This window comes from Allosaccharopolyspora coralli, from assembly GCF_009664835.1.
GTDB lineage: Bacteria > Actinomycetota > Actinomycetes > Mycobacteriales > Pseudonocardiaceae > Allosaccharopolyspora > Allosaccharopolyspora coralli.
The window spans coordinates 1-115,343 of sequence record NZ_CP045929.1; the positions used below are offsets into that span (position 1 = coordinate 1).

Here is a 115,343-nt window from a genome sequence, read left to right on the forward strand (position 1 = left end):
CGCAGAGCTTGCCCGGCCACCTGCGTCGGCACCACTCGCGCACGGCGTGGGCTGATGTTGCAGGGTGGGTGATGTTCCCGGAGGGGAGGGGAGAACAGCGGTGTCCGACCACCAAACCGAGCTCGGTCGGGTGTGGTCCGAGGTGGTGCACGAGCTGTCCTCGGGCACGCTCTCCCCACAGCAGCGCGCCTGGATGCGCGTCACGCGCCCCATCGGCCTGCTGGACGGAACTGCTCTGCTCGCCGCGCCGAGCGACTTCGCGAAGGAAGCGATCGAGCGCGCGCTTCGGGAGCCGATCACCGATGCCCTGTCCCGTCGTCTCGGGCGGGACGTCTCCCTCGCGGTGAAGGTCGACACCGCGGTGCCCGCGCCGACCCGGGCGTCGACGCCTCCGCCCGCACCGAGCGCGACCGCGCACATGGACGCCGCGGCCCCCCGGAACAGCACGAACACAGACCGGACCACGGCGACCGGCTCGTCCACCCGGCACGAGTCGGCCGGGCACGGTTCCGTCCGGTCCGAAACCTCACGGCACCAGTCCACTTCGCACCGGTCAGCCCCGCACCAGCCAGGGCTGCCGTACGACGCCTCCCCGTACGTGACGGCCACACCCGATTCCGGTCGGTACGGCACCGTGACTCCGGCGGAGGTGCACCGACCCACCGAGTCGGCCCCCGGTACGTCCGCTTCGGACACGCACCGTCCGCACGAACACACCGAGACCCCGCGGTCCTACGGTTCCACGCAGACACCCTCCTACGGCTCCCAGGCACCGTCGTACGGCTCGACCAGCGAGCCTCACCGGAGCCAGGAGTTCGGCGCCACGACGCGCGGCGGCGATTCGCGTTCCTCCGGCCGTTACGTGCCCGGAAACCAGTCGTCGGGCACCTTCTCGTCGGACGGGCACTCGTCGGGCCGGCAAGCGAGCGGTGACCACTCGACGTACTCGACCGACGGTCACCGCGCTCCGGACAGATCCGAGTCCCGCACTGCCGGGAGTCTCCCGGCCGGCACCTCGGCGGGGGTCGCCGAATACACGTCGGCGGCCGACCATTCCGTCACACCCGGCGAGGACACCAAGCGCGCCGACGACACCCCGGACTGGCCGACCAGCGACAACGCCGCGAACGACACGGCCGACGAGGACGAGCAGCAGGACTCTGCCGAGGACGAGGTCGACGAGGAGCGCGAGGCCCTCGACGCGGCGAACGAGATCTGGCCGACCTTCGGGCGCGGGCAGTACCCGGAGACGCAGCAGGGGCAGCCCTACACCGCGCCCAAACACGCGCCGCCGACCTCGCAGACCCGGCTCAACGCCAAGTACACCTTCGACACCTTCGTCATCGGGGCGTCGAACCGGTTCGCCCATGCCGCCGCCGTCGCGGCGGCCGAAGCACCGGCGCGCGCGTACAACCCACTGTTCATCTGGGGCGAGTCCGGACTCGGCAAGACGCACTTGCTGCACGCGGTCGGCCACTACGCGCAGCGGCTGTTCCCCGGGATGCGGGTGCGCTACGTCTCGACCGAGGAGTTCACCAACGACTTCATCAACTCGCTGCGCGACGACCGGCAGGTGGCCTTCCAGCGCCGCTACCGGGACGTCGACGTGCTGTTGGTGGACGACATCCAGTTCCTGGAGGGCAAGGAAGGGACTCAGGAGGAGTTCTTCCACACCTTCAACACCCTGCACAACTCGAACAAGCAGATCGTGGTGTCCTCCGACCGTCCGCCGAAGGGCCTGCGGACACTGGAGGACCGGCTGCGGACGCGCTTCGAGTGGGGCCTGATCACCGACATCCAGCCGCCCGAGTTGGAGACGCGGATCGCGATCCTGCGCAAGAAGGCGGCACAGGACCGGCTGGCGGCGCCTGCCGAGGTACTGGAGTTCATCGCCGCCCGGATCGAGCGCAACATCCGCGAACTCGAGGGCGCTTTGATCCGGGTCACCGCGTTCGCATCGTTGAACCGGCAGGCGGTGGACGTCTCGCTCGCGGAGATCGTGCTTCGCGATCTCATCCCGGACTCGCAGACGCCGGAGATCACCGCGCCGACGATCATGGCCGTCACGGCCGAGTACTTCGCCGTGACTGTGGACGACCTGTGCGGGACCGGGAAGACGAAGGCGCTCGCGCAAGCCCGTCAGATCGCGATGTATCTGTGCCGTGAGCTCACGGACTCCTCGCTGCCGAAGATCGGCCAGAGTTTCGGCAACCGCGACCACACGACCGTCATGCACGCGGACAAGAAGATCCGCAAGGAGATGGCCGAGCGTCGTCGTGTCTACGACCAGGTGCAGGAACTGACCTCCCGCATCAAGCAGCAAGCCGCGCGCTGACCGGCCCCTGCTTCCTTCCCTGCCGCGTTTCGTAGCGCCTCCGCTGACGCGCGCCGGTTGGCAGTGCAAGTGCGCGCGTCGTCACGATGCCGCCCCTCCAGCGGAACCCTCGTCCCTCGCACCGGCACGCTGACGCGCCGTCGTCCGCCCACGGTGTGAGCACGGAACTTTTCTGTTGCGGTACTCGGACGCGATCCACCCGGGCCGGCAGGCAGCTTCATGGTGATGACGCCGGGGTTGGCGGGCTCGGCGAGCTCGTTCTTCGTCTCCGCCGCACCCGTCACCGGAGGCGGACGTGCTCGCACTTTCCGTCGCACCGCGCCGATCTCGTCACACCGCCCGAACAGAAAAGTCCGCACCAGCGCGAGATGTCCACAACCGATCCGTCCCCAAGGCTGACCAGCGCTTGTCTCCGATCCACCCACAAGCTGTGCACAACCTGTTCCCGATCTGCCCACAGGCTCGGCGTGGTTGATCACAACTAGCCCACAGCTTCACCCACAACCCGATCCGAGTGAATCCGCCGGAGACGAGCGACCCACAGAGCTTGGGTACAACTCGGCGCCAAGCTGGGGACGCAACTGTGGACAGCTACCCGGGCGGTGTGGACGGATCCGGCCGACCCGCGAACCGTCCACGTCCGGCCCGATCCATCCACCGCCACCGTCCCGGACTGGTCCACACCGGCACACGCACCCTGACCTGCACGAAGACCGGTTGTCCCCACTACCCACAGGCCCTACTACTACGACTGTCTTGTTCTCCCTCTTGAAAAGAAACAAAGAGAAGTAAGGGGGCGGTGGACACGTGGACAACCGGCGGCGAACACCTCGACCGGCTTCGGAGAAGTGCCTCGACCCGGATGCGGAGATCGGTCGCCACGCTCTACGGTGGAAGCTCCGCGAACCCCACGGCTCAGTTCCGAGTACGGAGTTCGCGGTGTTCGTCCTGGACCACTCGGCGCCGTCACGAGTCGGGGCCGCCCCGGATCTCGGTAGGTACGTGCCACCGAGGGGTTCGGAACGAGCACCGCACGCGCGGACGCACCTCAGGCGCGGGGTGCACAGACCCGAACTCGTCCCATCCGCCGTTCTCCGCCCGGCCCCGCCGGAACCGAAAGGACATCCATGAAGATCCGCGTGGAACGTGACGGTCTCGCCGACGCCGTCGCCTGGGTCGCGCGCAGTCTGCCGTCGCGGCCGCCGGTCCCGGTGCTCGGTGGGGTACTGCTCGATGCGAGTTCCGGTGACGGGCTGACGATTTCCGGGTTCGACTACGAGGTCTCCGCGCAGGTCACGGTCGAGGCCTCCATCGACGCGACGGGCAAGACGCTCGTGTCCGGCCGGCTGCTCGCCGACATCACCAAGGCGTTGCCGAACCGGCCCGTCGAACTCACCGTGGACGGCTCGCGGGTCTCGATCACCTGCGGCAGTGCGAAGTTCAGCCTGCCGACGATGCCTGTCGAGGACTATCCGGCGTTGCCTGACCTGCCCGCGCACGCCGGGTCCGTGCCCGGCGACTCGTTCGCCGAGGCTGTGGGACAGGTCGCGGTCGCCGCGGGCAAGGACGACACGTTGCCGATGCTCACCGGCGTTCGCATCGAGATCAACAGCGACCGGCTCACGATGGTCGCCACGGACCGGTTCCGGCTCGCGATGCGCGAGATCACCTGGGACCCGGGCCAGGAAGTCGCCGACACCGCGGTCCTCGTCCCCGCGAAGACGCTCGCCGATTCCGCGAAGACGCTCGGTGGGGCGGGCAGCAAGGTCGAACTGTCGCTGGCCTCCGGCGACGGTCTGCTCGGCATGTCCGGCAGCACCAAGCGCACGACCTCGCGACTGCTGGACGCGGAGTTCCCCAAGTACCGCCAGCTGTTGCCGGACAGTGAGGCGGTCAGCGCGATCGTCGACGTGGCCGCGTTGGTCGAGGCGATCAAGCGCGTGTCGCTGGTCGCCGAGCGCGGCACCCAGGTCCGCTTGGAGTTCTCCGAGGCGGGGTTGCGGCTGACCGCGGGAGGCGACGACGAGGGCAGCGCGGAGGAGGAGTTGCCGGTCGAACTCACCGGGGAGGGGCTGACCATCGCCTTCAACCCGGCTTACCTGCTCGACGGGCTCGGCGCGCTCAAGACCGACCGCGCCAAACTCCAGTTCACCACGTCGAACCGGCCTGCCTTGATCAAACCGGTCGACGACGAGGGACAGGTCGTCGAGGGCTACTTGTACCTGCTCATGCCGGTTCGGTTGCCCGGCTGACCGGCCGGACCCCACCGCATCCACCCCGCGTTCGTCAGAGGAGTTTCGCGTTGCAGCTCGGACTGGTCGGCCTCGGCCGAATGGGTTTCAACATGCGTGAGCGGTTGCGCGCCGCCGGCCACGAGGTCGTCGGCTACGACCGCAACGCCGACGTCAGCGACGTCGCCTCGATCGCCGACCTGGCCGCCGCGCTGCAGGGCGAACGGGTCGTGTGGATCATGGTGCCGCACGGCGACCCGACCCGCGAGACCGTGGAGGAACTGGCAGCGGCACTCTCGGCCGGTGACCTGGTGATCGAAGGCGGCAACTCGAAGTTCACCGACGATCAGGAGCACGCCGCGCGGCTCGCCGAGAACGGCATCCGCTACGTCGACGTCGGCGTCTCCGGCGGGGTCTGGGGCGCGACGAACGGGTACGGGCTCATGGCAGGCGGGGACACCGCCGACGTCGAGCGGGCGATGCCGATCTTCGACGCGTTGCGCCCGGAGGGTCCGCGCGAGGAGGGTTTCGCGCACGCGGGCCCGGTCGGGGCCGGGCATTACGCGAAGATGGTGCACAACGGCATCGAGTACGGGTTGATGCAGGCGTACGCCGAGGGTTTCGAGCTGCTCGCGGCCTCGGACGTGGTCACCGACGTCCCGGCCACGATCAAGGCATGGAGCCGGGGCACCGTGGTGCGTTCCTGGCTGCTCGATCTGCTGGTGCGCGCACTCGACGAGGACCCCGAACTCCAGGAGCTCCGGGGGTGGGTCAGCGACTCGGGTGAGGGGCGCTGGACCGTGGAGGAGTCGATCAACAACGCGGTGCCGACCCCGGTGATCACCTCGGCGTTGTTCGCCCGCTTCGCGTCCCGGCAGGAGGACTCCCCGGCGATGAAGGCGGTGGCGGCGTTGCGCAACCAGTTCGGCGGCCACTCGGTACAGAAATCGGACAGCTGATCCCGGCGAACCTGCCCCGCGTCCGTGCGTGGCGTGCTCACCCGGCTGTGGACAACATGAGAACCTGTGGACAACTCGGTGGATGCTGAACCACCACCGAGAGATCTTCGCAGGTCACGAACGTCCCGCCGGGTCGTTTTGTCGACATGTCGTCTCGACTTGTCCACAGGGTGCCGTTCTCGTCCCGCCGCGCAGGACCCCGACTAGGTTGGATCGCCGTGTACGTCCGCCATCTGCAAGTGAGCGACTTCCGCTCGTGGCCGCACGCGGACCTCGCCCTGGAACCGGGGCCGTGCGTGTTGGTCGGGGCCAACGGCCAGGGCAAGACGAACCTGGTCGAGGCACTGGGCTACGTGGCCACCCTGGGCTCACACCGTGTCGCGAGCGACGCGCCGCTGGTCCGGCACGGAACCTCGCGCGCCGTCGTGCGTGCCGCGGTCGTGCACAACGGACGGGAACTGCTCGTCGAGCTGGAGATCACGCCGGGCAAAGCCAACCGCGCGCGACTCAACAGGGGCGCTGCCACGCGTCCGCGAGAGGTGCTCGGCGTGCTACGCACGGTGCTGTTCGCACCGGAAGACCTCGCGCTGGTACGCGGCGACCCCGGTGAACGGCGGTCGTTCCTCGACGAGCTGCTGACCTCCCGCTCGCCCCGGTACGCCGGTGTCCGGTCGGACTACGAGCGAGTCCTCAAACAACGCAGTGCGCTGCTGAAATCGGCAGGGGCGGCGAAGCGCGCAGGCGCTCGAGCGGATCTGTCGACGCTGGAAGTCTGGGACGGGCACCTCGCGCACTACGGCGCGGTGTTGCTGGCGGGGCGACTCGACCTCGTGGCGGACCTCGCGCTCCACGTCACGGACGCCTACGCGAGCGTGGCGGCGACCGGAACGGACCCCACACCGCAGGATCGGCGCGCGAACATCCACTACCGCAGCAACCACTCCGAGGCGTTCCCCGAGAGCTACGGCGTCGAGGGCGGTCCGCGTGCGGACCCGGCCAAGCTCGAAGGCGCCCTGCTCGCGGAGCTGGAGCGGATGCGGTCGCAGGAGCTCGAGCGCGGGGTGTGCCTCGTCGGGCCGCACCGCGACGACCTGGAACTCGTGCTCGGCGAGTTGCCTGCGAAGGGTTACGCGAGTCATGGGGAGTCGTGGTCGTTCGCCCTGGCGTTGCGGCTGGCCGCGTACCGGATGCTCACGGAGGATGGCGCGGAGCCGGTGTTGATCCTCGACGACGTCTTCGCCGAGCTGGACCGGCGGCGCCGCGCGCGGCTCGCCGAGCTCGTCGCCGGCGCGGAGCAGGTCCTCGTCACGGCCGCCGTGCTCGAGGACGTGCCTGAGGAACTGGCGGGACCTCGGTTCGACGTGCGGGAAGGGGAGGTGCACCGTGCCGAGCAGTCGTGATTTGTTCACCGACAACGACGACAGGGACGACAATGACCCACTCTCTGTGACTGCCGACACATCGAAAGGCCCTCCAACTGGGGATAACCCTGTGGACGCTGTGGACAACTCGACTGCGTTCGGTGATTCGGCGTCCGGTCACGACGGCGCTGCGGCGGGTTCCGACCTCGCCCGCGCCGCCCTCGAAGCCGCCCGTTCCCAGTCGCAGGCGAAGGCTCGGGCGAACGCGGGGGCCCGGGGGAAAGTGCGCACCCGGCGTCCCGGCAGTGACGGGGTCCGTCGCAGGCGCGGCTGGTCGGGCGCAGGCGCGGACGATCGTGACCCGCAGCCGCTCGGTCGCATCGCGTCCCGCATCGCCGGGGAGCGCGGGTGGAGCGACAAGCTCGCCGGCGGCCGCGTGTTCGACCGGTGGGCGTCGCTGGTCGGCGAGGACATCGCCGAGCACACGACGCCGGTGACTCTCACCGACGGCGAACTCACCGTCCAGGCAGAGTCCACCGCGTGGGCGACCCAGCTGCGCCTGCTGCGCAGGCAGCTGCTGCAACGCATCGCCGACGGCGTCGGCAACGGCGTCGTCAAGCGCATCAAGGTCCAGGCACCCGCCGCGCCGAGCTGGCGGAAGGGTCCTCGCCACATCTCCGGTCGCGGCCCCCGGGACACCTACGGATGACCTCGGCGTGTCGCGCTCGACGATCGGCGCCGAGAGGGTTCGCTGGACCGGCGGAGGCCCCTCGAAGGTGGCTGAGGTCGATCTGTGGGCTCAGAGAGCAAATCAGACGTGTCCTTGCCGCACTCCTGAAATGCTCGACCAGTAGAATCGAACGGGGTGTGCGCCGGAACGGTCGGCGGAGACCGGCAGAACGGTCACCGAGCCCGTCCCAGCGGACACCCGGCGGCCCCGAGTGGCGTCCCAGTCCGCTGGGTGCTCGGGGCCACCACCGTGCTGCGCCGCGCGCAGCGCACACCCAGCGGCGACACGCGGCTTCCGGGCCGACACGAGGAGACATCGAGGCCAGTGGCATCGAAAAAGAACGACTACAGTGCGTCCTCCATCACCGTCCTCGAAGGTTTGGAGGCCGTGCGCAAACGGCCCGGCATGTACATCGGGTCCACCGGTGAACGTGGTCTGCACCACCTGGTTCAGGAGGTCGTGGACAACTCCGTCGACGAGGCGATGGCCGGGCACGCCTCCCAGGTCGAGGTCACTCTGCTCGCCGACGGCGGCGTCCGCGTCGTCGACGACGGCCGCGGGATCCCCGTCGATACCCACCCGGTCGAGAAGAAGCCGACCCTGGAGGTCGTGCTGACCGTTCTGCACGCGGGCGGCAAGTTCGACGGCAGTTCCTACGCGGTCTCCGGCGGACTGCACGGTGTCGGCGTCTCCGTGGTCAACGCGTTGTCGAGCGCGCTCGAGGCCGAGATCCACGTGGGCGGCCACGTGTGGCGGCAGCGCTACGAGGACTCCAAGCCCGTCCAGGACGTGCAGAAGGGCGAGTCCACTCGTCGGACCGGCACGTCCATCACTTTCTGGGCGGATCCGAAGGTGTTCGAGACGACCGTGTTCAACACCGAGACGATCGCGCGTCGACTGCAGGAGATGGCGTTCCTGAACAAGGGCCTGACCATCGTGCTCCGTGACGAGCGCACGAGCGAGGACGACGCCTCCGGTGAGGACGCCTCCGGCGAGCAGGCGCAGGTGCGGGAGCAGAAGTTCGAGTACCCCGGCGGACTGGAGGACTTCGTCCGGCACATCAACGCGACGAAGGACCCGATCCACAAGAAGCCGGTCTCGTTCTCGGCCGCCGGCGAGGGCCACGAGGTCGAGGTCGCGATGCAGTGGAACAACGGCTACAACCAGTCGGTCTACACCTTCGCCAACACCATCAACACCCACGAGGGCGGCACTCACGAGGAGGGCTTCCGCTCGGCGCTGACCCGGGTGGTCAACGCCTACGCCAAGGACAAGAAGCTCATCAAGGACAAGGACGGCGCCCTCACCGGTGACGACGTTCGCGAGGGGCTGGCGGCGATCGTGTCGGTGAAGGTGGCCGAGCCGCAGTTCGAGGGCCAGACCAAGACGAAGCTGGGCAACACCGAGGTCAAGTCCTTCGTGCAGACCCAGTGCTTCGAATGGCTCTCCGACTGGTTCGAGCGCAACCCGTCGGACGCGAAGACGATCATCAACAAGGCGGTCTCGTCCGCGCAGGCACGCCAGGCTGCGCGCCGGGCGAAGGAGCTGGTGCGCCGCAAGTCCGCGATGGACATCGGCGGTCTGCCCGGCAAGCTCAAGGACTGCCAGTCCAACCAGCCGGACGAGTGCGAGCTCTACATCGTCGAGGGTGACTCGGCAGGCGGTTCGGCGAAGGAAGGCCGCGAGTCGCAGTTCCAGGCGATCCTGCCGATCCGAGGCAAGATCATCAACGTCGAGAAGGCACGCATCGACAAGGTCCTCAAGAACAACGAGGTCCAGTCGATCATCACCGCGCTCGGCACCGGGATCCACGACGAGTTCGACATCTCGAAACTGCGGTACCACAAGATCGTGCTCATGGCCGACGCCGACGTGGACGGCAAGCACATCCAGACGTTGCTGCTCACGCTGCTGTTCCGGTTCATGCGGCCGCTCATCGAGAACGGGCACGTGTTCCTCGCCCGGCCGCCGCTGTACAAGATCAAGTGGCCGCGGGCCGAGCCCGAGTACGCCTACTCGGACCGCGAGCGCGACGCGCTGCTCGAGGCCGGAGCCGCCGACGGCAAGAAGGTCCCGAAGGACGACGGCATCCAGCGCTACAAGGGTCTCGGCGAGATGAACGCCTCCGAGCTGTGGGAGACCACGATGGACCCGGCGACACGGCTGCTCATGCAGGTCACGCTCGACGACGCGGCCACGGCCGACGAGCTGTTCAGCGTGCTCATGGGCGAGGACGTCGAATCGCGCCGCTCGTTCATCACCCGCAACGCCCGGGACGTCCGGTTCCTGGACGTGTAGTCCCGGACCCCGGCGCCAGCACCCACCAGACCAACCCCGTCGGAACGTTCTCCGACACCGACGACAAGGACGGGCATGACCGAGACCCTGCCCCCGGAAGGCGACCGGACCGAACCGGTCGACATCCAGCAGGAGATGCAGCGCTCCTACATCGACTACGCCATGAGCGTGATCGTGGCCCGGGCGCTGCCCGACGTGCGCGACGGCCTCAAGCCGGTGCACCGCCGCGTGCTGTACGCCATGTTCGACTCCGGCTTCCGGCCGGACCGCGGGTACGTGAAGTGCTCCCGCGTGGTCGGCGAGGTGATGGGTAACTACCACCCGCACGGCGACTCGGCGATCTACGACACTCTCGTGCGCCTGGCCCAGCCCTGGGCGATGCGTCACCCGCTCATCGACGGCCAGGGCAACTTCGGCTCGCCCGGCAACGATCCCGCCGCCGCGATGCGCTACTGCGTCACCGGCGACACCCGGGTCAAGATGGCCGACGGTTCGTCGCCGCGGATCGCCGACATCGTGCCGACCGCGCAGCCCGACAACGACTACGACGTCGATCTGAAGGTCATCGGCCGTCACGGTGACCCGGTCCGCGCGGAGAAGCTGTTTCACTCCGGGCAGCACCCGACGCTGCGGCTCCGCACCACCGGCGGATTCGAACTCACCGGCACTCAGAACCATCCGGTGTTGTGCCTGGTGAACGTCCTGGGCGTGCCGACCTTGCTGTGGAAGCTCCTCGACGAGATCCAGTCCGGCGACCGGGTAGTCATGCAGCGCACCGATGCGCCGGAGGACGTGGCGCTGCAGGATGAGCGGGACTGGGACCGCGCGATGCTGGCGGGTGCCTTCGTCAGCGAAGGATTCGTCTCCGAGCACCGCGCCGGGTTCACCAATGTGGACGCCGGGTTCTTCCGCTCCATCGTCAACTGCTTCGACGCCGTTGTCGGCGGTCGGCGGTACGTGTCGAGTCGCACCATCGCTTCCGGAGCGACGCTTCACGAACTCGACATCCAGGACATGACCGCGTTCCGGCGTAGTCCTCTCGCCTCGATGATCGGGCAGCGCTCGGCGGACAAACGAGTCCCTGAGTTCGTGTGGACCGGCGAGAAGAGCATGAAGCGGGCGTTCCTCGTCGGTCTGTTCACCGGCGACGGGTCGTGCTCGGCCCTTCCGCGTAACCCGGTCCAGATCTCCTACTCGACCTACAGCGCGCGGCTCGCCCGTGAGGTCCAGCAGCTCCTCCTGGAGTTCGGCGTCGTCTCGGCGATCACCGAGTACGCGCGTGGCGAGTTCAAGGTCGTCATCACGAATCGCCGGGACGCGAGACTGTTCGCGACCAGGGTCGGATTCGACGACGTCAAGCAGGACAAGCTGACCGGCATTCTCGACGCGATTCCCGAGTCCAGCCGTGCGATGAGCAACGACCACGTGCCGTTCGTCGCTGACTACATCCGTGAGCACGGGGCGAACCGCTGGACGGAGCGCGACTGGCTGCGCGGGCACAACGTCGACCGGATCGAGCGATCCGAACAGCGTCGCGACGAGATCTCCGAACGGATCACGAACCGCGAGACACTCGACGTCGTCGAGCCCTTGGTCGACGGACGGTACTACTACGCCGAAGTGGAGTCGGTCGTCGATGCCGGTGTGCAGCCGGTATACAGCCTGCGCGTGGACAGCGACGATCACTCGTTCGTGACGGACGGGTTCGTCAGCCACAACACCGAGTCCCGGCTGGCGCCGTTGGCGATGTCGATGCTGGCCGACATCGAAGAAGACACCGTCGACTTCTCCGACAACTACGACGGCCGGACCCAGGAGCCGGACGTCCTGCCGTCGCGCATTCCGAACCTGCTGGTCAACGGCGGTGGCGGGATCGCGGTCGGGATGGCCACGAACATTCCTCCGCACAACATGCGCGAGGTCGCCGACGGTGTCGTCTGGGCGTTGGACAACCCGGAGTGCACCGACGACGAGCTGCTCGAGGCGCTGCTCGAACGGATCAAGGGCCCGGACTTCCCGACTCGAGGGTTGATCCTGGGAACCAACGCGATCTCCGAGGCGTACCGGACCGGACGCGGCTCGATCAAGATGCGGGCCGTCGTCGACGTCGAGGACGACAGCAAGGGACGCACCATTCTGGTGGTCTCCGAGCTGCCGTACCAGGTCAACCCGGACAACCTCATCGAGACCATCGCGACGCTGCACCGCGACGGCAAGATCTCCGGCATCTCGGACATCGCCGACGAGTCGAACGCCCGGCGCGGTATGCGGATCGTGATCACGCTCAAGCGGGACGCGATCCCGAAGGTCGTGCTCAACAACCTCTACAAGCACACCCAGCTGCAGACCACGTTCGGCGTGAACATGCTGGCGCTGGTCGAGGGCGTGCCGCGGACCTTGCGGCTCGACCAGATGGTGCGGCTCTACGTCCGGCACCAGGTCGACGTCATCGTCCGGCGTACCCGATACCGGCTCCGCAAGGCCGAGGAACGCGCGCACATCCTGCGCGGTCTGGTCAAGGCGCTGGACGCGTTGGACGAGGTCATCGCGCTGATCCGGCGTTCACCGACGGTCGACGACGCCCGCACCGGCTTGATCGAGCTGCTCGACGTGGACGAGGCCCAGGCGAACGCGATCCTGGAGATGCAGCTGCGGCGGCTGGCGGCGCTGGAACGCCAGAAGATCATCGACAACCTCGCCGAGATCGAGCGGGAGATCGAGGATCTCAAGGACATCCTGGACAAGCCGGAGCGGCAGCGCACCATCGTCCGCGACGAGCTCATGGAGATCGTCAACAAGCATGGTGACGACCGTCGGACCAAGATCGTCCCGTACGAGGGCGAGGTCTCGATGGAGGACCTCATCGCCGACGAGGACGTGGTCGTCACGATCACCCGGACCGGCTACGCCAAGCGGACCCGCACCGACCTGTACCGGGCGCAGAAGCGGGGCGGCAAGGGTGTGCAGGGAGCGCAGCTCAAGCAGGACGACATTGTCTCGCACTTCTTCGTGTGCTCCACGCACGACTGGATCCTGTTCTTCACGAACAAGGGCCGGGTCTACCGGGCGAAGGCCTACGAACTCCCGGAGGCCAACCGCACCGCGCGCGGTCAGCACGTGGCGAACCTGCTCGCGTTCCAGCCGGACGAGCAGATCGCCCAGGTGATGCAGATCAAGGACTACACCGTCGCGCCGTACCTCGTCCTGGCCACGAAGAAGGGCCTGGTCAAGAAGTCCAAGTTGACCGATTTCGATTCCAACCGATCGGGTGGACTTATCGGCGTCAATCTGAAAGACGAGGACGAGCTCGTCGGGGCGGTGCTGTGCTCCGCGGACGACGACCTGCTGCTGGTGTCGGCCGAGGGGCTCTCGATCCGCTTCCACGCCACCGACGAGGTGCTGCGGCCGATGGGGCGGGCTACCTCGGGTGTGCTGGGAATGCGTTTCAACAGCGGCGACGAGTTGCTCGCGATGGGAGTGGTCCGGCCGAACCGGTTCGTCCTCATCGCGACCGACGGAGGATACGCGAAACGTACGCCGATCGAGGACTATCCGGTGCAGGGTCGCGGCGGTAAGGGCGTGCTGACGATTCAGCACGACCGTCGACGTGGCACGCTGGTGGGCGCACTCATCGTCGAGCTCGAGGACGAGTTGTACGCGATCACCTCCCAGGGCGGGGTCATCCGGACCACCGCAAAGGAGGTGCGGAAGGCCGGTCGGCAGACGAAGGGGGTTCGCCTCATGGACCTCGGCGGCGGAACCTCGGTGGTCGCCGTGGCACGCAACGCCGACGAGGCCGGCGATCCGGATGCCGCAGGACCGGAACAACGACAGTAAGGTGACGCGGTGCACGCTGTGCGGTACAGCGTGCACCGCACGTAGGGGACTCCGATGCCGACAGCAACGAGGGATCGCTCGTGACATCTTCCGACAAGCCGGAGAACGAGACTTCGCAGTCTCAGCAGGACGCGGAGTCGTCCTCGGTCATCACCGAGTCCAAGGCCGACGGCACGGGTTCCGGCACGGACGCACCGGCCACCGGCGCCACGGCTTCCCAGGAGCAGGAGGAGCTCGGTGGCACGGACACGCCGCCCCCGTGGCAGCGTGGCACCGCGTCGAACTCCACCGAGGAGGTCGCCGCCGACCAGTTGCCGTCGGCAGGGGGCATGTTCGCGGCGGACTCCGCGTCTCACCCGGACTCCGAGTCGACCCAGCAGATTCCCCGGCCGGGGTACCGGCCCGGTGAGTCGGCGTCCGAAACGGCTTCCGAGTCGACGACGGCGAACCGCACGACCGTCTCGTTCACGGGGGCGTCGTCCGCCCGCTCGGAAGGACCAGGCGTCTCGTCCCGACGGCCGAGTCGTGGCCCGCGGCGGGCGAGCCTGCAGATCAAGCGCCTCGACCCGTGGTCGGTGCTGAAGTTGGCGCTGGTGCTCAGCGTCGCCCTGTTCTTCGTGTGGATGATCGCCGTGGCGGTGCTCTACGGGGTCCTCGACGGTATGGGCGTGTGGGACCAGCTCAACGGCACGTTCACCGAGCTGACCCAACCCGACGACCCGGCGAGCGAGCCGCTGATCAGCGCAGGCAGGGTCTTCGGGGTCGCTTCCATCATCGGCGCGGTCAACATCCTGCTCATCACGGCCTTGGCGACGGTGGCGGCGTTCATCTACAACGTGGCCGCCGACTTCGCAGGCGGCGTCGAGGTCACGCTGTCCGAGCGCGAGTGAGTCATCGGGGGTGGTGACGTCGGAACCGGCCCACCACCCCCGGCTGCGCGCATGCCCCCACGTGAAAGGGGCGGGCGCCGTCCTGTAATGTTCACAGCACACCACGGGCCTATAGCTCAGGCGGTTAGAGCGCTTCGCTGATAACGAAGAGGTCGAAGGTTCAAGTCCTTCTAGGCCCACCACCCGTGCGTCCCTCGACCGGTGTGTCGTGCCGTGGATGTTCCGGGATCGGAGAACACGAGGAGGGACCGGAAATGAAGAAGCTGCTCGTTCTCGCCGCAGTCGCCGGTGCTGTTCTGTTCGTCGTCCAGCGCAACCGCGCCGCCAAGGCCGCCGAGGCGGACCTGTGGCGCGAGGCTACCGCTGCCGAGGTCTGATCCTGTCGACCGCACGCGCGCCCGAGCGGCGCCGGGCGAAATCCGGGCGCCACGTTGATCCACTCAGCGGCGCCTACTCGGGGACGTAGCTCAATTGGTAGAGCACCGCTTTTGCAAGGCGGGGGTCAGGGGTTCGATTCCCCTCGTCTCCACACAGTGTGACCAGCGAACGCGCGGTTCGGCTGATCGTCTCATGCGGTCTCTGACAGTCGATCTGTCGGCTATGGGACTGGCGATGGGACTGAATCGCCGCGTGTACCCAAGGCACGCGCCTCGAACACGGGTCGGCGCAACCTGACCATCGGTATCGCATCACGCTTGCTACTGAGCTCGTGATCGTTCGATAGCGTCGCAGGATGCGTTGGCGTGGGGTGCCCGGGACCCCGGCCGACGCAGGCTCGGTGGGTTCAGGCCCACGAGCCCGGCTCGCCGAAGTCGCCCGTTCCGGGCGCTGCTGTCGTCCGGCAGGTCCTTGATTCGGCGCAGCTCGGTTTCGTGCAAGCCTGCCGAACGCCGTCAGCTCGTCGGTCTCGGGGCGCTGGGCGACCTCGTCGTCGGTCTTGTCCGGTTCGGAGAAGTACCGTTCCCGGATATCGCTGATCTTCATGAACTTCTTCGCCGTACCCGGCGGGAGGACGGGCAGCGTGTCGAACAGCAGATCGTGCACGTCGTGGTCGGGATGCGAGCCACCACCGGGAAGGTCGCCGGTCTGGCGAGCAGTCCCTGTGCGAGCTCGGCGGGAAGATCCGTGGATGGTTTCGTGCGGTGAGAACCCGCCGGTGGCCGACCTTGCGTAGGCAGCCGCAGAACAGTCGGCGCACAGTCGCCGGTCTTACCTGCGGCTACATTTCCTCGTGGACGTCGGGGTCTCCGCCGAACAGGCGACCGTCGTCTCTGGCCAGCCCACTGATCGCCGTGACTTCCGCGTCGGTGAGTTCGAAGCCGAAGAGGTCGAGGTTCTCCAGCTGGCGCTGCGGGTCCGCCGACTTCGGTATCGGCAGCGCCCCCAGCTGCAGCTGCCACCGTAGGACCACTTGGGCGGGTGTGACGCTGTGCGCTGCCGCGGCGTCGGTCACCGGTCGCTCGGTGAACGGGGCGCTGCGTTTGCCCAGCGGGCTCCATGATTGCGTTTGAATTCCCAGCTCGGCATCGACCTCGCGCATCGCAGCCTGCGGGAAGTACGGGTGCAGCTCGATCTGGTTGACTGCGGGTGTGACTTCGCTGTCGTCGATGACGGCGTGCAGGTGTTGCTCGGTGAAGTTGCTGACGCCGATGGAGCGCACCAAGCCCCGCTCGCGGACGTCGACGAGGGCGCGCCACGCTTCGAGGTACTTGCCGACGCCGGGGTTCGGCCAGTGGATCAGGCACAGATCGAGGTGGTCGAACCCGCTCCTGCGCAGGGACCCTTCGACCGACTCCACGGCCAGCGAGTACTCGTGGTGCCTGCCGGGGATCTTCGTCGTGATGTGCACGTCCTCCCGAGCCACGCTCGATGCGCGCACTGCCCGGCCGACTTCCTCCTCGTTGCCGTAGTTGACGGCGGTGTCGAGCAGCCGATAGCCGCTCTCAAGGGCGGCGCGGATCGCCGCTGTTCCCCCGTCGCCACTCAGCGAGACCGTGCCGAAGCCCACCGCAGGCAGGGAGTTGCCGTCGTTCAGCTCGTAAGAAGGGATCGCAGTCACTCGCGCAGCCTAGCTCGCTGACTGCGGCGACAGCAGAAGTCGGCGGCCAGCGGGAGGTGGCTGCGAACGCAGTTGAGCATGACGCGTTCCGTATGAAATTTCATTGTTGTGTGAAACACGTGTCGTTTATGATGGTTCCATGACTGAGGAAGCAGGCGAGGAACGCAACACGCGGGTGCTGCGGTACGTCGAGCGCTTTGCTCAGGTGCTCGAGGAGTCCGGGGTTCCGCGGATGCCGGCACGGGTGTTCGCCTACGTCCTGGCTGAGGACAGCGACCGCTACACGGCCGGCGATCTCGCCGCCGGCTTGCAGGTCAGTCCTGCTGCGATCTCCGGCGCGGTTCGCTACCTCGTGCAGGTCGGGCTGGTGACCAAGGAACGCGAGCCCGGCATGCGCAGCGACCTGTACCGGATCGACGATCGGGACGTCTGGTCGCGGATCTTCCTGCAGCGTTCAGACCTGCTCGGTCACTACGAGAAGGCCGCCGCCGAGGGCGTCGAGACGCTCGGACCGGACACTCCCGGCGGCAGACGGATGCGGGAGAGCCAGGAGTTCTTCGCCTTCCTGCGCGCGGAGCTCGAAGCGACGATGACTCGGTGGCGCGAGTACCGGTCCCAGCTCGATCTGGACCGGTGAGCACTCGTTCTCGTCCGGTCCCGGCAGTTCACCCACCACGAGCACTTGGGAGGTCCGACATGACCAGCTCGACAACGCCGATGACCGAGGGGATCCCGGCCATCGGCAGCCCCGAGTTCGCTGCCGACCCGCAGGGGCACTACGCATGGCTGCGCGAGCACGCACCCATCGCGCAGACCAAGATCGATTACGGGCCGGTCTCCCAGCCGATCTGGGTGCTCGCGCGGTACGAGGACTGCCGGGCCATGCTCACTGATCCCCGTCTGCCCCGCTCGCCCGGGGGTGGTTCGGCGCTCGCAGCGGGTTTGCCCGAGCATGTCCGCATGGTGAGCGAAGAGTCGCTCATCATGAAGGACGGCACCCAGCACAAGCGTCTGCGCGCGCTGGTCGCCAAGCCCTTCACCCCGAAGGTGATCGAACGACTCGGTGAGCGGGTCCGCGCGCTGGCCACCCATCGTCTCGACGCACTGGCCGGACAGGATGTCCTCGATCTGCGGCAGGAGTACGCCCTGCCGATCCCCTTCACCGTCATCGCCGACATGGTCGGAGTGGGCGAGGCCGATCGCGCACGATTCCAGCTCGGGGTGACCGCCATGCTCAGCAACTTCGAGGGCACCCGGCAGGACTGGGACGCGAAGATCCGCGATCTGACCGAGTTGGTTCGCGAGCTGGTGGCCCGCAAGCGTGCCGAGCCGGCCGACGACATCCTCACCGGTCTGATCCAGGCCGAAGAGGACGGCGATCGCCTCTCCGAGGACGAGCTCGTGGCCATGGTGTTCACGCTGATCGTCGCCGGCTACGAGACCACGTTCAACCTGATCACCAACGCGGTGGTCACCCTGCTCGACCACCCTGACGATCTCGCCCGCTTGCGCGAGGCACCCGAGGACACGGCGCTGTGGCGCTCGGCCGTCGATGAGGTCGTGCGCTTCGCAGGCCCGGTCGGCGGGACGAAGCCGGCCACTTCCGTCGAGGACATCACCTGGTACGGGCAGACCGTCCCCGCCGGGGCCACGGTGATTCCCTTGCTGGGCTCGGCCAACCGGGATCCGGCGGCTTTCGACGAGCCGGACCGGTTCGACATCACTCGCACCCCCAATCATCACCTCGGGTTCGGCCACGGCCCGCACTTCTGTCTCGGGTCCAACCTCGCCCGGATGGAAGCCCGCGTGGCTGTGCAGGTGCTGCTCGCCCGGCACCCGGCGATCTCGCTGGCTGTCCCGCGCGACGAGCTCGCCTTCGAGCCGATGCCGTTGTGGACCCGATACCGACAGCTGCCCGTCCGCCTGGGCTGATGGGAAGGAGAATCGATGCGTATCGACGTCAACTGGGACCGGTGCGCCGGTAACGGCCTCTGCGAGTTCGAGACCGACAAGTATTTCGAGGTCCACGACGACGGCACGCTCGACGTGCAGCAGTGGGAGGTCGACGGAGGGGACGAGCAGCAGGTCCGTCGTGCAGTGGCGGCCTGCCCTACCGAGGCGCTTTCGCTCATCGAGTAAGGAGTCCTCTTCACGGCCGAGCTAGCGGAACAGGCGACCGTCACACGGCGCGTCCTCAGGCCATGCAGCCGTGGCGTGCCCACTGCAGGCGGCGGGGGTGCGACGGGTTACGGGTTCTCGGTGTGGCCGGGGCGATCACGCTTGCGGCGCAGGCGTTTCGTTGTGCGCCACACGCCGAGCATCGCGTTGACCAGTGTGGACTGGCCCCCGAGTTCCACGACCGTGCGTTTGATGCGGTCGACCGGCGCCTGTTGCCGGTGCTCACGAAGACGCCGCTCCGCTTCCTGTGCCCTGATCAGCAGCGAGTCTCGATCCTGCATTCCGCTCGTGTGCACAAGCAGACCGGCGATCGAGTCCGTGGCGGCGTCGAGCAATCCCGCCTGGTCGAGGCCCTCGGGTTGGTCGAACGCGTCGTTGCCGGGCAGTAGCTCGCTGAGGTCGCCCACGACGGGGAAGTCCTGGGTTTTGAGGTGGGCGACGAGTTGATCGGTGTAGTCGCGCACCCAGGGCGCCCAGTCGGCGGGCAGCGTGATCCGTGTCTTGTTCGTACGGCGGGCGAGAACGTGGTGCGCGAGAACCTCGCGGGTCAGCAGCACCCGGTGCCAGACGGGAAAGTCAGGCAGGGTCTCGTTGACGCGCCGCAACACCTCTGCGCCTTCGACGCCGAGCGACGAATTCGCCCGCACATCCGTGTCGAACCCGTTCGGGTCGATACCCAGCACGGAAGTGAACCGCTCCCACAAAAGGTCCGGCGGTGACCCCGGCGGGGGGAGGGTCAAGACGTGCACCCGCTCTGCCTGCACCACGGAACTCCAGCGCCGGAGCACGTCGGCGACGTCGTGAACCTGCCAGAACCACTCCGTGCGTTCGTCTTTGTCGGCCGTGATGTCGCCCAGCCACGTAGCGAACGGCCGCGTGTCGCAGTCTTTGACGTGTTCCTGCCACTCAGCGGGAAACAGCTCGGTCAGACCGCGTGTGGTGTAGACGACGTGGACTTCTGCGGGAGCCAGCGAGGCGACCGCACGGTCCACCTCCGTGACCGTGCAGGCGGCGAGCCGCTCGTCCGAGACGACCACGAGGTCGCTGTCGCTCTCGCGGATTTCGGCAGCCATCGCGTCCCACGCACCCGCCCAGCGCTCGCGCGGATCGTCCTCGTCCTGGTCCAGCCCGCAGAGGTCGAACCCCGCCCGGAAGTGATCCTCCGGCTCCGCGCCCGGCAGGCACACGCCCCGCTGCTGCAGCGTGTCGAGGTTCTTCCAGAGCACGCCCTGCAGAAAGGTGGTTCCCGTTTTGGGCGCGCCGACGTGGAGGTATACGCGCGGACCCTTCGGTTCGGACGCCGCAGACATGGCAGCGCAGTGTAATGCCTGGCGTTGCTGAAGAAGCCGACGACCGCGCCGTGTCCGCGGCAGTTCAGGGGCGGGCTCGGCTCTCGTCCGGCTGGTGGGTGGCCTTGAACTGATCACGGGCCCCTCGTTCAGGAACGGTCAGGGCCAGCACCATTCCGGCGAGGGCGATGGCGGCCAGGATGTAGAAGATGCCGTTGAGGCTCAGCCCGGCGGCGACCAGCAGCCCGCCGACCGTCGGGCCTGCCACTCCGCCGAGCCGTCCGAACCCGGCGCACCAGGCGACCCCCGCGCCACGCACCTCGGTGCGGTAGTAGTTCGCGACGAAGCCGTAGATCAGGGTCTGCGTCCCGCTGGTCCCGAGGCCCACGATCGCGACGAACGGCAGCAGCAGCGCGAGGTTGTCACTGGTCGTGAGCAGGGCCAGGCTCACAGCTCCGATGAAGAAGCACGCGGCGACGACGCGCTTGGCCCCGAAACGATCGGCGACGCGCGATCCGAACAGCGCCCCGACGATCGCGCCGCCGTTGAGGATCAACAGGAAGGTCAGCGATCCCTCGGCGCTGAATCCGGCCGTCTCCATCAACCTGGGCAGCCACGTGTTCAGCGAGTAGACGAGCAAGAGCCCGGTCGCGCTCGTGAAGCCGAGGACGATCGTGGGCAGCAGGTAGGTCCGTGTGACCAGCCCGGCGAATCCCGCTCGCGACTGCGAGCCGTCCTCCTGAGAACCGGAGGTCCGGGTGGCCTCGGCCGCAGGCTCGTTCGGCACCGGCACGCCGGTGCGCGCGGAGACGGCACGAGCCTCCTCGAGCCGGCCGCGCGCCGCCAGCCAGGCGACGGACTCCGGAATCTTGAGCAGCATCAGCGGGACGAGCGTCACCAGCGGCAACGCGCCGATCAGGAACATGCCTCGCCAGCCGACCACAGGCAGCAGCAGGATGGCCAGCAGGGCCGCGAGTAGGCTGCCGAGCGGCACACCGCCGTAGACGATCGCGTTGGCGAGGTTCTTCTTGCCTGGCGGGGCGAACTCGGCCACGGTGGCGGCGGTGATCGCCAGGAGGGCGCCCACGCCGAGCCCCGTGCCGAACCGCAGGAGACCGAACGCGGTGGTCGAGGACGTGAACGCGGTGATCGCCATGCCCACTCCGAACCAGGCGACCGAGCCGATCATGAGCTTCCGGCGTCCGACGACGTCGCCGATGCTGCCCGCGAGGAGCGCACCGACCAGGACACCGAGCAGGGCATAGCTGCCGAGCGCACCGCCGAGCGCGGGGTCCACCGGGCCGATCAGGGACGGATCCTCGAGGAACTGGGGCAGCACCGTTCCGTAGACGACGATGTCGTAGCCGTCGAACATCAGTCCTGCCGTGGCGAGGGACACGACCCAGATCAGGGTTCTGCGCTGCGCGGCCTCAGCTCCGGCTCGTTCGACGGCGGTCACGAGGGCTCCCTTCGACGTCAGGTGTCTCGAAGATGAGCGCACTACTGCTGAGAAGAAAGAAGATTCCTTCGTGCAGAATCCAGACCGCCCAAGTCACGGGCAGGTCAGGTCGGTTCCACGGCTGTGGCCTGCTCAACTGTTCTGGGAAGTAGGCAGAACTCGTTGCCTTCGGGGTCCGCGAGGACGACCCACGGCACGTCGGGGCGCTGACCGACATCGACCCGGCGGGCACCGAGGCCGAGCAGCCGCGTCAGCTCGTCCTCGGTGGACACTCCGTCGGCACGGATGTCGAGGTGCAGCCGGTTCTTCACGGCCTTGTGCTCGGGGACTTGTGGCACGTCGATGGTGGGCCAAGAGCCGTCGGCGGGGCCGATCTCGATGACCTCGTCGGCATCCTCGACGTCGATGATGCTCCAGCCGAGTACCTCGCACCAGAACCGGGCGATGACCGACGGATCCACCGCGTCGATCGAGAGAACTGCCATTCGACTCGTCATGCGGTTAGTGTGCCCCAGGCGCTCCATGCACGGTGTACGTTCACGTGCTGACGCCGCGTGGCGAAATGTGGCGCGGCGGTGACGAGACAGCGACGAGTGTGAGCCACTCTTCCGGTTATCGGAAGGGTGGCTTTTGTGCGCATGACAGGCCCAGGAACATTCCGCTCCGCGACCGTCCGGACCTCGACGCGGGTGGCGGTCGAATCGGACAACCACCCGCACGCGGAACGTCCGCGTGCGCAACTTGCGGAGGTTCCATGTCGACGCAGGCGACGAGTCGCGCGCGTTGGGCGATGGCGTTGTGTTGGATCGCCGTGCTGCTGGACGGCTTCGATCTCGTCGTACTCGGTTCGGTCCTGCCGGTGATGCTCGACGAGGGCGTATGGGGGCTGACCCCGGCGAGCGCGTCGGTGGCCTCCACCGTCGGCCTGGTCGGGATGACGATCGGTGCGCTGGCGATCGGAACCGTCACGGACATGATCGGGCGACGGAAGGCGCTGATCTTCGCCGTCGCGAGCTTCTCGGTGTTCACGGCGCTGTGCGCGGTGGCACCGTCGGTGTTCGTGTTCGGGCTGCTGCGGTTCCTGGCCGGTCTCGGACTCGGCGGTTGCCTGCCGACCGCCATCGCCCTGGTCACCGAGTACTCGAAGGAAGGCCGCAACGGTGCGGCCACCACCACGATCATGACGGGCTACCACGTGGGTGCGGTGCTCACCGCGCTGTTGGGCCTCATGGTGCTCGCTCCGTTGGGTTGGCAGGCGATGTTCCTCATCGGTGCCGCCCCCGCCGTGGTGCTCATCCCGCTGATGGTGAAGTTCCTGCCGGAGTCCGAGTCGTTCCTGCGGGTCAAGGAGTCCGCCCGGACGCGGGGCGGTCTGGACGCGGTGGCGTCGTTGTTCCGCGGCGGTCTGGCACGCGCGACGGTGGCGTTCTGGGTCGCCTCGTTCATGGGTCTGCTGCTGGTCTACGGCTTGAACACGTGGCTGCCGGAGATCATGCGAGCGGCCGGCTATCCGCTGGGCGCGGCGCTGGGTCTGCTGCTGACACTGAACATCGGCGCGTGCGTGGGCCTGGTCATCGCAGGCCGGGTCGCCGACAGCGTGGGTGTGCGCCCCGCCGTGATCTTCTGGTTCGTCGCGGCCGCGGTCTCGCTGGCGTTGTTGAGCGTGAAGCTGCCGGTCGTCGGCCTCTACGCGGCCGTGTTCGTCGCCGGCGTGTTCGTCTTCAGCGCCCAGGTCCTCACCTACGCCTACGTGGGGCGGGTCTACCCGGCGGACAATCGGGCGACCGGACTCGGCTACTCGGCCGGCGTCGGACGGCTCGGTGCGATCTGTGGCCCGCTGCTCGGTGGTGCGCTGCTCACCGGCGGGATCGCCTACCCGTGGGGCTTCTACGCCTTCGCGGCGGTCGGTGCGGTCGGTGCGGTGGCGGTCGCCTTCGTGCGCAGCGCGGCGGCGCGGGAGAGCAAGACGCTCGAGGCGGACACCGCCGAGGTCGGCTGACGGTGGTTGCCCAGCGCGCGGGACAGCCCGCGCGCTGCGGCACGCACCGCCGGGACCAGCGTGTACGGGTCGGTGTCCGACGCGGGGACGACGACCGAGAGCGCGGCGATGACCGAGGAGTCCGGTCCGCGCACCGGGGCGGCGATCGACTGCGTGGACGACTCGATCTGGCGGTCGCTGATCACGTAGCCCTCGCGGCGCACGTCGGCGAGGCGGGTGCGGAGTTCCTTCGGCGACGAGATGGTCCGGTCGGTGAAGGTCTTCAGCGGCTGCGCGAGGATGCGTTCCTGCACGTCCGGGTCGGCGTGGGCGAGCAGCGCCAGTCCGACGCCGGTCGCGTGTACGGGCAACCGCCCGCCGGGCCGCGACGAGACGTTCACGGCTCGGTGACCGGAGATCCGTTCGAGGTAGACCACCTCGGTGCCGTCGAGGACGGCGAGTTGCACGTTCTCGTGCGTGGCCTCGTAGAGGTCCTCGAGGAACGGCAGCGCGGTGTCGCGCAGACCCGGCCCGCGCGGCGCGAGCGAGGCGATCTCGTAGAGGCGGAGACCGACCCGGTACCGCCCGTCGAGATCGAGCTCGAGTGCACCCCATTGGGTGAGTTCACCGACGAGCCGGTGGGTCGTGGTGAGGGGCAGCCCGGTACGGCGGCTCAGCTCGGACAGTGTCAGAGCCGGGGCACGTTCGGTGAACGCGTCGAGGATGCTGAACGCCCGTCCGGTCACGGTGTGCGGTGCTGACGTCATCAGTTCGATGGTGTGGCAGCCAACCGCGCAGGTGACGGCGCCGATTTCCGCTGAACGGGAGATGTGAAGTGTTCGACCCTCGGCGCGGCGAGCTAGTTCGCGGACCGTGCCGAGGGCCGTGGCGGTGCCGCACCGCGTGCACCACCGCCACGGCCGTGAGTGTCCGCGCGCATTGCGCTGCACCGAGACACACTGCGTCGTCCGGTCCCCGCCGGCTACGCAGGCCGGCCACCGGCGGGTTCTCACCTCGTGGCCGGCGAGGACAGCGTCGACGTGCTGGAGAGTCCCTGCCTGACGTCGACGATCCCGCAGCCGGCCGCGAGGGGTGGTTCCGCGACGGAACCACCAACGCAGGCCCGTCCGCGCAGACTCGTGGTGCTCACGCTTCCCGGTCGGAGCCCAGGCGGGAGGTGCCCGCATCCGTGTGCGTCGGCCCCACCCCGTTCGTCGAGCTCGCGTGACGCCCACCGTCGGCGTCGTGGCTCGGGAACCGGTCCTCTTCGGCGTCCGCGGGCAGTGGGTACTCCTCAGGGCGGCGGGACAGCGCCACCGCCGCGACCGCGGCCAGCGCCGCGAGAACCAGCAGCACCCACGGCCACTTCCGGCGCTTCGCCGGTGTGGGGTCGATCCGGGACGCGAGTTCCTTGCGGACAGTGTCGGCGTTGTCCGCGAGCTGCTGACGCGACTTCGCCCGCTTCTTGCGGCCCTTCGCGGCCTTCTTCTCCCACTCCTTGCGGGACTTGGCCGCCTTCTTCTCCCACTCCTTGCGTGCCTTCGCGGTCTTCTTCGCCAGCTGCTTGCGGGACATGCCGGTCGTCCGCTGCGCCAGTCGTTCCTGCAGGTCGTCGGTGTCGACCCCGTGGTGGGCGAGCTCCTGTTCGGCCCTGGCCACAGCCTGCTTGGAGACCTCGCGGCCCACCTTCCCTGCCTGGGTCGCGCCCTTGCGGGCCTCGCGTACCCCGGTGCCCACGGCCTTGCCGACCGACTCGCCGGCTCGCGACATGGCCTTCACCTCGTCCATCGTCTGCCTCCTCGGCCGGTCGTCCGGCCCTTGTTCTCCTTCGACGGCGTCCCCTCCGACAGTTACCAGAATCGAAGTACGGACGCGTCCTACGTGACGATCACCCCCAATACTGCACCCTGGACGCACCATCGCGCTCATTGATGGCAGGATGGTCGAGTGGCTGAAGAGAACGGATCGCTCGTCGGAACGAACGTGACCGCGACTCTGCACACCTCGCAGGGCGACATCCGAATCACGTTGTTCCCGAACCAAGCGCCCAAGACCGTCGACAACTTCGTCGGCCTCGCCGAAGGCACCAAGGACTACAGTTCGCCGAACGCCCGAGGTGAGCGTTCGGGGCCGTTCTACGACGGCGTCATTTTTCACCGGGTCATCGAGGGATTCATGATCCAGACGGGTGACCCGACGGGCACCGGCCGGGGCGGCCCGGGCTACCAGTTCGGCGACGAGTTCCACCCCGAGCTGCAGTTCAATCGCCCGTACCTGCTGGCGATGGCCAACGCGGGGCCCGGTACCAACGGCTCGCAGTTCTTCGTCACCGTGGGTGCGACGAGCTGGTTGAACTACAAGCACACGATTTTCGGCGAGGTCTCCGACCAGGAGTCCCGCGACGTGGTCGACACCATCGCCGCGACCGCGACGGGTCAGGGTGACCGTCCGGTCAACGACATCGTGATCGAGAAGGTCACCGTGGAGCGCGACGGGGCCTGAGGTGTCCGATCAGACCGGCCCGACCAGCGGTGCAGAGGGCGCCCCGCCGCCGCAGATGCCGGCGTGCGTGCGGCACCCGGACCGGCCGACGGGGCTGCGCTGCACTCGCTGTCACCGTCCGGCCTGCCCGGAATGCCTGCGTGACGCCTCGGTCGGTCAACACTGCGTCGACTGCGTCGCCGAGGCGAAACGCACCACCCGCGAGCCCGTGACGGTCGCCGGCGCGAGGGTGTCGACGACACCGGTCGTGGTCCCGGCCCTGATCGGCCTCAACGTGCTCGTCTACGTCGTCACGGCGGCGTTGGCGGGCAACCTGATGCAGAACACGGGTTCGGGGTTCTTCCAGTCGTGGACCCTGGTGCCGATGTACACCGCCGACGGCGACTGGTGGCGGATCCTGACCTCGGGTTTCCTGCACATCGGTGCGGTGCACCTGCTGATGAACATGCTGGCGCTGTGGGTGCTCGGCCGCGACCTCGAGGTCGTCTTCGGGTGGCTGCGGTTCATCGCCGTGTACCTGTTGTCACTGCTCGGCGGCAGCGCTGCGGTGTTCTTGATGGGCGACATGGCGCAACCCGTGGCCGGTGCCTCCGGCGCGGTGTACGGCTTGATGGGTGCGATCGCGGTGGCCGCGGTCCGGCTGAAGCTGAACCTGCGGCCGATCCTGGTCGTCATCGCGGTGAACGTGATCATCAGCGTCACCATCCCGGGCATCTCGCTGCTCGGACACCTCGGCGGCATCGTCGTCGGTGCGCTCACCAGCGCGGCGTTGCTCTACGCGCCAGCGAAACGGCGCACCACATGGCAGCTCACGGCCCTGCTCGGGGTATTCGTGTTGATCGCCGCCCTGTTCGTCACCCGTGATCTGCAGCTTGCCGACCTGGTCTGTCGAATGACGGCCAACGGCCGTGCGTGCGGCGTGCTCGGGTGAGGGTCACACCGCCGCCGCTCGGATGCGTTTGAGTTCGACCACGACGTCTCGCGGCTCCTCTCCGAGGTCGAACCGGCCGAGAATGATCAAGCCGCCGGGCTGGTCCTCTTCGGGAACGTCGATCTCCAGCAGTTCGACACTTCGGCCGAGGCGTTCGGTGCGTCGGACCCGTACGTCGACGTCGGACCACGGCCACTGCTGCTCACCGGTGAGGCCGCGCACGGCGACGCCGTCGGAGTCGGCGGCGAGACGCGGTCGAGCGTGGACGAGGTACGCAGACACGGCGGCGAGGCACACGGTGAGCAGACCGACGAACACCGCGTCGGTCGCGGTCGTGGTGATCCACCACCACACGGCGGCGGCGGCCGTGAGCACGAAGCCCGTCACGATCAGGCCCAGTGGGGTGGACCAGCGGCGCGGAGTATCGATCTCGGCTGTCACGGCCCCAGTGTGACGGACGTGTGCTCAAGCGCTACTCAAGTTGTCCACAGGAGTTGTCCCCATTGGGGATGACTTACACCCGTGTTGTTCGAAAACCGAACGTCAAGATCCGGTCAGGGCAATCCGGTACGGCTCAGCGCCACCGCATGGTCATGAGCAGGCCGATGATCATGAAAGCGAAGCCGACCGCGAAGTTCCAGGCGCCCAGGTCCGACATGAAGGGGATCCGCTCTCCGGCCAGGTAGTTCACGACCAACCACAACAGGCCTACCAGCATCATGCCGAGCATCACGGTCACGTACGCCGGATGCGACGGGCCGAGGTGCTTCGCCTGCACCGGGGTGCGGCGGTCGAGCGGCGCGGCGGAGTTGTCCTTCTTGCGGACCTTGGACTTCGGCATGGCGTCCTCGCGTGGTGGTGCGGCCGTCCCGGGCCTCGAACCCGGAGCCGACCGCGTGATCGAGCTGTTCGTCTCAACGAGATCCGGCCGGGGCGGACCATGCAGGCCCAGCGCCGTCGCAGCCGGTTCTCCTCACCCCACGTTAACGCAATCGGGGCGCCCACCGAACACCCGTGGGTCGCGAGGCGGAAGGTGTTGCCGTCTCGTCACCGACCCCGTGGCCACCGGCCCGGCATCGCTGCGCACAGCCTCCCGTAGGGTGTGGGACGTGCGAGTACTCGTCGTCGACAACTACGACAGCTTCGTCTACAACCTCGTGCAGTACCTGGCCCAGCTCGGCGCCGACTGCGAGGTGCGCCGCAACGACGTCGTCACCGACGACGACGTCGCGGCCGCCGACGGGGTCCTGCTCAGTCCCGGGCCGGGCACGCCGGACCGATCCGGCCGGACGATGGACGTCGTCCGGCTGTGCGCACGGACCTCGAAACCGCTGCTCGGGGTGTGCCTCGGGCACCAGGCAGTCGGCGCGGTTTGGGACGGCGTCGTCGACCGGGCGCCGGAGCTGCTGCACGGCAAGACCAGCGAGATTCTCCACGACGACAGCGGAGTGTTCGCCGGGCTGCCGCAGCCGTTCGTCGCGACCCGGTACCACTCGCTGATCGTCCGTGCGGACACCGTCCCTGACGAGTTCCTGGTCACCGCACGCAGCGCCGACGGGATCGTCATGGGCATGCGCCACCGTGAGCTGCCGATCGAGGGCGTGCAGTTCCACCCGGAGTCGGTGCTCACCGACGGGGGCCACCGGCTACTCGCGAACTGGATGGCCGCAGGCGGACACCCCGTGCCGGACACGGTCGTCGACGATCTCGAACGTGGCATGCGTCAAGTCGCCGCAGCCGCCCACCGCTGACCTTTCTGAGAGCTCCTAGCAGTAGGTTTGCTCGGTGGGTCGGGTGGCGGAACCTCAGCGCCCTGCTCGCTGCGGGATCGATTTCTTGAGTAGCAACCTACGCTGCGACATCGCTGTCCTCGCGAGCAGGGCGCTGAGAACCCGCGGGTGGTCCGGCTGCGTACGTGGTTCGACAGCGTTCTTGCCGTCTACGCAGACCGGGCCACGGGACCACCCACGACGCGAAACGACCCCGCACGTCCTCTAGTTGGGGAACGGGAACAGGCCGCCGTCGTCGTCGTCCTCCGGCGACGTCGTGCTGCTCCCGGCGTCGAGCGAGCCGATGAACAACGTGATCGACTGGTTCTTCGAGATCGGCGAGCCCTCGGTGGGCTGGCTCTCGACCACCTTGTTGATCATGGTGAAGTCGTCGACCGGACGCTTCGTGGTCGAGATCTGACCGTTCCAGCCCGCCTGCCGCAGCGCCTGCTGGGCCTGCCGCTCGTTCATACCCCGCACCGACGGCATCGTGATCTGTTCGCCGTTGGAGACGGTCAGCTTGATCGGCGAGCCGGGTCGCACGGTCGTGCCGCTCGTGGGGTTCTGCTCCAGCACCGTGTTCGCGGGCTCCGTGGAGTCGGTCTCCTCACGGTTCACGGTGAACCCGGCGCCCTCCAGCGTCGCCTTCGCAGCGTCGAAGGGCTGGTCGGTGACGTCGGGGACCGAAACCTCCCGCACCGGGATCCCGAGAGTGACCACGATCGTCGTGCCCTCCTCGGCGGTGCCTTCGGCGCTCTGCGCGACGATCTTGCCGATCTCGTTCTGGTTCTCGGTCTCCTGGTCCTTGGTGACCGGGCTGAGCTCCAGGCCGACGTCGCGCAGCAGCGAGTCCGCCTCCTCCACGGTCTTGCCGCTCAGGTCGGGAACCTGAATCTGGCGCGGACCGCTGCCGACACAGAGGTTGATCGGCTGGGTCTTCGGGATGAGCGTGCCGCCCTGCGGGTCCTGCTGCACGACCCGGCCCGACTGTTCCTTGGTGGAGGGGCACTGGTTCCACTGCGGGACGTTCCAGCCTTCGTTGTTGACCTTGAGCGTGGCCGCCTGCTCGGTCATGTTCATGAAGTTCGGCACCGGCAGCCGCTCGGCTTCGTCGGCGCCGCTGAACATGAGACTCGCCGCCCACGCCACCAACGCGAACGCACCCACGCACAGCAACGTGACCAGGGCGATCATGCCGTTCTTGCGGCGCTTGCGTTTGCGCTCCTGCTCGTAGGCGTAGTCCTCCTCCGAGTCGGCGAGCGCGTCCGGACGGTGCCTGCCCGGCACGACCTCGGTCGCGGCGGCGGGCGCGGCCATCATCGAGGTCCGCTCCTCCTCCGACATGACCAGCGGCGCCTTCGGACGTTGCCCGGACAGCACCCGTACCAGGTCGGAGCGCATCTCGGCCGTCGACTGGTAGCGGTTCGCCGGATTCTTGCTCAACGCCTTGAGCACCACCGCGTCCAGCGACGCCGGAACCTGCGCGTTGAGGTCGGACGGCTTGCGCGGGTCCTCTCGGACGTGCTGGTAGGCGACCGCCACCGGCGAGTCCCCCGTGAACGGCGGCTCCCCGGTGAGCAGTTCGAACAGCACACAGCCCGCCGCGTACACGTCGCTGCGACCATCCACCGACTCACCGCGTGCCTGCTCCGGCGAGAGGTACTGGGCGGTGCCGATGACCGCCGCCGTCTGGGTCACCGCGGCCTGGCCGTCGGCCAACGCGCGGGCGATGCCGAAGTCCATCACCTTCACCGCACCGGAGCGGGTGATCATGATGTTCGCCGGCTTGACGTCGCGGTGCACGATGCCGTGCCGGTGACTGAAGTCCAGCGCAGCGGAGGCGTCGGCCATGACCTCCATCGCGCGGCGCGGCGGCAGCGGACCCTCGGACTTGACGATGTCGCGCAGGGTCCGGCCGTCCACGTACTCCATGACGATGTACGGGAGCGTGGCACCGTCGACGTCGGTCTCACCGGTGTCGTAGACGGCCACGATGGCCGGGTGGTTGAGTGCGGCGGCGTTCTGCGCTTCCCGGCGGAACCGGAGCTGGAACGTCGGGTCGCTGGCGAGGTCGGCGCGCAGCACCTTCACGGCCACGTCTCGGCCCAGGCGCACGTCGCGGCCGCGGTGGACCTCCGACATCCCGCCGTAACCGAGCGTGTCGCCGATCTCGTAGCGGTTGGAGAGTAGTCGCGGAGAGCTCATCGATGCGTCGTCCCGATCCTCGTCAACGGTCGTCCCATCATGCTGACGCGCCCTCCCGTGACATCAGCCGTTGCTCGGCAGCTGCTGGAAGTGCGGTCCCCCCGACTTCGGTGTCCCGTGTGGTGGTGCTGGTGGTCGTTGGGTCCATATCCAAGCGGATGAGAGCCCCCTCGGACGCGGCGGGTCCCTCCGCGACCACCAGGGTGGTGGTCCGCTCGGACGTGGTCGTTCCGGGGGCCGGAGCGCTGCTGACGAACACTTGCCACAACACCCAGGCTCCCACTGCCGCCACGACGACCAGCGCCGCGACGACCAGCCCGATCCACAACCCGATCCGGCTGCGTGGGCGCGGCGCCGGATACGGGGGGATCACCCCGGGAGGCAACGTGCCCGCGACCTGGTGCATTCCGGTCGTGGGGCCGGGTGTGACAGCGCTCGCGTGCGCGAGCTGCTGCGGAATCGGGTGTGAACCCGTGTGGTGCCGTTCCGGCCGAGGCTGTTGCGGCACCAACGCCGCTGGCGCGGGCAGCGGCAGGCCCGAGCGCACGGTGGTGACCGCCTGCGCGAACTCGCCCCCGGTCGCGTAGCGGCGACGCGGATCCTTCACGAGTGTGGCCTCGACCACGGCGCGTGCCGCGGGCGGCACGTCCGCGTGCAGCGGTGGCGGTGCGTCGCGGATGTGCATCATCGCCACGGTCACCGCGTTGTCCGACAGAAACGGCCGGTGTCCCTGCAGGCACTCCCAGCCGACCACGGCCAGCGAGTACACGTCGCTGGACGGGGTCGCGTCCCCGCCGAGAGCCTGCTCGGGGGCGATGTAGTGCGCGGTGCCCATCACCATGCCGGAGCGGGTCACCGGTGCTGCGTCGGCGGCCTTGGCGATCCCGAAATCGGTGAGTTTCACCTTGCCGGTCGCGGTGACCAGGATGTTTCCCGGCTTGACGTCCCGGTGGACCAGGCCGCGTTCGTGCGCTGCCTGCAACGCGTGGCCGGCCTGTTCGAGCATGTCCAGCACGCGGTCGGCGTGCATCCGGCGTTCCCTGGCCAGGATCCCGGCGAGCGGCTCGCCCTCGACGAGCTCCATCACCAGGTAGGCGGTGTCCTTCGGCCCGTCCGGCACGGCAGCCGTCTCGCCGTAGTCGTGCACGGCGGCGATACCGGGGTGGTTCAGTGAGGCCGTGGTGCGCGCCTCGGTGCGGAACCGGTGCAGGAACTCGGCGTCGCCGCACAGCTCGGGCTTGAGCACCTTGACCGCGACCGTGCGATCGAGCCGCACGTCGGTGGCCTCCCACACCTCGCCCATGCCACCGACGGCGATACGCCGCCCGAGGTGGTACCGCTCGGCGAGGAGTTGGCCCGTGGTCAGCACTCAGCGACCCCCCTGCAGGCCCGCTCGGATGACCTCGCGGCCGATCGGGGCGGCGATGGACCCACCGGTGGCCTCGGCGCCTTCGTCGCCGCCGTTCTCCACGATCACCGCGAGCGCGATCTGCGGGTCACTGGCGGGCGCGAAGGCCACGTACCAGCCGTGCGGCTGGTCGGCGGCGTCGCCGTGCTGGGCGGTACCGGTCTTCGATGCGATCTCGACGTTCGCGATCTTGCCGGAGCCCTTCGTGCGCTCCTCGGACTGGACCATCATGTCCCGCAGCTGTCCGGCGACCTCGGGCGAGACCGCCTGCTCGAGCTTCTGCGGGTCCATCTCGTCGATGGTCTCCTTGTCCGGGGCCACGGTGCGCTTGACCAGCTCCGGTTTCATGAGCGACCCGCCGTTGGCGATCGCCGAGACCATCATCGCGTTCTGCATCGGCGTGACACGCACGTCGCGCTGCCCGATGCCGCTCTGGTACAGCGCGGCGGCGTCCTCCATCGGGCCCATGTCGGATTTCGCGACCCGCATCGGGATGTTGAGGTCCTGGCCGAACCCGAACGAGGCGGCGGTTTCGCGCATCTTCTCGGCGCCGACGTCGCCTGCGATCTCGGCGAACGCGGTGTTGCACGAGCGGGCGAGGGCCTCGGTCAGCGGTGCCGTGGAGCCGCTGCCGCAGTTGTTCCCGTTGTAGTTCGGCAGCCGCGTGTTCGTGTTCGGCAGCGTGATCGACGAAGCAGCCTGCACCGGGCTGTTCGGCGTGTACCCGCTCTCCAGTGCGGCCGCCGCGGTGATCATCTTGAACGACGACCCGGGCGGGTAGATCTCGGAGACCGCCCGGTTCGTCATGGGATCGCCCTCCTGCGAGTTGAGCGCGTTCCACTCCTGTTCCAACTGCTCGGCGCTGTGGCCGGCGAGCCGGTTCGGGTCGTAGGACGGGGCGTTGGCCATCGCCAGGATGCCGCCGGTCTTCGGGTCCAGCGCGACCACCGAGCCCTCGAAGCCCTTGCTGGTCAGCTGCTCGTATGCGGTGCGCTGCATCGCCGGATTGACCGTCAGCTCGACGTCGGCGCCGGCCGGTTCGCGCCCGGTGACGAGGTCGGAGAGCCGGGTGAACGCGAGGCTGTCGTCGGTGCCGTTGAGGATGTCGTTCTGGGCGCGTTCGATGCCGTTCGAGCCGTAGACGAACGAGTGGTAGCCGGTGACCGGGGCGAACGCCGGTCCGCCAGGGTAGTTCCGGAGGAACCGCAGGTTGTCGTTCGTCTCGGTCGAGTTCGCCAGCGACTCGCCGCCCGCGATGATCTGCCCGCGCGGACGGGAGTACTCGTCGTAGAGGGTGCGGCTGTTGCGCTGGTCGTTGCGCAGCTCGTCGGCCTTGATCACTTGGACGTAGGTGGCGTTGGCCATCAGCAGCACGACCATCGCCATCATCGCGATCGCGACTCGCCGGAGTGGTTTGTTCATCGGGGACGCTCCACCAACTCGGTATGCGCTTCGGCGATCGGCGCCTGCTTCGGCTTCGGCGTGCTGGGCGTCTGTGGCCTGCGCGCCGCGTCGGAGATACGCAGCAGCAGGGCGACCAGCATGTAGTTGGCGAGCAGCGACGAACCGCCGTAGGCCATGAACGGCGCGGTCAGACCGGTGAGCGGGATGAGGCCGGTGACCCCGCCGACGACGACGAACAGTTGCAGCGCGATGGCGAACGACAGGCCGCCGCCGAGCAGCTTGCCGAAGGAATCGCGCACCGCCAGCGCGGACCGCAGGCCGCGCATCATCAGCAGCAGGTACATCATCAGCAGTGCGGCCAGCCCGACGAACCCGAGTTCCTCGGCGAACGACGCGATCACGAAGTCGCTCTGCGCGAACGGGACGATGGCAGGTCGCCCACCGCCGAGGCCGGTTCCACCGATGCCTCCGGTCGCCATCCCGAACAGGGCCTGCTGGAGTTGATAGGCGCTTTCGCTCTCCAGCGGGTTGAGCCAGCCGTCGACGCGCTGCTGCACGTGCCCGAACATCGGGTAGGCGATGGCGCAGCCCACGCCGAACAACGTCAGGCCGATGAACACCCACACCGCTCGTTCGGTGGCGATGTAGAGCATCACCAGCAGGATGCCGAAGAACAGCAGCGACGTTCCGAGGTCGCGTTCGAGCACCACGATGCCGATGGACAGCGCCCACGCCACGAGCAGCGGGGCGAGGTCGCGGGGGCGGGGGAAGTCCACGCCGAGGAACCGGCGGCCCGCGGTGGTGAACAGGTCGCGCTTGGCGACCAGGTACGCCGCGAAGAACACCATCAGCAGGATCTTGGCGAACTCACCCGGCTGGATGGACAGCGGTCCGAGGCGCAGCCAGATCTTCGCCCCGTTGATCTCGGGGGCGAGCATGCTGGGCAGCACGGCAGGCAACGCGAGTGCCACGAGACCCGTGAGTCCGCAGGTGTAGGCGTACTTGGCGAGCGTGCGGTGATCCTTGACCAGCCCGAGCACCAGGCAGAACAGGATGATGGACACGAGGGTCCAGAGGACCTGTTTCGGGTTGTCGGCGGTGAACGTCGCACCGGACCCGGCGGCTTCCTCCGCGTTGCCGAGGTCGACCCGGTGGATGACGACCAGCCCGAGCCCGTTGATCAACGCCACCAGCGGCAGGATCAGCGGGTCGGCGTGCGGCGCCCAGCGACGCACCGCGACGTGTGCGAGTCCGAACAGCCCAAGGAACGCCGCCCCGTAGTACAGGATCTGCCGGGTCAGGGTCGCTTCCTGGTTGATCTCCACCAGCACCAGCGCCGCGGTGACGATCACGGCGGCGCCGATGAGCAGGAACAACTCGGTGCCCCGCCGAGCGGTGGCTCGCGGAGCCGGTGCGGAGCCGGCGGAGGTGGCTCCGGCTGCGGCGACCGGCTGAGACATCAGCTCACCGTCCGGCAGGTGACACCCGGTTCCTGCGCCGGTGTGTTCAGCGGGGTGGCTTCCGGGTTGGGTTGCTGGTCTGGACGGTCGCCCGGCTGCTGAGCGTCCGGCGGAGGATCGTCAGGCCCGGGCGGCGGGGCGGGCTCGCCGGGCCGGTCACCGGGCTGGTCCGGGTTCGGCTGCTCGCCCGGCTGGTCCGGGTTCGGCTGAGGGGTGGGCTGCGGGTCGGGCTTCTCGCACTCCGGCAGCAGCGCGGTGGCCCGCAGTTGCTGGATCGACGCCCGGGCTTCGTCGAGGCCGTTGACCTCGGTGATGCCGTTGCGCACGTCCGGACGCTGCGCCTGCTGCAAGTCCTTGATGTTGATGGTCTGGCAGCCTGCGGGCGCGCCCGGTGCGCAGGAGCCCTCGACCTCGCGATGCAGCGCCACGCCGAGCGCGGAACCCTGCATACCCTGGTAAATCACGACGTTGTCGTCGGTGTTGAGTCCGATGAAGTACTGCCTGTCCAGCCACCAGCGGCCGACCAGGGCGATCCCCGCGAGGACGACGAGCACGCCGACCACCGCGAGGACGGGAATCCACCAGCGCCGCTTCTTCGCCTCGGGCGGCGGGGTGGTCGGATCGACCCGCTGGGGTTGCGGGCGCGGCATCGTGGCGGCGGAGGCACGCGCAGCGGCCGAGTCCGGCTGCGGTGCCTCCTCACCATTTCCCGCGGCCCCCCCGACGATGGGGGCGTTCTCGCCGAACTCGACGTCGACGACGTCGGCGACGACGACGGTGACGTTGTCGGGGCCGCCGCCCTTGAGGGCGAGCTCGATGAGCCGGTCGGCGCACTGCTGCGGGTCGTTGATCCGCAGCGCTTCGGCGATCGTCTCTTCGCTGACCACACCGGAGAGTCCGTCGGAGCACAGCATGTAGCGATCGCGGGCCCTCGCTTCACGCACGGTGAGGCTGGGCTCGGTCTCGTGGCCGGTCAACGCCCGCAGTAGCAGCGACCGCTGCGGATGGTTGGCGGCTTCTTCCTCGGTGATCCGGCCTTCGTCGATCAGCGACTGGACGAAGGTGTCGTCGTGGGTGATCTGGGCGAATTCGCCGTCGCGCACGAGGTAGGCGCGGGAGTCGCCGATGTGCACCAGGCCGAGCTTGCTGCCCGCGAACAGGACGGCGGTCAGCGTGGTGCCCATCCCGTCCAGGTCCGGGTCGCTGGCGACGAGTTCGGAGATCGCGCCGTTGCCGGAGAACACCGCGTCGCGGAGCTGGCCGAGCAGGTCGTCACCGGGTTCGTCGTCGTCGAGCGGCGCGAGGGCCGCGATGACGACCTTGCTGGCGACCTCACCGGCGGCATGGCCACCCATGCCGTCCGCGAGGGCGAGAAGTCGTGGGCCGGCATAGACCGAGTCCTGGTTGTTGGAACGAACCAGGCCGCGGTCGCTGCGGGCTGCGTAGTGGAGGACTAGGGTCATGAGCGCAGCTCGATCACCGTCTTGCCGATTCTGATCGGAACGCCGAGCGGGACCTTCGTGGGACCCGTGACCTTCGCCCGATCCAGGTATGTGCCGTTGGTGGAGCCTAGATCCTCCACGTACCAGTCCGTTCCTCGGAGGGACAAACGCGCGTGTTTGGTCGACGCGTAGTCGTCGTCCATGACCAATGTGGAGTCGTCGGCGCGACCGATCGTGATCGGCCTACCCTCCAGTGAGATGCGGGTCCCGGCCAGCGCACCGTGGGTGACGACGAGCTGCCGCGGGGCCTTGGTGCGGCCTCGCGACGCCTTGCCGCCCGACGCCGAAGCGCCCGGAACGGGCACTCGCATCCCGGACGCGGAGTGGAGGTCGGAACGCACCACGCGCAGCGCGGCCAGCACGAACAACCAGAGCAGGGCGAGGAACCCTGCTCTGGTCAGCTGAATGACCAGCTCTGGCACTTGTTGTGAACGCTCCTACTCCGTGTCCTGGTCGGTGTTCCCGCACTGCGCCGGCGGGACCGGCGCAGTGCGCAGCGGGTTTCTCAGCCCTGGCTGCGGAACACCAGCGACGAGTGGCCGACGCGAATGACGTCCCCGTCGGCCAGTTGCCAAGTCTGCACCGGGGTGCCGTTCACCGTGGTGCCGTTCGTGGACCCGAGGTCGGCGAGCATGGCGCTGTGGCCGTCCCAGGTGATTTCGATGTGCTTGCGCGACACACCCGTGTCGGGGAGCCGGAACTGGCCCTCCTGGCCACGCCCGATCACGTTCGAGCCGTGCTGCAGCGTGTACGAACGGTTCGATCCGTCGTCGAGCTGCAGGACCGCGCTGAGCTGCTGGCCCGGAGCGGGGTAGCCGCCCGGAGCGCTCGGCGGGTAGGCGCCGCCGGGCTGCGCGTACTGGTCGGGGAAGCCACCGGACGGCGGGTAGGCGCCGCCGGGCTGCGGGGAGTAGCCCTGCTCGAATCCGGGCTGCTGGCCGTAGCCGGGGTCGTAACCCGGCTGGCCGTAGCCCTGGTCGTACCCGGGCTGCTGGCCGTAACCCGGCTGCTGGCCGTAGCCGGGGTCGTATCCGGGCTGGGAGTAGCCCTGGTCGTAGCCCGGGTGCGGCGGCGGAGCCGCGTAGGCCTGTGCCGGGTAGTCGGGGGCCGGCTGCCCGTAGCCCTGTCCGTAACCCTGCGGGTAGCCCTGGTCGTACCCGGGCTGGAACTGCTGGCCATAGCCCTGGTCGTAGGCGGGCTGACCGTAGCCGTAGTGGGGGTCCTGGCCGTAGTGGGGGCCCTGGCCGTACTGGCCCTGGCCATAGCCCTGGTCGTAGCCGTACTGCGCCTGCTGGCCGTACGGATCACCCTGGGGGTAGTGGCCTGGTGGCTGGCTCATGGGTCGGTCTCCTGCGGTACGAGGTGTTGCCGGCCGTCGGCTTACGTCGGGGTCGACGGACGATCTGATTCGGAACTGTCCCGTGTGCAGCGTTTCAGAGCGCTCCAGGGAGACTACGACGTCACCATAGGTGTCCCACCCCTGTTCGGTGAGATGCTCCTGGACGCAATCGGCGAGAAGGTTCGTGACCTGCTGTTCCTCCTCGCCTGCGAGCCGATCGTGGTCGGCAGGGCTCAACTGCACCACGAAGTGGTTGCAGGCGAGTAACCGCCCCCCTGCGAGCTCCCTGACCTGCAGGTCGGCTTCCCGCTGCAGTGCCTGGGCGACCTCTTGTGGGACGACCTTGCCACCGAACACGCGCGCGAAGCTGTTCCCGACCATGCCTTCGAGGCGGCGCTCGAAGCGCTGCACGAGGCCCACGGCGATCCCCTTTCACGCACTCGACTTCTTGAGCCATCCTATCTGTGCCATCGGACGGTGACACCGACTAGTTACGAACAGGGGCGTGACCCTCGCGGAAGTCCCTCGTCAGCGCGTGCTAGTGTTGCTCAGCCAACACGGCAACGGGCCCGGCGAGGAGTGATCGGCCCGCTGTCGGAGGCCGAACGCGGAAGTAGTACGCTGGCTCCGCAGTACCGGCCAGTCACGCGCGAGTGGCGGAATGGCAGACGCGCACGGTTCAGGTCCGTGTGTCCGTAAGGACGTGAGGGTTCAACTCCCTCCTCGCGCACCACGGGGCGACGACGAAATCGCCCTCTTCGAACCGACGATAGTAAGGGCCCGCCGTTGGCGGGCCCTTACTTGTTGCGTTGTTCGATCACGGTGGTCGTGCATGTGCTGACGCGGCACAGTTCACGAGTGATCGCGGCGCGAAGGGGTTCTCGCCGTGTTGGGCAGCCCCGATCCGATCCTTGCGCCAGTTCGTCACATCGCCGCTACACCGTGCCCCGGCGAGCGTGAGCCTTTTTGGTGCCCATAGCCACCAAAAAGGCTCACGCGGGCGAGTCTCGGGGCGCGACCGACCTTGCCCGTGGTCGCGCTGCCTGCGGCAAGCCGACGCGCCGCCGCGAAGTGGTCGCGACCTTTGGGCAACTGGCTCGCCGCTACTCCGGGGGTTTCGGTACGAAGTCGCTGCTTCGGCGTAGGCGCGGAGTGATGTGGGCACGTAGCGGCACGATGGAAGGGTCGCCGAACGTTGACAGGCAAGTGGAGACTTGCCTATAAAGGGCTCGTGGACGCGAACCCCGAGCTTTTCAAGGCCATTGGCGACGGGACGCGACGGACGATCCTGGACGAGCTGGCCGACAAGGACGGACAGACGTTGTTCGAGATCTGCGGGCGCCTGACCGTGAAGCACGGCCTGGGCTCCTCGCGCCAAGCCGTCTCGCAGCACCTCGAGGTGCTCGAAAAGGCCGGCTTGGTGCATACCCGGCGGCAGGGCCGGTACAAGTTCCACCACCTCGACACGAGTCCGCTGCGTTCGATCGTCGAGCGGTGGCCCATCGATCGAGAGGAACCGAACCCGTGATCCGTATCAACATCACCAGTGTGTTCGTCGATGACCAGGCCAAGGCGCTCGCCTTCTACACCGACAAGCTCGGGTTCATCAAGAAGACCGACGAGCCTGCAGGCGAGGCGCGCTGGCTCACCGTCGTGTCGCCGGTCGATCCGGACGGCGTCGAGCTGCTGCTGGAGCCGGACGGCCACCCGGCGGCGGGTCCGTTCAAGAAGGCTCTGGCCGCGGACGGCATCCCGTTCACCCAGTTCGCCGTCGACGACGTGCACGCCGAGGTCGAGCGGCTCAAAAGCCTGGGTGTCGAGTTCACTCAGGACGCGACCGATCTCGGCCCGGTCGTCACCGCCGTCTTCGACGACACCTGTGGCAACCTGATCCAACTCGCCGCCCTGAACCAGGCGTGAGCCTTTTTGGTTGCTATAGCCACCACAAAGGCTCACGCCTGAGTCTCGATCAGGTCGGCTCCGCGAGCTGCGCCGCCGCTGTCGGCGATGGCGCGGCGCATCCGTTCCAGATTCGCCGCCGTGTCCGGGTTCGCTGCGACCTCGTCGACCGTGGCCCGAAGGGTCTCGGCGGTGAGCGTGTCGGTGTCGAGGCGTTTTCCGAGCCCGAGGTGCTGGATGCGTTCTGCGTTGACGGCTTGTTCCGGCATCTGCGGCAGTGTGACCAGTGGGACTCCGCAGGACAGTGCCTCCATTGTGGAGTTCATCCCGGCGTGTGTGACGAACGCGGCCGCATGAGCCAACACCGCCGGCTGCGGGAACCAGGGGCGCACGTCCACCGTCGCCGGCACCGGGCCCAACGCGGCCGGGTCGGTCTGGCCGATCGTCATCGCGACCTGCCAGGGACCGTCGCCGAACGCGTCGACGCAGGTCCGGTAGAACTCCGGGTGGTCGGTGAAGATCGACCCCAACGACACGTACAGCACCGGACGCCGTGAATCCGGCGGTGACCACGGCTCTGTCTCGGCGCGGGACCCGACCATGGGGCCGAGGAACTGAAACCGGTAGTCGAAGGTGTCCCCGGCAGGTTGGAACGCTCGCGGCACGAAGACCAGATTCAACGCCTCGGTGACGTCGAAGGTGGCAGGGACGTCGAGTTCGACGTCATGGTCAGCGGCGAACGTCGCTACGTCCTTGGCGAAGGCGACCATCTCGGGATGGTCGGGGCCAAGCCCGGCGGCCAGTTCTTCGCTGACTTGGCCGTAGTGCTCGTTCTCGGCCAGGTTCGGGACCGTGCGCACCGCCGGGATTTCCAGCTTCGCCGCCACCAACCGGCCCGGCCAGTGGGTGGCGTCGTAGCAGACCAGGTCCGGACGCCGGTTCTGGCAGTGTTCGAGCAGCACTGGGTAGACAGCTGCCAGCGCTGCGAAGAAATGCCGAAACCACAGTGCGATCACCTCGGGGCCCACGTCGGCCGGTGGTCGAAACGGGTCGAGATCCGGCAGTTCGACCCACTCGGCTCCAGCCTCCGTCACCTTCTCCGCGAACTCGCTGCTGGTCGCGTAGTCGACCCGGTGGCCGCGCCGCACGAGTTCCTCGACCAACGGAATCGTCGGAGTGACATGGCCATGCCCGGCCAGGGCGACGAACAAGAGGCGCTTCGACACCGCATCACCGTACAAGCTGGATGATGATCTTGTCTTTCGCGATTTGGTGCCGCGCCTGGTGAACGTCGGTCAGCGGGTGTCGTTCGGCGATGCGGGGTTGCCAAAGAGTTCGGCGTGCCGCGAAGAGCTCGGGAAGCCGCAGGCGCCCGGCTCAACTCGTGGCGCTTCGCCTCGGTGTTCAGGCCGGGCCGGCGGTGGCGCTCCTGGCCGCGATGAAGCCTTCGAGGCCGTCGAGGACCGCGCGCAGCGCCACCTCCATCGCTTCGGTGGCTTCGATGCTGAACGAGTCGTCGTCGAGTGCGGCGAGTTGGGGGTAGTCCCCGGTGCCCATGACGCGTTCCAAGATGGGTACCTGTGCGGCCCAGAACTCCTCGTCGCTGATGCCGGTGTCGGCGATGACCTGGTTTTGCAGCACGTAGGTGCGGGCAGTGCCTGTGACGACGTGCTCGACGGCCATGAGGATCGAGATCTTGTCGCGGCCGCTGAGTCCGAGGCCGTCGAGCCCTTCGAGTGCGAACTCCATTCCGGCGAGCGCGTTGGGCCCCAGCAGCGGCCGTGACTGGTTGACCTGCAGCAGCCACGGGTGTTCGAAGAACAACTCCCAGTTTCCGCGCGCGACGAACTCCATGGTGGTGCGCCAGTCCTTGCCGCGTTGCCGCTCGGCGTCCTCGCCGAGGCGGGCCACCCGATCGAGCATGAGGTCGAGCAGTTCGCCCTTGCCGGGGACGTAGCGGTACAGCGTCATGGTGCCGACGTCCAGTTCGGTGGCGACCTTGCGCATGGACAGGGCGCTGAGACCGTCGCGGTCGGCGAGGGCGACGGCGGCGTCGACGATCTCGTTCAGCGTGGTGCCGGGTTTCGGGCCGCGAGTCGCCGGTTCTTTGCCGTCCCAGAGCAGCTCGAGGCTCCGGTTGAGGTCGCCGCTGCCGCTGTGTTCGGACGTCATGGGCTGGATTCCGTCGTCATGGTGGGGCTGATTCTACGAGTCGGGTCTGCTCGGGACGTCGCACGCAATACCGAGTACGTTGTACTCGATACGATGTACGCGGTACAGTGTACCCAGTGGCCCCCCCGGGGTCACGACGACACGGGGAAGGAGCTGGGGAATGGGGACGGAGTACTCCGTGGTCGCCGAAGGGTTGCGCAAACGCTACGGCGCCAAACAAGCCCTCGACGGACTGGATCTGACGGTCCGCCGCGGCAGCGTGCAAGGCCTGCTCGGGCCGAACGGCGCGGGCAAGACCACCGCGGTCCGCATCCTGTCGACGCTGATCCGGATGGACGGCGGACGGGCGACGGTCGGCGGTGCCGACGTGAACGAGGACCCCCGCACGGTGCGCACCCGCATCGGCCTCACCGGTCAGAGCGCGGCGGTAGACGAGATCCTCACCGCGCGCCAGAACCTGCGCATGTTCGCTCGGCTGTTCCACTTCGACCGGGCCGCGGCCCGGCGCCGAGCAGACGAGCTGCTCGAACAGTTCAGCCTCACCGAGGCCGCCGACCAGCAGGCGAGCAAGTTCAGCGGTGGTATGCGCCGGCGGCTCGACCTCGCGTCGAGCATGATCCTCGCTCCCGAGGTGCTGTTCCTGGACGAGCCGACCACCGGCCTCGACCCGCGTGGACGCAGCGAGGTCTGGGACGCCGTGCGGCAGCTCGCGGACGCCGGGACCACGGTGCTGCTCACCACGCACTACCTCGACGAGGCGGACAAACTCTCCGACCGCATCGCGGTCATCGACCACGGCCGCACGATCACCGAAGACACCCCCGACGGGCTCAAGCGCGCCATCGGGGGCGATCGCATCGAGGTCGTCCTGTGCGAACCGGGTGACCTCGATGCGGCGACACAGGTCGTCTCGCGGGTGGCGGCGAGCGAACCGCAGGTCGACACCGAGGAACTCCGCGTCCACGCACCGGTCTCCGAGCGCGTCGCGGCACTGACCGACGTGGCTCGGACCCTGCAGGACGCCCGGATCCGCGTCGAGGACATCGGGCTGCGTCGCCCCACCCTGGACGAGGTCTTCCTGCGCTTGACCGGGCGACCCGCCGAGTCCGAAGAGGACAGCCCTGGCCCGTCTGTCGCCGAGAACGTTCCGGAAGGACTCCGAGCATGACCACCACGACCCCGCGCGTCGAGCACGAGGGACCGGCGCGCCGTGCCTACTGGGCGGTGGCGGACTGCTGGACGATCGTGCAGCGCGACCTGACCCACCTCGTCAAACAACCGTCGCTGATCGCCTGGCAGCTCGGTTTCCCCATCGTGTCGGTGCTGCTGTTCGTCTACGTCTTCGGTAGTGCGATGGACGTCGGCAACGGCACCGACTACGTCTCCTACGCGATGCCCGGCATGTTCGCGATGACGATGGCGTTCGGGTTCATGAACACCGCGATGTCGGTGGTCATCGACAAGGAGCGGGGCGTCACCGACCGCTTCCGCTCGATGCCGATGGCCCCCTCCGCGGTGGTCACCGGGCGAGGTGTCTCCGACGTGCTGCACGCGGCGCTGGACTTGATCGTGCTCGCCGTGATCGCGGTGGCGATCGGATGGCGCTCCGACGGAGGGTTGCTCGCCACGCTGGCGGCGTTCGGTCTGTTGCTGTGGTTGCGGTTCGCGCTGATCTGGATCGGTGTCTACTTAGGACTAATTACCCCCAACCAGGAGGCCGCGGGCAACCTGTTCGCCGTGGCGTTCCCGTTCGGCATGGTCTCGAGCGTGTTCACTCCGCCGTCCTTGATGCCGGACTGGCTCGGCTGGATCGCGATGTGGAACCCGGTCTCGTCGACGGCGAACGCGATCCGCGAGCTGTTCGGCAACCCGGCTCCGCTGGGCGACAGCTGGATCGAACAGAACGCGATCCTCATGGCATTGGTGTGGCCGGTGATCATCTCGGCGATCTTCCTGCCGCTGGCCATCCGCAAGTTCCACCAGCTCGGCAACTGACGGAGGAGATCATGACCATTCTCGTGACAGGAGCGACCGGAACGGTCGGTCGGCAGGTCGTCGCTCAACTGCACGCTGCGGGGCACCCGGTCCGCGCCCTCACACGTGACCCGTCGCGCGCCGATCTTCCGGCGGGGGTCGAGGTGGTGCGTGGCGACCTCACCGATCCGGCTTCGCTGACAGGCGTGTTCGACGGGGTGAGCGCGGCGCACTTCATCACCTTCGGTGGCGACGAGCAGGCTCCGTTGCGGACCGGCGAGCGCCTCGTCGCGATGGCCGAGCGAGCCGGCGTCGGTTCGGTGACGGTGCTCGACGGCCCCGACTCGGGACCGTTCGACGCGCTCGTGGAAGCGAGTTCGCTGCGGTGGACGAGGATCGCGCCGGTGGGCTTCATGTCCAACGCCCTGTGGTGGGCCGACTCGATCCGCGACGAAGGCCTCGTGCGGGAGCCGTTCGCGGGTAATCCGGGGACCGTCGTGCACGAAGCCGACATCGCGGCTGTGGTGGTGCAAGCACTCACCACGGACAAGCACGGTGGGCAGCTGTACACCGTCACCGGCCCGGAAGCGATCACGGTGTTCGAGCAGGTGGCTGTCCTGTCGGCGGCGATCGGACGCGAGCTGCAGGTCGTCGATCTCGACGCGGAGCAGGCCGAGGCGATGTATCGAGCGTGGGGCTTCGACGACGAGACCGTGGAGGTGTTCCTCGGCTTCGGCACGAACCCTCCTGAGGCGTCCGTCGTTCCCCAGCCGACGGTCGAACAGGTCACCGGACGACCCGCCCGCACGTTCCGCGAATGGGCGACGGAGAACGCTTCGGCGTTCGGGTGACCGCGCGGAGCACGTGCGATCGAGGACCAGGGCCTTCTTGGCAACACCCGGGGTCGCGCCTTCGGGTCGAGTGACAACAACGACCGGAACCGTCGAACGGCAACTCGTCACCGCCGAACCACCCGCGGCGCCGACCCGGTCGGGTGGGGACAACTCCGCCCCCTGTGGATGGCGGGGTGGCAAATTCGCGCGAATTTGCCACCCCGCGGTGCGGGACGGGCCGGGGCTGGGGGAGGCAGGGCGGATCGAGCCTCGTCGGCCGTGTCCGAGATCACTCCTTCGGAGTAATCTCGGGCGTTGTCGCAATCGGGCGAAGCTGCGGTGCCGAATCCGCCACGTCAAGCCGCACCAGGTCTTCGTGTCCCCGCCCACCGCGCAGGCCCGGTGTGCCAGCCACATCCCCTGGAGGGTCTGCATGTTCGGCAAGCAGTACATCGCGGGAATGATCAACCGCAGCGCGGAGAACGAGACCGACCGGCGTCGCTTTCTGCGGTCCGCCGGGATCGGCGGTCTCGGTGTCGTCGGTGCGAGCGCGTTGTCCTCGAGCGTTCTCGCGGGCGCCGCCTCGGCGCAGGAACAGCCCAGCGACGCGGCGGTGCTCAACTTCGCGCTGAACCTCGAGTACCTCGAAGGCCAGTTCTACTCGTTCGCCGTCAACGGTGCGCCGCTGCCGGATTCGCTGACCGGCGGCCACGGCGAGCGCGGCCCGGTCACCGGCGGCAGGCAGGTGAAGTTCCGCAGCAAGAAGGTCAAGCAGTACGCCGAGGAGATCGCCGCCGACGAGCGTGCGCACGTCGAGTTCCTGCGTAGTGCGTTGGGTTCGGCCGCTGTGGGTCAGCCCCCGATCGACCTGCAGAACAGCTTCACCGCGGCGGCGCAGGCGGCCGGTCTGGTCGAGGAGGGGGAACCCTTCGACGCGTTCGCCAACGAGGAAAACTTCCTGCTCGCGGCGTTCCTGTTCGAAGACGTCGGTGTCACCGCCTACAAGGGCGCGGCGCCGTTGATCACCAACGCGACGTATCTGGAAGCCGCGGCGGGCATTCTCGCCGCCGAGGCCTACCACGCGGCCAACATTCGCACGGTCATGACCGAGATGGACACCGGCCTGCTCGGCACGGGCCTGCTCAGTCCGAACTACGCCGACGCGACCGCGAAGCTCTCCGACGCGCGGGACAGCCTCGACGGTGCGGACGATCTGGACCAGGGCATCGAGACCGACGGACGGGCGAACATCGTGCCCACCGACGAGTTCGGCGTGACCTACAGCCGTAGCGCCGGCCAGGTGCTCAACGTCGTGTACCTGACCAACGAGGCCGCGGACTCCGGCGGGTTCTTCCCGCGCGGAGTCAACGGCGACATCACCATGAGCGAGGACAACACCTGATCGTTCGTCGGCCGGGGTGGCACGGGCGCATCGTGCCACCCCGATCGACCCGGCGCGGCGGTCTTCGGGTGAGCGGAAACGTGGGTGTCGTGGGGTGATCACCGAAGCGCACGGTGGAGCGGGGTTTGCCCGTCGTCCGCTGCTGCCCGAAAGTGAGCCCATGCCCTCTGAGCTGTTCGATCCGCTGTTCACCTCCGAGTCCGTCGCCGCCGAGCTGGACGACCGGGCGTGGGTGCAGGCGATGCTCGACGTCGAGGCCGCGCTCGCGGAAGCACTCGCCGAGGCGGGGCTCGTCCGGGCCGAGCACGCGCACGTCGTCGTCGAGCACTGTCGAGCGGACCTGTTCGACATCGCCTCGATCGGCAGGCGGGCGGCGAGTTCCGGAAGCCCCGCGATTCCGCTCGTCCGCGACCTCACGGCTCTGGTTCCCGAGGACGCGGCCCGCTCCGTCCATTTCGGAGCCACCAGCCAGGACGTCGTGGACACCGCCGGGGTGCTGGTTCGTCGTCGCGCGCTGGGGCCGATCCTCGACGACGCACGGTCTGTCGCCGATGCGTGCGCGCGGCTGGCCGGCGACTACCGTGAGGCCGTCCTGCCGGGCAGGTCGTTCGGTCAGCACGGCCCGCCGACCACGTTCGGCTGCGTGGCAGCCGGCTGGATGCACGGCGTCGACACCGCACTGCAGCAACTGACCACAATGGATCATCCGCTCCAGTTCGGTGGTGCGGTCGGCACGCTCGCCCCGCTCGGCGACGCGGGGATCGAGGTTCGCACGGCGCTCGCCCGTCGCCTCGAACTTGCCGATCCCGCCGTGCCGTGGCACACGCTGCGAGGTGACAGCGTCGCGTTCGGCGGTGCGCTCGCCCGGGTCCTCGGCGCGCTCGGCAAGATCGCCCGCGACGTGGTCACTCTCGGCCGTACCGAGATCGCCGAGGTGGCCGAACCATCCGCGCCCGGTCGCGGCACGTCGTCGACGATGCCGCACAAGCGGAATCCGGTCGGCTCGGTGCTCACCTCGGCCGCCGCGCATCGTGCCCCGGGGCTCGTCTCGAGCCTGTACGCGGGAATGCTCGCCGAGGATGCGCGGCCGGCGGGACCGTGGCACGCGGAGTGGGAGACGCTGCGGGAACTGCTGCGGCTCACCGGCGGCGCCGCCGCGGCGATGCGCGAGGTCTGCGGCGGACTGAATGTCCACCCCGACCGAATGCGTTCCGATGTGGACAGTACGCACGGGCTGGTGATGGCCGAGAGCGTCGTCGCAGCGCTCACCCCGCACTTCGGCAGGCTCCCCGCTCACGACCGCGTGGAACACGCTTGCGCCGAGGCCGTCGAGCAAGGCCGCCACCTGCGCGAGGTCCTCCTCGACGACACCGACGTGACGGGTGCGCTCGGCACCGACGGTGTCGACGCGGCGTTGGACCCCGCGTCGTTCCTCGGCTCCGCGGGAGCGTTCGTGGATCGCGCGCTCGCCGAACACCGGTCTTGCACATCGTGAGATCCGCGTCCGGCTCTTGGAACTCGGATCGGACTGTGCTGGGCTGGGGGAGGGCGCGCGAGCGCTCGCGGCGAAAGGGGTGACATGGCGGGCAACAGCCGGGATCCCGGCCGGTCGGTGACGGCGCGCGCCCTGGGAGTGCTCACCGCGTTCGACATCGGTCACACCAGGCTGACGCTCACCGAGATCGCCCGCAGATCCGAGATCCCGCTGGCCACCGCGCACCGGCTGGTCGGCGAGCTCGTCCAGTGGGGCGCGCTGAATCGCGAGGGCGACGGGCGCTACGCCGTCGGGCTGCGGCTGTGGGAGATCGGCCTGCTCGCCCCGGTGCACGCGGAACTGCGCCGCACGGCGCTGCCGTACATGCAGGAGCTCTACGAGACGACCGGCGAGAACGTGCACCTGGCGGTGCGCGACGGCCTCGAAGCGGTCTACGTCGAAAAGCTCACCGGCCGCCGCTCGGCGCCGATCATCTCGCGCAGTGGGGGGAGGCTTCCGCTGCATTCGACCGGTGTCGGCAAGGTGCTGCTGGCGCACGCGCCTGCGCCGCTGGTGCACGAGTACTGCGAGCAGGCGCTGCTCCGCCACACGCCGTACACGATCGTCGAGCCCGGGCGGCTCGGGCGGGAACTCCAGGCCATCCGGCAGCGCGGGTTCGCGCAGACTTCGGAGGAGATGACGCTCGGGAACTGCTCGGTCGCCGTCCCCATCCGGGACGCTGACGGCGGTGTGGTCGCTTCACTCGGACTGGTGGTGCACAGTGTGCGTGCCGAACTGCCGAAGCTGGCCCGTCCGCTACTTCCCGCCGCCGAGGCGATCCAGCAGCGGATGCGCGAGCACGAACACGCCGACTCGAGCGACTGAGAGTGCAGTGGGGAACTGGCGTTACCGGGCCACCCGCCCACGTTCCACGATGCCCTCTGACTGGTCGCGCGGAGTGCGCTGCTGCACGCTGTCGACGATCCCGCAGTCGCTGACCAGCATTGATCATGGTTGAGCCTGCTCTCACCCGAACGGCAGCACAGCGGCGCTGAACTTCCCGAACCGCTCGTCGACCGGTCACCGACCGCTCGACGCCGCCGGTCGTACTGCCCGCCGCCGAACGGCGAGGAATCCCCGCAAAGCTGTTTTAGTCAGGGGACCGGCAGCACCGCTGGGGACAGCGAGCGCCGACGACGAGCGCCGACGCGGCGAGATCCAGACGAGGGAGGCGGACGACCGTGACCGGAATGCCCGGACGTGCCACGATCGACAACGAGATCCGGGTGTGTTCCACACGCCTGTCCTCGACCTTCCCGCTGCCCACGTCCGTGGGTGACCTCGCCGAGCTCTCCGCGCGGGCGCTCGACTGGCCGGGCACGGTCCTGCCCCCGCTCAAGCTGCTCGGGCGCCGCATCGTCGGCGTCGCCGAACTCCAGCCGGAGGCGCACGCCGAACGGTTGTGCCTCGGCAGCACGCCGGTGCTCGACCGGGCCGAGATCTCCACCTGGGTGTGGCCCGAGATGGAGGGCCGGGTGCCGCCGCCCGCCGCGCAGCTCACCGGCGTCCTCGCGCCGTCGCGGCACTGGCGCACCGCACTGACGGCCGCGGTGCCCTTCGCGCGGTTCACCAACGCCGCGATCGTCGTCCCCAAGGCCGTCACCGACGGCGAGGACTTCGTGTCCAGCTGCCTGATCCGCGCCCGCCAGTTCGGAGTCGCGGTGCTCAGCGCGGACAACGACGACGTGCGGGTGGAACTGGCGGGGCGGTCCTTCGAGGACGCACCAGCCGCCGAGCACACCGCCGTGTCCCGCTGGGTCAACGAGGTCGTCTACGACCAGTTGCTGACCGCCGAGGCGCCCGCCCCGAGTCGCAGCTGATCCGAGCGCGCGGGCGGCCGCGTGCCTAGGGTGGGGGCATGCGCGTTGTGCTGGCAGGAGGACACGGACAGATCGCCCGCCACCTGGGCAGGCTCCTCGCCGAGCGATCGGAGACCGTGCTCGGGTTGATCCGCCACTCCGAGCACGCCGACGACTTGCGTGCCGACGGTGTCCAGCCGGTGGTCGCCGATCTGGAGAGCCTCGACGCGGACGGGCTCGCCGAGCACCTCGACGGCGCGGACGTGGCCGTGTTCGCGGCGGGCGCAGGACCCGGCAGCGGGGTGGAGCGCAAAGACAGTGTGGACCGCGCCGGATCGGTGTTGCTGGCCGACGCCGCCGAGCGCGCGGATGTGCCACGCTTCCTGCAGATCAGCTCGATGGGCGCAGGCAAACCACAGAACCCGCCGGATGTCGGTGAGGTGTTCGGCGCCTACCTCGACGCCAAGCGTGCCGCTGAGCAGGACCTGCGGCGTCGTGGGTTGGGCTGGACGATCGTGCGGCCCGGCAGGCTCACCGACGACGCGCCGACGGGCAAGGTCACCCTCGGGGTGAACGTCGAGCGCGACGATGTCACCCGCGCCGACGTGGCCGCCGTCTGCGTGGCCTTGTTGGACACTCCGGCCTCGGCCCGCCGCGCTGTCGAACTCGTCAACGGCCCCACGCCCATCGCCGAAGCCGTCCGGCAGAGCCTCGCGTAAGCGGCCGCGCGGATTGAGCCTGTGATCAGGCACGGCGCGCCGTGCGCCACGGAACCACCAGCGCAGATCACCCCCCGGGCACAGTTTCAGTGTTCTTCCGGGAGCCCGAGGACGCGGTCGAGGTAGCGGTTGCGGAGGAGTCCGTCGGGGTCCACTTCGGCGCGGACGCGGCGGAAGTCGTCGAAGCGCGGGTAGCGCTCGCGGAGCGTCTCGGCGTCGAGGTGGTGCATCTTTCCCCAATGTGGGCGACCGCCCACGGCGCCCGCGAGGGACTGCAGGACGTCGAACCATTCCTTGAACGGCATCCCCCGGTACTGGTGCACCGCGACGTAGGCGGTCTGCCTGCGGTGCGCGGTGGACAGCCACATGTCGTCCGGCGCGGCGACCCGGACCTCGACGGGGAACATCACCGGGTTCTCCAGCCGCCGCGCCGCCTGCCGCAGTTCCGTGATCAGGTCGACGAGCGTCTCGCGGGGCACGGCGTACTCGGTCTCGACGAACCGGACGCTGCGGCGCGTGACGAACACCTTGTGCGAGGTGTCGCTGTAGGACCGGGCGGACCATGTCGCGCCGCCGACCCGGTTCAGTCCACGCACGAGGGATGGTGCCGCTCGCCCGAGACGGCACGCGGCGCCGAAGGCGGAGTTCTCCAGGAGCCGGTACTCGACGAAGCTGCGCACCGGGTGCAGCGGCTGCGGTGCCGTCTCGGCGGGCAGCCGGTTGTTGCGCTTGACGAGCGTGTGGTCCCCGTGCGGAAACCAGTAGAACTCGAAGTGGTCGTTGTCCTCGGCGAGTTCGTCGAACCGGTCGAGCACGTCGTGCAGCGGTTCCGGGTGTTCGTCGGCCGCGAGCGAGAACGCCGGGACGCAGCGCAGGGTGACGGTGGTGACGATGCCCAGCGCACCGAGCCCGACGCGTGCGGCGGCGAACAGCTCGGACGATTCTGTTGCCGAACAGGTGCGCAGGGTGCCGTCCGGCAGCAGCAGTTCGAGCGCCGCGACCTGGGTGGCGAGTCCGCCGAGGCGCGCTCCGGTGCCGTGGGTGCCGGTGGCGAGGGCACCGGCGAGGGTCTGCTGGTCGATGTCGCCGAGGTTGGCCATGGCGAGGCCGAGCTGGTCGAGCTCGGCGTTGAGCCGGTGCAGCGGGGTGCCCGCACGCACAGTGACGAGGCCGGTGGTCCGGTCGGCGTGCACGATGCCGCTCCAGCGTGCGAGGTCGAGTGCGACGCCGCCGTTAGGCGCGGCGACGCCGGTGAACGAGTGGCCGCTGCCCAGTGGTCGGACAGTCCGACCGTCGCGGGCGGCGGCACGCAGTGTCGCCGAGGCTTCCTCGACGTCGCGAGGCCGTACGACGGCGGCGGCATCGGTGGTCACGCTGCCCGCCCAGTTGGTCCAACGGCGCTGTGTTCTCGGAATTCCCGTCATCGGCCTTCCCTGGTGGCGGTGGGCGGACTCGTGCCCGGCGGTTGAGGTGCTCGTAGCCGGTCGATCCGGTGTCGACCGCAGCGTCGATCCTTCGCCCGGAACAGACGACGCCCGGTCAGGTGAGTTCTCGAAAAAGTAAGTGAATTGGATTCACATAACAAGGCTCGTGGTCCTACCGTGGGTACGTGGCTCCCAACCCGCACGGTGGCGTCGCGGGCGCTGCTGCCCCAGCGCCCCGCGTGTCCGAGCAGCCCCGACGATCACCCGACGCCGGCCTCGACACGGCGACCCGGCACCTCGACGCGCCGTTCGCCGCGGTGGACCTCGCCGCCTACCGCGCCAACACCGCCGACCTCGCCCGGCGCGCCCGAGGCACCCCGATCCGGCTGGTCACGAAGTCCGTCCGGTGCCGATCCCTGATCACCAAGGCGCTCGAATCGCCGGGCTACTCCGGGCTGCTGTGTTACAGCCTCGAAGAGGCGCTCTGGCTCTACCGGGTAGGCGTGAGCGACGACCTCGTCGTCGCGTATCCGAGCGTCGACCGCGTAGCCCTCCGCGACCTCGCCACCGACCGCGGAGCCGCCGCGGCCATCACCGTCATGGTCGACTCGACCGAACACCTCGACGTCATCGACGCCGCGGCCGGGCCCGAGCGTGCCGAAGTGCGTGTCTGCCTGGAGGTCGACGCGTCGTGGCGGCCGCTGCGCGGACGCGACGTCCTGCACGTCGGCACCCGCCGATCGCCGGTACACACCGTCGCGCAGGCGCGCGACACGGCCACCCGCATCGTCGCCCGGCGCGGATTCCGGCTCGTCGGTGTCATGGCCTACGAAGGCCAGATCGCCGGACTCGCCGACGCCCCGGCCAAACAGCCGCTGAAAGCCGCCGCGTTGCGCTGGGTGCAGAGCCGCTCCCGCACCGAGATCGCCGAACGCCGCGCGGCCATCGTCCGCGCGGTCCGGGAGATCACCACGGTGGAGTTCGTCAACGGCGGCGGCACCGGCAGTATCGAGAGCACGGTCGCTGAACAGGCCGTCACCGAGGTTGCCGCCGGGTCGGGACTCGTCGGGCCGACCCTGTTCGACGACTACAGCAGGTTCGACCCGCGACCGGCCGTGCAGTTCGCCCTGCCCGTCGTGCACCGCCCGAGGCCGGGAACCGCCACGCTCTACGGGGGCGGCTACATCGCCTCCGGCGCCATCGGTGCCGACCGGCAACCCCGCCCCGTCGACCCGGGCCTGCGGCTCACCAGGATCGAGGGTGCCGGGGAAGTGCAGACGCCGGTCGTCGGCCCGGGCGCCGACGAGCTCCGGCTCGGGGACCGCGTCTGGTTCCGGCACGCCAAGGGCGGCGAGCTCGCCGAGCGCTTCCTCGACTACCACCTCGTCGACGACGGCAGACTCCTCGACTCGGTGCCGACTTATCGGGGCGAGGGCAGGTCGTTCGGCTGAGGCTCGTCGCCCAATCTGCTGGACAGGTAGCCGCGCACCAGCTCGCGCGCCTCGGCGACCAGTGCAGGATCACCGTTCGAGTCGTTGCGGAACGCCATGTGCAGCACCGCGTCCGCCGCCTCGACCGCCACCGACAGCGGGGTGGCGAGCCGATCGAGGTCCATCCCGAACTCGCCGCCGATGAACGTGGTGAGCTTGTCCGCGATCACCGCGTTGTTGTCCTTGGTCTCGTCGAGCAGGCGCAGGTCCACGACGTCGCCGAAGTGCAGGCGGCTGAACGCGGGCGCCTCCCGGTGCATCGTCATGTACACCTCGAAGACCGTGTCGACGGCGTCCCACCAGTGCGCCCAGTGCGCGCCCTCGAACCGGTCGGCGAGCATCGACATGAACCGGTCGAGGTTGCGCAGCGTGAGCTCCTGGACGACCGCGCGCTTGTCGGGGAAGAACTGATACAGCGAGCCGACGGCGACTCCGGCCCGCTCGGCGATCAGCGTCGTGGTCAGGCCGTCGTAGCCCACTTCGTCGACGAGTTCGGCGCAGGCGGTCAACATCTTCTCCACCCGCTGAGCGCTGCGCTGCTGGACGGGCTTGCGCCGCAGGGGGGCTACTTCGGTGGGCACGTGGCCTCCTTGATCCTGTCCGCCGTTGCTGGTGCTGACCACGACCGCGACTCCCCTCGGGGTGGGCCGGAACGATCAGTCCGTCCAGTTTCGCGTGATCGCGTTTCTTCCGCTGTGCGGACATGCCGATCGCGTGTCAGCCGGACGGTCAGTGTTCCGACGAGATGACCACGGAGCCTGTCACGGTCGTCGCGAGCAGCGATTTCGGGGTCGCGTTCCCCGGTGCCCACGCTGGTTGGCTCGTGTGACCGCATCAAACCTATGCGCTCTGTCACGTTGCAGGCGCACAAGGTCACTATCTAGCGTGACGTCGGTGTAGTCGGAGCGGGGTCGAGGGATCATGGTGAGTAACGGACTGAGAGGGCATCTGGGAACTTGGGTGTGTGGTCCAGGACCGTCGCCCCAGTTCGTGCCTCGCGGCGTTGGGGTCCTCACCTCGCCGGGGCTGATCACTCGTGACCATGCCGGTTGTCCGGCCGAACCCTGTACCGACTCGGCCCCTCCCGCACGGTCCGTCGGCAGTCGCACCGTGTTCCGGTGAAGACGCATCCGGGCGCCGCGTTCGCGCGGGAGGTCGCGACCGACTGCAGCCCTCCGCAACCTCGGCTCCCCAGGCTCGTGCTCGACGCCCCGCTGGATCCTCACGACGCCGAACGGCTGCTGAGCGACGGCGGGTACGGCCTGCGACTGACCCGGACCGCCGCCGGACTCCGCTTGGACGGAGCAGGCCGTGGCGTGCCGCTCGGCGAGGAACCGACCTGGCTGGACCTGCATCGGGTTCTCGCCCGGCTGCGCCGGCGCCGGGCGCGTCACGATCCACACTGGCTCGCACGGCTCTCGGCGGCCGTGCGTCTCGGACGAACGCCCCGGTTCGACGCCGTCCGCACCGGCGACCTGCACACCCGGTGGCAGGTACTGCAATCCGCCGTGCACGCCGACCCGGCCCTCCGGATGCACTGCGCACTGCGCTGGTCCGAGACAGCGCTGGAGCCTGCGCCGGTTCATCCCATGCACCCCGGCGGCACCGTCATCGTCGACCTGGCCGCTCTCGTCACGGGCGGCCCCGAGCGCGGCAAAGGCCTGCTCGGTGAGGTGGTCGAACACCGCGACGAACACCGCGAGCATCCACTCGGCCACTTCCTGGAGTACGTCGTCCGCCCGCTCGTCCGCATCTTCCGGACCGCACTCGACGATCACGGCATCGCGCTCGGCGAGCTCCGCGGCATCGGCTACGAACTCACCACCGAACTGCAGAGCACCGGGAGGGTCGTGCTCACTCCGCGCGCGCTCGCCGACGCGAGCCCGGCCGCGGCGGCGACCTCGCTCGCTGCCACCGTGGCGACGCTGACGGAGTCGTTCGGGCAGACCTACGGTCAGGACGTGCGCGCCGCCGCCGACGAGGTGTTCGCCCAGGAATTCCGCTACCTGCGGTCGGGCACGGCGAAGCTGCTCCGAGGGGACCACCCGCTGCGCGAGCACGCGCATTGCGTGACCGATGAGCAGGACGACCTGCTCAAAGCGGTCCTGCGCACCGTGCAGGACCGCACCCGGGTGCGACGGTGGCATCCAGAGCGGCCCCGGCCGACCGTCGTGGTCGACGTCGACCAGTGCTCGCTCGTGCCGGTGGAGCCGACGCGGGAAGCCACGACCGCGATCTCCGGCCCGAGAAGCGGTGCGCCGCGCGGTATCCCCGAACTGGCCGCTCCGGACACGCTGCCGACGTGGCCCACGACCGTCTCGTCCACATGGGACAGCTTCCTCGACGGCACGGAACTACGAGGTCGGTATCCGGACGTCGACTGGGAAGCGCTCCGGGTCGAGTTCGGCCACGCCTTCGACCGGGCCCGGGATCGTCCGGAACCCGAGTCGGTCGTGCCGGGAGTGGCCCGATTCGTCTGGGACGTTCTCGACGCCGGTGGCCGGGTGCTTTTCTGCGCCCCGGAACGACTCGGCGAGCACGTCGAAACCGTCCTCGCGGAGTCCGGGGTTCCCGACGCGAGCGTGCTGTCCGTGCCCGACGACGACCGGCCCGCCGCGGAACGGAAGGTCGAACTGCTGCGTGGGCAGGGACCCCTCGACGTCGTGGCGGTCTTCGACGACCTCGCCGCGAACCGCCGTGCGCTCGCCGAGGCGTACCCGGGCGCCCGCTGCGTCGCCGTCGAGATCGACGGCTTCGCCACGGAACGTCCGCCGGGGGAACCGACCCCGGACGGAGCGGGTGTGATCAGCAGCTTCGAGACCTCACCGCGCAGGCTCGGGCGTCGCAACACGACCGGTCCCGCGCTCTCGCACGCGCATTCCCTGGAAGAACTCCAGGTCGGGCAGTTACGCACCGGCAAGATCGCGCGACGGTTCACCGTGCACCTCGACCACGACGAGTCTCTGTCCTTCGTGGAGCAGATTCTGGCGGACACCGACCGGGCCGCCGAACGCACTGCCGGCAACGCCCGTCGCCTCCACCAGCCGGACGGACCCGACGGCGACGACACCGACAGCACCCTGCGCGCGGTGCACCACGTGCTCACCCGCAAGCAGTTCCTCAAGGGATCGCGCTCGCACTACCGGCCGGACGACCTCCGTCGCGACGCCCACGTGCCCGTGCGCGCGGGCGAACCCATCAACGTCGTCGTGCTCGGATTTCCCGTCAAACAGTGCCTCAACCGGCTCAAAGCCCTGGGCCCGTTGCCCGATCTCGCCGAGCTCGGCGCGTTCGTCCGGCTCCGCGAACTCGACCGCGCCGTCAGCGCCGTGCACCCGCCGGGAATCCACCTGCACATCCTCACCGACGGCAGGCACTTCCGGCCCCGGCCCGCCGCACTCACCGACGCCTACACCGACCAGCTCCGCCGCTACCTGCGACTTGCCGGGATCGACGACCGCACCACCCTCCGTCCGATCGACGACGTCGCGCGCGACTCGCTCGGCGTCGACGCCGTCGCCCGGCGGCCCGCGCGCATCGCGCACCTCGTGGCGCGCCTGTACGAGACCGTCGACGATCTCGACATCACCGATCGTCCACTGCGGACACTGGAAGCCGTTGTCACCAGAACACCGCCGCCCGGCCCCGATTCCGAGGCCCTCGGCCGGTCGCTGGCGATGTTCCGGGACATGCTGATGTCGGTCGTGTACTCCGTACCCGTTCCCCAGCCGCGGGGGACCGACCCGATCAGCTGGTCCGTGCGCGTGTTCAGCGACCTCTACGACCTCACCAGCGGACGCGTGCCCGCCGAAGTGCGCAGTGCCCGGGCCGCGGTGTTGCGCCGCGCCTGGCACACCGTCGTCCGCTACCTCGCCACTCTGCGCGTCGACGAGGAACTCGGCTACGAGCAGATGTTCGACCACCGTGTCCGGCTCACCGTCAGCGCGGCACTTCCCGGCAGGTGCGGGTTCACCTACCTCGGCGGGTCGGGACTTCTGCCGTGGCAAGGCACCGGCGTCGTCGACCCGCGCGGGCACGTCGCCGTCGACTTCGCGGTCTCCTTGCTCGACCAGGGATTCGTCCCGGTCTACTCCGACCTGCTCGGTCCGCGGCAACCCTGGGCGATGGTCCCCGCCGATCACACCCACCCGAAGCCCGGAGGCGGACTCGCCCTCGACTCCGCCGTGGTCCCCCGCCTCCGCCGCAAGTAACTCGGAGACGAGGCGAACGGCACTTTCGCCTCGTCTCGTGGGGCGAACGTGCCGTTCGCCTCAAGAAACGACCCCGCGCCGTTCGGGGGGACGGGCGGGGTCGTGCCGCGCGACGGACGCACCGGATGCGCGGAGAGTGGGATCCGCGAACCGACACCGTTCGGGGGAGGGGAGGGCGGTGCCGGCCCGCGGATGTCCAAGGTCCGGCGCGAAGCACCGGAGGAGACTGTGAAGTTGTGGTGGGGGCCGACGGCCGGGCTCGTCGTGGTCGGGGGATCACACGAGACCGGCCGGCGGCCACCCGAGGCGGTGACTCGGTCTGGTTCCGGATCGGGGATGTTCCGGGACCGAGACCGCCGGCTTACGGCACCGGCGCCGCCGCGCGCACCGGGTGCGCGGGTCGCTGGTGCCGTCCGGGACGAGGTGCGAGACCCCCGGCCACCAGGTGCTCGTAAGCCGAGCGCCACACCGAACACGGTGCTTTCTGAGGGCGCCAGCGGGTCGAGCACTCCGGGCAGTGGTCTCGGCTGTCCGGTTCGTGAGCGGCCAGCAGCGTCCGCCAGCCCTCGGTCAGCCGAGGGATCTCGGAACGCGCTACGGAGAGCAGGGACGGAGCGTCCGCGCGGTGCGCCAGCTCGCTGAGCAGATCGAGCCGTTCCCACACCGCCTTACGCAGCACCTGTCCCAGTATCTCGTCCACCGAAACGTCACCGTCACTTTCTCGCCTGCTCTGCGGCGGCGCGGAGTGCCGAACTCAGTCGTCCGACGGCGTCGGACGACAGCACTGCGGCGTCGCCGGGCGGTCCTGCGAGAACCACCCTGTCCCGGTCGGCCAGTACGGAGAGGTCGCGGCGTGCGTGCGACAGGTCCCGGAATTCCCACGTCCACCGGCGATCGGGCTCCGCGGTGAGTGGGGTTCGCACGGGGGCCGCCTTCGGGGTGTCGGGCGATTCCTCGTGCGTCCCACCGCGGCCCTGCCGGAGGAAGCGGTGCATCGTCGGGTTCCTCTCCGTACCTGATTGCTTACCGATGACTACATTGGAGCCCGGCGGACCGATCTCGGTAGTCGCAACCCGGTGACCGGGCCGACCGCCACGACGAACGGTCGGGGGACTTCACCCTCACCGATCACCTCGACAGATGCGCACTTCACCGGCGTGCGGGAGTGCGCTTACTCTTCGACCGACGCCCGTCAGAGCGTGAGGGGGTCCAATGAACACCATCGTGACCGGCGGCTCGCCTGTTACGCCGGACGTGTGGAACGGCCGGGAGATGCGGGAGGCGCTGTCCGAGCGGAACATCAGCGAGATCTACCGCCAACTGCGGAAGGTCGGCGTTTCGCAACGTCAGATCGCGGCCTCCACCGGCCAGTCCCAGTCCGAGGTGTCCGAGATCCTCAAGGGTCGGCAAGTCATGGCGTATGACGTGCTGGCCCGCATCGCCGACGGGCTCGGCATTCCGAGGGGCTACATGGGCCTCGCCTACGACGGGGCGACGGCCGTGCGGGTCGCGAACGCGACCAGCGGTCCCCAGGCTGAGGAGGACGAGTCGGTGAAGCGTCGGAAGTTCTTGTCCCATGCCGCGGCGGTCACGATGGGCGCCGCCGTGTTCGGGAAGGAGGAAGGCACCACCTGGATCCCGCAGGACGATGTCCGCACGCCCGCCCCCGCGAACATCGGGATGAGCGATGTGCAGCAGATTCAGGCGACCACCAAGGCGTTGCGCGATCTCGACTACCGCTACGGCGGCGGGACCTGCAGGGACGCGGTGGTGGCCCAGTTGTCCTGGGCGCAGCAGCTGCTCGACGCCACGGCCAGCGAAGCCGTGAAGCGGAAACTCTTCGTGTCCTTGGCCGACATGCAGAGCCTCGCGGGCTGGACGTCGTTCGACACGGGCCTGCTCGACCCGGCGCGAGGCCATTTCGGTAAGGCGCTGGAGTTCGCGAAGCAGGCAGGGGACGAGAGTCTCGTCGCGAGCGTGTTGTACCGGATGGGGCGCGTTTACCTGCACCACGAGGAGCCGAACGAGGCGCTGAAGCTGTTCCAGCTGGGACAGATCGCCGCCCAGGAGTCCGGTTCGGCGTTGACCACGGCCGTGCTGTGCGCCAACGAGGCGTGGGCGTACGGAATGCTCGACCGCCCCGACCAGGTGCAGAAGATGGTGGGACGGACCAAGGACGAGTTCGCGCGGGCCGATCCGGCCGAGGCGCCGGACTGGGTGCGGTTCTTCAACGTCAACGACCTGCACGGCATGATCGGCTCGGCCAACGACGCGCTGGCGGTGTTCAACCCGGAGAAGTACGCGCCGATCGCCGTGGCGGAGACCATCAAGTGCAACGAGGCCTACGGCGCGGACATGCAACGCACGCACGTGTTCGGTTTGAGTCTGCAGGCCACGAACCACATCCGTGCCGGTGACCTGCAGCAGGGGATCAAGGTGGGCCGCAACGCGCTCACCATCGGCGAGAACGTCCGGTCCGCCCGGGTTGCCGACCGGCTCAAGCCGTTGCAGATCGAGGCGGGCAAGCACCGCATGAACTCGGACGCCCGGGATCTCGCCGAGGAGATCCGCCGGTTCCGCGAGGCCTGACAGGGCGTTCGGGAACTGGCGGTGAGGGCACGCCTCTCACGTGCTCAGCCTGAGCAGCGTGAGGGCTCCGGTCATGGACCACTTGCCCAAGTTCGACAATGCGCTCTGAGGCGAACCGGGGACCAGCCTCGGCGCTGCGTCCGTTCCGGCGGGCGAGCGCGGACCGGGGAGTGTGTGATGACGACCGGAACGATGATGCCCGGACACGCGATGGACGGCCGGTACACGCGGCCGAAGCTGGCGCTGGCGCTGGCCGAGATCTGCCGGACGGCGGGTCTCGACCCGCGCGGCGCCCGCCTGCTGCGGTTCGTCAACAACGGTGTGTTCCTGCTGCGTGAGCACCCGGTGGTGGTGCGGATCGTGCTGGCGCCGTCGTTCTCCTACCGCGCGGAGCACGTGGTGCGCGCGGGGCGGTTGCTGGCCGAGTACGAGATTCCGGCGACGCGGTTGTTGCCCGGCCTGTGTCAGCCGGTGCGCGCCGCGGGCCATTTGGCGACGTTGTGGGAGGCGGTCCCGGATGCGGGTCCGCAGCCGACGGGAGCGGATCTCGGCGCGCTGTTGCGCCGGGTGCATGCGATGCCCGTGCCCGGGGACCTGCCGAGCTGGAATCCGATGGCGGACGTGCGCAGGAGGCTGCGGGATGCCGAGCAGCTCGACGTCGCGGACCGTGATTTCCTGCAGCAACGCTGCGACGAGGTCGAGCGGCGGCTGGCGGCGCTGGATTTCCCGTTGCCCCGGTCGGTCGTGCACGGCGACGCGCACCTCGGCAACCTCATCGCCGGTCCGGGCGGTCCGGTGTTCTGCGACCTGGACTCGTTGTGTGTCGGTCCACCGGAGTGGGATCTGACCCCGATGGCGGTGGGCAGGCTGCGCCTGGGGCATTCGCCGGAGCGCTACGAGCAGCTCGTCGACTCCTACGGTGTCGACGTCACGTCGTGGCCGGGGTTCGCGGTGTTGCGGGACCTGCGGGAACTGAAGATCACGATGAGTGTGTTGCCCATCTTGCGGAGTAATCCCCGGATCCGGGGTGAGTTGCGGCGCCGGTTGAGTTCGTTGCGCCGCCGCGACGATGACGAGCGATGGACCGCTTACCACTAGATTCGAGGGCGTTCGGGGCGATCCGCGCACCCCTGAGCTACGGAAAACCGATGGCGCAGCGTGATCAAGAGGGCGGTCGGTCGCGACCGTGCCCCGAATGGACGCGTCCGTCCGGGCGAAATTGTGGGCTGATGTCGCGATCGGAGCGTCATCGCTGGTGACGGCGGCCTCGTTCGAGGGGTAGACCGTGTGCATCGATCGTGAACCCAGTGGCGAGGACCAGGAATCGTGCGGCGGTGGAAGCGAACCCTGAGCTGGCGGCGTCGGCGCGCGCTGCGCTCGGCGCGGATGCTGGACGAGATGGTCGACGCCCAGGTGGCGACGGTTCCGCTGCTGCCCGAGGACGTGCGTCCCCGGGCGGTCGAACAGTTGGCGCAGCTGGTGCTGTTGGCTCAGGTGTACCGGCGTTTCGCGGCGGGATGGATCGCTCAGCTTGACGACCGGTCCGGTGTTCGGCGAGCGACTCACCGCGCGTAGGTAACCGCTCGGCGATCACCCGAGGATTCCGTATCGTGGAATAGTCGGGGCTTCTCGGGCGAGGAATTCGGTCGGACCGAAATCGCGGCGGGGTTCGCCGAGTGAGGCGAACCCCGCCGCGATTTCACGACGTCGGCTTACCGAGCCGCAGCGCGAGTCCGAGTCCGAGCAGGACGAGCACCCCGGCACCTGCGACCCACGGCCACACCGGTGCACCGGAGTCGGCCGCGGCGTCGTCCGGGTTCGTCGGCTGCTCGGCTCCCGCCGGAGCCGGAACCGGCGAGCCGTTGCCCGGCTGGGTGAGCTCGAAAGTCACCTTTCCGGGGACCGGGTGGCCGTCGGCGGACAGGATCCGATAGCCGACGGTGTAGGTGCCCGCAGGTCCGAGCTCTCCCACGGGCGCGGTCACGGACGATCCTTCGACCTGCGGTTCCGCGTCGATCCAGTGCGCCCCGTCCGGGCCGACCATGGTCACGGTGTTGAAGCCCACGCGGACCGGCTGGTCGAACGTGAGCCGCACCTGCCCGGGAGCGGTGTCGAGGCGCGCCCCCTCGCCGGGGTCACTACCGACGAGCGTGTTGTGCGCGAGGGCGGTCGCCGCGCCCGGGCCGAGCACTGCGGCCAGGACCAGCGCGAGCAGCGGGACGACGCGCCTCACTGTGCGCCCGTCCCGTTCCGACCGGCCTTCCTGCTGCGCAGGACGGCACCGCCGCCGAGCCCGAGTCCGAGCGCGCCGACGACCAGTCCGGCACCGCCGAGCCACCGGGCGGTGCTGTCGGAACCGGCGGAGGCGGCTTCGGCGTCACCGTGCTGCCCGGCCCCGGAGCCGGAGCCGTGGTGACCGCTGCCGTCGCCGGGCGTGAGCGTGAGTGTCGGCGCCGGTTTGGCGGGCTCCTGCCCACCGGCCGGTGTGGGCTGGTCCCAGCGCACGACCTCGCCGCTGTCGTAGGTCTGCTCGGCGGCCATCACGAAGGTGTCCGCGTCGGTGGGGAGGTCGCCGATCCGGAGGTCGAACTCCTGGAACTGGTCGGGTCCGATCCGGTTGCCGGGTGTGGCGGTCCAGGTGACGCTGCGCACCGTCTCGGTGAGCCGTTGTCCCTGGTAGTCGACCGGCTCGGGCAGCTTCTCGGAGTTCACCGAGATGTCCCAGCCGGGCACGGGAGAGGTGGAGACCGTGCTGATCGGCTGGTCGGCGGGCAGCCGCAGGGTGACCTTCGTGGTGCCCGCCTGGGGGCGTTCGTTGGGGACGCGGAGCGCGAAGGTCGCGCTGGAGCCCTGGGTGGCGGTGTCGGGATTCGCCGTGACATGGGCCGAGGCGGTCCCGGCGCCGAGCAGCGCGGTGAGTCCGGCGGCGGCCGCCACGGCGGCGGTCCGCGCGAGGGAGCGAGGCATCGATTCTTCTCCTGGAGTGGTCCGTGCGGTGTCCGGACAGGGATCGCTGTCCAACATCGAACGGATGACGAAAGGGAAACGAGTGACCGGAGTGGTTCCGTCGCTCGCGAAATGATCAGTCGGAGAAGACCGGCGGCCCGCGGAGTCCGTGAATCCGTCGCACCGTCAATTGTGCGCGCGTACGTAACGTGACCGGAGTCGGACAAATCACGCGCAGTGGGGCGAGGAATGGGAAACGGTCCGGTTTGCGAGGAAGGATCCGATTCCAGAGGGCTGTCAGCAGAAATACGGCCGCTTCCGCGCGTCCCAGCAGCAGCCCCGTCCCGGCCACCGCGAGAACGTGTGCCGCGATCATCGTCGCCGGGTCGAACGAGGGGCCGATCGCGTGGGCTTGTCCCTGGTGAGACCCCGCGAGTTGGAGAAACAGGTGAAGTGCGAACTGGCTCAGCGACAGGGCCCCTACAATGGCCCAGGGCCCTCGCCGACGGTCGGCGAGTCCCACACCGGCACCGGCGAGTAATGCCGTGACCGCGACTGTGGTGCCCGGATCGGGTAACGCCCCGCCAGCTGCGGCGTGACCCGCTACGGACAGTGACGCCGCGGTGGTGGCCAGACCGACTCCCCGCACGACGCGCAGAGCGCCGCGGGTGGGAGTGGTCCGGGTGGTCACAGCCACCGAGTCTAGGTGTCGGTTCGGGCACGTCGGACCGAGGTGTACTTGCCTTGATTCGCGTGAAGGGTCACGGTTTACGAGTCGCACACGGTCGAGGCGTCACGCGGGGTGCGTGACAGCGGAGGAAAAGCTTCCGGCCGTGGTGACTGAAGACGGAGAGGAGGGGGCGTCGATTTTTTCGGCGCCGGAACCTGTGTCGACCGATACATCGCAGCAGAACAGCGGTGGCCCGGATCCGGGTCATCAACTCACAGAGCCGGAAGGCAAGGCTTTCGCGGGCAAGTCTTCCACGGACTGGATCGTTTTCGGCGTCACCGCGGCGATCATGTTCGTCATCGTCGCCTGGGGTGCGCTCGGGACGCAGTCGCTAACCGACGGCTCGTCGGCCGCACTGACCTGGCTCGTCACGAACGCGGGGTGGGGTTTCGTCCTCGCCGCGACCGGATTCGTGGTCTTCGCGCTCTACCTGGCGTTCAGCCGTTACGGCAAGATCCCGCTCGGCGAGGACGGCGAGAAGCCGGAGTTCCGGACGGTGTCCTGGATCGCCATGATGTTCAGCGCCGGTATGGGTATCGGGCTGATGTTCTTCGGCGTGAGCGAGCCGCTGTCGCACTTCGTGGACCCGCCGCCCGGCACGGTGCCGGGTGAGTCCGAGAAGGCCGTGGAGACGGCGATGGCGACGTCGCTGTTCCACTGGACGCTGCACCCGTGGGCCATCTACGCCGTGGTGGGTCTCGCGATCGCCTACGGCAGCTTCCGCATGGGGCGCAAGCAGCTGATCAGCGCGGTGTTCCTGCCGCTGATCGGCAAGCGCAACGCCGAGGGTCCGCTCGGCAAGATGATCGACATCCTGGCGCTGTTCGCCACCCTGTTCGGGTCGGCCGCGTCGCTGGGTATCGGCACCCTGCAGATCAAGACCGGCATGGAGGAAGCAGGCTGGATCGGCGGCGCCGGCATCGCCCTGCTCGTCGGGATCATCGTCGTGCTGACGATCTGCTTCATCCTGTCCGCGGTCTCGGGCGTCGCGCGGGGCATCCAGTACCTGTCGAACATCAACATGGTGCTGGCGGCCGTGCTGGCGATCTTCATCTTCGTCGTCGGCCCGACGGTGTTCATCCTGAACCTGGTGCCGACCGCCATCGGCGACTACCTGCGTGACTTCGGCGAGATGGCCTCGCGTTCCGGTGCGACCGGTGGCGACGAGATGGACACCTGGCTGCAGAGCTGGACCATCTTCTACTGGGCCTGGTGGATCTCCTGGACGCCGTTCGTCGGCATGTTCATCGCCCGGATCAGCCGGGGCCGCACCATCCGCCAGTTCGTCGGTGGTGTGCTGCTGGTGCCCAGCGTCGTGAGCCTCGTGTGGTTCGCGATCTTCGGCGGCGCGGCCATCAACAGCCAGCAGGCGGGGCAGAACCCGTACGGCACGGGCGAGGCGGAGGCGCAGACCTTCACCCTCCTGGAGAATCTGCCGCTGACCACGATCACCTCCGTGATCGTCATGATCCTCGTGGCGATCTTCTTCGTGTCCGGTGCGGACGCGGCGTCGGTGGTCATGGGCACGCTCTCGCAGCGCGGTTCGATCGAGCCCGCTCGGTGGATCGTCATCTTCTGGGGTGCCGCCACCGGTGCCGTGGCCGCCGTCATGCTCGTGATCGGCGGGGGCGGTGAGGACGCCTTGTCCGGTGTCTAGAACCTGACGTTCCTCGGGGCACTACCGTTCGCGATCGTCATGGTGATCATGTGCTTCGCGCTCATGAAGGACCTGCGCAACGACCCGATCACCCTCCGGGAGGAGAAGGGGTACGAGGTCCTGGAGCAGGCCGTCATCACCGGTGTCGAGGAGCACGAGGGCGACTTCCAGCTGGAGGTCACCCCCGCCGAGTCGACCGACGACGAGGACGCCTCGCCGAACGGGCAGGTCGAAGCCCAGGTCACCGAGAACGGGCAGGTCGTCGAGGAAGCCCAGGTCACCGGCAACGGTCAGGCCGGTGCGACCGCCGCGTCCCGGTCCACGGACGGGAACCAGTAATCGGTGACCTTCGCGGATTATGTTGCCGATCGCTGGCAACAACTGCTGGTCGACTCGTACCAGCACGTCAGCATGGTGGTGCAGTGCGTCGTGCTGGCAACCGTCGTCGGCGTCCTGGTCGGGGTTGCGGTGTACCGCAGCCCCGCCGGGTCGTCGGTGGCGACCGCTCTGTCCAGCGCGGTTCTGACGGTGCCCTCGTACGCCCTGTTCGGGTTGCTCATCCCGCTGCTCGGGCTCGGCGTGGCGCCGTCGGTGGTCACGCTGGTGTTGTACGCGTTGCTGCCCATCGTGCGGAACACCATCGTCGGGTTGTCCACGGTCGACCAGCCGGTGGTGGACGCGGCGCGTGGGATCGGCATGAGCCGGTGGAGCGTGCTGAGGCGGGTGGAGCTGCGGCTCGCGTGGCCCGCGATTCTCACCGGCATGCGGGTGAGCACCCAGATGCTGATGGGGATCGCCGCGATCGCCGCGTACGCCAAGGGTCCCGGACTGGGTAACCTGATCTTCAGCGGGCTCTCCGGGCTCGGCGGGGCCAACGCGGTGAACATGGCGCTGGCGGGAACGCTCGGCGTCATCATTCTGGCTTTGGTGCTCGACGCGCTGTTCGTGCTGGTCGGGCGCTGGAGCACGTCGAGAGGGATCCGTGGCTGACATCGAGATGGCGTCCGGGCCGAGCAGCGGTCACGGGGTGGAGATCCACCTCGACGAAGTGTCGAAGCGCTATCCCGGGCAGCGGGAGTCCGCGGTCGAGTCGGTGACGATGACGATCCCCGCCGGGGAGACGGTGGTGCTCGTCGGCCCCTCCGGTTCGGGCAAGACCACCACCATGCGGATGATCAACCGGCTCATCGAGCCGACGTCCGGGACGATCACCATCGCCGGTCAGGACGTGCTCGGGCTGGATCCGGACAAGCTGCGTCGCGAGATCGGCTACTCCATCCAGCAGGCCGGATTGTTCCCGCACATGACGGTCGGCGAGAACGTCGGCATGGTGCCGTCGCTGGTCGGCTGGACGAAGACGCGGGTCGCCGAGCGCGTCGACGAGATGCTGGACTTGGTCGGCCTGGAGCCCGGGCAGTACCGGAGCCGGTATCCGCGCCAGCTCTCCGGTGGCCAGCAGCAGCGGGTGGGAGTGGCGCGGGCGTTGGCGGCGAACCCGCCGGTGCTGCTCATGGACGAGCCGTTCGGTGCCGTCGACCCGATCACGCGCGGTGTACTGCAGGACGAACTGATGCGGCTGCAGGCCGATCTCGGCAAGACGATCGTGTTCGTCACCCACGACTTCGACGAGGCCGTCAAACTCGGGGACCGTATCGCGGTGCTCGGCGACCGGTCCCGGATCCTGCAGTACGACACGCCGGACGCCATCCTCGCGAACCCCGCCGACGACACGGTCGCGGGTTTCGTCGGTGCGGGCGCGGCGCTCAAGCAGCTCACGTTGCGCCGGGTCCGGGAGATCGAGCTCGGTGCGGTCCCGACGGCGAGCGCGGACGACTCGCCTGCGGCCTTCCGCGACCGCATCGGTTCGCGCCGGGGCGCGATCGGGCTCGTGCTGGATCACAGGCAGCGACCGCTGCGGTGGACGACGGCCCGCGAAGCGGGTGCGGTGTCGTCCTTGGCGCGGGCGGGCAGGCCGGTGGAGGACAGTGTCTCCCAGGCCTCGACGCTGCAGGACGCGCTGGAGGCGATCCTCACCGACGACGACGGCGTCGCCGTGGTCACCGGCTCACGCGGGGAGTACGTCGGTGTGGTCGACATCGACACCGTCATGAACACCATCAAGTCGTTGCGTGAGGAGCACGCCGACGAGGCCGGCGGACGTGTGACTCCCGCCGGGAACTCGGCATGAGCGGCTACGCCTCCGAATCCGGTCTCAGCGGCGCCGAACGGCTCCGGCTCCTCGGCCAACCGTTCGTCGTCGTGCTGCTGGTCGCGGGGGTCGTGCTGTGGGCGCTGCTCGGTGACGTCGACGAGGTCACCGCGCGCAGCCTGAACCTCCCGACGATCCTGTCGTTGACCTGGCAGCATTTTCTGATCAGCGCGACGGTCACCGCGATCGTCGTGCTCGTGTCGGTTCCACTCGGCGTGCTGTTGAGCAGGCCGTGGGCGAAACCGGTCGCGCCGCTCGTGCTGGGGCTGGCCAACGTCGGGCAGGCCGCGCCGGCGGTGGGACTGCTCGTGTTGTTCTTCCTGCTCGTGGGCGGAACGACCGGGTTCTGGATCGCGGTGTTGCCGATCGCGGTGTACACCCTGTTGCCGGTTCTGCGGAACACGATCGTCGGCCTGCAGCAGGTCGATCCGTCCCTTGTGGACGCCGGTCGTGGAATCGGGATGTCCGCGACGAAAGTGCTGCTGCGCATCGAGCTTCCGCTGTCCGTCCCGTACATCCTCGCGGGCCTGCGCACCGCCCTGGTGCTGGCCGTCGGGACCGCGACGCTCGCGCTGTTCGTGGGCGCAGGCGGTCTCGGCGAGTTGATCGACGCCGGGTACAAGCTGTCCAACACGATGGTGCTCAGCGTCGGGGCGATCCTCGCGATGGCGCTGGCCCTGCTGGTCGACTGGGCCGGGGCGATCGCCGAGCAGTACCTGTCGCCGAAGGGGCTGCGATGACTCCGCGTCTGTCCCGTCGTGCGTTCCTCGCCGGTGCGGTGGCCGCGACCGCCACCGGACTCACCGGGTGCGGGCTCAGTTCCGGTTCGGCCGTGCCGTTGCCGGTGGCACCCGGCTCGATCCGGCCGGTGCCGGAGCTGCGGGGTGTCACGCTCACGGTCGGCTCGAAGGAGTTCACCGAGCAGAAGCTACTCGGCTACATCGCCGAGTTCGCGTTGGTGGCCGCCGGGGCGAACGTCCGCGACCTGACGAACATCACCGGCTCGACCAGTGTCCGGATGGCGATGGTCGGCGGCCAGATCGACCTCCTCTACGAGTACACCGGCTCGTCGTGGATCAGCTACAACGGCATGACCGAGGTGATTCCGGACCCGGTCGCGCAGTTCGAGGCGGTCAAGAAGCTCGACGAGCAGCGCAACGGCATCACGTGGACGGCGTTGTCGACGGGAACGGACAACACCTACGCGTTCGCCCTCAACCGGGAAACCGCACGCAGGCTCGACGTCTCGACGCTCTCCGACATGGCACGCGTCGTCCGGGAGCAGCCGCAAGAGGCGACGTTCTGTGTGGAGAGCGAGTTCGCCAGCCGCAACGACGGGATGCCGGGTGTGGCGGAGGCCTACGGCTTCGACCTGGGGAACGCGTCGTTGACGAACCTCAGCAGCGGCACGATCTACACCGCCACGGCGGCGGGCACCACATGCAACTTCGGCGAGGTGTACGCGACCGACGGCCGGATCCGGGCACTGGACCTGGTGGTGTTGGCCGACGACCGGAACTTCTTCCCCCGCTACAACCTCGGCATGACCCTGCCGGTCGACCTTTTCGAGCGGTATCCGCAGATCGGCGACGTGTTCCGCCCGGTCTCGAACCGGTTGAACAACGACGAGCTGATGCGGATGAACGCCGCCGTCGACGTAGACGGCGGCGACCCCGCCGACGTCGCCCGTGACTGGATGGTGGACCAAGGCTTCGTCACCCTCCCCGACGGACCCGACTCAGAGGGAAGCACAGGGTGATGGGCGTGGGTGGTTCCGTGGCGGAACCTCAGCGCCATCCTCGCTGCGGGATCGATTTCTTGAGTAGACACCTACGCGGCGAACTCGCTGTCCTCGCGAGGATGGCGCTGAGAACCCGCGGGTGGCCGGTGTGCGTAGGTGGCGGGAAGACTGTTGGCACTGTGTCTGACCACAGCCTTCCATCCGCGTGACCGCTCAGCGGCCTGCGGCGTAGCCCTGGGCGCCACGGGCGTTGGCCGCGGCCCGCAGGATGCCGGTGTCGGGGTCGCGGGACACGGCGGAGAGCCGTCCCAACGCCCACGGCCCGGCGTCGAGGACGTCGTGGCCCCGGCGGCGAAGCTCGCCCAGCGTGTCCGCCCCGAGCCGGGATTCGGCGACGAGCCGGCCCGGAATCCAGGTGCGCGGATAGAACGAGCTGGGGAACGCGCCCGAGTTCCACGCGGGCGCGTCGATCGCCTCTTGCAGGTTGAGTCCGGCCCGCACGTGCGCGAGCCAGAAACACGACTGCCACTGTTCCTGCTGATCGCCGCCGGGAGTCCCGAATGCCAGCGTCGGTACGCCGCCGCGCAGCGCGAGCGACGGGCTCAGGGTCAGGCGCGGGCGCTTTCCGGGAACCAGCGAGTTCGCCAGTCCGTCGTCGAGCCAGAACATCTGCATCCGGCTGCCGAGGCAGAACCCGAGTTCCGGGATCGTCGGCGAGGACTGGAGCCATCCGCCGGAGGGTGTCGCGGAGACGAGGTTGCCCCAGCGGTCCACGACGTCGAGATGCACGGTGTCGCCGCGACTTTCCCCGCTCGGGGAGACGGTCGGTTCGCCGAGACCGACGCCGCTCGGATCGATCGGTCCTCCCGCGCCCCGTCCCTCGGCGACGAACGGAGGCAGTTCCGGGGTTCGTCCGCCCGGGTGGCCCGGTCGGAGCTCGAGCGCGGCGTGTTCGCTGACGAGCTTGCGCCGTTCGGTCGTGTACGGAGCCGCGAGCAGGTCGTCGGTGATGTCCGGGACGGCCGAATCCCCGTACCACGCCTCACGATCGGCCATCGCGAGTTTCGTCGCCTCGATCGACCGGTGCACCGTGCCCGCGTCGGCGACTCCGTCGACGTAGCGCACGTCGAGGCCTTCGAGCATGCCGAGTTGCTGTGCGAGTGCGGGACCTTGTGTCCACACGCCGAACTTCGCGAGCGTCCATCCGTCGGAGAGCTCGTGTGTCAGCGGTTCCTCGTACGTGGCGGTGAACTCCGCCATGTCCTGTCCACTGAGGACTCCGGCGTGGTCGCGACCGGTGTTGTCCCGTACCGGAGTCTTCACGAACCGGTCCACCGCCTCGGCCACGAACCCTCCCGACCAGGCGCGGCGGGCGGCGTCGATCTGTGCGTCGCGTTCGGCCACGGTCTCGGCCTCGGCAAGCAGCCGTTCCCACGTGTCGGCCAGCGCCGGATTGCGCCACAGCACCCCGGGTTTCGGTGCGGCACCGCCGTCGAGCCACTGTTGCGCGGAGGTCGGCCAGTGCTCGGTGAACATGCCGCGCACCGTCTCGATCGTGCTGCGGATCTTGTCCACCAGCGGGAATCCGTTGCGCGCGTACCCGATCGCGTAGCCCAGCACGTCGCGCAACGACTTCGTGCCGTGGTCGCGAAGCAGGAGCAGCCACCCGTCCCAGGCTCCCGGCACCGTGGTCGCGAGCAGTCCGGTCCCGGGAACGAGATCGAGCCCGAGCTCGTCGCGGTAGTGCGTGATCGTCGCAGCACGGGGAGCCGGTCCCTGCGCGGCGAGCGCGCGGGGGCGCGGGTCTTCGGCGGTCGCGAACAGCGCGGGCACCTCACCGCCGGGACCGTTGAGGTGCGGCTCGACGACCTGCAGCACGAACCCCGCGGCGACCGCCGCGTCGAAGGCGTTGCCCCCGTCCTCCAAGACGGCCATTCCGGCGGCCGAGGCCAACCAGTGCGTCGAGGCGACCATCCCGTGCGTGCCTGTGAGTTCCGGGCGCGTCGTCATGCCCGCACCCTAACGGCCCGCCCCAACGCAACTGAGCGAACGGCACTCTCGCCCCACCGGACGAGGCGAAAGTGCCGTTCGCTCCACCGGACGAGGCGAAAGTGCCGTTCGCCCCACCGGACGGGGCGAAAGTGCCGTTCGCCCCACCGGACGGGGCGAAAGTGCCGTTCGCCCCACCGGACGGGGCGAGAGTGCCGTTCGCCCCACCGGACGGGGCGAGAGTGCCGTTCGCCCACCGGACGGGGCGAAAGTGCCGTTCGCCCACCGGACGGGGCGAGAGTGCCGTTCGCCCCACCGGACGGGGCGAAAGTGCCGTTCACCCCGTCCGAATCGGGCGGGTGGCTAGGCGGCGGCAGCCGAACAGAGCGCCTCCTGGGGTGTCCGGCCGACTCCGTGCCACGACACGCCCACCCGGCGCAGGGCGTCCGGGTCCAGATGGTTACGGGTGTCGACGACGACCGGCCCGTTCATGGTCGACGCCATCGCCGCCCAGTCCAGGGTCCGGAACTCGGGCCACTCGGTGAGCAACACGAGCCCGGCCGCGCCCTTCGCCGCCTGGTAAGGGTCGTCGACGACGGTCACCACGTCGGCCAACCCCGGCTCGTCGCCGCGCAGTCCCGGGTCGTAGGCCGTGAGTTCGGCTCCGCGTTCGGCGAGCATCCGAGTGACCGCGAGGGCGGGTGAGTCCCGCAGATCGTCCGTGCCCGCTTTGAATGCCAGGCCGAGCACGCCCAGCCGCACCCCGGCCAGCGAACCGTTCCTCCCGCAGGCGTCGGCGACCTTGACGACCATCCGTTCCCGCTGCCGCGTGTTCGACGAGATCGTGGCGCCCAGCAGCGGGAAGTCGAACGCGACCGCCTCCGCGACCTGCATCAGCGCGTGTGTGTCCTTCGGCAGGCAGGAGCCACCCCAGCCGGGGCCGGGTTGCAGGAACGACTGGCCGATGCGCCGGTCGTAGCCCATCCCTTCGGTGACGTCGGTGATGTCGGCGCCGAGTCGTTCGCACAGTTCCGCGATCGCGTTGACGTACGAGAGCTTCGTCGCCAGGAAACAGTTCGCCGCGTACTTCACCATTTCCGCGCTCGCCGCGTCCGTGAGTATCGTCGGCGCGCCCAGCCGCGAGTACAGTGCCGCGACACGCTCGGCCGCGTTCTGGGAGTCGGAGCCGACGACGATGCGGTCCGGGTTGAGGAAGTCGTGCACCGCGGAGCCCTCGCGGAGGAACTCGGGGTTGCTCACGATCGCCACGTCCGGGCGCCGCACCAGCCCGGCTACCCGAGCCGCCGTGCCGACGGGAACGGTCGACTTCGTGACCAGCACACAGCCGTGCGGCAGCCGGTCCCGCACCTCGCGGGTCACGGACTCGACGGCGGCGAGATCGGCAGCGCCACCGGAACCCATCGGGGTCGGCACGCACAGGAACACCACGTCGGCGTCGGCCACCGCGTCGGCCGAGTCCCCGGTGAACCCGAGCCGACCTGCGGCGATGCCCTCCTGCACGAGGTCGTGCAAACCGTCTTCGAGGATGTGGACGTCACCGCGCGCGAGTGCCGCGACCTTCGTGGTGTCGACGTCGGAACAGAGCACCCGGTGCCCCAGCGACGCCAGGCAGGCGCCGGTCGTCAACCCGACGTAGCCGGTTCCGACGACGACGATCCGACGGGCGAACACATCCACCACCAGACCTTTCCGACCGCTCCCACACGCACCCGAGCCGGGCTCGCACTTCGGGAGCGTGGCACAGCCGTCGCGCCGCACGGAGCGGAGTCGAGGAGTGTTCACCAGCCGTACTTGCCAGGTCACGCCTCCGCCGACACCCCGTCATGCGGTGGTCACCCGGGTCTCCGCCGAGGCGAACGGCACTTTCGCCCCACAGGACGAGGCGAACGGCACTTTCGCCCCACAGGACGAGGCGAAGGTGCCGTTCGCTCCACCCGGGGCGAGCCTCCGCCGCGTCGGACGGAGTGATTGCGAGCCGGACACGATCCGCCCGGAGCGGCGGCGCGGCCGCATAGGGTCTGCTGCCGTGGAACAGCGACGCCTCGGTGACTCCGGTCTGGTCGTGAGCGCGGTCGGACTCGGCTGCAACAACCTCGGCAGGCCCGGAACCGGCACCGAAACCCTCGAAGGAGCCCAGGCGACCGTCGGCATCGCGCTGGACTCGGGCATCACACTCTTCGACGTCGCCGACGCTTACGGCTCGCCCCGTGGGCGCAGCGAAGAACTGCTCGGCCACGCCCTCGGCCGGCGCCGCGACGAGGCCGTGATCGCCACCAAGTTCGGTACCGACATGCAGGACTCCGGCCCCGGTTACACGGCACGCGGTTCGCGTCTCTACATCCGCCGAGCCGTGGAGGCCTCATTGCACCGGCTCGGCACCGACCGGATCGACCTCTACCAGCTGCACCGGCCCGACCCGGGCACGCCGATCGCCGAAACGCTCGGTGCGCTCGACGACCTCGTCCGCGAAGGCAAGATCCGCTACGCCGGGCTGAGCAACCTCGCGGGCTGGCAGCTCGCCGACGCCGCGTGGACCGCGCGATCCGGTGGGCTCACCACGCCCGTCTCGGCCCAGAACCACTACTCCCTGCTCGCCAGGGACACCGAACGCGAGGTCGTGCCCGCCTGCGAACGGTTCGGTATCGGTCTCCTGCCGTACTTCCCGCTGGCCAACGGGCTGCTCACCGGCAAGTACGAGAAGGGCAGGAAAGCGCCCCACGGCAGCAGGCTCGCCGAGCGGTCCCGCATGCTCGACGAGGCTCCCTGGAACCGCATCGAGCAACTCCGGAGCTTCGCAGACACGCGCGAGGTACCCATGACGACCGTGGCCGTCGGCTGGCTGCTCTCCAGCCGCGTCGTCGGCTCGGTGATCTGCGGTGCCACCACGCCCGAACAGATCCTCGGCAACGTCGCCGCAGGTCGATGGCGTCCCACCGACGGCGACCGCGCCGAGATCGACTCGATCTGCCCGCCCTACCGCAACTGACCGGGCCCCACACGCCCTCACCTCCACCCTGTGGACAACTCCACCCCCTGTGGACAGAGGGGTGGCAAATTCGCGCGAATTTGCCACCCGGCGGGGGTGACGAGGTGTGATCGGGGGCGTCGCTCGGATGGAGGTGTGGTGTGGCTCCGGTGGCCGTCGCGGGCAGCGACGCGAGCACACCACCATCGACGCATGGAACTCCTCGTGATCGCGGCACTGTTCGCAGTCCTCGCGTTGCTGGCCGCGCTGCCGCTGATGGTGCTGCTCAGCATGGCCGAACGTGCACCGCAGCAGGTGCGGCTCCGCGACCGCTGATCACCCGCCCGTCGGGCGTTAGAGTGACCGGCGGTCGAGGTGCACCCTCGGCCTGCCGCGCACAGCCCGGCGGCGAACCAGCGAACGCGAGGAGACCCAGCACCCATGCAGATCACCGAGACGGCGGCGCTCGTCACCGGCGGAGCCTCCGGGCTCGGCGCCGCGACCGCCAAGGCACTCGCCGGCCGCGGCGCCCGCGTCTTCGCCGTGGACCTTCCCGACGTGGTCGCGAAAGCACCCGTCGTCGACGGCGTCACCTACTGCGGGGCCGACGTCACCGACGCCGACCAGGTGCAGACCGTCGTCGAGCAGGCGTCCGGCGCCGGTGTCCCGCTGCGCACCGTCGTGAATTGCGCAGGCATCGGCCCCTCCGCTCGCATCGCGGGGCGCAAGGGCGTCCACGACTACGACCTGTTCCGCAAGGTCGTCGAGGTCAACCTGATCGGCACCTTCAACGTGCTCCGTCTCGCCGCCGAGGCCATCGGCAAGACCGACGCCGACGGCGAGGGTCAGCGCGGCGTCATCATCAACACCGCTTCCGTCGCGGCCTTCGACGGGCAGATCGGTCAAGCCGCCTACGCCGCGTCCAAGGGTGGCGTGCACAGCCTCACGCTTCCCGCCGCGCGCGACCTTGCCTCCAGCGGGATCCGCGTGATGACGATCGCCCCCGGCATCATCGACACGCCCATGCTCGCCACCGTCGACGAGGAGTTCCGGGAGGGACTCGCGGCCGGTGTGCCGTTCCCGAAGCGCCTCGGCACACCCACCGAGTACGCGGAGCTCGCGGTGATGATCGTGGACCACGACTACCTCAACGGAGAGACCATCCGTCTCGACGGCGCGCTCCGCATGGCCCCGAAATGACCGCGTGAGCCTTTTTGGTGGCTATGGCAACCACAAAGGCTCACGCCTCGTTACAGGTCGTCGGCGTGTGGGACGCGGAGGACGTCGTCGGAGCTCATCCAGCGCCGGATGGCCAAGGTGGCTCGGACGTCGTCCTCGTTGTAGGTGCGCAGGCGCTGTCGCTGCGACTCCTGCGGGGCGTCGCCGTCGAGGCCCACCGCGTCCCGGTACCAGCGCATCGAGTTCTCGCCGCTGGCTTCCGGGTCGCGCCACCCGAATCCGGCGCTGGGCGCGATCACCTTGAGTCCCTTGCCGTTCGGGCACAGGAACTGGTCGCGCACCGACGCGAACAGGTCCACCCATTCGTCCGAGCCGATGAACTCACGCACCTCGTCCAACGGCGGGATCCCGGGCTTGCCCGCGAACCGTTCGGCCGAACCGAGCAGCCAGCGGTTCTCGGCGAGTTCGTTGTAGCAGTAAGCGCGGAACGTCAGTCCCCGCTCGTGGGTGCGGCGCCGCACCGCGGACAACCACGTCCAGAACTCGGCGAACGAGCGCGCCTCGTCGTCGGTCGGCAGCGGGTCCCAGGTGGTGAAGTCCCGGTACCCGTGTTCCTCGTCGGTGTCCACACCGGACAGCCAGCAGCCCCACATGTAGGCGCCGTCGTCGGCGTAGCTCTCCATGTCGATGTCGACCTCGACGTCGCCGCGCGGAACCTCGACCTCGCGCACCCGGCGCACCAGCGGGAGCTCGTGCAGCCACGCCTTCGCCAGCAGGATCGCGTCCGCCGTCCGTGTCGCGGCGAGTGGTGCGGCTTCGGCCTCCGGCCCGCTCAGTGCAGCCAAATCGTCCACAGTGGAGACGCCGGCCGCACGGAGCAGCGCCGCGTCCTCGCCGCGCACGACCAGGCTCACGTCCCGTGCCGCGCGGAGGTCGGCCGAGCACGTCGGCCACCACGGGCAGCCCTTGCAGTCGGTGATCCGGGAGGCGTGGGCCAGCGGCTCGGCGCCGCGAGCGGCGGCCGTGGCCACGGCGAGTCGGTCGGCGAAGCGAGCGTCGTACTCCTCCAGCGCGGTGCGCCCGCCCGGCCAAGTGCCCGCGTCGAGGTCGTGCCAGAGCACCACGTCCGCGTCGACGCCGATCACCCCGCCGCGCAGCCGCCCGGAAGTGCTCATTCCGCACGCCTGCAGCATCCGCGTGGCGTGCGCGAGTCGGAGCACGTCACGAGGCTGGGCACGCGGCTTGCGGGCCGCGTCCGTTCCGGCGTCGGCCGGGGTCAACGGCGCCGCCGAGTGCGTCGGCGCCTCAGGAACCGGGGACGTGAGTGCTCCCGAACCCGGGTCGGTGGTTTTGTGCCGGACGACCAGTACGGGCACGTAGCCGTCGTCGACCCGCACCAGAAGGTCGATCGAGCCGCGACGCCCGCCGTCCTCGTCGGCGGGCAGCTGGGGCTGCGACACGAACGCCGCCTCACGGCGCATGGCGGTCAGCGTCGCCTCTTCTCGCGCGCGCCGACCCGCGTCGCCGGGAATCCTGACCCAGCCCTCGCCGAACAGCGCGCCGAGCCGCTCCGCGACGGCCCTCCGGTGGTCGGTGGCGTCGGCGATGCGCTGCTCGACACCCGGATCGGGCGGCGCCTGGTCGGCATCGCGCATGGCCGGGTCGTGCTCGAGGTGCACCCGGCGACGACACCGTGTGACGACGCCCGCGTCGAGCAGCACCTCCGTGTCCATGCGAGCAGGGTAGGTGCTGGTACCGACAGCCGCGTCCGTCACCCCGGTGACGCTGCGTCGACACCCGGGCCGCGTGCTGTGTAGTCACGCTGTCGGCGGCATAGAGTGATCGGGCAACGGTCAGCCGCAGGCGAGTCGGAGGTGCCGGTGATGGCACGGTCGGGGAACAAGCAGTCCGAGGACGAGAACACGGGTGACACGGGAAGCGCCGCGACCACGGAGAGCACCCTGGCGCAGGGCCTCCGGAATCTCGTCCCGACGCAGGGCGGCCGGCCGGAGCCGGCGATCGTCGAGGTGCACGAGCCGGACTTGGTGCCGACCCGCAAGGAACTCAAGCGGATGAAGCGTCGCACCAAGCTCGACAAGAAGGCGGCGAAGACCGAGTCCAAGCTGCTCAAGCAGGAGGACAAGGCACGCAAGAAGGAGGCGAAGGCCTTCGAGAAGGGCGACTACGGCCGGGTCTCGCCGAGTTCGGCGAAGCGGATCATCGCCATCGCGAAGGTCGTGGGTCCGGTCGCCGCCCCGTTCCTGATTCGGGGAGCTGCGTCTGCCAGGGAGGCCGTGGACCGGATGCGCGCCCGCAATCTCGGTGTCCCGGTCGACGACCTCGGTCGCTACACCGGGAAGGGCGCCGGGCTGCACGCGCGGATCGCGGGCGACGCGGACGCCCTGCACGACCTGCGGACGCGGTCGAAGGGGCGCACCGATCAGGACGCGGTCGCCGCCGACCAGTTCGCCGAAGCCGCGGAGAAGCAGCTCACCCAGTTGCAGAGCGCCGTGCGTGCGGCAGAGCGGATGCCCGCCGCGCGTCGCCGCGCCGCGCACAAGGCGGTGGACGGGGAGCTCTCCCGCATCGAGCAGGACCTTTTCCGTCGCCTCGGCGTCTGACAGAGCGTCTGGGGGCTTGGGGACGTGGTCCGGTACCACCCGCGCGGGTGACCGTGCCCTACGGGCAAAAGAGCCAGTTCCCCAATGTGCGCTGTGAGGTTCCGCTCGTGTCGTGCACGGCCTGACGGGAGTTCTGAGTCACCCGGCGAGGGACTGGCCGACGGTGAGCATTCGGAGCGCTCGGGCGGTGGCGGAGGCGAGGAGTTCCGGCGCTTCGGTGATCGCTTCGGCGAGGGCGAGCGGTCCGTCGACGATGCCGACGAACGCGTCGATACCGGTGGCGTAGCTGGTGTCGGCGCCGGCTCCGATGGTGCCTGCGAGGGCGATGACCGGTTTGCCGTGGTTCTTCGCGCGGCGCGCGACCTCGGCGGGCACTTTGCCGCCCGCGGTGGAGGCGTCGATGGCTCCTTCGGCGGTGATGACGAGGTCGGCGTCGGCGAGCCGGTGGTCGAGGTCGCCGGTGTCGAGGAGCACGTCGAAGCGGGAGGCGAGCCGCGCGCCGAGCGCCCCTGCCAGACCGGCGCCGAGCCCGCCGGAAGCGCCGCCGCCGGGAGCGAGGCGGAGGTGTTCTCCGTTCGGAAGCAGCGCCGCCCAGTTCCGCATGGCGGAGGCCAGCGCCTCCACCTGTTCGGGTGAGGCGCCCTTCTGTGGACCGAACACGTGTGCGACGCCCCCGGGTCCGCAGAGTACGTTCGCCGGGTTCGCCGCCACGACGATGTCGACCTCACCCAAACGCCGGTCGAGTTCGCTGACGTCGAGGGTCCGGGCCCGCCCGACCTCGTTCCCGCCGTGACCGATCTCCGCACCGGCGCCGTCCTGCACGCGCGCACCGAGTGCCTGTAACGCTCCGGCTCCGCCGTCGCAGACACCGGAGTCCCCGCAACCGACGACGATGCTGGTCGCGCCGGTGTTCAGCGCGGCGGCGATCAGTTCCCCGACGCCTCGGCTGGTCGTCGCACCGGGGTCGCGCTGGTCGGCCGGAACGAGTCCCAGCCCGGCAGCGGCGGCCATCTCGACGAAGGCGGTACCGCGATGCGCCCCGCCGAGCAGGGCGAAATGGGACGGCACCGGTGCACCGACCGGCCCGGTGACCTCGACGGGCACGAGCCGTCCGCCGGTGCTGTCCGCGAGGAGCCTGGCGGACCCTTCGCCCCCGTCGACCAGCGGCACCGTGTCGGTGGCGGCGTGGGGCAGCGCGCGACGCACCCCGCGCTCGATGGCCGTGGCGACGGCGTCGGCGTCGAGGCACTCCTTGAAACCGGTGGGGGCGATGACGATGCGCATCGGTACTCCATTCAGGACGGACCAAAAAAGGGACGGACACTGTGGACTCGAAATCAGTGCAACGGGAGACCGAGCAGCGGCCAGACGGCTACGGAGAACAGCAGGACAACGGCGACGAGCAGTGGCCCGAGGAAGGCGGACAGGACCAACAGGTCCGTCGAGCGGTAGGTCGGGGCGTCGATCCGGGAGAACACGGCCACGGGCTTCGCCGAGGAGGTCAGCGTGTGGCAGAAGCCCGCTGCGGCGGTCGAGGCGAAGGCGAGCGCGATCGGGTTCATCCCGGCGGCCAATGCCGCGGGCACGACCATCGGAATCAGCACGGACGAGCGCGCGGACCGGGACTGCACCACGAGGTGTGCGGCGGCGCTGACCGCGACGACGCCGACGACGAGCGCGTACCCGCTGCCGACGAGCACCGCGTCCGCCAGCCATTGCGCGGCTCCGCTCGCGACGAGCGCGCCACCCATCGCGGCAGTGGTGGCCATGAACACCAGCAGGGACCACGGGACCTCGGAGACCGCACGCGACATCGAGACGACTCCGCTTCGCGGCGCGGCGAGCACCAGCGCGGCGGCGAACGCCGGCAGCGGTGCCGGGATGCCGTGCCACTCGTTCGTGGACCAGGTCAGGACGACGACCGCCAGCAGCCAGGCCGCACGGGTTTCGACCGGCCGCCACGTGTGCGGCACGTCCAGCTCGGTCCGGAGCAATGCGGACGGCACGCGGAGCGGCTCACGCCGGTCGCTGGGTCGGGTGTGCAGCAGCAGGACGAGTTCCGCGGCGAGGTGGGAGGTCACGACGGCCAGCGGCAGGCCCCACAGCAGCCATTGCGCGTAGCCGATGCCGGAGCCGGTGGTCGCGGCGAGGATCTGGCTGGTGATCAGGTGCGCTCCGGCCCCGACGAGGGAGCCGACGGCGGAGAGCAGGATGACGGTGGGGATCAGCAGCGCCAACGCCCGCACGAGCCGCTCCCGGCGCCCGAAGACGTCGGCGAGGGCGCTGTGCGCAGGCACGGCGAGCGCGGCGCGGCCGCTGGTGCTGGGCACGAGCAGCGCGCTGACGACCAGCGCGACCGTGATGAGGTGCGCGAGCTGCCGCGGTGTGCGGGCGCGGGCGGTGAGCGCGGCGACGAGTCGCCCGGGCAGCCCGGTCCTGGTCAGACCCGCGGCGAGCAGGAACGCCGAGAACATCAGCCAGATCGGCTCGGCGCCGAACGCGGTCAGGAGCTCGACCGGTGTGAGCACGCCGAGCAGCAGCAACCCGGAGGTGGCGGCCACGGCGACGTGGACGTCCTCGAATCGTCCGCTGCACCACGCGACGACCGCTGTGGCGAACACCAGCAGCGTCATGCTCGCGGAACCCTCCGGCGGAGTGCCGTCCGACGTGAGCACCCACGCGAGTCCGCTCAGCACTGCCACGCCGCCGGTGGTGATTCCGACGGCCCACCCCGCACCCGAGCGCGGGTCTACCCGGGGTGGACGCCGCCGGGGGCTTGTGGAGAAGTCGGTGTGCGGCCGGGGTGGCGCGCTCGTCGTGTCCTGCACGATCCCCACGGTCCGACCGGGGGCTGAGCGGTTCGTGAATGGTTGATGAGCGAACCTTCATGTCCGGTTCGTCCCGGCGGTGATCTGCGAAATCGGCGATCCACACCTGTGGACAACTTGCCGCTCAGCCGTGCACACCTGTGGACAACTCAGCCGGCAAGCCCGAGTTGTGCACAGCTGTGGAGGGAGTTGTCCACAGGTGTGCACAACCGAAAGAGCGCGTGAGTCTTTGTGGTGGCTATAGCAACCACAAAGGCTCACGCCCGGTCGCCGAGGCGATAGCCCATGCCGCGAACGGTGTCGATGCGCCCGTTGCCGATCTTGCGGCGCAACGCCCGCACGTAGACGTCGACGACGTTCGATCCGGGATCGAAGTCGTAACCCCACACCTGCGAGAGCACCTGCTCGCGGGAGAGCACTTGGCCGGGGTGGCGCAGGAACAACTCGAGCACCGCGAACTCGCGGGCAGTGAGGTCGATGGTCGCGTCCGGCACCTGTGCGCGCCGCGTGCGCAGGTCCAGCGACAAGTCACCGGAGCGCAGCACGGTCACCTCCGGCGTCCGCTCGGCGGGGCGCAGCCGAAGTCGGACCCGCGCGAGCAGTTCCTCGAACCGGAACGGCTTAGTCATGTAGTCGTCGGCGCCGCCTTCCAGGCCCGCGACGGTGTCGTGCACCGTGTCGCGCGCAGTCAGGATGATCACCGGCACCTGCGAATGGCGTGCCCGCAGGGTTTGCAGCACGGAGAACCCGTCCCGGTCCGGCAGGCCCAGGTCCAGCACGACCAGGTCGACTTCGGCGCCGAGCACGTGATCGAGCGCGGTGGCGCCGTCGGCGACCGCCACCGTGCTGAATCCGTTGGCGCGCAAACCCTTCTCGATGAACGACGCGATGCGCGCCTCGTCCTCGACGATCAGGATGGTGCTCACGGGTGGTCCTCGCTCTCGGCGTTCGCGGGTCGGCGGGTCGGCAATTCCAGCCCGAAGGTGGCGCCCTCGCCGGGATCGGAGAGCACGCGCACCCGCCCCTGATGCGCTTCGGCGATGGCCTTCACGATCGGCAGGCCGAGCCCGGCCCCGGTGCCGGAGCGGCTACGCCCGCGCGAGAACCGGTCGAAGAGGCCTTCGACCTCGGACGGCTCCACGCCGGGGCCTTCGTCGGTGATCCACAGCGTCGCCGTCCCGAGGTGAGCGGCCGAGCCGAAACGGATCCGCGAGCCGGGTTCGGTGTGCTGGACCGCGTTGTGCGCGAGCTGCAGCATCGCCTGGGTGATGCGTTGTTCGTCCACGTCGATCTCGCCCTCGCCGACGTGTTCGAGAACCCACGTGCGGTCGCCGAGCGTGCGGATCTTGGCATCCACGTCGCTGGTCAGCTCCGGGAACGACACCGGCGCAGGATGGACGAAGTCGGGCCGGTCGGCCTTGGCGAGCACCAGCAGGTCTTCGACGATTCGGGTCATCCGGTCGAGCTCGTCGGTGCACAGCCGCACGACCTCCTCCTGCTCGGTGGGATCGGCTTCGAGCAGTTCGAGGTGCCCGCGCACGATGGTGATCGGAGTGCGAAGCTCGTGGCTGGCGTCGTCGACGAACCGCCGCTGCGTGGCGAACGCGTCCTGCAGCCGGTCGAGCATGCTGTTGAACTGCTCGGCGAGCGCGGCGATGTCGTCCCTGCCGTGGACCGGGATGCGCTGGGTGAGGTCGTGTTCGCCGATCTCCGCCGCGGTCTGCCGGACCTGGCGGACGGGGGCGAGGATCGCGCCTGCCACGACCCACGAGGCGATGGCCGCGAGCACGACGCCGAACGCGCTGACGATGATCAGGGTGCGGACCGTGCGGTCCGTTTCGGCGAGCGCGGCTTCGGGGAACTGGGCACCGATGAACCAGCTCGGCTCCGCCCCGGGTGCGGTCACGGTCGAGACCCGGACCCAGCGCATCGGCCCTGCCGCCGTGTCGACCGTCCCGTACGCCTCCGGGGAGTCCACGATGCGTTGCAGCACCGCCGGATCGTCCGAAACCTCGCGGACCAGTCCCGGCTGCGCCTGGTTGGTGTGCCGCAGCCCGTTCTGGTCCCGCCACACGCCGATGAGCGCCTCTCCCGAGTCCGGGTACTGGCGTTGCAGGAATCCGGTGAACAACTCCTCCGGTGTGGTGAAGAGGCTGCCGGTGGTGGGGTCGCGCCCGGTCTCGGCGAAGGTGACGAACTCGTTGGCCTCCTGTTCCAGCGCGGCGGTGACGTTGCGTTCGGTGTCGCTGTGCAGGAACTGGCGCGCCAGCAGCACGATCGCCACCAGCACCACGACGAGCACGAGCAGCATCCACCCCATGATCCGGGCGCGGGCCGGAACCGCCGGACCTCGCCGCTGCTCGGTGGTCTCCGACGTGTCCCGGTCCGACTCGTCTGTGCCGGCCGAGGCGTGCCGTGGCTCGGTCGTGCCCGCCGTGCTGCGGCGCGGCTCAGTCGTCATGATCGTCCAGGTCGTCGAAGTCGTCGTCGTCCGGTGGTGGCGGCGGCAGGTCCGGCGGCGGCTGCTCCGGCGGTGCACCCTGCTCAGGCGGCGCGCTGGGGTGCGGTGCGGGGTTCGGATCAGGACCCGGTGACACGCCCACCTGCACCTCGGTCGGGGCCTGCGGCGGCCTCGGCGAGTCCGTGAGCGCGTATCCGGCCACGATCGCGACGACGGGCAGCGCCAACGCCGCGACCAGCAGGACGATCCTCGGAACCGATCTCATAGCCCCCACTGTCGTCGACAGCACCTCACCCCAGCATGAAGGCCGGATGAGAACTTTTTCATCTCGGGGCGCTCGGGGACGGGAATCGTCGATCGCCGGTGGGCGGTCGGTAGCGGGCGTTAACCTGCACGACGACGGAGCGGGGCGGTCGGGGAGAGACTGGGATGAGCGAGAGCAGTGGCCACGAGCAGCGGTTGATCGACTGGACCGGTGAGCGTTGTGTGCCCTGGGCGGACGACGTGCAGGTCGTCTACGAGCACTACCACCGGTACGCGTTGGCGTCCCGGTTCGCGCGCGGCAAGCGTGTCCTCGACCTCGCCTGCGGCGAAGGGTACGGCTCGAAGCTGCTGGCGGCCGAGGCGTCCACGGTCGTCGGAGTCGACATCGACGAGCGTGCCGTCGAACACGCTGTTCGCACCTACGGTGACGAGGGGCTGCGGTTCCGGACGGGGTCGATCACCGATCCGGACACGCTCGCCGACGAGCCGCCGTTCGACGTGATCGTGTGCTTCGAGGCGATCGAGCACGTTGCGGACCACGAGGCCGTGCTGCACCTGGTGAACTCGCGGCTGACGAGCGGCGGGCTGGTGTTGATGAGCACCCCGGACGCCGAGGTCTACACGGGCGAGCACGGCAACGACAATCCGTTCCACGTCAAGGAGATGTCGCGCGGGCAGTTCGAGCGACTGCTGCAGGGTTCGTTCCGGCATGTCGCGTTGCTCGAACAGAACGTGGCCGTCGGTTCGTTGCTCATGCCTGCCGAACGGGACGCGGCGAGCGACGGCGTGCACCTGAACACGTTGCGGCGCACTGATTCCGCAGCGGCGTGGCAGGTCGACGAAGGTGTCCCGCACACGTATCTCGTCGGTCTCGCGTCGAACCGGACGTTACCGAAGCTGCCTGCCGCCGGAGTGTTGCTCGACGCCGACCAGCACCTCGCCGACCGCCGTCTCGTCGACGACGCCACCGAGGACGAGACGGAGTCGCTGGTGCGGGAGCGGGATGCCGCCGTCGAAGACGTCTCCCGTGTGAACGAGCTGTATCAGCGAAGCCGTGGCGAGGCCGAGGAACTCAAGACGTCCATCACGCAGCTGGAGCAGCTGCGACGGGCCGAGGAGAATCGTGCCGACGACGGCCTGCGGGAACGTGGACGACTGCGGTCGGAACTGGAGCGTCTCGGCGGCGAGCTGCGCGACGCGGGACGGGCCGTCGAGCGGGATGCGGCGCGGATCGAGTGGTTGCGGGACAGCGCGGCGGCGGTGGAGCGGCGAGCGGCGGAGGCCGAACGCCGGGTGAGCGACCTGAATGCGCAGAACGCGGAGCTCACAGCGCAGAACTCCGCGCTGGTGCAGCGTGCGGTCTCGAAGTACCGCCGTGTCGTGGAGCGAGTCGCCCCGCGCGGCACCACGCGCCGTGACGTGTACGAGTTCGCCCTCGGTCGTCCGACGGGTGTGCTTCCGGAGGCGCAGGGCGAGGCCGAGACGGGCCCGATCGCGGTGCCGCGCAGCGACGATCCGCTCGTGAGTGTCGTGATCCCGGTGCACGGCAAGTGGGCGTACACGCGGCAGTGCCTGCGGTTCCTCGGCGGCCATCAGGTCTCGGTGCCGTTCGAGGTGATCGTCGTGGACGATGCCTCACCGGACGAGACGGCGGCGATGCTCGCGCAGTGCCCCGGAGTCCGGGTGGTGACGGCCGAGCGCAATCTCGGTTTCATCGGGGCGTGCAACCTCGGTGCCGAATACGCGCGCGGTGAGCACGTGTTCTTCTTGAACAACGACACCCAGGTCACGGAGTCCTGGCTGGACACATTGACGTCCACAATGGAGTCGAACGACCGGATCGGCATGGTTGGCGCGAAACTCGTCTACCCGGACGGGACGCTCCAGGAGTGCGGCGGCGTCGTCTGGTCCGACGGGCACGGATGGAACCTCGGTCGCGACGGGGTCGCGGACGCCGCCGAGTTCAACTCGGTGCGCGACGTGGACTACTGCTCGGGTGCGGCGATCCTCGTCCGCGCCGAGTTGTTCCGGGCCATCGGCGGTTTCGACACTCGGTTCGCCCCGGCGTACTACGAGGACACCGACCTCGCGTTCGCGGTGCGCGCGGCGGGTTTTCGCACGGTCGTGCAGCCCAAGGCCGTCGTCGTGCACCACGAGGGCGTCTCGAACGGCACCGACCTCGGTGGTGGCGTCAAGAAGCACCAGGAGCTCAACCGTGCGGCGTTCGCGGAGAAATGGGCGGACGTCCTGCGGGCCGAGCACTTGCCGGAGGCGTCACCACGCAACCTGTGGCTCGCGCGGCATCGCGGGACGCACGGGCATTTCGGGCCGATCGCCGTGGTCAAGGACCACCAGGTGCCGCGCCCGGATTTCGACTCCGGTTCGGTGCGGATGCGCCGGATTCTGGAACAGCTCGTCGAACTCGGGTGCCGGGTGGTGTTCTTCCCCGGCAATCACGCGCGGCTGGAGCCTTACACGACGGAGCTGCAACAGCTCGGTGTGCTCGTGCTGCCGGAGCCGGAGTTGCAGCAGGCGTTCCTGGCGGAGGCAGGCTCGCAGATCACGGTGGCGTTGTTGTCCCGGCCGCAGGTCGCCTGGAGCCTCGTGGAAGAACTCCGCACGGCCGCGCCGCAGTGCGTCATCGCCTACGACACCGTGGACGTGCATTTCCTGCGTCTGGAGCGGCAGGCCGAGGTGTCCGAGCGTGCGGACGACGGCGAGTCCGCGAAGGCGCTGCGGCGCAAGTCTTTCGCGTCACGACAGATGGAGTTGGGCCTGTTGCGCTCGTGTGACGTCACGTTGGTGGTTTCGGAGGCCGAGCAGGTGTTGCTGCGGGAGCTCGTGCCGGAGGCCGACGTCCGCGTGCTGTCCAATGTGCACGACGTCGCGTGGGACTCGCCGGATCCGGCCGAGCGCAGCGGTGTGCTGTTCGTGGGCGGTTTCGACCACCCGCCGAACGGGGACGCGGCGGCCTGGGCTGCGCGGGAGATCATGCCGCTGGTGTGGGACCGGGTTCCGGACGCGGTGTTGCACGTCGTGGGCAGCAATCCGACGAAGCAGGTGCGGCAGTTGGAGCGCGAGGGCGTCGAGGTGCACGGCTGGGTCCCGGATCTCGACCCGGTGTATGCGCGATCCCGCGTGACGGTGGCGCCGTTGCGGTTCGGGGCAGGGGTGAAAGGCAAGGTCGGCGAGAGCCTTGCCGCCGGTGTCCCGGTGGTGGGCACGCCGGTCGCCATGGAAGGGATGCATCTGGAGACCGAACGTGACGTTCTGGTCGCCGAGGACGCGGCGGGCTTGGCGGATGCGGTGGTCCGGTTGCTCTCCGACGACGAGCAGTGGCGCCGGTTGTCCGCTGCGGGCAAGGCGGGAGTGTCCGCGCAGTTCGGCCCGGATGTCTCCCGTGCAGCATTGGCGAGCGTCTTGCACACGGCAGACGTCGTGGCTTTTTAGGCGGTCCACAAGGTGATTGGCGTTGGTGGCTGCTTGGCGGAACCTCACTTCGCGGCCGGCTGCGGGGAAGGGGCCGTCGTCGTGTCTTGTCAGCGGCGGAGCCGCTGAGCGTTCACCACGGACGCAGCCGGACCACCGGCGGGTTCTCAGCGCCCTCCTCGCGAGGACAGCGGTTTCGCAGCGTAGGTGGCTACTCGAGAAACCGATCCCGCAGCGAGGAGGGCGCTGAGGTTCCGCTACCCGACCACCAAGCCAGACCTACTCTCAGCAGCGTCGTGTCTTGTCAGCGGCGGAGTTCGTTGACCATCTCATCGACCTTGGCTGCGAGCTTACGGCTGTCGGTGGGGGCGAGGGTGAACCATTCGCGCCCGTCGCGCCCGGCTTTCTTCTCCATCGTGTAGCTGCCGGTGTCGTTGCTGAAGTACTGCACGTTGTAGGGCAGCTTGTGCACGCGCCGCACGCGTTCGTCGTACGCGCGGACGGTGACGACGCCTTCGGTGGTGCGCTGGTTGCTCAGCGCGTCGGTGAGCGTTTGTGCGTCGTTGCGGGAGATTCGGGCCGCGCTGAACGCTTGTTGCATACCGCTTCCGGAGGCCGCGCGACGTCGGGCTTGTTCGATCTGCTCGTTCGGGACGCTGACGGACGCGCCTCGTCCCGGCGCCAGGTCGCCGATCGTGTCGGTGACGTTGCTGGCCAGCCCGACGCGATTGTTCCGGCTCAGCACGATGTTCTCGATGTCTTCGGTGTCGTCGGCGTCGGCTTGCCTGGCGCGCAGGACGGTTCGCCCTTGGTCGACGAACACGGCGTTGTAGGAGGGCCCGCGACTCGAGTGTGTCGCGAGACCCACCGCGAGTGGTGGCCGGGACAGCGCGTACCAGGCGTCCTCCACGACGGGTTCGAGATCGTTGTGATCCATGAGCCCGATCGAACGAAGGTGGTTGCGCCCTTCGTCGGTGGCGGCGAGCCTGTCCTCTTCGGTGGCGCTCACCGGTAGACGTCCGACCCGCAGCATCGGGTGCGGGACGAGGTCCATCCGTTCACTGAGGAACATCGCCGCGTGCGGCGACAACGTGATTTCTCCCCCGGCCATGTTCTCTGCGAGTTCCTTTCAAAAGGCCTGCTGGGTGGGCGGGTGGCCCGCCGGTGGTCGTCCGTGGTGATCGCTCAGCGGTTCCGCTGAGCGATCACCACGACAGCCGGTCCTACCAGGCCCCTCAGCGACCCTGTTCTTCGTCAGGGGCGCCGAACACCGGTGGCGCCACCTTCTTCATGTCGTTGGTGAACACGTCGTCGTTTTCGAGGAGCCAGCTGGGGCGGTCGTGCTCTTGCTCGTCGCCCTGGCCGCCACCGGCGCCGCGAGCTCCGGCACCGCCCATGGCGCCGCCCGCACCGCCGCGCGCTCCGCCTGCGCCGCCGGCTCCCCCTGCCGCTGCACCTCCGGCAGCGCCGCCGCCACCGGAGCCGGGCATGCCGGTCCCGGCGCGTCCACCGGCGCCGAGCTGACTACCGCCGCCCGAGCCGCCGGCGGCACCGGCTCCGCCGCCGACGCCTCCTGCCATGCCACCGCGAGCGCCCATGCCGCTGCCCGCGCCGGGCATACCGCCGCGCGCGCCCGCGCCACCGGCTCCGCCGCCGACGCCTCCGGGACCCTTCGGGGCGACGGCCCAACGCCCGTTGTACGGGTTCTGCCGCATCCATTGCCCGGTTTTCGGGTCCTGGCGGTACAACGTGCCGTCGGGGCCACGGACGGTTCCCGGCGGAAGTCCGGTCGAGGGCGCCGGAGCAGGCGAGGAAGCCCATGCGGAACCGCTGCCTGCGGGCACACCACCCGACGAGGGCGCTGATGCGGTGGGAGCCGCGGTCGGCGTGGACGAGGCCCACGAGGACGACGACGACGCCGGAGTGCTCGGTGTGCTCATCGTCGAGTTGCCGAACTGGCTGTCGGCGGACTGATAGGTGTTGTTCGACTGCTGGGGAGGCGGCGGTGGCGGAGGCTGCCCTTCACGGGGAAGACCGTCGATGACGCCTTGCGTCTGGGAGTCGTAGCGCTCCATCGCCATGACCGCGCGGTCGTTGGTCGCGGTGAAGTCTTCCTGGCGTTCCTCGTAGTCCGACATCCACCCGGTCAGCGCGTTGTCGTCCAGACCCCAGTCCTCGACCCAGCCTTTCTGCGGCGGGTCGATCTGCACCGGACGCCCGTTCTCCAGCGACTCACCCTGCTTGGGAATCGCCATGAACGCTTCCTTCTGAAAGCCCGTCTGCTGGTCGAGTCCGGTGGCGGTGGCCTGGCAGTTCGCCTTCGCACCGTCGAAGTTCGGACGCATCTTCTGCATCGAGGCGGTGGCCGCATCGGCGGCGCGCCCTTCGTGCGCGGCTTCGGCTGCGCGCATCGAGCCCTCGATCTCGCTCCAGATGTCGCCGAAAGCCTTCTCCGCGTTGTGCCACACCTCGACACCGTTGCCGGAGGCCGAAGGCAGATGCCCGGCGTCAGCGGCACCGCCCATCTCGTGCCGGTACTGCCGCGACTGGCTCTGGTAGCAGGGAACCATGGTCATTTCTGTTGTAACCCCCTGAGATCGCCGTCAGGCCGCAGGCCACGACGGCATCGACAGTTCGAACATCTTCTTGTTGACCTCGCACGGATCGACCTCGCCGCTGTCCTCACTGGGTAGGAAGACCGTTGACCCGACGACCTGGTCAGGCTTGGTCGCCACCCAGACGTCGCAACTGCCGTTCATGGTGTCGTCTTTCGTGGCGATCACGGCGGGATGACCGGAGATTTCGAACTCTTCGTAGGTTTGGTACTGGTTTTTCGTGTCGTAGTAGGCCTGCAGCGACCGCCCCTCGACGGGCGCAAACGACACGGACAACGAGCCGTCGCTGCTCTCCCACGCACACGTGTCAGGCGCGTCCGGGTTGATGTTCTTGTCGTCGACCTCGCCGTTCGGCTCGACGCCTACTTGTGCGGCCGCATCCGGGGGGAGCAACTGGCAGACTTCCGGTCCGGCTGCGTTCTTGGGGTTGGACACCGAGATGCTGTTGCCGGGACGTTCAGGCGGCTGTTGCTGTGCCTCGGGAGAGCCAGAGCCTCCCGCCGCGCACCCTGCCGTCAATACAGTCGCGCTCGCGACCAGGGCGCAGCTCTTGAGCCGCATCTTCATCCGTCTTCACGCCTCTCGGTTGACGCGACCCGCGTCGATTGTTGCGCTGTCCTCTGCTCGGCGGTATTCCTCGAGTGAGGCTTGGTACTGCTTGATCTTCGCATCGAGCTCATCACGAATCGCGAAAGCGTTGCTCCGTAGGCTGCCCGGTTGATCACCCGACGCTTGGTCGACAAACGCCTTGTAGGCACGCTTGGTGGTTTCGTCCTGCGCGACGAGCTCATGTGGCTCAACGAGCGTCGCCTGTCGCACCAACGACTGAAGTTCGCTTCGCGCGTCTTCCAGCCGCTTGATGGCGGCTTCGAGTGCGTCGGGGTCGAGTCCGAATCCGGTCATGGGGTCCCCATCCTCCTGTGTCCGCAGATCCCGTGATCATCCTGCATGCCGGGTTGCTCGCGCGTGTCGGGTTTGGCGAGAAATCACTGTGGCATGGACCACAGTTCCGCCGGTTCCCGGCTGCCGGCAGCCTGCACCGACCGAACGTCACGCAGTAGTAATAGTGAGCATTGCCCACGTGGACCGCGCCGACTCGGTCGAGCGCGTCAGTCGCGGACGGTGGGTGGGGACTGCCCGAGCTGACCGGTCAGGATCTGCTGGAACAGGTCGCGCGAAGCGAGGGCGTCCGGGCTGCTCACGTCGACGATCACGGTCCAGTTGTGGCTCGTGTACGCCGTGCGCACGATGCCGCCGCCGGTGCTCACCACCGGAACGCCCTTGAACGACAGGTCCTCGACCTCGGCGAGTCCGGCCTGGCCCTGCAGGTACTTCTCCGTCAGCGCCCGCGCCCCGTTCTCGTCCGGCATCCGGATCGCGATCAGGGTCGTCTTCGGCTCGGTGCCGTCGGTGCCGTGGAACCAGCCGTCCACGAAACCGTTCTGCAGCGCGAAGTCCTTCACGTCCGGAGGCAGCAGCCCGCCCCGTGGACCCTCCAGGCCCGGACGGTCGATCAGACCGTTGAACGGGTGCGGCGGGCCCGGCGGCGGAGGCACCAATGCCTCCGGCCCCGCTGCGGCGGGAGCGGGCTTCGGTGCCGGTGGCTCCGGCAGCTCCGGAGTCGGGGGCGGCGGTGGCGGCGGCGGAGGTGCCGGGGGCTCGGCAGGAGCCTCGGTCTGCTGCGCCTGCGGCGGCTCCTGCGAACCGGACGAGGTCGTGAAGTAGAACACGCCCGCCACGGCGACGCCGACCAACAGGACCGCCCCCAGTGAGAGGCCGATCCACTTGCCCTTTCCTGCCCCTGACGAGGTTTCGAACACTTCCGGACCCTGACGCATCCAGCTCGTGTCGCCGTGCGTCGGCTCGTTCGGGTCGTCCCACGGAGCGCTCGTGCTCGCGGCACCGGCACCCCAGCCCTGCTGCTGAGGCCGGCCCCACGCGTTCGGCTGCTGCGGCCACTCCTGTTGCTGCGGGAACTGCTGCTGAGGTTGCTGTGCTTGCTGGCCTCGGACGTTGACGATCTGCGTGCTGTTGGCATCCGCCGGTGACTGCGCGCCCTGGTTCGCCGCCTGTCCCCAGTTGAACGCGGGCGGGAACGGGCTCTGCGCCTGCCCGCCCTGCTGGTCCTGTTGCGGGAATCCGGTGGCCTGCGGGCCTTGCTGCGGGAATCCGCCCGACTGCGGGTTCTGTTGCGGGAACCCGCCGGACTGCGGGCTCTGCTGCGGGAAACCCCCGGACTGCGGGTCTTGCTGTGGGAATCCGCCCGACTCCGGGCCCGGCTGCGGAAAACCCCCGGACGGCGGCTGCTGCTGCATGCCCTGCTGCGTTGCTTGCGCCCGCCCCATCACCGCGTCCCGGCGGGCGCGGTAGTCCTCCGCCGAGATACGGCCGGCTGCGAGGTCGGCGTCGAGTTGTTGCAGCTCGTCTTGCCAGGTCACCGATTCGCCCTTTCCGGATTTCGCGGTCGCACCCCAACTGCGACCGCCCGCCATTCTGCACCGCGGGCACCCGGTCCCGGGGCAGAACGCGGTAACGATCCGGGACGGCCGTCCGCCACTGCTGGTCCGAGCGCGGATGAAGCTTCCCATACGCGGCGCGGCACCCGTTAGTCTGTGCCGCGCCGGGGGAGGGTCAGCCAGATTCGAGGGGGTGCGTCGGTGCGCGACGCGAGGGTGGTGCACCACGAACCACACCGTTTCGCCCCCGTCGGACACGGCTTCGCGTGGTTGCGCATGATCGGCGCGCTGCTCGTCATCTACGGTCACAGCTCGCCACTGGTCGGCAACGGAGAGTTGATCCCTCCCGAATGGCCGGTGCAGCTCGACGACGGCCTGCTCATGGGATTCTTCGCGATGAGCGGCTTCCAGGTCACCGAGAGCTGGCTCCGCGACCCGCACGCGGGACGCTTCGCGGTGAAGCGAACGCTGCGGTTGTGGCCGCCGATGCTGACCGTGTCCCTCGCCGCGGCACTGATCGTCGGGCCGCTGGTGACCGCGCGGCCCACCTCCGAGTACTTCGCCGACCGCGACACCTGGGGCTACGTCCTCAACAACGCGGGAATGCTCACGCTGCAACACGACCTGCCCGGAGTGTTCCTCGACAATCCGTGGCCGGCAGCGGTGAACGGTTCACTGTGGACGTTGCCGATGGAACTGATCGCGTACGCGGGACTGTTCACACTGCTGATCCTCGGCGTCGCGAAAGCACGGTGGCGGTGGCTGTCGCTGGTCGCGCTGCTCGCGCTCGTCGCCGTGGACCGCAGGCTCGACCACGTCGCAGGGACCGAGGACGCGGGCTCGCTGCTGAGCGTTCCGGTCGAGTCACTGATCGCGTTCCTCGTCGCGTTCGCGCTCGGGGTGGTGCTGAACCTGTACCCGGTCCCGCTGTCGCCGACCGCCGCCGTATTCGGGATCGCCGCCTTCGCCGCGATGCCGAACACCGAAGCGGGCTCGTTCCTGATGACCTTCGTCGTCAGCTACGCAGTGATCGTCGCCGCGCACTACTGGCCCGCCCGGATCCAGGTGTCCGGCACGTGGGTCAACGGCAGCTACGGCGTGTACGTGTGGGGATTCCTCGTGCAGCAACTGCTGGCGATGGCCGGAGTGCGGAACGAATGGCTCATGCTCGCGTGCGCGGCGTCGATCGCCTACGTCCTCGGTGCGCTGTCGTGGGCGTTCGTCGAGGAACCGACGATGCGACTGCGGCACTACGTCACCCCGAAACCGCAGAACCGGCGTGAGCCCTTTTAGTTGCTATAGCCACCAAAAAGGCTCACGCCTGCCCGGTGGTGCTCGGCTGACGCCAGCTCTTCACGCCTCGGTGCCCGGCATGAACTCGTGAGTGATGCTGGGGACGACCACCTGGCCGGTGGACTTGCCTTCCTCGTCCAGGATCCACCCCATCCGTTTCGGCATGCGCAGCGTGAGGATGCTCTTCACCGGAGTCATCCACGGCAGCTTCTCGACGAACCCGCGTTCCAGGCGCATCAGGTCTTCCGGAGAGTGAGCCATCGCCTGGAACACCAACTGTTCGGTGCCTGCGACAGAGAAGCACATGCGTAGTTCCGGCAACGTCGTCAACGACCGGACCGTGCGTTCGAGTTCCGCCTGCGGCACCGCGACGAACCACGTGCACACGAGTGGCCAGCGGGAACGAATCTGAGCGACCTCGCATCGGAAGGCGAGCAGGTCCGTGGACAGCAGCTTGCCGAGCTGGCGGCGGACCGTCGCCTCCTGCCGACCGGTGATGCGGGCGAGATCCGCCGCGCTGCGCCTGCCGTCGTGGGTGAGCCCCTCGATCAGCGGCCAGTACGCGTCGGGCACGGTCGCCGGTGCCGGATTCGTCTCCCGCCGTGTGATCCGGTGCAGCTCGGCCTGTTGTGTCGCGTCCAGCGCGTCGAGGCGCCAGCGGCTGCCCTCCCAATGAACCCGGGTGGCCACAGAGGTGTTGAGCCGCTGCACACCTGGAATCCGAGGTAGAACGTCGAGCCGGAACCGGGTGAGTTCGTCGTGGTCGTTGACCATCGACGTGACGATCAGGTCGCAGTCGTTCGCGGTCTCCTCCACGGTGATCGCGCGCGGGTCCGCGCACAGCCGCTCGACGGCCTCCGCCCGACGGGACGGCTCGACGTCGAGTTCGGTGAACGCGACGAGAACGTTGGTCAGGCGTCGCGCGGGATGCACGGTCACCCACGCCCGGCCCGTCGAGCGCAGCCGCGCCCACCGGGACGCCAGGGTCGTCGGTGTCGACCCGAGTACCCGCGCCAGGTCCACCCAGTTGCCGCGCGGCGCGATTTGCAGGGCGTGCAGGAGCGCGAGATCGTGTTCGTCGAGGGTGGGGCTCACGAAACACCTCCTGCGGCGGCTCTTCGTGCACGAATCTCTCGATTTCGCCGAAGAGCGGGTTTCACGCTCGCACACTTCGCCCCACTTGCCAACGCGTGAATGTCCGGCGAACCGGGAGGTCGTTGATGTCCGTTCTCGAAGATGCCCAGCAACTGCACGGGGATCTGAGCGTTCTGCGACATGCGTTGCATCGCGAACCCGAGATCGGCCTGCACCTTCCCCGCACCCAGGAGAAGGTCCTCGACGCGATCGACGGGCTCGGACTGGAGCTGAGCACGGGAACCGGAACCACGTCGGTCACCGGTGTGCTGCGCGGCAACGGCGACGGCCCGACGGTGCTCCTGCGTGGCGACATGGACGCCCTTCCGGTCCAGGAGAACACCGGAGTGGACTACACCTCCCGCGTCGACGACACGATGCACGCCTGCGGCCACGACCTGCACACCACGATGCTCGTCGGCGCCGCGCGACTGCTCGCCCAGCACCGCGACCGGCTCGGCGGCGACGTGGTGCTGATGTTCCAGCCCGGTGAGGAAGGCTGGGACGGCGCGCAGGTCATGGTCGACGAGGGCGTGCTCGACGCCGCCGGGAAGCGCGTCGACGCGGCCTACGGGATGCACGCCTTTTCGTCCCAAGTGCCGCAGGGAAGCTTCGTCACCCGCGCAGGCGAGATGCTCGCCGCCGCAGACGAGGTGCGGGTGACCGTCCTCGGCTCGGGCGGTCACGGCTCGGCGCCCCATTTCGCGCGGGACCCGGTGACCGCCGTCAGCGCCATGGTGACCGCCATGCAAACCCTGGTGACCCGCCGCTTCGACGTCTTCGACCCGGTGGTCATCTCCGTCGGCTCGCTGCACGCGGGCGCGACCAACAACGTCATCCCGGACACGGCGACGTTCTCGGCGACGGTGCGGACCTTCACGCAAACCGCGAGGGACCGCGCCGCGAACCTGATCCCCGAGGTTCTGCACGGCATCGCCGCCGCACACGGAGTCGGCGTCGAGGTCGACCACATCCCCGGCTACCCGCCCACCGTCACCGACGCCGACGAGACCGCGTTCGCGACCCGGACGATCGAAGAGCTCTTCGGCCCGCAGCGTCATCAGTCGCTGACCAACCCGCTGACCGGCTCCGAGGACTTCTCCCGCGTGCTCGACGCGGTGCCGGGCAGCTTCGTCGGGCTCGGAGCCGTGCCCGAGGACATCGACCCCGAACGCGCCCCCTACAACCATTCGCCGCTCGCCCGTTACGACGACGCCGTCCTCGCCGACGGTGCCGCGCTCTACGCCGAACTGGCTCTCGCCCGCACCCAGTCCTGAGCGTCCTGGTCGAGATCGCAAGGAGCACCAGCGCATGAATGCACCTCAGTCCGCGTCGACCGTGCCGCTGCGGAGCCGGCGCAAGGCGGTCGTCGCCGCCTCCATCGGCAACTTCATCGAGTGGTTCGAGTTCGCCCTCTACGGGTTCTTCGCCGCCGCGATCGCGATGAACTTCTTCCCCGGCGGGGACGGCGGATCGCTGATCCCGACGTTCGCCGCCTTCGGTGTCTCGTTCATCGCGCGCCCCGTGGGGGCGCTCGTGTTCGGTCACTTCGGCGACCGGATGGGCCGTCGCGGCACGCTCGCCGTCTCCATACTCGGAATGTCGGCGGCGACGTTCGTGATCGGCATCCTGCCCTCGTACGAGACGCTCGGGATCGTCGCCCCGATCATGCTGGTGCTCGCCCGCGTCGTCCAAGGGTTCTCGGCGGGCGGGGAATTCGGCGGTGCGACGGCGTTCATGGTGGAGTACGCACCGTCGAACCGCCGGGGGCTGTACGCGAGCTGGCAGTTCTTCACACAGTTCGTCGGCGGGTTCATGGCCGCGGCGGTCGGTGCCGGTCTCAGCAGCGTGCTCACCGAGGCCGACCTGAACGCGTGGGGGTGGCGAGTGCCGTTCATCGTCACCCTGCCGCTGGGTGTCATCGGGTTCTACCTGCGGCTGAAGCTGGACGAGACACCGCAGTTCACGCAGGACAAGCAGGAGTCCCACACCGCAGAAGCGCCGCTGCGGGAAGTGCTGCGGGACTATTGGCTGAGCATGCTCAAGGTGATGGGTCTGCTGATCACCGGCACGACCTCGACGTACATGATCCAGGCGTTCCTGCCCGCTTACCTCGTCGAGGAACTGGGCATGTCGTCGGCGCAGATGTTCACCGGAATGCTCACGGGAATGGTGCTGCTGTGCGCACTCATCCCGGTCTGGGCCCTGTTGTCCGACCGGTGGGGCAGGCGCAAGCCGCTCTTGGTGATCTCGCCGCTGCTGATGGTGATCTGTGCGGTGCCGGTGTTCGCGCTGTTCCAGCAGGCCACATTCCTGGCGACGATGATCGGCTACATCGTGCTGGCGGTGGTGCTCTCGCCGCTGACCGGCGCGCTGGCGATCACGCTCGCCGACGCGTTCCCCACCCGGGTCCGCTACAGCGGGCTGTCCGTGGTCTACAGCGTCGGGGTGTCGATCTTCGGCGGCTTCACTCCGTTGATCTTCGCCTACCTGGTGGAAGCCACCGGGAACCCGATCTCTCCCGGTTACTACCTCGCAGGCACCGCCGTCGTGTCGCTGATCGCGGCGCTGCTGTACCGGGAGGTCTCGTCCGGCGGTGCGTCGGAGGTGGCCGAGCAGAAGGACGGCGCCGAGCCCGCCACGAGCAGGGAAGGCGCGTGAGCGCGCTCGACCGCGCGTGATCGAGGCGTATCCTCGGGGCATGTTCGGACAGAGCCGCATGATCGATCCTGGCGAAGCCCTCCCGGGGCGTGCCGAGCCGATGCGCACCTCCGAGTACCACGCGGAGCTGCCCGACCGCAGGATCGTCGCCCCGTTCCCCGAGGGGACGGGCGTGGCGGTCGTCGGCATGGGCTGTTTCTGGGGCGCCGAACGCACGTTCTGGCGCGTCAACGGCGTGTACTCCACGGCCGTCGGCTACGCGGGCGGCTACACGCCCAACCCGACGTACGAAGAGGTGTGCAGTGGCCGGACCGGCCACGCCGAGGTCGTGCTGGTCGTCTTCGACCCCGAGGTGATCGGCTACTCGCAGCTGCTCAAGGTCTTCTGGGAGAACCACGACCCGACGCAGGGCCTGCGCCAGGGCAACGACCGCGGCAGCCAGTACCGCTCGGCGATCTACTTCACCGACGACGCCCAGCGGGAGGTCGCCGAAGCGAGCCGGGTGCAGTACCAGGCTGCGCTGGCCGACGCGGGCCACGGCCCGATCACCACCGAGATCGCGCTGCTGCAGGACTTCTACTACGCCGAGGACTACCACCAGCAGTACCTCTCCGACGCCAAGAACCCGCAGGGCTACTGCGGCATCGCGGGCACCGGCGTCGCGTGCCCGGTCGGCCTGCCCACCTGATCCGCGCGTGGTTCGTGCCGCCGGGTGACGCTGAGGGGTGTGGCGTTTGTGCCGTAGGGCACGCCTCGCATATGACCCGCCACGGCACGGCGAGCGGTACCGGACCACCTGCCCAGGTTCCAAGATTCCGCTGGGGCTGGGGCGAGGCCGTCCGATTGCGGGCTCGCGAGGTCGGGTCGATCATCCAGGGATGGCTGACAACGTGTATCGCGTGACCGAGGTCGTCGGAACGTCGTCGAGCGGAGTGGACGACGCGATCAAGAAGGGTGTGAAGCGAGCGTCGCAGACGTTGCGTGAGGTCGACTGGTTCGAGGTGACCGAGGTGCGCGGTCACGTCGAGAACGGCGAGGTGGCGCACATCCAGGTCGGGATGAAGGTCGGCTTCCGGCTGGATGAGTGATGTCACAGGTCTACAGGTTGTGCTGCGTTGGTGGTTCCGTAGCGGAACCTCAGCCCGCGGCTGGCTGCGGGATCGTCGACATCGAGTAGCGACCTACACCACGTCGACGCTGTCCTCGCCAGCCACGAGCTGAGAACCCGCCGGTGGCTGGTCTGCGTCGGCGGGCGGGAAAGCTGGCGGCGCAGTGTGCCTGCACCGTAGCCCTCAACCCGCGCACCCTCAGAGGGTTCAGTCCTCTGCGTCGAAGCCGCGCACCAGGGTCTTCGGGGCGGCGCGGCGCCAGGCGTCGGTGAGGATCTCGGCGAGTTCTTCGCGGTCGAGGGCGTCGAGTCGGAGCCGCATGAACCCGAACTTCTCGTCGTGCGTGGTCCAGGTGAACTTCTCCGGCTCCGCGGCGACGAGTTCGGCGCGTTCCTCCGGGCTGATCTTCACGCCGGGCCCGTGGGGGTCGCTCAGCGACGCGAAGATCTTGCCCCGGACTCGGAAGGTCGGCATGCCCCAGGCAGCCTTCTCCGAGGTGTCGGGCAGGGACAGTGCGATCTCGCGCAGGTCTGCCGGGCTGCTCATACCGGAAGCATCCACCGCCGTGCCCCTGCGGGCAAACACAAGACAGCCGCCGGGACCATGGTCACCGGCCTGCCTTGCGAGGCGCGAACTGGAACGCCGGAGACTCTCACTTTGCTGCGGCTGGGCACGTATGACCGTGCCCTACGGGCACCAAGGACAGTTCCCCAATGCACTCTCGGAGCGGATGACGGGATTCGAACCCGCGACCCTCACCTTGGCAAGGTGATGCGCTACCGCTGCGCTACATCCGCACTGTTGCGTGTCACCGGCCGTTTCCGTCCGGCGCCCACTACTTTAACCCATCGCCCGTCCGGCGTTCGACGGGGTGTCGTCGACTCGCGGCGACCGCGCTCTCACCGTGTCGAGCGATACGCGGGGGCCTGGTGGAGAACCGTCCGTGACCGCGGACGTCAAGGTCATCTACGCAGGTCACAGCTCTGTAGAGTGATGTGCGGCATGGTCGGGGGACGCGAGCCGGATTCGCTGTGCACCATCGGATCCGGATCCGGGGGAGGATGCGATGCACGACGACGTGGTCGACGGCACCGAGTTGCCCGAGAACGTGGACGCTCGGTTGCTGAACCGTCTCCGCGCGGGCGACGACACCGCTTACGACGAGCTGTACCGCAGACACGCGCCTGCCGTGCGTCGTTTCGTGCTCGGGACGCGGCGACCGGGCGTCGACGCCGACGACGCCGTCGCGGAGGTCTTCCTCCGTGTCCTGCGGGCGGTGCGCGCCGGGCACGGCCCGCGCGACTACGTGCGCACCTACCTGCTCACGGTCGTGCGCCGGGTGCTCGCCGAATGGAGTTCCGAGCGTCGTGCCCAGCCGATGCACAACGACGAACTCGGTGAGCGAGCAGGCCACCAGGCCGACCACCAGAGCACGCAGGCCGAGCGCGAACTGCTCGCCCGTGCCTTCACGCTGCTGCCCGCGAGATGGCGCGAAGTGCTGTGGCGGATGGAGGTCGAAGGACACCGCCCCGGCAGTATCGCGCAGGACATGGGGCTGACACCGAACGCGACGGCGGTGCTCGCGCACCGGGCGCGGCGCGGTCTCCGGGAGGCGTATCTGCAGGCGTCGTCGACACCGAAGCCACACGAGCCGCGCCGTCCGGCCGCCCCAACCTGCCGGGCCGGTCGCGCCTCGTCAGTCGACTACTGAATCTTCACCCGAAGAGTCGATGCCGCGCGCGGTACCGTGAGTCCACGCGCGGTGGCCCGCGCGGACTCAAGCGCGACGAGCGACGGCCCGCAAGGGGTGAGGCGAGGATGAACCGGGTGGTCCGCGGTTCCGACGGTCGAATGTGGCAAGTGAAGGCGAACCTCGAGTGGTCGAACCCGATCGCCGCCGACGAGTTCGAGCACGAGGTCAGCGGCGGTCCCGCGCCCGGCATCGTGATGGGCGGGATCCTGCTGTTCCTGGTGGTGCTGTTCGTCGCGTGGACGCCGCCCGAGGTGATCGTGCCGTTCTGGGTGGTCCTCGCACTGCTGGTCCTGGTGCTGTTCTTCCCGGTCCGCTGGCTGCTGCGGCGCCCGTGGACGGTCATGGCCGAGACTCCCGGTGACTCCGAAGACCACCCGCCCGAGCGCTGGGTCGGCGTCGTGCGCGGTGCGTTCCACGTGCGCGGAGAGGCGGCTCGCGTCGCCCGCAACATCGAGGTCTACGCCGAACCGGACGTCAACGGCCCACTCCAACCCGTCGAATAGCTCCGCGCCCATCGGAAAGAGGAATCGCGGAGTGATCTGCTGAGGTGGTTGAGTAGCGGAACCTCAGCTCGCGGCTGAGAACCCGCCGGTGGTTGCTGTGCGAAGGTGGTAGAAGACCTCTCCACGCGCTGTGTTCGACGAGCCCGTAACCCGCACGCCCTCTCGCTCCTTCCGGCACACTGGAAGCGTGCCGGAACTTCCCGAGGTCGAGGCGTTGGCGCAGCATCTGCGTACGTACGCCCGCGGTCGCGAGGTGAGCAGGGTCGACGTCGCCTCGCTCAGCGTCCTCAAGACCGTCAGCCCGTCGTGGACCGAGCTGCACGGGCGGCAGGTCACGGACGTGGCGCGGCACGGCAAGTACCTCGACATGGAGTGCGCCGGGCTGCACCTCGTCGTGCACCTCGCCCGGGCGGGATGGCTCCGGTGGTCCGACGAACTCGCGCCGGCCCCGCCGAAGCAGGGACGCGGGCCGATCGGGATGCGCGTGCACCTCGGCGGGCCCGGCTTCGACCTCACCGAAGCGGGGACGCAGAAGAAACTCGCCGTGTGGATCGTGGCGGGTCCGGCAGAGGTGCCGGGCATCGCGAAACTCGGTCCGGACGCCTCGACCGTCGACCCGGACACGTTCGCGGCGATCCTCGACGGCCGGACCGAGCGGATCAAGACGGTGCTGACCAGCCAGTCGATGCTTGCCGGGATCGGCAACGCCTACTCCGACGAGATCCTGCACGCGGCGCGGCTCTCCCCGTTCGCGGTCGCGGGAAAGCTCGACGACGACACGGTGCGGCGTCTGCACGAGTCCGTGCGGGAGATCCTCGACGACGCGGTGCGGCGCTCCGTCGGCCAGGACGCCGCCCGGCTGAAGGCCGAGAAGCGCACGGGAATGCGGGTGCACGGTCGTGTCGGCCTGCCGTGCCCGGTGTGCGGCGACGTGGTCCGCGAGGTCTCGTTCAGCGAACGGTCGTTGCAGTACTGCGCGACCTGCCAGACCGGCGGCAAGCCGCTCGCGGACCGGCGGCTGTCCCGGCTGCTCAAGTAGCGGCCTGGCAGGCGTACGGGGACGGCGGTTCTCGCGGCCGGCTTGCGGGATCGCCGAGTGGCGTCCTGCACCAGCTCGACGCTGTCCTCGCCCATCCCGAGGTGAGAACCAGCCGGGGGCGGTGTGCCTCGGCACGACCAGTACCGCCCCGCACGGCTCCGAACGGGTGAACCGTTTGTCGATCACCCGGGGTGATTCTCTTGATTCTCCCAGTGCACTCCGGGGATCATGGCCGGGTGCTGGAGCTGTTGACCGAGCGGACGGTGCTGACCACGCTCGCAGCGCTCGCCGTACTCGGGATGTTCTTGCTGCTGTGCCGGGCGCGTCGGGTGAGTACCTCGGTGGAGGACGCGACCCTGGCCGCGCTGCACCGGGTGACGACTGCGGCTCCGCACCTGCGAGAGGGCCTGACCGAGGAGTCGGCGGACAAGGTCGCCCCGCACCTGCGCGCGCTGCTGTCCTGTGTGGCCGTCGGGGTCGTCGACGTCGACGGCACCCTGCTGAGCTGGGACGGCGAGGCCAACCAGCACTATGAGGACCTCCGCCGCAAGATCGAGACGGTGGTGCGGACCGGTAAGACCGGCTACGTCGCGCACGGGGACCTGCCGTGCGACCAGCGTCCCTGCCTGATGCGACACGCCGTGATCGTGCCGCTGCAGGTGGAGGGGGCCAACCGCGGGGCGTTGGTGATCATCGCGGGCGGTGATCGCAGACGGCTGCAGCACGCGGCCGAGGAGGTCGCCCTGCACGTCTCCACGCACTTGGAACTCGCCGAGCTGCAGGAGTCGAAGGAACGCCTCGCCCACGCCGAGGTCCGTGCCCTGCGGGCGCAGATCTCGCCGCACTTCATCTACAACGCGCTCAACACGATCTCCGCGCAGACCCGTACCGACCCCGAGTACGCCCGCGACCTGTTGCAGGACTTCGCCGACTTCACCCGCTACTCGTTCCGCAGCAGCGGCTTGTACACGACGCTGGCCGACGAGATCCGCAACATCGACCGTTATCTGACGCTGGAGCGCGCCCGGTTCGGCACCGACCGGCTGAAGGTGCAGTTGCGGATCGCGCCCGAGGTGCTGCCGGTCGTGGTGCCGTTCCTCGCGTTGCAGCCGTTGGTGGAGAACGCGGTGCGGCACGGTCTGGCGAACAAGCCCGGTGGCGGGACGGTCTCGGTGATCGCCGAGGACCACGGCGCCGAAGCGCTGATCAGCGTCGACGACGACGGTATCGGCATGGATCCGGAACGGCTCGACGACGAACTCGCCAACGCCCACCTCACCGGCGCGCATGTCGGACTCGGAAACATCAACAACCGGATGCGGGCGACGTTCGGCTATGACTACGGGCTCGTGGTCGAGACCGAGCAGGACGCGGGCATGAAGGTGATCATGCGGGTGCCGAAGTTCTCGCCGGGTGTGCGGCCGGTGCCCGCGCAGGATCTCGACGAGCCGGAGGTCGAGGTGCCCGCCTCGCAGGCAGGCGTCTGAGAGGGCATTGTGGAACTTAAGTGGGTGGTCCGGTACCGCCCCAGGTCGGCCTCCTGCCTTGCACGGCACGAACCGGAACGCCGGAGCCTCTCACCTTGCCGAGACCTGCCCTGACGGCATCAGGACAAGACCAAAGACAGGCACCGACGGCGGCGCGGGGTCGTCCGGCGGCCGGCCGGGTAACGTCGAGGCATGACCGACGCGCCGCAGAAGTTCAACCGTCTGATCACCGACAAGCTCTCCTCCCGGCTGCCCGCGAAGATCGCCGAACGCACCGAGCGTGGCCCGGTCGTGGCCGTGGTGAAGTTGCACGGGGTGATCACGCCGCAGCCGTCGCCGGTGAGCCGCTCGGTGATCTCGCTGCAGGCCGTCGAATCGGCGCTGACTCGCGCGTTCGGTCACGACCGGCTCGCTGCGGTCGCGTTGTCGATCAACTCGCCGGGTGGAGCGCCGACGCAGTCCGCGCTGGTGGCCGACCGCATCCGCGGTCTCGCCAAGGAGAAGAACGTGCCGGTCGTCGCGTTCTGCGAGGACGTCGCGGCCTCCGGCGGCTACTGGCTCGCGTGCGCGGGCGACGAGGTGTACGCGCACGGGACGTCGATGGTCGGGTCGGTCGGCGTGGTGACCACGAGTTTCGGCGTCGACGGGCTGCTGGAGCGCTACGGGGTCGAGCGTCGCGTGTACACGGCGGGCAACGCAAAAATGCGGCTCGACCCGTTCAGCCCGGAGAAGACCGAGGACGTCGAGTGGCTCAAGGGCATGCAGTCCGAGCTGCACGGACAGTTCACCGACTGGGTGCGCGAGCGGCGTGGGAACAAGCTCGTCGGCTCCGACGAGGACTTGTTCTCGGGTGAGGTGTGGACGGGTACCCGCGCGAAGGAACTCGGGCTCGTCGACGGGCTCGGAACCCTGCGCAGCATCGTGCAGGAACGGTTCCCCGACGCGCACATCGTGTCGGTGGAGGGACGCAAGCCGCTGCTCGCGCGGCTCGGCGTCGGCGGTCCCACGACGCGGTTCGGTGCGAATCCGGCCGAGGCGATGCAGGCGGCGGTGGAGTCCGTCGAACACCGTGCCCTGTGGTCGCGTTTCGGCCTGTGACCCCTCTGAGTAGGCGTTTTGGAACTTGGGGGTCGGTGGTCCGGTACCGCCGCCCCAAGGCGGTTTTTCTCTCCGCCTACGCACGTTCCGCTACGGAACCACCTACGCAGATCAATCCGCACCCTTTCCACCCTGATCTTCGTACGCGCGGGCGATCCACCGGTTCTCGGTTCCACAACGGTGATCGACCCGGCGTGGACACTCAGCCCGCAGCACGGCAAGATGTGGCCTTACCGTGAGTACTCGACAGAACACCGCAGGCCTCGTCGTTCTCGCCGTCGACGACGAGCGGGACGGCCTGAACGAAATGCAGTACCAGCTGGGCCGCAACGCCCGCGTCGCGCAGGTGCTCACCGCGTTCGACGCCGCCGAGGCACTGCGCCTGGTCCGCTGCGACGGCGGCGACGGTGAGGCCTCCACAGTGGACGCGGTGTTCGCAGACGTCTCGATGCCCGGCCTCAGCGGCATGGAACTGGCCCGCGTGCTCACCGCGTTCAAGAACCCGCCCGCCCTCGTGTTCATCACCGGGCACGAGGAGAACGCGCTGGAGGCGTGGGAAGTCGGCGCGCTCGACTACATCATGAAACCCGCCAACGCCGAGCGCATCGATCGTGCACTCCGGCTGATCGAACGCACCAGGGCGCTCGACGCCGAGCCGGACGCGGCCCCGGCGGCTGCCGCGCAGCCGGAGTCCGAGGAGGTCATCCCCGTCGAGCTGGCGGGCACGACGAAACTCGTGCCTCGGTCGTCGGTGCGCTGGGTCGAGGCCCAGGGCGACTACGCCCGGCTGCACACCACGGAAGGTTCGCACCTGGTGCGCATTCCGCTGGCACAGCTGGAGGAACGCTGGGCCGATGCCGGGTTCGTGCGCATCCACCGCTCCTACCTGGTGTCGCTGAGCCTGGTCAGCGAGCTGCGGATGGTCGCGTCGGGCTACTCCGTGCTCGTCGGAGGCGGGGAACCGAAGGAACTGCCCGTCAGCCGCCGGCACACCCGCGAGCTCAAGGACCGGCTGGTGCGCGCGCCGCGCAACACCTGGGGGGCGCAGTGACCGGTGTCGGGCTCCCGGTGGCCGGACCGTGAGCAGGAGCCCTGACGAGCCGACGCGGCCCAGCCAGTCGGCACGACCCGCGCCGCCCTTTCGCGGCCGCCACGGCTCCCACCGGCAGGCCGACCGGTCCCGGACGGATCGGGGTTCGCTGTCCGACCGCCTCGGCGTTCCGGACCGCTTCGGCGACGCCGTGCGGAACCTGCGGCGCGACTCCGGGGCGCCGCGGCGTAAGCGGGTCGTCCTCGCCGACCGGCGCGGTGTTCGACCCGTTCAGCGCACCGTGGTCGACCTCGGGGAGCGACCGGGCGTCGGCGAGTCCCTGGTGCGGCTGCTGATTCGCAACCAGCTCCGGACCGCGCTGGTGCTCGGCGGACTCGCGGCGCTCGCGTTGGCCGGCCTGCCGCTGCTGTTCTGGCTGTTGCCGGAGTTCGCCGCGGCGAGCGTGTTCGGAGTGCGCCTGAGCTGGCTGCTGCTCGGCGTCCTGCCGTTCCCGTTCCTGCTGGGGATCGGGTTCGTGAGCACCCGCATCGCCGAGCGCCACGAGCGGGACTTCGTCAATCTGGTCGAGCGCTGAGCGTGCGGGCGGTGGACGTGCACGGCTGGCCCGTCGGGGCGTGGGCCGTCGAGGGTGGATTCGGCACCCACTCGGCGACGGTCGGCTGGACACTGGCTGGTGTCGCCGCGATGGTCGTCGCGACGTTCGCGCTCGGCGTGTGGGGTGCGCGCACGGCGCGGACCACCTCGGACTTCCTGGCCGCACGGCGACTGGTCGGGGTGGAGCGCAACGCGGCGGCGATCTCGGGCGAGTACCTGTCGGCGGCGTCGTTCTTGGGGATCGCCGGTCTGGTGCTCAAGGACGGGGTGGACGCGCTGTGGTTCCCGATCGGGTTCGCGGCCGGATACGTGGCCCTGCTGTTGTTCGTCGCCGCCCCGCTGCGCCGCTCCGGCGCGTACTCGTTGCCGGATTTCGCCGAGGCGCGGCTGGAATCGCTGCGGTTGCGGTGGTTGACGACGGTGGTGGTCGTCCTCATCGGATGGATGTATCTCGTGCCGCATCTGCAGGGCGCCGGCGTGGTGTTCACCGCGGTGAGTGGGTGGCCGCAGTGGGTCGGTGTCGTGGTCGTGGCCGGCTCGGTCGTGGTGAGCGTCCTCGGCGGCGGAATGCGGGCCGTGACCCTCGTTCAGGCTTTTCAGTACTGGGCGAAGATCTTCGCGATCACGCTGCCCGCATTCGCGTTGATCGCGATGTTCCTGGCGTCCGAGTCGCCGTACCGGCGAGGGCTGGACGCCCCGCTGCCGCCCACGTTCGAACGCGACACGACGGTGAGCGTCGAGACTCAGGTCCGGGTCCAGGTCGTCGAACCCGTGTGGCTGGAAGTCACCGAAGGGGCCCGAGAAGGACCCGTCGGTGTCGGCGTCGTCCATCTGGCGCCGGGAACGCACACGATCCCCTCGGGCACCGAGATGCGGTTCCCGGCCGGAACGGCCGTCCCGGTGGTCTCCGACGCGGACCCGGACAACGCCTCGTGGCTGCAGCCGTCCTCCGACGGCCCGACCGGCCTGTTCGGGACGTATTCGCTGATCACCGCGTTGTTCCTGGGCACGATGGGGTTGCCGCACGTCCTGGTGCGCTACTACACGAACCCGAGCGGGCACACCGCGCGGCGGACCACGCTCTACGTGCTGGCGCTGTTGGGCACCTTCTACCTGTTCCCGACGATCTTCGGGCTGCTGTCCCGATTCTTCGTGCCGAAGTTGCTGGTGACGGGCGAGACCGACGCGGCGGTGCTGATGTTGCCGCAGGCGATGATCGGCGGAGGGCTGGGCGGCGTCCTGGCGGCGGTGACGGCGGCGGGGGCCTTCGCCGCGTTCCTGTCGGCCTCCACCGGTCTGCTGGCCGCGATCGCCGGCGTGTTCTCGACCGACGTCGTGCGGTCGCGGACCGTGGATTTCCGGCTGGTGACGTTGTTCGCGGCCGCGGTTCCGGTGGGAGTCGCACTGATGCTGCCCGCAGGGGACATCGCCGAGGGGGTCGGGCTGGCGTTCGCGATGGCCGCATCGACGTTCTGCCCGCTGCTCGTGCTCGGCATCTGGTGGCGCGGTCTGACCGCCGCGGGAGCGGCGAGTGGTGTGGTCGTGGGCGGCGGCCTCGTGCTGCTGGCCGCGCTGCTCGGAGTGGCCTACGACGACCCGGAGTCGTGGTCCTCGGTGGTGACCTCGCGCCCCGCTGCGGTTACCGTGCCGCTCGCGTTCCTGGTGAGCTGGGTCGTGAGCAAGGGAACCGCCGCACGCGTGCCGTCGTTCGTTTCGAGCATCATGCTGCGCATGCACACGCCCGACCGGCTCGGGGCCGTCGATGACAGTGCCGGGGACGAGGACGCCGTCACCGGTCGTCACCGAAGCTGACCGCCGTCCACATCCCGAGAATCACCCCGCCGGAGCAGGGCGCCGGAGTGCGGCCTCAACAGGAGAAACGGGTGTTCATTCGATCGTAGTAATTCATTCTCCCGTCCGGTCTTCCCGGAGCGGGCTCCACCTCCGTAGCGTGACGAGGCTACTACCGACGGCTCAATGTGTGGGAACCTGTCTCACCACCTGAGCTGTTTACCCGTCAACGGAAGGGGAGCCGTGAGCACTACGGACCAACCGGGGTCCGGGGGCGGCATCGACGCCGAAACCTGGGCCGCCGCACGTCAGAGCCCTGAATTCGAGCTGCTTCGCACACGCTTGCGGAACTTCGTCTTCCCGGTATCGGTCGGCTTCCTCGCCTGGTACCTGGTGTACGTGCTGCTCGCCGACTACGCGCACGGCTTCATGAGCATCAAGCTCGTCGGCAACATCAACGTCGGCCTCGTACTCGGCCTGCTCCAGTTCGTGTCCACGTTCGCGATCACGGCCTGGTACGTCCGCTACGCCGACACGAAGCTCGACCCGCTGGCCGACGAGATCCGTGAGCGCGTCGAAGGAGGCGCCGACAAGTGAGCACACCCGTCCTTGCCGACAGCCCCGTCCTCGCCGACAGCTCTGCCTTCGCAGGCACTGCCGTCCTCGCGCAGGTCAACGAGGTCACCGCGAACCGGTGGCTCAACATCGGCATCTTCGCGCTGTTCGTCGCGTTCACCATGGTGATCGTGTTCCGCGCGAGCAAGAACACCAAGACCGCCACCGACTACTACGCCGCCGGGCGCGCGTTCTCCGGGCCGCAGAACGGCATCGCGATCTCCGGTGACTACCTCTCCGCCGCGTCGTTCCTCGGGATCGCCGGCGCCATCGCCGTCTACGGCTACGACGGCTTCCTGTACTCGATCGGCTTCCTGGTGGCGTGGCTCGTCGCGCTGCTGCTCGTCGCCGAACTGCTGCGCAACACCGGCCGGTTCACGATGGCCGACGTGCTCAGCTTCCGGATGCGGGAGCGTCCGGTGCGCGTCGCCGCCTCCACCTCGACGCTGGCCGTGTCGTTCTTCTACCTGCTGGCACAGATGGCCGGTGCGGGCGGGCTCATCGCCCTGCTGCTGGGCATCACCAACACGTTCGGCCAGTCGCTGGTCATCGCGGTCGTCGGCGCACTGATGATCGTCTACGTGATGGTCGGCGGGATGCGCGGCACCACCTGGGTGCAGATCATCAAGGCGGCGCTGCTCATCACCGGTGCCTTCGCCATGACGATCTGGGTCCTGGCACTGTTCGGATTCAATCTCTCGGAGCTGCTCGGTGCCGCCGTCGAGCGCGCGGGTGACGGCGGCGAGGAGCTGCTCAACCCGGGTGCCCAGTACGGCGAGACCGCCGCCTCGCGGCTGGACTTCGTGTCCCTGGGTATCGCCCTGGTGCTCGGTACCGCCGGACTGCCGCACGTGCTGATGCGCTTCTACACCGTGCCGACCTCCAAGGAGGCCCGCCGCTCGGTGGTCTGGGCGATCTGGCTGATCGGCGCGTTCTACCTGTTCACGCTGGTGCTCGGCTACGGGGCGGGTGCACTCGTCGGACCGGAGACGATCCAGAACGCTCCCGGCGGGGTGAACTCCGCGGCGCCGCTGCTGGCCTTCGAGATCGGCGGGCCGCTGCTGCTCGGGTTCATCTCGGCGGTCGCGTTCGCCACGATCCTCGCGGTCGTGGCCGGTCTGACGATCACGGCCTCCGCGTCGTTCGCGCACGACATCTACACCAGCGTGCTCAAGCGCAGCACGACGGAGGACAAGAAGGGCGAGGTCCGGGTCGCCCGGATCACCGCAGGCGTCATCGGTGTCGTCTCCATCCTCGGCGGTATCGCCGCCAACGGTCAGAACATCGCGTTCCTGGTCGCGCTGGCGTTCGCGGTCGCGGCCTCGGCGAACCTGCCGACGCTGCTGTACTCGCTGTTCTGGCGACGGTTCAACACCACCGGTGCGCTGTGGAGCATCTACGGCGGTCTCACGATCACGATCCTGCTGATCGTGTTCTCGCCGGCGGTCTCCGGTGACGAGGAGGCGATGTTCCCGATGGTGGACTTCGCGCTGTTCCCGCTGAAGAACCCGGGTCTGATCTCGATCCCGGCCTCGTTCCTGCTCGGCTACCTCGGCACGATCTTCAGCAAGGAGTCGGCCGACCCGGAGAAGCAGACCGAGATGGAGGTCCGCTCCCTCACCGGTGCCGGCTCGGAAAAAGCCGTCTCCCAACACTGATCCATCAGGCGAACGGCACTCTCGCCCCGTCACGTGGGGCGAAAGTGCCGTTCGCCCCATCATCGTTCTGGTGCGAACGGCACTCTCGCCTCGTCTCGTGGGGTGAAAGTGCCGTTCGCTCCATGTTCGGGTGAGGGTGCCGGCTGCCTGGCGTGGGGGACGGCCCCATCATCGCTTTGGTGCGAACGGCACTTTCGCCTCGTGTGGTGGGGTGAAAGTGCCGTTCGCCTCGGGCTGGGGAACGGACGTTGCTGGGTGGGTGGCACCCTCACGCGGGCGCAACGGGGTTCATGGCAGCATCGAGGCGTGACTACCCCGATGCAGGTGCCCGGAATGCAGCCGGAAGATCTCCCCGCCGAGGTCCCCTCCGCGAACAGCGCGCTGCTCGACGTCCGCGAACAGGAGGAGTGGGACGCCGGCCACGCGCCTGGCGCGGTGCACATCCCGATGGCCGAGATCCCGCAGCGCCTCGACGAGGTGCCCGAAGCCGACCAGGTGTTCGTGATCTGCCGCTCGGGTGGGCGCTCGTCGAAGGTCACCGCCTACCTCAACGCGAACGGGTGGGACGCGGTGAACGTCGAACGCGGCATGAACGGCTGGTCCGCCGGTGGCCGCCCCGTCGTCACCGACACCCCCGACGCCGAGGCGTACGTGCTCTGATGAACCGACCGCCGGGTCCGCCGCGCCGGATGGAGTGGGTCGCCTCTCCACCCGACGGCCACCGGCCGCGACCCCGTCGCAGGCCTGCCCAGCCGTACGCGGGCCCGCCGTCGTACCCGGCGGTGCCTCGCTGGGGGTTCCCGACCCTGACGTGGCGCTGGCCGCTCGCGCTGCCCACCGGCAGTCAGGCCGACCCGGTGCAGCGCGTGGCGTCGCTGGGCGCGACCGCCGTGTCGACGCTGTGGATCACTGCCGTGCTCGCGGGGCTGTCCGCACTGGCGGAAGGGTGGCGCTACGTGCTGCTGCTGCGCAGCCGGGGCGAAGCGCTGCCGCAGGCGCGGTTGGCGGTCTCCGACGCGCTGGTGACCACGACCGGCGTCCTCACCTGGCTGCTGGGCGTGCTCTGCGGCGTCACGGTGGTGTTGTGGGCACTGCGGGCGCGCGCCGTGGCGCGGGACCGCACCGGGACCCGCGACGAGCGTCCCGACTGGCAGGTCGTCGCGGGCGTGCTGGTGCCGGGCCTCAACCTCGCCGTCCCGGGGTCGGTGCTCGCGGAACTGGAGCACACCGGACTCGTCGGAGAAGGCGCGCGTGAACCCGCCGACCGGCCAAGGCCGACGAGGCTCGTGATCGCGTGGTGGATCGCGTGGGCGGCCACTCTGCTGCTCGGCTGGCTGACCTTCGCGTGGAGTTTCCGCGGCGGTGTCCAGGCCCTGGCCGACGGCGTGCTCCTGCATTTCTGGAACAACGTCGCCGTCGTCGTCGCCGCCGTGCTCACCGTCCGCGTCGTGAAGTACCTGACGGCCGTGCTCACTCCGCCCGATCCCACGACGCTGCGCCGGATGCGCGTGCTCGACGCCTCCGTCGGAAGTACGAGCGAACGCGCCCCACGCCCCGAAGGTTCCCGGCGGTAGCGGCCTGAGAGGGCATTTCGGAACTGGCTTGTGTGCCCGTCGAGCACGGTCATACGCGATCAGCCTCGGCACGGTGAGGGGCTCCGGCGTTCGGAGTTCGTGCCTCGCAAGGCAGGGGTTCTCGCCGCGTACGTGTGGTACTCAAGAGGACCCCAACGCGGCGAGGCGCGAACTGGGGCGGCGGTACCGGACCACCTCCCCAAGTCCCCATCGCGCTCTCAGGTTGGCGTGCGGAACCTCGCGGCGATGGCCGAGGGCGCATGGACGCTCCAGACTGGTCCGCGGGAGGGGCACCCGAGCGGAGGCGGCGAGACCATGACCGAGACGCGACCCGAGCGCGAGCCGACCAGCGAGACACCGCAGTCGAACGAGCGGCCTCCGGGCGTCACCGACGAGGTGGTTCTCGCCGTCGGCAGGCTCACCGAGGCGTTGGAAACCGTCGAACGCGCACGCGGGCACCTCTACGAGTTCCACCAGCTCTGCGGGTCGGCCGACGCCAAGCTCGCCGACGCGATCGAGCAACTCCGCGACGCCGGACAGTCGGACACGGCGCAGGAGCTCCAGCGTGACCTGCTCGGCCGCAACGTGGCGCCCGACCGTTGGAGTTTCCAGGTCGTGGAGGAGTACGACGACGGCTACTGGTCACCGTTCCGGGAGCACGAACGCAGGGTGCGGGAGTTCCTGCTCGACGGGCGCCGCCACGTCGCCGAGGCCGAGATGAAGGAGCGCGAACGTTCCCGACCCAGCGAGGCGTGAGTCTTTTTGGTTGCTATAGCCACCAAAAAGACTCACGCCTCCGGTGGGAACGGGAAGACGGCGGGACTGCGGTGTCCGGACGCGGCCACCGCGCGGACGCCGAAGATCACGTTGTCCTTGGACAGGTCGATGGTGGCGCTGGTCGTGTCGCCGACCGCGATCACGTGCGTCCAGAACGGTTCCGCCGTCGGACGCCACACCACCTCGTAGCCCTCGGGGGCGGTGCCGGAGCCGGGAGACCACGACAGGGTCGTGTCGTTGGTCAGGCCGCTGGTGTCGACGACCACGTCCCGGGGCACGCTCGGGGCCTGGGCCAACGGCCACAGGGTCGCGGCGTTCACGCGTGCCACACCAGCGATGTAGCCGAAGTCGCAGAACTCCGGCAGGTCGCCGTACTGGACTCCGCCCTCCTCGCGGACGTCCTGGTGCTGATGGGCGTAGTCCTCGTTCGGTTCGGTGAAGCGCGCCGCGGGGAAGCCCTCCTCGAGGAACGCCCTGTGGTCCCCGCCCCGCAGGTATCGGTCGAGCCGGTAGATCACCCGCACGTCCATGCCGGTCGCCGACCGATGTCCGTTCTCGTGGACGAATCGACCCAACTGGCGCGCGGGCGAGTCGTTGTCACCGCCGATGGTCCGCCTCGTCTCCGCCCGCTCTGGGGCCTCCGTGGTGGGAGGCCCCTGGGCGAAGAGACGGACGCTACGCGGGTCGCGAGTGCCGTCGTCGGCCGTGCTGCTGCCGACGATGTCGCAGGTGAACATGCCCTGGACGTCGGAGCCCGCCTCGGCGAACTGCCGCGCCAGGAAGGCCGCTCCGTAGAGGCCTTGTTCCTCGCCCGCCACCGCCGCGAACACCAGCGTCGCCTGGGAGCGCCGGGTGGCCGTGATGCGGGCGAGTTCCATCGCCACCGCGACACCGGACGCGTCGTCGTCGGCTCCGGGCGCGTCGCTCGTGGCGTCCATGGGGTCGCTGGCGCGGGAGTCGTAGTGACCCGACACGACGTAGACGCGGTTCGGGTCGGTGTCCCCGCGCAGGGTCGCCACGACGTTGCTGATCCGGGTCGGTTCGGGAATGCGAGAGGCCGGTTCCTGCACGTAGGAAGGCACGGTCACGGTCATGCGCCCACCGGAGGCCTCGGCGTAGCGGCGCATCTCCTCGGCGATCCAGTCGCGGGCCGCGCCGACACCCCGTTCGGGATCGTCCTGTGCGGACAGGGTGTGCCTGGTGCCGAACGAGGCGAGCTTGCGCACGATCGCCTCGATGCGCTGCTCGTCGACCTCGGCCAGGATCGCCCGCAACTCGGCGTCCGGCTGGTGCGGTCGCACTCGCTCGCCCGGTCCGTCCGGCCAGTCGTTTCCCGCGCCGTTTCCCGGCTGTGCGGCGGCCGTCCCCGGCAGCACGTGCGTACCGACCGCCCCGGCCGTAACGGCGGCGGAGGACAGCAGGAAGTTGCGCCGGTTCGGCGCGGTAGGACGGTCGTCGTTCGGTGTGCCCCCGGTCGGCTGCTGGCTCATTCCCGCATCTCCTCGAAATCGGTACGGGCGTACTGAGATGAAGTCGCCCATCGTGGCACGGTCGATCGCCCGTTCGTACCGTCAAACGAGGGAATCGCGGCGCGTTCGGAGCACGGACGGCTCAGCCGACCGGCAGGGCGCGCAGGCCGCGGATCACGAACTCCGGCCGCCGCTGAGGCTCGCCGGTGAGGTGCAGGCCCGGCCGCCGACGCACCAGTTCCTCCAGCGCCGTCTGCGCTTCGAGCCGGGCCAGCGGCGCGCCGAGGCAGTAGTGCAGCCCTGCCCCGAAACCGAGGTGCGGGTTCGGGGACCGGGTGATGTCGAGCCGCTCCGGTCGATCGAAGACGTCGGGATCGTGAGCGGCGGCACCCAGCAGCACTGCGATCTTCTCACCCTCACGCACCCGGTGTCCGGCGATGTCGACATCGGCGACGGCGGTGCGTTCGAACAGTTGCAGCGGTGAGTCGAAGCGGATCAGTTCGTCCACCGCGGAGGGTGCGAGACCGGGGTCGGTGACGAGCCGCCGCCACTGCTCGGGATGCCGGAGCAGCGCCAGCACCCCGTTCGCCAGCAGGTTGACGCTCGCCTCGTGTCCGGCCATGAGCAGCAGCACCGCCGTGGCGACCATCTCGTCCTCGTGCAGCTGCTCGCCCGGAGTCGCCACCAGGTCGCTGATCAGGTCCTCGCCGGGGTGTGCGCGCCGGTGGGCCGCGAGCTCGCGAAGGTACGCGACGAACTCGGCCGAGGCGGTCTCCGCCGCGAGGCGCTGCTGTTCGCCGACGCCGGGCTCGTACATCTTCACGATCGCGTGTGACCACGCGGGCAACAACGGCCGGTCGCTGTCGGGAACCCCGAGCAGTTCGGCGATCACCGCCACCGGCAACGGCGCCGCGACCTGCTCCACGAGCTCGCCGTCGAGTCCGTCGACGAGGTCGGCGACGACGGCGCGGATCGGCTCCCGGAGTTTGTCGACGTGTCCGCGCCCGAACGCGGCACTGACGAGCCTGCGCAGTCTGGTGTGCACCGGCGGCTCGTTCTCCAGCATCGAGTTCCGGTGCAGGAGGTTGAACATGCGGAACTGCTCGGCAGGCTGCGCGTCCGTCCACACTCGACCGAGCTGGCGCGACCGCAGTGCAGCAGAGCCTGCCGCGTGCGAGACCGTCACCGCGCCGAGTTGCGGGTGCTCGTGCACGTCGCCGCATTCCCGCAGCTCGGCGAAGAACGGATACGGATCCCGGAGAAAGCCTGCGTCGGTCACGTCGAACACGCCACGACCCTAGCCGCAGCGTAAGGCCGTGCCGCCCGCATCGACCCGCACACGCCCGGTCCGCTAGCGTCGACGGCACCGACCGCGCGGTGGCCCGGTGTCGTCGCCGCAGGTCGACAAGGGTGAACCGATCAACGGAGATCGGTGGAGACCGCGCCCGAACGACGA

The 115,343-nt window shown here is 69.1% G+C and carries 97 protein-coding genes, 4 tRNA genes and 2 pseudogenes; 62 read left to right on the forward strand and 41 right to left on the reverse strand.

From position 1 onward, the window contains the following. Positions 1-100: 100 nt before the first annotated feature. From dnaA to GIY23_RS00050, 11 genes and pseudogenes are all read left to right on the forward strand, one after another. Positions 101-2,335, forward strand: coding sequence for a chromosomal replication initiator protein DnaA (gene dnaA, locus GIY23_RS00005; RefSeq protein WP_154074790.1), 2,235 nt, complete (start codon positions 101-103; stop codon positions 2,333-2,335). Positions 2,336-3,462: 1,127 nt separating this feature from the next. Next, entirely contained in the window at positions 3,463-4,587 is a 1,125-nt protein-coding gene (dnaN, locus tag GIY23_RS00010) for a DNA polymerase III subunit beta (RefSeq protein WP_154074791.1), read from the forward strand. A 50-nt stretch (positions 4,588-4,637) separates the two neighbouring features. Continuing rightward, entirely contained in the window at positions 4,638-5,525 is an 888-nt protein-coding gene (gene gnd, locus GIY23_RS00015) for a phosphogluconate dehydrogenase (NAD(+)-dependent, decarboxylating) (protein WP_154074792.1), read from the forward strand. A gap of 218 nt (positions 5,526-5,743) precedes the next feature. Then, complete coding sequence (gene recF / locus GIY23_RS00020; RefSeq protein WP_154074793.1) at positions 5,744-6,925, forward strand: DNA replication/repair protein RecF; 1,182 nt, start codon at positions 5,744-5,746, stop codon at positions 6,923-6,925. A 100-nt stretch (positions 6,926-7,025) separates the two neighbouring features. Next, on the forward strand, positions 7,026-7,595 hold the full coding sequence (locus GIY23_RS00025) for a DciA family protein (protein WP_154078482.1): 570 nt from the start codon (positions 7,026-7,028) through the stop codon (positions 7,593-7,595). A 345-nt stretch (positions 7,596-7,940) separates the two neighbouring features. Beyond that, complete coding sequence (gyrB, locus tag GIY23_RS00030) at positions 7,941-9,914, forward strand: DNA topoisomerase (ATP-hydrolyzing) subunit B (RefSeq protein ID WP_154074794.1); 1,974 nt, start codon at positions 7,941-7,943, stop codon at positions 9,912-9,914. A gap of 75 nt (positions 9,915-9,989) precedes the next feature. Further along, the gene (gene gyrA / locus GIY23_RS00035; RefSeq protein ID WP_154074795.1) at positions 9,990-13,751 is read left to right on the forward strand and encodes an intein-containing DNA gyrase subunit A; all 3,762 of its coding nucleotides are present in this window, start codon (positions 9,990-9,992) and stop codon (positions 13,749-13,751) included. 80 nt (positions 13,752-13,831) lie between these two features. Then, a complete protein-coding gene (locus tag GIY23_RS00040; RefSeq protein ID WP_154074796.1) occupies positions 13,832-14,641 on the forward strand; it encodes a DUF3566 domain-containing protein in 810 nt (269 codons plus the stop codon). Between the two features lie 105 nt (positions 14,642-14,746). Next, positions 14,747-14,823 (forward strand) — tRNA-Ile (locus GIY23_RS00045). A 72-nt stretch (positions 14,824-14,895) separates the two neighbouring features. Next, positions 14,896-15,006, forward strand: a pseudogene (locus tag GIY23_RS22745) (DLW-39 family protein); the annotation flags it as partial. 91 nt (positions 15,007-15,097) lie between these two features. Next, positions 15,098-15,170: transfer RNA gene (locus GIY23_RS00050), tRNA-Ala, on the forward strand. 690 nt (positions 15,171-15,860) lie between these two features. Here GIY23_RS00050 and GIY23_RS00055 read toward each other — a convergent pair. Beyond that, entirely contained in the window at positions 15,861-16,700 is an 840-nt protein-coding gene (locus GIY23_RS00055) for an aldo/keto reductase (protein ID WP_154074797.1), read from the reverse strand. 139 nt (positions 16,701-16,839) lie between these two features. On the opposite strand from GIY23_RS00055, the gene GIY23_RS00060 reads away from it, so the two are divergent. From GIY23_RS00060 to GIY23_RS00070, 3 genes are read left to right on the forward strand one after another with little or no spacing between them, the layout of a single operon-like run. Then, positions 16,840-17,337 carry a GbsR/MarR family transcriptional regulator gene (locus GIY23_RS00060; RefSeq protein WP_154074798.1) on the forward strand — a complete coding sequence of 166 codons (498 nt, stop codon included), beginning with the start codon at positions 16,840-16,842 and terminating at the stop codon, positions 17,335-17,337. A gap of 59 nt (positions 17,338-17,396) precedes the next feature. Beyond that, the gene (locus GIY23_RS00065) at positions 17,397-18,632 is read left to right on the forward strand and encodes a cytochrome P450 family protein (RefSeq protein WP_154074799.1); all 1,236 of its coding nucleotides are present in this window, start codon (positions 17,397-17,399) and stop codon (positions 18,630-18,632) included. A 15-nt stretch (positions 18,633-18,647) separates the two neighbouring features. Then, entirely contained in the window at positions 18,648-18,839 is a 192-nt protein-coding gene (locus GIY23_RS00070) for a ferredoxin (protein ID WP_154074800.1), read from the forward strand. A gap of 107 nt (positions 18,840-18,946) precedes the next feature. Here the strand turns inward: GIY23_RS00070 and GIY23_RS00075 are convergent, their stop codons facing one another. The 3 genes from GIY23_RS00075 to GIY23_RS00085 form a co-directional block, all read right to left on the reverse strand. Then, positions 18,947-20,188 carry a hypothetical protein gene (locus GIY23_RS00075; RefSeq protein ID WP_154074801.1) on the reverse strand — a complete coding sequence of 414 codons (1,242 nt, stop codon included), beginning with the start codon at positions 20,186-20,188 and terminating at the stop codon, positions 18,947-18,949. Positions 20,189-20,252: 64 nt separating this feature from the next. Beyond that, on the reverse strand, positions 20,253-21,626 hold the full coding sequence (locus GIY23_RS00080; protein WP_228717456.1) for an MFS transporter: 1,374 nt from the start codon (positions 21,624-21,626) through the stop codon (positions 20,253-20,255). Between the two features lie 104 nt (positions 21,627-21,730). Continuing rightward, positions 21,731-22,123 carry a VOC family protein gene (locus tag GIY23_RS00085; protein WP_154074802.1) on the reverse strand — a complete coding sequence of 131 codons (393 nt, stop codon included), beginning with the start codon at positions 22,121-22,123 and terminating at the stop codon, positions 21,731-21,733. A 257-nt stretch (positions 22,124-22,380) separates the two neighbouring features. Between GIY23_RS00085 and GIY23_RS00090 the strand changes: the two genes are divergently transcribed. Beyond that, positions 22,381-23,625, forward strand: coding sequence for an MFS transporter (locus GIY23_RS00090; RefSeq protein WP_154074803.1), 1,245 nt, complete (start codon positions 22,381-22,383; stop codon positions 23,623-23,625). On the opposite strand, the gene GIY23_RS00095 is transcribed toward GIY23_RS00090, so the two are convergent. After that, positions 23,514-24,371, reverse strand: a complete 858-nt coding sequence (locus GIY23_RS00095; protein WP_154074804.1) for an IclR family transcriptional regulator — start codon at positions 24,369-24,371, stop codon at positions 23,514-23,516. The genes GIY23_RS00090 and GIY23_RS00095 overlap by 112 nt on opposite strands. Positions 24,372-24,750: 379 nt before the next feature. Continuing rightward, on the reverse strand, positions 24,751-25,392 hold the full coding sequence (locus GIY23_RS00100; protein WP_187351967.1) for a hypothetical protein: 642 nt from the start codon (positions 25,390-25,392) through the stop codon (positions 24,751-24,753). A gap of 159 nt (positions 25,393-25,551) precedes the next feature. On the opposite strand from GIY23_RS00100, the gene GIY23_RS00105 reads away from it, so the two are divergent. Further along, positions 25,552-26,106, forward strand: a complete 555-nt coding sequence (locus tag GIY23_RS00105; protein ID WP_187351968.1) for a peptidylprolyl isomerase — start codon at positions 25,552-25,554, stop codon at positions 26,104-26,106. 1 nt (position 26,107) lies between these two features. Then, positions 26,108-27,037 (forward strand): rhomboid family intramembrane serine protease, encoded by a 930-nt coding sequence (locus GIY23_RS00110; RefSeq protein ID WP_228717457.1) that lies wholly within the window; start codon positions 26,108-26,110, stop codon positions 27,035-27,037. Between the two features lie 3 nt (positions 27,038-27,040). Here GIY23_RS00110 and GIY23_RS00115 read toward each other — a convergent pair whose 3' ends face one another. Both GIY23_RS00115 and crgA read right to left on the reverse strand, forming a co-directional pair. Continuing rightward, on the reverse strand, positions 27,041-27,478 hold the full coding sequence (locus GIY23_RS00115) for a PH domain-containing protein (RefSeq protein WP_228717458.1): 438 nt from the start codon (positions 27,476-27,478) through the stop codon (positions 27,041-27,043). 133 nt (positions 27,479-27,611) lie between these two features. Then, complete coding sequence (gene crgA / locus GIY23_RS00120) at positions 27,612-27,878, reverse strand: cell division protein CrgA (RefSeq protein ID WP_154074805.1); 267 nt, start codon at positions 27,876-27,878, stop codon at positions 27,612-27,614. Positions 27,879-28,146: 268 nt separating this feature from the next. Between crgA and GIY23_RS00125 the strand changes: the two genes are divergently transcribed. After that, complete coding sequence (locus tag GIY23_RS00125) at positions 28,147-28,788, forward strand: aminodeoxychorismate/anthranilate synthase component II (RefSeq protein ID WP_154074806.1); 642 nt, start codon at positions 28,147-28,149, stop codon at positions 28,786-28,788. 243 nt (positions 28,789-29,031) lie between these two features. Here GIY23_RS00125 and pknB read toward each other — a convergent pair whose 3' ends face one another. The 7 genes from pknB to GIY23_RS00160 all read right to left on the reverse strand — a co-directional run bounded on the left by pknB (position 29,032) and on the right by GIY23_RS00160 (position 38,544). Next, positions 29,032-31,011, reverse strand: coding sequence for a Stk1 family PASTA domain-containing Ser/Thr kinase (pknB, locus tag GIY23_RS00130; protein WP_154074807.1), 1,980 nt, complete (start codon positions 31,009-31,011; stop codon positions 29,032-29,034). A gap of 37 nt (positions 31,012-31,048) precedes the next feature. Next, positions 31,049-32,380 (reverse strand): protein kinase domain-containing protein, encoded by a 1,332-nt coding sequence (locus GIY23_RS00135; protein WP_154074808.1) that lies wholly within the window; start codon positions 32,378-32,380, stop codon positions 31,049-31,051. Beyond that, positions 32,381-33,841, reverse strand: coding sequence for a peptidoglycan D,D-transpeptidase FtsI family protein (locus tag GIY23_RS00140; RefSeq protein ID WP_154074809.1), 1,461 nt, complete (start codon positions 33,839-33,841; stop codon positions 32,381-32,383). It abuts the gene before it with no gap. Then, complete coding sequence (locus tag GIY23_RS00145; RefSeq protein ID WP_154074810.1) at positions 33,838-35,283, reverse strand: FtsW/RodA/SpoVE family cell cycle protein; 1,446 nt, start codon at positions 35,281-35,283, stop codon at positions 33,838-33,840. The genes GIY23_RS00140 and GIY23_RS00145 overlap by 4 nt, the downstream gene beginning before the upstream one ends. Next, positions 35,283-36,746 (reverse strand): PP2C family protein-serine/threonine phosphatase, encoded by a 1,464-nt coding sequence (locus GIY23_RS00150; protein ID WP_154074811.1) that lies wholly within the window; start codon positions 36,744-36,746, stop codon positions 35,283-35,285. Before GIY23_RS00150 ends, GIY23_RS00145 begins: the two co-directional genes overlap by 1 nt. Next, a complete protein-coding gene (locus GIY23_RS00155; RefSeq protein ID WP_154074812.1) occupies positions 36,743-37,207 on the reverse strand; it encodes an FHA domain-containing protein FhaB/FipA in 465 nt (154 codons plus the stop codon). Before GIY23_RS00155 ends, GIY23_RS00150 begins: the two co-directional genes overlap by 4 nt. A gap of 83 nt (positions 37,208-37,290) precedes the next feature. Further along, a complete protein-coding gene (locus GIY23_RS00160) occupies positions 37,291-38,544 on the reverse strand; it encodes an FhaA domain-containing protein (RefSeq protein WP_154074813.1) in 1,254 nt (417 codons plus the stop codon). A 227-nt stretch (positions 38,545-38,771) separates the two neighbouring features. Here GIY23_RS00160 and GIY23_RS00165 point away from each other — a divergent pair. The 3 genes from GIY23_RS00165 (at position 38,772) to GIY23_RS00175 (ending at position 40,044) form a co-directional block, all read left to right on the forward strand. Next, a tRNA-Leu gene (locus GIY23_RS00165) sits at positions 38,772-38,857 on the forward strand. 498 nt (positions 38,858-39,355) lie between these two features. Beyond that, positions 39,356-39,652 carry an ArsR/SmtB family transcription factor gene (locus GIY23_RS00170; RefSeq protein ID WP_154074814.1) on the forward strand — a complete coding sequence of 99 codons (297 nt, stop codon included), beginning with the start codon at positions 39,356-39,358 and terminating at the stop codon, positions 39,650-39,652. After that, positions 39,649-40,044, forward strand: coding sequence for a VOC family protein (locus tag GIY23_RS00175; RefSeq protein ID WP_154074815.1), 396 nt, complete (start codon positions 39,649-39,651; stop codon positions 40,042-40,044). Before GIY23_RS00170 ends, GIY23_RS00175 begins: the two co-directional genes overlap by 4 nt. A 32-nt stretch (positions 40,045-40,076) precedes the next feature. Here the strand turns inward: GIY23_RS00175 and GIY23_RS00180 are convergent, their stop codons facing one another. After that, positions 40,077-41,249 (reverse strand): macrolide family glycosyltransferase, encoded by a 1,173-nt coding sequence (locus GIY23_RS00180; protein ID WP_154074816.1) that lies wholly within the window; start codon positions 41,247-41,249, stop codon positions 40,077-40,079. A 178-nt stretch (positions 41,250-41,427) separates the two neighbouring features. Continuing rightward, complete coding sequence (locus GIY23_RS00185) at positions 41,428-42,195, reverse strand: TetR/AcrR family transcriptional regulator (RefSeq protein WP_154074817.1); 768 nt, start codon at positions 42,193-42,195, stop codon at positions 41,428-41,430. 160 nt (positions 42,196-42,355) lie between these two features. Here GIY23_RS00185 and GIY23_RS00190 point away from each other — a divergent pair, with 160 nt between their 5' ends. The 8 genes from GIY23_RS00190 (at position 42,356) to GIY23_RS00225 (ending at position 50,456) form a co-directional block, all read left to right on the forward strand. After that, positions 42,356-43,363 carry an ATP-binding cassette domain-containing protein gene (locus GIY23_RS00190; RefSeq protein WP_154074818.1) on the forward strand — a complete coding sequence of 336 codons (1,008 nt, stop codon included), beginning with the start codon at positions 42,356-42,358 and terminating at the stop codon, positions 43,361-43,363. Then, positions 43,360-44,190 carry an ABC transporter permease gene (locus GIY23_RS00195; protein ID WP_154074819.1) on the forward strand — a complete coding sequence of 277 codons (831 nt, stop codon included), beginning with the start codon at positions 43,360-43,362 and terminating at the stop codon, positions 44,188-44,190. The genes GIY23_RS00190 and GIY23_RS00195 overlap by 4 nt, the downstream gene beginning before the upstream one ends. An 11-nt stretch (positions 44,191-44,201) precedes the next feature. Next, on the forward strand, positions 44,202-45,020 hold the full coding sequence (locus GIY23_RS00200; protein WP_154074820.1) for an NmrA family NAD(P)-binding protein: 819 nt from the start codon (positions 44,202-44,204) through the stop codon (positions 45,018-45,020). A 415-nt stretch (positions 45,021-45,435) separates the two neighbouring features. Next, on the forward strand, positions 45,436-46,404 hold the full coding sequence (locus GIY23_RS00205; protein WP_154074821.1) for a ferritin-like domain-containing protein: 969 nt from the start codon (positions 45,436-45,438) through the stop codon (positions 46,402-46,404). A gap of 160 nt (positions 46,405-46,564) precedes the next feature. Continuing rightward, complete coding sequence (gene pcaB, locus GIY23_RS00210; RefSeq protein ID WP_228717459.1) at positions 46,565-47,899, forward strand: 3-carboxy-cis,cis-muconate cycloisomerase; 1,335 nt, start codon at positions 46,565-46,567, stop codon at positions 47,897-47,899. Positions 47,900-47,983: 84 nt separating this feature from the next. Further along, on the forward strand, positions 47,984-48,763 hold the full coding sequence (locus tag GIY23_RS00215) for an IclR family transcriptional regulator (RefSeq protein WP_154074822.1): 780 nt from the start codon (positions 47,984-47,986) through the stop codon (positions 48,761-48,763). Positions 48,764-49,128: 365 nt separating this feature from the next. Further along, positions 49,129-49,758, forward strand: coding sequence for a hypothetical protein (locus tag GIY23_RS00220; protein ID WP_228717756.1), 630 nt, complete (start codon positions 49,129-49,131; stop codon positions 49,756-49,758). A gap of 38 nt (positions 49,759-49,796) precedes the next feature. Next, positions 49,797-50,456: an SDR family oxidoreductase gene (locus tag GIY23_RS00225; RefSeq protein WP_154074824.1), complete on the forward strand. Its 660-nt coding sequence runs from the start codon at positions 49,797-49,799 to the stop codon at positions 50,454-50,456. 86 nt (positions 50,457-50,542) lie between these two features. Here GIY23_RS00225 and GIY23_RS00230 read toward each other — a convergent pair whose 3' ends face one another. Continuing rightward, positions 50,543-51,880, reverse strand: a complete 1,338-nt coding sequence (locus GIY23_RS00230; protein ID WP_154074825.1) for a D-arabinono-1,4-lactone oxidase — start codon at positions 51,878-51,880, stop codon at positions 50,543-50,545. Between the two features lie 239 nt (positions 51,881-52,119). On the opposite strand from GIY23_RS00230, the gene GIY23_RS00235 reads away from it, so the two are divergent. After that, positions 52,120-53,331, forward strand: coding sequence for an amino acid deaminase/aldolase (locus GIY23_RS00235; RefSeq protein WP_154078489.1), 1,212 nt, complete (start codon positions 52,120-52,122; stop codon positions 53,329-53,331). Here GIY23_RS00235 and GIY23_RS00240 read toward each other — a convergent pair. After that, positions 53,301-53,951, reverse strand: a complete 651-nt coding sequence (locus GIY23_RS00240) for a TetR family transcriptional regulator (RefSeq protein ID WP_407646807.1) — start codon at positions 53,949-53,951, stop codon at positions 53,301-53,303. The two genes, GIY23_RS00235 and GIY23_RS00240, sit on opposite strands and share 31 nt — an antisense overlap. Positions 53,952-54,488: 537 nt before the next feature. On the opposite strand from GIY23_RS00240, the gene GIY23_RS00245 reads away from it, so the two are divergent. After that, entirely contained in the window at positions 54,489-57,581 is a 3,093-nt protein-coding gene (locus tag GIY23_RS00245) for an L-tyrosine/L-tryptophan isonitrile synthase family protein (RefSeq protein WP_228717460.1), read from the forward strand. A 361-nt stretch (positions 57,582-57,942) separates the two neighbouring features. On the opposite strand, the gene GIY23_RS00250 is transcribed toward GIY23_RS00245, so the two are convergent. Both GIY23_RS00250 and GIY23_RS00255 read right to left on the reverse strand, forming a co-directional pair. Continuing rightward, positions 57,943-58,281 (reverse strand): hypothetical protein, encoded by a 339-nt coding sequence (locus GIY23_RS00250; RefSeq protein WP_154074826.1) that lies wholly within the window; start codon positions 58,279-58,281, stop codon positions 57,943-57,945. Between the two features lie 13 nt (positions 58,282-58,294). Further along, positions 58,295-58,504 carry a hypothetical protein gene (locus GIY23_RS00255; protein ID WP_154074827.1) on the reverse strand — a complete coding sequence of 70 codons (210 nt, stop codon included), beginning with the start codon at positions 58,502-58,504 and terminating at the stop codon, positions 58,295-58,297. Between the two features lie 289 nt (positions 58,505-58,793). Here GIY23_RS00255 and GIY23_RS00260 point away from each other — a divergent pair, with 289 nt between their 5' ends. The 3 genes from GIY23_RS00260 to GIY23_RS00270 all read left to right on the forward strand — a co-directional run bounded on the left by GIY23_RS00260 (position 58,794) and on the right by GIY23_RS00270 (position 61,745). Beyond that, positions 58,794-60,170 carry a helix-turn-helix domain-containing protein gene (locus GIY23_RS00260; protein ID WP_154074828.1) on the forward strand — a complete coding sequence of 459 codons (1,377 nt, stop codon included), beginning with the start codon at positions 58,794-58,796 and terminating at the stop codon, positions 60,168-60,170. A 210-nt stretch (positions 60,171-60,380) separates the two neighbouring features. Then, positions 60,381-61,268 carry a phosphotransferase enzyme family protein gene (locus tag GIY23_RS00265; protein WP_154078491.1) on the forward strand — a complete coding sequence of 296 codons (888 nt, stop codon included), beginning with the start codon at positions 60,381-60,383 and terminating at the stop codon, positions 61,266-61,268. A gap of 228 nt (positions 61,269-61,496) precedes the next feature. Then, on the forward strand, positions 61,497-61,745 hold the full coding sequence (locus GIY23_RS00270) for a hypothetical protein (RefSeq protein ID WP_228717461.1): 249 nt from the start codon (positions 61,497-61,499) through the stop codon (positions 61,743-61,745). Positions 61,746-61,869: 124 nt separating this feature from the next. Here GIY23_RS00270 and GIY23_RS00275 read toward each other — a convergent pair whose 3' ends face one another. Both GIY23_RS00275 and GIY23_RS00280 read right to left on the reverse strand, forming a co-directional pair. Continuing rightward, a complete protein-coding gene (locus tag GIY23_RS00275; protein ID WP_154074829.1) occupies positions 61,870-62,403 on the reverse strand; it encodes a copper resistance CopC family protein in 534 nt (177 codons plus the stop codon). Continuing rightward, on the reverse strand, positions 62,400-63,137 hold the full coding sequence (locus tag GIY23_RS00280) for a YcnI family copper-binding membrane protein (protein ID WP_154074830.1): 738 nt from the start codon (positions 63,135-63,137) through the stop codon (positions 62,400-62,402). Before GIY23_RS00280 ends, GIY23_RS00275 begins: the two co-directional genes overlap by 4 nt. 998 nt (positions 63,138-64,135) lie before the next feature. Here GIY23_RS00280 and GIY23_RS00285 point away from each other — a divergent pair. The 5 genes and pseudogenes from GIY23_RS00285 (at position 64,136) to GIY23_RS00305 (ending at position 69,471) form a co-directional block, all read left to right on the forward strand. After that, a pseudogene (locus tag GIY23_RS00285) lies at positions 64,136-65,842 on the forward strand (BCCT family transporter). A gap of 3 nt (positions 65,843-65,845) precedes the next feature. After that, complete coding sequence (locus tag GIY23_RS00290; RefSeq protein ID WP_154074831.1) at positions 65,846-66,493, forward strand: ABC transporter permease; 648 nt, start codon at positions 65,846-65,848, stop codon at positions 66,491-66,493. Positions 66,494-66,500: 7 nt separating this feature from the next. Next, on the forward strand, positions 66,501-67,691 hold the full coding sequence (locus tag GIY23_RS00295) for an ABC transporter ATP-binding protein (protein ID WP_154078493.1): 1,191 nt from the start codon (positions 66,501-66,503) through the stop codon (positions 67,689-67,691). After that, complete coding sequence (locus GIY23_RS00300) at positions 67,688-68,452, forward strand: ABC transporter permease (protein WP_154074832.1); 765 nt, start codon at positions 67,688-67,690, stop codon at positions 68,450-68,452. The genes GIY23_RS00295 and GIY23_RS00300 overlap by 4 nt, the downstream gene beginning before the upstream one ends. Further along, entirely contained in the window at positions 68,449-69,471 is a 1,023-nt protein-coding gene (locus GIY23_RS00305) for a glycine betaine ABC transporter substrate-binding protein (RefSeq protein WP_154074833.1), read from the forward strand. Before GIY23_RS00300 ends, GIY23_RS00305 begins: the two co-directional genes overlap by 4 nt. 195 nt (positions 69,472-69,666) lie before the next feature. Here GIY23_RS00305 and GIY23_RS00310 read toward each other — a convergent pair whose 3' ends face one another. Further along, positions 69,667-71,463 carry a gamma-glutamyltransferase family protein gene (locus tag GIY23_RS00310; RefSeq protein WP_154074834.1) on the reverse strand — a complete coding sequence of 599 codons (1,797 nt, stop codon included), beginning with the start codon at positions 71,461-71,463 and terminating at the stop codon, positions 69,667-69,669. A 342-nt stretch (positions 71,464-71,805) separates the two neighbouring features. Beyond that, the gene (locus GIY23_RS00315) at positions 71,806-73,134 is read right to left on the reverse strand and encodes a UDP-glucose dehydrogenase family protein (protein ID WP_154078494.1); all 1,329 of its coding nucleotides are present in this window, start codon (positions 73,132-73,134) and stop codon (positions 71,806-71,808) included. Positions 73,135-73,489: 355 nt separating this feature from the next. On the opposite strand from GIY23_RS00315, the gene GIY23_RS00320 reads away from it, so the two are divergent. The 3 genes from GIY23_RS00320 (at position 73,490) to GIY23_RS00325 (ending at position 75,628) form a co-directional block, all read left to right on the forward strand. After that, positions 73,490-74,449, forward strand: coding sequence for an aldo/keto reductase (locus tag GIY23_RS00320; protein WP_154074835.1), 960 nt, complete (start codon positions 73,490-73,492; stop codon positions 74,447-74,449). Positions 74,450-74,641: 192 nt separating this feature from the next. After that, positions 74,642-74,764, forward strand: coding sequence for a hypothetical protein (locus GIY23_RS23155; protein WP_267313230.1), 123 nt, complete (start codon positions 74,642-74,644; stop codon positions 74,762-74,764). Positions 74,765-74,869: 105 nt separating this feature from the next. Then, positions 74,870-75,628, forward strand: coding sequence for an SDR family NAD(P)-dependent oxidoreductase (locus GIY23_RS00325; protein WP_154074836.1), 759 nt, complete (start codon positions 74,870-74,872; stop codon positions 75,626-75,628). 50 nt (positions 75,629-75,678) lie between these two features. Here the strand turns inward: GIY23_RS00325 and GIY23_RS00330 are convergent, their stop codons facing one another. Continuing rightward, positions 75,679-77,340 carry a TM0106 family RecB-like putative nuclease gene (locus tag GIY23_RS00330; protein ID WP_154074837.1) on the reverse strand — a complete coding sequence of 554 codons (1,662 nt, stop codon included), beginning with the start codon at positions 77,338-77,340 and terminating at the stop codon, positions 75,679-75,681. Positions 77,341-77,490: 150 nt separating this feature from the next. Here GIY23_RS00330 and GIY23_RS00335 point away from each other — a divergent pair, with 150 nt between their 5' ends. Next, positions 77,491-78,228 carry a DUF6474 family protein gene (locus GIY23_RS00335; RefSeq protein ID WP_323847464.1) on the forward strand — a complete coding sequence of 246 codons (738 nt, stop codon included), beginning with the start codon at positions 77,491-77,493 and terminating at the stop codon, positions 78,226-78,228. A 138-nt stretch (positions 78,229-78,366) separates the two neighbouring features. On the opposite strand, the gene GIY23_RS00340 is transcribed toward GIY23_RS00335, so the two are convergent. The 5 genes from GIY23_RS00340 to GIY23_RS00360 form a co-directional block, all read right to left on the reverse strand. Then, on the reverse strand, positions 78,367-79,512 hold the full coding sequence (locus GIY23_RS00340) for a glycerate kinase family protein (RefSeq protein WP_154074838.1): 1,146 nt from the start codon (positions 79,510-79,512) through the stop codon (positions 78,367-78,369). Positions 79,513-79,565: 53 nt separating this feature from the next. Next, positions 79,566-80,930: an SLC13 family permease gene (locus GIY23_RS00345; protein WP_228717462.1), complete on the reverse strand. Its 1,365-nt coding sequence runs from the start codon at positions 80,928-80,930 to the stop codon at positions 79,566-79,568. Between the two features lie 383 nt (positions 80,931-81,313). Beyond that, complete coding sequence (locus GIY23_RS00350; RefSeq protein ID WP_154074840.1) at positions 81,314-81,982, reverse strand: response regulator transcription factor; 669 nt, start codon at positions 81,980-81,982, stop codon at positions 81,314-81,316. Next, the gene (locus GIY23_RS00355; RefSeq protein WP_154074841.1) at positions 81,979-83,517 is read right to left on the reverse strand and encodes a sensor histidine kinase; all 1,539 of its coding nucleotides are present in this window, start codon (positions 83,515-83,517) and stop codon (positions 81,979-81,981) included. The genes GIY23_RS00350 and GIY23_RS00355 overlap by 4 nt, the downstream gene beginning before the upstream one ends. Further along, on the reverse strand, positions 83,507-83,782 hold the full coding sequence (locus GIY23_RS00360) for a hypothetical protein (RefSeq protein ID WP_154074842.1): 276 nt from the start codon (positions 83,780-83,782) through the stop codon (positions 83,507-83,509). Before GIY23_RS00360 ends, GIY23_RS00355 begins: the two co-directional genes overlap by 11 nt. Before the next feature lie 164 nt (positions 83,783-83,946). Between GIY23_RS00360 and GIY23_RS00365 the strand changes: the two genes are divergently transcribed. Beyond that, positions 83,947-87,231: a glycosyltransferase gene (locus GIY23_RS00365; protein WP_154074843.1), complete on the forward strand. Its 3,285-nt coding sequence runs from the start codon at positions 83,947-83,949 to the stop codon at positions 87,229-87,231. Positions 87,232-87,514: 283 nt separating this feature from the next. Here GIY23_RS00365 and GIY23_RS00370 read toward each other — a convergent pair whose 3' ends face one another. From GIY23_RS00370 to GIY23_RS00390, 5 genes are all read right to left on the reverse strand, one after another. Then, positions 87,515-88,321, reverse strand: a complete 807-nt coding sequence (locus GIY23_RS00370) for an ESX secretion-associated protein EspG (RefSeq protein ID WP_154074844.1) — start codon at positions 88,319-88,321, stop codon at positions 87,515-87,517. Positions 88,322-88,445: 124 nt separating this feature from the next. Next, entirely contained in the window at positions 88,446-89,786 is a 1,341-nt protein-coding gene (locus tag GIY23_RS00375; protein ID WP_154074845.1) for a hypothetical protein, read from the reverse strand. A 27-nt stretch (positions 89,787-89,813) separates the two neighbouring features. Next, the gene (locus GIY23_RS00380; protein WP_187351970.1) at positions 89,814-90,386 is read right to left on the reverse strand and encodes a DUF3558 domain-containing protein; all 573 of its coding nucleotides are present in this window, start codon (positions 90,384-90,386) and stop codon (positions 89,814-89,816) included. Between the two features lie 12 nt (positions 90,387-90,398). Then, positions 90,399-90,728 carry a hypothetical protein gene (locus GIY23_RS00385; protein ID WP_154074847.1) on the reverse strand — a complete coding sequence of 110 codons (330 nt, stop codon included), beginning with the start codon at positions 90,726-90,728 and terminating at the stop codon, positions 90,399-90,401. A gap of 206 nt (positions 90,729-90,934) precedes the next feature. Further along, positions 90,935-92,263 carry a hypothetical protein gene (locus tag GIY23_RS00390; RefSeq protein ID WP_154074848.1) on the reverse strand — a complete coding sequence of 443 codons (1,329 nt, stop codon included), beginning with the start codon at positions 92,261-92,263 and terminating at the stop codon, positions 90,935-90,937. A gap of 219 nt (positions 92,264-92,482) precedes the next feature. Between GIY23_RS00390 and GIY23_RS00395 the strand changes: the two genes are divergently transcribed. Then, positions 92,483-93,574 (forward strand): acyltransferase family protein, encoded by a 1,092-nt coding sequence (locus GIY23_RS00395; protein ID WP_228717463.1) that lies wholly within the window; start codon positions 92,483-92,485, stop codon positions 93,572-93,574. A gap of 60 nt (positions 93,575-93,634) precedes the next feature. On the opposite strand, the gene GIY23_RS00400 is transcribed toward GIY23_RS00395, so the two are convergent. Beyond that, entirely contained in the window at positions 93,635-94,669 is a 1,035-nt protein-coding gene (locus GIY23_RS00400; protein WP_154074849.1) for an Lrp/AsnC family transcriptional regulator, read from the reverse strand. A gap of 125 nt (positions 94,670-94,794) precedes the next feature. Here GIY23_RS00400 and GIY23_RS00405 point away from each other — a divergent pair, with 125 nt between their 5' ends. The 4 genes from GIY23_RS00405 (at position 94,795) to GIY23_RS00420 (ending at position 98,457) form a co-directional block, all read left to right on the forward strand. After that, the gene (locus GIY23_RS00405) at positions 94,795-95,985 is read left to right on the forward strand and encodes a M20 metallopeptidase family protein (RefSeq protein ID WP_154074850.1); all 1,191 of its coding nucleotides are present in this window, start codon (positions 94,795-94,797) and stop codon (positions 95,983-95,985) included. Between the two features lie 34 nt (positions 95,986-96,019). Then, a complete protein-coding gene (locus tag GIY23_RS00410; protein ID WP_154074851.1) occupies positions 96,020-97,369 on the forward strand; it encodes an MFS transporter in 1,350 nt (449 codons plus the stop codon). Positions 97,370-97,409: 40 nt separating this feature from the next. Then, positions 97,410-98,057 carry a peptide-methionine (S)-S-oxide reductase MsrA gene (gene msrA / locus GIY23_RS00415; protein WP_154074852.1) on the forward strand — a complete coding sequence of 216 codons (648 nt, stop codon included), beginning with the start codon at positions 97,410-97,412 and terminating at the stop codon, positions 98,055-98,057. 190 nt (positions 98,058-98,247) lie between these two features. Beyond that, positions 98,248-98,457, forward strand: a complete 210-nt coding sequence (locus GIY23_RS00420) for a dodecin (RefSeq protein ID WP_154074853.1) — start codon at positions 98,248-98,250, stop codon at positions 98,455-98,457. Between the two features lie 228 nt (positions 98,458-98,685). Here the strand turns inward: GIY23_RS00420 and GIY23_RS00425 are convergent, their stop codons facing one another. Both GIY23_RS00425 and GIY23_RS00430 read right to left on the reverse strand, forming a co-directional pair. Continuing rightward, the gene (locus tag GIY23_RS00425) at positions 98,686-99,024 is read right to left on the reverse strand and encodes an MmcQ/YjbR family DNA-binding protein (RefSeq protein ID WP_154074854.1); all 339 of its coding nucleotides are present in this window, start codon (positions 99,022-99,024) and stop codon (positions 98,686-98,688) included. A gap of 179 nt (positions 99,025-99,203) precedes the next feature. Next, positions 99,204-99,275: transfer RNA gene (locus GIY23_RS00430), tRNA-Gly, on the reverse strand. 269 nt (positions 99,276-99,544) lie between these two features. Here GIY23_RS00430 and GIY23_RS00435 point away from each other — a divergent pair. The 13 genes from GIY23_RS00435 to GIY23_RS00495 all read left to right on the forward strand — a co-directional run bounded on the left by GIY23_RS00435 (position 99,545) and on the right by GIY23_RS00495 (position 112,397). Further along, complete coding sequence (locus GIY23_RS00435) at positions 99,545-100,189, forward strand: RNA polymerase sigma factor (RefSeq protein WP_154074855.1); 645 nt, start codon at positions 99,545-99,547, stop codon at positions 100,187-100,189. 107 nt (positions 100,190-100,296) lie between these two features. Beyond that, positions 100,297-100,734: a DUF983 domain-containing protein gene (locus GIY23_RS00440; RefSeq protein WP_154074856.1), complete on the forward strand. Its 438-nt coding sequence runs from the start codon at positions 100,297-100,299 to the stop codon at positions 100,732-100,734. Positions 100,735-100,921: 187 nt separating this feature from the next. Beyond that, the gene (locus GIY23_RS00445) at positions 100,922-101,773 is read left to right on the forward strand and encodes an Fpg/Nei family DNA glycosylase (protein ID WP_154074857.1); all 852 of its coding nucleotides are present in this window, start codon (positions 100,922-100,924) and stop codon (positions 101,771-101,773) included. A gap of 299 nt (positions 101,774-102,072) precedes the next feature. Further along, positions 102,073-103,260, forward strand: coding sequence for a sensor histidine kinase (locus GIY23_RS00450; protein WP_154078496.1), 1,188 nt, complete (start codon positions 102,073-102,075; stop codon positions 103,258-103,260). Positions 103,261-103,452: 192 nt separating this feature from the next. Continuing rightward, positions 103,453-104,358 carry a S49 family peptidase gene (locus GIY23_RS00455; protein WP_154074858.1) on the forward strand — a complete coding sequence of 302 codons (906 nt, stop codon included), beginning with the start codon at positions 103,453-103,455 and terminating at the stop codon, positions 104,356-104,358. Between the two features lie 235 nt (positions 104,359-104,593). Further along, complete coding sequence (locus GIY23_RS00460) at positions 104,594-105,409, forward strand: LytR/AlgR family response regulator transcription factor (RefSeq protein WP_187351972.1); 816 nt, start codon at positions 104,594-104,596, stop codon at positions 105,407-105,409. Between the two features lie 28 nt (positions 105,410-105,437). Next, positions 105,438-105,983 carry a hypothetical protein gene (locus GIY23_RS00465; protein WP_228717464.1) on the forward strand — a complete coding sequence of 182 codons (546 nt, stop codon included), beginning with the start codon at positions 105,438-105,440 and terminating at the stop codon, positions 105,981-105,983. 110 nt (positions 105,984-106,093) lie between these two features. Continuing rightward, positions 106,094-107,815 carry a sodium/solute symporter gene (locus GIY23_RS00470; protein ID WP_154078499.1) on the forward strand — a complete coding sequence of 574 codons (1,722 nt, stop codon included), beginning with the start codon at positions 106,094-106,096 and terminating at the stop codon, positions 107,813-107,815. A gap of 258 nt (positions 107,816-108,073) precedes the next feature. Then, positions 108,074-108,391, forward strand: coding sequence for a DUF485 domain-containing protein (locus GIY23_RS00475; protein WP_407646884.1), 318 nt, complete (start codon positions 108,074-108,076; stop codon positions 108,389-108,391). Between the two features lie 140 nt (positions 108,392-108,531). Continuing rightward, on the forward strand, positions 108,532-110,067 hold the full coding sequence (locus tag GIY23_RS00480) for a solute symporter family protein (RefSeq protein WP_222850293.1): 1,536 nt from the start codon (positions 108,532-108,534) through the stop codon (positions 110,065-110,067). Between the two features lie 333 nt (positions 110,068-110,400). Next, positions 110,401-110,727, forward strand: coding sequence for a rhodanese-like domain-containing protein (locus tag GIY23_RS00485; protein ID WP_154078500.1), 327 nt, complete (start codon positions 110,401-110,403; stop codon positions 110,725-110,727). Continuing rightward, on the forward strand, positions 110,727-111,641 hold the full coding sequence (locus GIY23_RS00490; RefSeq protein WP_228717467.1) for a DUF4328 domain-containing protein: 915 nt from the start codon (positions 110,727-110,729) through the stop codon (positions 111,639-111,641). The genes GIY23_RS00485 and GIY23_RS00490 overlap by 1 nt, the downstream gene beginning before the upstream one ends. Before the next feature lie 315 nt (positions 111,642-111,956). After that, positions 111,957-112,397, forward strand: coding sequence for a hypothetical protein (locus GIY23_RS00495; protein ID WP_154074861.1), 441 nt, complete (start codon positions 111,957-111,959; stop codon positions 112,395-112,397). Positions 112,398-112,429: 32 nt separating this feature from the next. On the opposite strand, the gene GIY23_RS00500 is transcribed toward GIY23_RS00495, so the two are convergent. Beyond that, positions 112,430-113,908 (reverse strand): M28 family metallopeptidase, encoded by a 1,479-nt coding sequence (locus tag GIY23_RS00500; protein WP_154074862.1) that lies wholly within the window; start codon positions 113,906-113,908, stop codon positions 112,430-112,432. Positions 113,909-114,029: 121 nt separating this feature from the next. After that, complete coding sequence (locus GIY23_RS00505) at positions 114,030-115,175, reverse strand: cytochrome P450 (protein ID WP_154074863.1); 1,146 nt, start codon at positions 115,173-115,175, stop codon at positions 114,030-114,032. Between the last annotated feature and the right edge of the window lie 168 nt (positions 115,176-115,343).

Bases quoted from the DNA above. Each gene is read 5' to 3' on its own strand.
- dnaN (WP_154074791.1), top strand. From the start codon at position 3,463: ATGAAGATCCGCGTGGAACGTGACGGTCTCGCCGACGCCGTCGCCTGG.
- gyrA (WP_154074795.1), top strand. From the start codon at position 9,990: ATGACCGAGACCCTGCCCCCGGAAGGCGACCGGACCGAACCGGTCGAC.
- GIY23_RS00060 (WP_154074798.1), top strand. From the start codon at position 16,840: ATGACTGAGGAAGCAGGCGAGGAACGCAACACGCGGGTGCTGCGGTAC.
- GIY23_RS00065 (WP_154074799.1), top strand. From the start codon at position 17,397: ATGACCAGCTCGACAACGCCGATGACCGAGGGGATCCCGGCCATCGGC.
- GIY23_RS00070 (WP_154074800.1), top strand. From the start codon at position 18,648: ATGCGTATCGACGTCAACTGGGACCGGTGCGCCGGTAACGGCCTCTGC.
- GIY23_RS00075 (WP_154074801.1), bottom strand. From the start codon at position 20,188: ATGTCTGCGGCGTCCGAACCGAAGGGTCCGCGCGTATACCTCCACGTC.
- GIY23_RS00085 (WP_154074802.1), bottom strand. From the start codon at position 22,123: ATGACGAGTCGAATGGCAGTTCTCTCGATCGACGCGGTGGATCCGTCG.
- GIY23_RS00090 (WP_154074803.1), top strand. From the start codon at position 22,381: ATGTCGACGCAGGCGACGAGTCGCGCGCGTTGGGCGATGGCGTTGTGT.
- GIY23_RS00095 (WP_154074804.1), bottom strand. From the start codon at position 24,371: ATGACGTCAGCACCGCACACCGTGACCGGACGGGCGTTCAGCATCCTC.
- GIY23_RS00100 (WP_187351967.1), bottom strand. From the start codon at position 25,392: ATGGACGAGGTGAAGGCCATGTCGCGAGCCGGCGAGTCGGTCGGCAAG.
- crgA (WP_154074805.1), bottom strand. From the start codon at position 27,878: ATGCCGAAGTCCAAGGTCCGCAAGAAGGACAACTCCGCCGCGCCGCTC.
- pknB (WP_154074807.1), bottom strand. From the start codon at position 31,011: ATGAGCTCTCCGCGACTACTCTCCAACCGCTACGAGATCGGCGACACG.
- GIY23_RS00140 (WP_154074809.1), bottom strand. From the start codon at position 33,841: ATGAACAAACCACTCCGGCGAGTCGCGATCGCGATGATGGCGATGGTC.
- GIY23_RS00145 (WP_154074810.1), bottom strand. From the start codon at position 35,283: ATGTCTCAGCCGGTCGCCGCAGCCGGAGCCACCTCCGCCGGCTCCGCA.
- GIY23_RS00150 (WP_154074811.1), bottom strand. From the start codon at position 36,746: ATGACCCTAGTCCTCCACTACGCAGCCCGCAGCGACCGCGGCCTGGTT.
- GIY23_RS00185 (WP_154074817.1), bottom strand. From the start codon at position 42,195: ATGACGTCCGAACACAGCGGCAGCGGCGACCTCAACCGGAGCCTCGAG.
- GIY23_RS00190 (WP_154074818.1), top strand. From the start codon at position 42,356: ATGGGGACGGAGTACTCCGTGGTCGCCGAAGGGTTGCGCAAACGCTAC.
- GIY23_RS00195 (WP_154074819.1), top strand. From the start codon at position 43,360: ATGACCACCACGACCCCGCGCGTCGAGCACGAGGGACCGGCGCGCCGT.
- GIY23_RS00200 (WP_154074820.1), top strand. From the start codon at position 44,202: ATGACCATTCTCGTGACAGGAGCGACCGGAACGGTCGGTCGGCAGGTC.
- GIY23_RS00205 (WP_154074821.1), top strand. From the start codon at position 45,436: ATGTTCGGCAAGCAGTACATCGCGGGAATGATCAACCGCAGCGCGGAG.
- pcaB (WP_228717459.1), top strand. From the start codon at position 46,565: ATGCCCTCTGAGCTGTTCGATCCGCTGTTCACCTCCGAGTCCGTCGCC.
- GIY23_RS00215 (WP_154074822.1), top strand. From the start codon at position 47,984: ATGGCGGGCAACAGCCGGGATCCCGGCCGGTCGGTGACGGCGCGCGCC.
- GIY23_RS00220 (WP_228717756.1), top strand. From the start codon at position 49,129: ATGCCCGGACGTGCCACGATCGACAACGAGATCCGGGTGTGTTCCACA.
- GIY23_RS00225 (WP_154074824.1), top strand. From the start codon at position 49,797: ATGCGCGTTGTGCTGGCAGGAGGACACGGACAGATCGCCCGCCACCTG.
- GIY23_RS00230 (WP_154074825.1), bottom strand. From the start codon at position 51,880: ATGACGGGAATTCCGAGAACACAGCGCCGTTGGACCAACTGGGCGGGC.
- GIY23_RS00260 (WP_154074828.1), top strand. From the start codon at position 58,794: ATGAACACCATCGTGACCGGCGGCTCGCCTGTTACGCCGGACGTGTGG.
- GIY23_RS00265 (WP_154078491.1), top strand. From the start codon at position 60,381: ATGGACGGCCGGTACACGCGGCCGAAGCTGGCGCTGGCGCTGGCCGAG.
- GIY23_RS00280 (WP_154074830.1), bottom strand. From the start codon at position 63,137: ATGCCTCGCTCCCTCGCGCGGACCGCCGCCGTGGCGGCCGCCGCCGGA.
- GIY23_RS00295 (WP_154078493.1), top strand. From the start codon at position 66,501: ATGGCGTCCGGGCCGAGCAGCGGTCACGGGGTGGAGATCCACCTCGAC.
- GIY23_RS00300 (WP_154074832.1), top strand. From the start codon at position 67,688: ATGAGCGGCTACGCCTCCGAATCCGGTCTCAGCGGCGCCGAACGGCTC.
- GIY23_RS00305 (WP_154074833.1), top strand. From the start codon at position 68,449: ATGACTCCGCGTCTGTCCCGTCGTGCGTTCCTCGCCGGTGCGGTGGCC.
- GIY23_RS00310 (WP_154074834.1), bottom strand. From the start codon at position 71,463: ATGACGACGCGCCCGGAACTCACAGGCACGCACGGGATGGTCGCCTCG.
- GIY23_RS23155 (WP_267313230.1), top strand. From the start codon at position 74,642: ATGGAACTCCTCGTGATCGCGGCACTGTTCGCAGTCCTCGCGTTGCTG.
- GIY23_RS00325 (WP_154074836.1), top strand. From the start codon at position 74,870: ATGCAGATCACCGAGACGGCGGCGCTCGTCACCGGCGGAGCCTCCGGG.
- GIY23_RS00330 (WP_154074837.1), bottom strand. From the start codon at position 77,340: ATGGACACGGAGGTGCTGCTCGACGCGGGCGTCGTCACACGGTGTCGT.
- GIY23_RS00335 (WP_323847464.1), top strand. From the start codon at position 77,491: ATGGCACGGTCGGGGAACAAGCAGTCCGAGGACGAGAACACGGGTGAC.
- GIY23_RS00340 (WP_154074838.1), bottom strand. From the start codon at position 79,512: ATGCGCATCGTCATCGCCCCCACCGGTTTCAAGGAGTGCCTCGACGCC.
- GIY23_RS00355 (WP_154074841.1), bottom strand. From the start codon at position 83,517: ATGACGACTGAGCCGCGCCGCAGCACGGCGGGCACGACCGAGCCACGG.
- GIY23_RS00360 (WP_154074842.1), bottom strand. From the start codon at position 83,782: ATGAGATCGGTTCCGAGGATCGTCCTGCTGGTCGCGGCGTTGGCGCTG.
- GIY23_RS00365 (WP_154074843.1), top strand. From the start codon at position 83,947: ATGAGCGAGAGCAGTGGCCACGAGCAGCGGTTGATCGACTGGACCGGT.
- GIY23_RS00370 (WP_154074844.1), bottom strand. From the start codon at position 88,321: ATGGCCGGGGGAGAAATCACGTTGTCGCCGCACGCGGCGATGTTCCTC.
- GIY23_RS00375 (WP_154074845.1), bottom strand. From the start codon at position 89,786: ATGACCATGGTTCCCTGCTACCAGAGCCAGTCGCGGCAGTACCGGCAC.
- GIY23_RS00380 (WP_187351970.1), bottom strand. From the start codon at position 90,386: ATGCGGCTCAAGAGCTGCGCCCTGGTCGCGAGCGCGACTGTATTGACG.
- GIY23_RS00385 (WP_154074847.1), bottom strand. From the start codon at position 90,728: ATGACCGGATTCGGACTCGACCCCGACGCACTCGAAGCCGCCATCAAG.
- GIY23_RS00405 (WP_154074850.1), top strand. From the start codon at position 94,795: ATGTCCGTTCTCGAAGATGCCCAGCAACTGCACGGGGATCTGAGCGTT.
- GIY23_RS00410 (WP_154074851.1), top strand. From the start codon at position 96,020: ATGAATGCACCTCAGTCCGCGTCGACCGTGCCGCTGCGGAGCCGGCGC.
- msrA (WP_154074852.1), top strand. From the start codon at position 97,410: ATGTTCGGACAGAGCCGCATGATCGATCCTGGCGAAGCCCTCCCGGGG.
- GIY23_RS00420 (WP_154074853.1), top strand. From the start codon at position 98,248: ATGGCTGACAACGTGTATCGCGTGACCGAGGTCGTCGGAACGTCGTCG.
- GIY23_RS00425 (WP_154074854.1), bottom strand. From the start codon at position 99,024: ATGAGCAGCCCGGCAGACCTGCGCGAGATCGCACTGTCCCTGCCCGAC.
- GIY23_RS00435 (WP_154074855.1), top strand. From the start codon at position 99,545: ATGCACGACGACGTGGTCGACGGCACCGAGTTGCCCGAGAACGTGGAC.
- GIY23_RS00440 (WP_154074856.1), top strand. From the start codon at position 100,297: ATGAACCGGGTGGTCCGCGGTTCCGACGGTCGAATGTGGCAAGTGAAG.
- GIY23_RS00450 (WP_154078496.1), top strand. From the start codon at position 102,073: ATGTTCTTGCTGCTGTGCCGGGCGCGTCGGGTGAGTACCTCGGTGGAG.
- GIY23_RS00455 (WP_154074858.1), top strand. From the start codon at position 103,453: ATGACCGACGCGCCGCAGAAGTTCAACCGTCTGATCACCGACAAGCTC.
- GIY23_RS00470 (WP_154078499.1), top strand. From the start codon at position 106,094: ATGGTCGTCGCGACGTTCGCGCTCGGCGTGTGGGGTGCGCGCACGGCG.
- GIY23_RS00480 (WP_222850293.1), top strand. From the start codon at position 108,532: ATGGTGATCGTGTTCCGCGCGAGCAAGAACACCAAGACCGCCACCGAC.
- GIY23_RS00485 (WP_154078500.1), top strand. From the start codon at position 110,401: ATGCAGCCGGAAGATCTCCCCGCCGAGGTCCCCTCCGCGAACAGCGCG.
- GIY23_RS00490 (WP_228717467.1), top strand. From the start codon at position 110,727: ATGAACCGACCGCCGGGTCCGCCGCGCCGGATGGAGTGGGTCGCCTCT.
- GIY23_RS00495 (WP_154074861.1), top strand. From the start codon at position 111,957: ATGACCGAGACGCGACCCGAGCGCGAGCCGACCAGCGAGACACCGCAG.
- GIY23_RS00500 (WP_154074862.1), bottom strand. From the start codon at position 113,908: ATGAGCCAGCAGCCGACCGGGGGCACACCGAACGACGACCGTCCTACC.